Genomic DNA, 91,809 nt, shown 5'->3' with positions numbered 1-91,809 from the left:
TTTCCACCAGCCGCTATTAACTGTTCATTATTAATTATTCATTGCCTTACATGCAGCTGGTTACTCCCAGCGATGTCCCGATAGCGGTCAGAATCGTAATCAAAGTCTGAATGATAATCCCCCAAATGTTTTTCTTCTTGTTTTCCATAGTTCAGTAAAGTTTAGTAGTTAAACCTGTAGGGGCGGGGTCTGCCCCTACAAGTAATTTGATAAAATGCGGACATTCAAAATACATTTTAACTCCTGATTCGCATTATTAACTAAAAACGTACACTCACCCCTGCCATGACGTTAAACCCTTGTACTGGATAGCCCGTCTCGGTAAGATAATCGCAATTCAAAAGATTATTTACACCCGCAAAAACATTCAAACGGTTGAAAAACTCGTATCCTGCCGAAAGCGACAGATTATTCACGGACTCAGCATCTTCCATGACCTTCATCCCCACACGTTTCTCGAAACGATATTGTGCCTTCACCCATAAATCATCGTACACTTTAGCCCGGACAGAGGCATTTAAAGCGAATTGTGGTTTCAGATAAAGCAAAGCCTCCTTCTCTTCCTTCACATCCCAATGGGAATAAACACCTCCCAACGAAACATCTATCCAATCTTTATACTGATAAGCAATTTCCGCGCCTCCATACCCCACTTTGGCTTTTTCTTGCATAAACGGCACATAAGCATAAGGGAAATCTTCATCCATTACAAACGGACATCCTTTAAATATTTCATCTTTCACTATCCGGTATCCTCCATAAAGATGAAAACTTAAACCCGGCATCGGAGCACCTTTCAAACCAGCCTTCAAATCAACAGGAGTATACGAAGTCTGCATCTGCCCCACTTGTGCCCAATACGGAGAAAGTTCATTCAGCCGGCGGAAGTCGTTCAACTCGGTTCCTCCCGTGGCGTGCACATATACCCGATAGGTATCGGCAAAGAAGAAATCGAGCTTCACGTCGGGCGAAACCATCAACTTTCCGTCGTGTCCGAATTGTGCATCGGCGTGTATTCCCGCACGCAACCGCATACGCCCGTTATCGAACGTATAATACGGATTGAGCCGGAGCAGGGTGTAATCAGCCTGGTCTACATCATGAATCAGATTATCCATTGCAAAGCCAATTCCGACCTTTTGCTCTTCATTAATCGCACCGGATACAAAACCCAATGTATGGAAGATATTTTCCGAACCATGATTCATCCGGGCAATATCATATTTTCGGCTAAAGCTACGCAGACCCGTCTGGAAAGCAAATTCAATCGGGAGCGCACCTTTCAGGGAAGCAATGCGAAAATAGCCTTCGCCTAACGTATACCGCTGGCGTCCGATAACCGACTCTATATCAGGAAGCGTATCTGACTTCACCGGCATGTAATTGAATACCTGAGAAACAAAAGTTCCTCCTATCCCCAACGAAACCTTACGGAAATCGTGTTGATAATCGAGTGAAATATCCGTACGGTAAAAACGTGATTTCCAATCGTCCGCATCGGGCAAGGAAGAAGAGATTTTTCCGTTCATCCCATAAAACGAAGCGTTAAAGTTCAAACAATCGCGCCGGGAAATGTCCCAAAGATAAGACAAACGTGCATCCACATTATTCCGGGTACCGTATGCCACACGGGCATAACCGCCCGGAGCTTTCTGTTGTTTTTCATCGCTGGTCATCGCTTGCATGGGCGTAAACTCCCATGCTGAAAAAGGATGAAGCGAAGTGGCATAATCAATATGTTGTTTAGGTACAGTCGGTTCTTCCACTTCGGGCAACACATTGATTTTAAATGCGTCCATCACCTCCGGATTATACTGGTTTTCCACCACCACCGTACGGTTCAATGTCGTATCGGCTTGTTCCTGGGCGTATGCATGATGCATACACAAACCGCCCAGCCCTATTGCTATAATTATTGATTTCATAAGCATAAAATATATAGCGTTTTTGAAACGCAGATTAACGCGGATTTTATAAACCACTCTATTCATTTTCCAATTGTTTCAAACGGGTTTCTATCATCTCTTGGATATCATCATCTGCCTGATAGTTCTGCTTCAAGGACAAGAGGTATTGCTTGGCATCCAAACCGCGTCCCATTTTCACATAAATATCCGACAAAAGCACAAAACTCCGCGCCAACCAATAAGCGTGAGGCGTGCTGACCTCGATGTAATCCAGCACTTCTTTCTCCGCCTTTTCGGTTTCACCCGCATCAAAATAAAGTTGGGCAAGCAAGTATTTCGCCTCAGCGCCATAGACGTTACGGGTGTCTTTTGCCAATACCGTCAAGTCGCCCATAGCTTCTTGTGCCTTTCCTTCACCCAAACAAGCCTTGGCACGGGCATAGCGTGCTTCATTCTCTACTTCGGGCACTAACTTGCTTTGAGCCAACAAAGAAGAAGCGATAGTGATAACCTTTTCGGAATGATCCGCAAGACGGGCACATTCCAACGCACGGCGCCAAGCCTCCACCCGCTCTTCTTGCGAAACGGAGCGGTCTGCCATACGCTCGTACAAGCCCAAGGCTTTTTCATATTCTTTTCCTTGATAAGCAATATCGGCACTGAGCTTCATCGCCTCGCCCGAAAACTTATTGTCGGGATATGCCAATACCTTATCCAAATAAGCCGAAGCCTCGGCATAGTCCTGCTCGTTATAAGCCATCAAGCCCAAGTAATACGAAGCGTTCACGCTAAACGCACCTTGCGGGAACGACTGGAGATAACGGGTAAAGCTGGCTTTCGCCTCTGCCGTTTCGCCCCGCATATACACCCGCTCGGCGGCTACGTAGGTCAACGAATCGCGTTCATTCACATCAAAGTTCGCTCCCCCCGGAAGCGATGATACAAAACTCAGATAATCATCCACCCGATTCAGGTCGATGTATATCGACTTCAAGTCGCGTTGAGCCAGACGGGCTTCTTCGCTTCCCGGATAATCGGATATCACTTTCTTATAAGCGGCTATGGCTTCGGGATATTTATCCTCTTGATAATAAAGCAAACCAATCTCATTGGACGCCTTACGCGAAAGCGGGCTTTCGGGGAAACGCTGGAGCAAGACCGTGTACCGCTCAATGGCTCCGGCATTGTTCTCTTGCTGGACAAAAGCACGCCCTTGCTCGTACAAGGCATCATCAATGTATTGCGAAGCCGGATATTCGGTCAGCAAGCGGTTCAGGGTCTGGATTTTCCCCGCATAATCGCGTTGCAATCCTCTCACAAAAGCTTGCTGGAAAAGCGAATAATCGCCCAAACTGGGGTCAACCGTAAAGGCTTGTACATAATAGGCACTCGCCTCCTCAAACCGGCGGGCATGGAAATGACAATCGCCCATGCGGTTGTACACATCTGCCGCGATACGCCGGTCTTTCGCTTGCGTTTGCGAGCAACGGGTAAACCACGTCAAGGCTTGTTCGTATTGCTTTTGCTTAAAGGCTACGTAACCCAAATTATACAAAGCCAAGGCATATTCTTCCCCTGTGCGGTCGGGCGTATATTCCAAATAAAGCCGATAGTCGGAAGCCGCCTCCGCATAGTGTTCCATACGGTATTTCGATTCTCCTCGCCAATAATAAGCGTCTGCCTTGGTCTGCTGGTCATACCGTCCTAAATCAATGGATTGGGTAAAATATTCGATCGCATTCTCAAAAGCGGCTTGTGCAAAAGCCTGTGTTCCGATGCGGAACAATAACTTTTGCTTGGCTTCCAAAATACGGTCGCCCGGATGGGTGATTTTAGCTATAGAGTTTAATGCCGCCTGATAGCTCCGAGTATTCATATACACTTCGACCAGATAATCGTTCACTTTCTCGGTATAGGCAGAGTTCGGAAATTCGTTCAAGAACCGCTCGAATACCGTGACCGATTCGGCAAAAGGCGAATACGAAGTCTCGTGGATGCAAAGGGCATAGTTATACAAAGCCTGCTCTTGTACACCTCGGTCGAACGTCATCGCCGAAGCCTGTTCGAATGCCATACGGGCACGCGTGCGGTCTTTCAATTGGATATAAGCCATTCCACTATGCAAATACGCATTTTGCGCCAATGCATCTTGCTTATCTACCGTCTTACCCAAAGCTTCCACGGCTTTCGAGCAGACACCGGTCTGATAATAGCTCATGCCCAAAGCATACAAAGCCTTTCGGTCTTTACTTCCTTCGAGCGATCCGCAATAAGTTTCCAAAGGCTTTACCGCCTCGGCATAACGCCCCATCCCGTAGCTTGCCTCACCCGCGATGCGTTGCATCGACAAGGCATATTCATGCCGGGGATAAGCCTCTAAATACGTATCCGCCAATTGTTTCGCCTTCTGATACTCATGTTTCTCCAAGCAAATGTCTGCTATATAATAAGGTGTATAAGGCGCATACTTCTCATCGGCTCCCGCAAGCCGGAAGCCTTCCAATGCCTCGTCATACCGCCCGCGGGCATAATCAATATAAGCCAATTGATAAACCGCGTCAAGCTGATACTCCTTGCTCACGTCTTTCAAGACAGAAAACCACAAAGCAGCATCCTTCAGATTCCCTTCTTTCAGATACGAAGTGCCCAAACGCAACAAAGAAACATCCCGTTCATCATCGGCTAGCCGATGAATATCACATATCTTGAAATGCGTAATGGCTTCGGGATAATTCTTATCGAAAAAATAAGCGGACCCTATCAAGGCATATACCCGATTGATGTAACGCGAATCAGGATACTTCCCTACGTACGCTTCCAATTGGCGGATGCGGTCGGGCTTATTCAGTTCATACGAAGTGCAAACCAACATATAAGCTGCTTCTTCGGCAAATTCCGCCGAAGGTTCTTGTTGCAAATACTGTGTCAAGGTCTGTTGTGCCGCGGCATAATCGTGCCTTTGGAACAACGTCTTTCCGTCCTCAAACAAACGGACAGGGTCGGTCAACGGCTCTACTTGTTGGGCAAATGCCATCCAGGGCATCATGCACAACAATCCCGCCATTTCGAGTTTTCTCTTTCTCTTCATAAGTAACAGTTTATATTGTTCACCACAGATTACACAGATTTCGATAATTATAGTCAAACAAAATTGGTTTGCGAAAAATATTTTGTATTGTCATCCTGAGCAAAGCGAAGAATCTCGTGTACATCCACGTAAACGCATCCGAGATGCTTCACTACGTTCAGCATGACAAATGTTTTTTGCAATTCATTTCAGATTGACTATAAATTAAAAGACTCTGTGCGCCTCTGTGTCCTCCGTGATGAGTTTCTATTTATGTAAAGTCAAAAAACGAGCCACTCCTTCCCGTACCGAGTCAAGCCCGAACTCATCCGGATTGATTTGGTCGAGCGGCATCCAGAACGAATCCGCCACGTCATCCATCGCCTTCAAACGGCTATCGTCCTCCACCCGGCACAAGAAAAACAAGTCGAGCGTATGCACCAAGAAGCCCGAATACAAATAGGTATTAGGCAACGAGAACTGGTAAACGGCTTCGGTCACCTTCAATCCGGTTTCTTCCATCACTTCACGTGCCACGCCTTCTTCGCCCGTCTCATACATATCAATAAAGCCTCCCGAAAGGTCGAGAGTTCCTTTAGCCGGTTCTTTTCCACGCCGGCATACCAGCAATTCATTCTTATGATTCAGGATAAAAGCGACCGTAGCCGCGCTCGAATTGAAATAATACACAAAGCCGCAATCGGCACATTTCTTCGCCTTCGCATTGCGGACTTCAAAATGAGAAGACCCGCACTTCGGACAATATTTGAATAACTCTAACGGATGCATGGTATTTTTGATTTTAATCTAGGGCAAAGATAAGCATAAATCTAAGAAAAACTTTATATTTGCACTCCGAATTGTAAGAATTAAACAAGATGCTAGAAAAAGACTATATCATGAGGCTGATACGCCAATTCTTTGAAGCCTTGGAAAAACTGATAGAGAAAAGAGGGAAAGAAGAAGGTACGACTTTACAAATAGAAGTGAACGGAATGTACCGCAGTTATTTCCACCAACCGCAAGATTTCTTTTATGAAGCAGGCATGGATATTATATTGGCTTACATGCAGGCTCGATTTTCAGAAGAAGAATGCTTACAACGCATGGAATTGCTGGCAGAACTGCTCCGGTTCGACGCGAGCCTTAAACCCTCAACAGAAGAAGGGCAAATGCTGAATGAAAAAGCATTGGAACTGCTCACTTTCGCCGATACCCATAGCGACACTTTCTCCTTGGAAAGAAGACGGAAAATGGAAGAAATCAAGGCTCAACTCAAGGCATGACATTATAAAAACGTTGTTTTTCGACAAAAAAAGATGTTTTTTCGTCTTACATGCTGATGTAATAAAAAAGTTTTCCTATATTTGCTTACAAAATGATATAATAAGATTGATAAACTCTTATGGAAAAGATTGATAATCTCGACAAGCAAATTCTGGAAATCATTTCACAGAATGCCCGCATCCCTTTTAAAGATGTGGCTGCAGAGTGCGGCGTTTCACGCGCTGCCATTCACCAACGTGTGCAACGTTTGATTGATTTAGGTGTAATCATCGGTTCAGGCTATCACGTAAATCCCAAAAGCCTCGGATATAGCACCTGTACGTATGTAGGTATCAAACTGGAAAAAGGCTCAATGTATAAAAGCGTCGTAGCAGAGCTGAAAAAGATACCAGAAATCGTAGAATGCCACTTCACCACTGGTCCCTACACAATGCTGACCAAATTGTATTGTACGGATAATGAGCACTTAATGGAATTATTGAATACTAAGATTCAAGAAATTCCAGGCGTTACGGCTACAGAAACATTAATCTCACTTGAGCAAAGCATCAAGAAAGAAATACCTATCCGTAAAGAAGTAAAATAATGGAGTGGCTTTCAACTTATCATATAGACGGAATCATCATCGGCATCTGCACTTTTCTGATTATCGGGATGTTTCATCCCATTGTCATTAAAGCCGAATATTATTTCGGCACACGGTGCTGGTGGTGGTTTCTCGTTTTAGGCATCGCGGGAATCATTGCCTCCATATTCGTCAGCAACATTCTGATTTCAAGCCTGCTCGGAGTTTTCGCATTTTCATCCTTTTGGACAATCAAAGAAATATTCGACCAACGCAAACGTGTGCTGAAAGGATGGTTCCCGATGAACCCGAAACGGAAACAGGAATACGTAGAAAATTGAGAATTAAAAATTGAAAATTGAGAATTGAAAACTATCAAGTGTTAACAGATGCTTTGTCGGCTCATTTTCAATTCTCAATTTTTAATTTTCAATTTCACAAGTATTCCTGCAAAGGCAATTCACCATTCAATACTCCTAACGCATTCATAGCCAAAGCTCCCATCTCGTCTTCACCCGGTATGACCACAATTCGTGCCAATCCTTCAATCCATTCGCGCAATAAGGAAATAACGTATGCATTGTTTGCTATCCCGCCCGTTAAGATAATGGCATCGGTCTGACTATGAAGCGCCACATGCATCGCACCGATTTGTTTTGCCACGGTATAAACCATTGCTTCCAGCACCAATTTATGTTTGGCATTGCCTGCATGTGCCCAACGTACAATCGTTTGCACATCGGTTGTACCCAAATATGCCACCAAACCTCCTCTTCCATTTAATAATTTCCGGATTTCAGCTTGGGTATATTTCCCGCTAAAGCATAAATCAACCAACTGACGAGCCGGAACAGTTCCTGCACGCTCCGGACTAAAAGGCCCTTCCCCGTTCAAGGCATTATTTACATCAACCACTTTCCCATGCTGGTGGGCACTAACCGAAATTCCGCCCCCTAAATGAGCAACGATTAAATTCAGGTCTTCATACCGCTTATTTACCGAAGCTGCATACCGGCGGGAAACCGCACGGCTATTTAACGCATGAAAGATAGAAAGCCGGGGCAGTTCGGGGATACCGGACAAACGGGCTACATCACGCAATTCGTCTGTTACAACCGGATCGGCAATAAATGCCGGACATCCCATATCCTTGGCAAATTCATCTGCCAACAAAGCCGCCAAATTCGACGCATGTTCCATAGGCGCATGCCATAAATCATGCTTCATACGCTCGTCAATCCGGTAAACTCCTCCTTGCGTAGGCTTTAAAATCCCTCCTCTGGCAATAATCGCATCAAAAGCCATCGGTATGCCCGCCTTTTGCAGGGCTTCGAACACATACGTCCGGCGGTATTCATATTGCTCATTAATATGATGAAACCGAGCCAATTCCTTTGCCGGATGAAAAACACTTTGCTTCCATACAGGCTCTAAATCTTCGTAAACCGCTAATTTGGTAGAAGTTGAACCGGGATTAATAACCAATATTCTCTTCATAAGATTCTTGCATTAAATTACTGGCCATACATGCCAATGCCAAACTATAAAACTTTGAATTCCCCGAATCGCTCCGCGAAGGAACCACTACCGGCGCAATCGTACCGGTCAACATTCCAGCCATATTCGCATCGCCAAACAAAGAAAGTGTCTTGTAAAACGTATTCCCAGCCTCAATATTCGGGAATATCAACACATCGGCATTACCCACCACCGGAGAAGACAATCCCTTGATTTCGCCGCTATGCCTATCACAAGCCGTTTTAGCATCCATAGGCCCGTCAATAAAGACTTCTCCGAAATGCCCCTGCAAAGCCTCTTCTTTCAATTGGACATAACTCAAGGTATGCGGGAATTTTTCATTGACCTTCTCCGTACAATGAATCAAAGCCACACGGGGTTGCTCGTTGCCTAAAGCACGGCATAAAGCTACATCATAAGTGATCATGGCGCGATATTGCTCCAATGTAGGACGAGGAATCACCGCCGCATCCGAAAAAAACAATAGTTTATGATACAATGGGATTTGTGCCACCGTCACATGGCTCAACACGCCTCCCGGAGGAAGCAAACCCGTCTCTTTTTTTAATACGGCACGCAAAAGATTATCCGTATTGATTAATCCTTTCATCAAAATATCCGCCTCACCTGTACGAACTAATTCTACCGCCAAAGCGGCTGCATCATCAGGCGTATCCGCCTCGTACACCCGGACAAAGTCGGGAGAAGCACTTCGCAAACTATATGCCATTTCCTTATGCTCCGCATCAACCACCAATAAATATTCGGCTATTTCTTCACGCAAGCTCCGTATAATAACATATTCCGTATGCGGGTCATTGGGACAAACCACCGCTACCCGTCTCCGTATACACGAAGAACGCAAGCTATTGACCAAGTGGGAAAGCGTTCGAATTAATTCCATATCATCAGATTTTTAGCAAAGATGAAAAATAAATCTGAATTTATCCCTATCTTTGCTGTGTTTCCTCTAAACATTTAACTTATGAAAACGTTTCAAACATTTGACATCGACAACACATACAACACACTCCACAACCGGTTTCCCAACCATAGGGAAGTGCCGGTTATCGGCATCACCGGAAATTTCAGCGATGGAAATTTGACTCTTGCATCTGGATATTACACTTCCATTCTGAAAGCAGGAAGCGTTCCTTTTATCATACCTCCCTTTGATGACGCTAACATCTTGATAAATCTTCTTGATAGTATTGACGGCTTGTTATTAACCGGAGGCGGAGATATTAACCCGTTATTCTTAGGAGAAGAGCCAGTAAAAGAATTACACAGCATCAATCCATACCGCGACCGTCAGGAACTTCTGATAACCCGCTTGGCTGCTAACCGTCAGATTCCCATATTGGGCATTTGCCGGGGCATTCAAATCATGAATGCAGCCTTAGGCGGTTCCCTCTACCAAGACATCTATTCTCAAGCCGAAGGTAAACTCATTAAACATAGCCAGGATTTAGACCGTTCGTTCGCTTCTCACACCGTAAACATCGAAGCTGATAGCATGTTAGCCAAAATCATGAGACAAACCACCCTGCCGGTCAATTCGTTCCATCATCAAGCAGTAAAAGAAGCCGCTCCCGGCTTCCGCGTCTCCGCACGTGCCTCAGACGGCATCATCGAAGCCATAGAAAGCACCGAATGCAAATCGATGCTCGGTGTCCAATGGCATCCCGAATGCTTCATCCTGAACAACGACCCTTGCATGATGCCTCTTTTCGGCTGGCTCTTGCAAGAAGCCGACTCTTTCCGTACAGCCAAAGCCTTACATCGGCGCATCCTGACTTTAGACTCGCATTGCGACACTCCGATGTTCTTCGACCAAAACATCCGGTTCGATACCCGCGACCCGAAAATAAAAGTCGACTTGCACAAAATGACGGAAGGCAGGCAAGACGCAACCATCATGGTCGCCTATATCCCGCAAAAAGAACGCACCGACGAAGCCTTGCTTGCCGCAACCGCTAAAGCCGACCAGCTACTGAACGAAATAGAACGCATGGTGGCAATGAATTGCACCGCCGTAGACATCGCTTATCGCCCCGCCGACCTCTACCGCCTGAAACAAGCCGGAAAGAAAGCCATCATGTTAGGGATAGAAAACGGATACGCTATCGGCAAAGACCTGAGCAACGTGGAGCGGTTCCGCCAACGGGGCGTGGTTTATATGACCTTATGCCACAACGGAAATAATGACATCTGCGGTTCGGCACGCTATAATGAAGAACATTTAGGCGTATCCGATTTCGGCGCACAAGTCATCCGCGAAATGAACCGTGTGGGGATGATGGTAGATCTTTCCCATGCAGGTGAACAAAGCTTCTATGATGCCTTGGACATCAGCCTTCAGCCTGTGGTATGCTCGCACTCTTCCAGCCGAGCCTTGTGCGACCACCCGCGCAACCTGACCGATGAGCAACTAAAAGCCATAGCACGCAAAGGCGGGGTCGTGCAACTCTGTCTCTATAGCGGATTTCTCCGCACAGACCGTCCAGCCGATATCCGAGACGCCATCGAACACCTGCACCACATCGTTAACCTGATTGGCACAGACCATGTAGGCATAGGCACCGACTTCGACGGTGATGGAGGAATCGCCGGATGCAACGATTCATCCGAAGTGATTAACTTTACCCGCCGATTGCTCTACGAACGTTATAGCGAGGAAGATATCCGCCTGATATGGGGGGGCAATTTCCTTCGGGTCATGGAAGAAATACAGCAAAATCGCTGACCGGCTTCTATCAGAATCTCTTCCCAATAGTCTCCCTTCTACGGTTTCCGTCCCAAAAACGTACGTTCTCCGAACCAAAAACATACGGTTTTCGAACCAAAACCGTATGTTTTTGGTACGGAAAACCGTAGAAGGATGCCAGCTAAAACCGAAATACAAAAGAAATATTCGCAAATAATACACTCCATATTTAATATCAGACTATACAAGAGACATAAAAGCCTCTGTGTTCCCGTCACACCCAGCCACCCTATCACGCTGGATTTGCAATCCAGCATAATTGAAAAGATAGCGTCTCAAAATACTTACAATTTTCCCGAAACAGATATGTACAAATCAGCAATCGTGCGTTGTTAATAGAAAACATTTATTCTATTTATTATGAACACAATTAAACATTTCTATTGGCTCATGCTGTTCTCCGCCCTTATTTGCGCTTGCGGAGAATACAAACTTGAAGAAGAATCTGACGAAGGGAAAACACTGCAAGATGTCCCACATACGGTTCAAATCGTTACCCGAAGTGATAACAATGCCCAAATCAACTATCCGCTTTCCGTCTTTCTCTTTGACGAAGGAGGCGCATGCATCCAACAAACCACCATTCCAGACGCTTCTACTCCATATAATAATAGTCTCCCAGAAGGGAAATACACCCTCATCCTATTATCCGGCATCTCTGAAAACGAATATCTAACGCCTTTTGATATTACCCTAGAAAGTTATATCAGTTTCAAAGAAAACAACTTTGCACAAACTCCCATACAAATGGCACAGGCACAAATCAACCTGACCAAATCCACTACCGTACAAATGACTTTATCGTATGCGGTTGCCTCCGTCGGTTTTATCATCAACGATGTTCCAAACGAAGCTACAGCCGTAAACATTAACCTTTCCCCCGTAAGTTCGGGCATCTCTTTTACCGGAGAGTATAAAAATGATGAACAATCCTGCCTGATACCTTGCACCAAAGAAAACGGACAATGGGTTAGTGAAACAGTTTACATCTTTCCCAACGAGAGTCCTTCAACTCACTTATCCATTCAAGTAGAATTACCGGACGGAAATAAAACGTATGGCTATACATATCAATCTGCTTTACAACCCGGATATCCTTATCAGTTTACAGGGAATTATGAAAACGGGATTACGCTCAACGGAGAGTTCCAAGCCGAAGGATGGCATACGGCTGTAGATGTGGAATTCGGTATAGGCGAAACCGTACCAGACTCTCCAGACGATGACAAAGAAGAACCCGAAGAACCTGGAACAAATGTGCCCACTGATGTCGATACATACCTAGTAACAGAACTTCCCGAAGAGGAAGATTTCTGGAAAAGCTTTTATGTATGGGAAATGAAAGCCACTTCCGAGACTGAATATGAAGCCATTATTATTTCACCCGAACAATGGGAAATACTGGCTGCTGAAGGAGAAGCTTCTTTAACAGGATATGAAATAGACGGCATCAGCAACTGGCGGGTATTTACTAGAGAAGAAGCCAAAAACTTCGTCGGACAATACAGCTTTAACCTTTACGACTTGAACCAGTTCTTGCAAGAGAATGGTCATACCGTCTTTATGGACAACGAAGATGACCGTTATCTCTGCAACGATTGTCTACATAGTTTTGCTTTCGGAAGTTCAACTATATCAGCTGTAGGAGAAAAACGTACTTATTACCTCCGTCCCGTCAAAACCGTCAGATTCAAGCTCAAATAATATGTTGCTTTTGAAGTTCCTCTGCAACCTTCTCCAGTTCGGCATACCAATCTTCACCGAACTTGCGGATTAAAGGTTCTTTCAAGAACTGATAAACAGCTACATGCTTGCTTTGTCCCAATGCGACTGCGGCTTTACATACATTCCAACGGTGATAATTCACCGCTTTGTAAGGTCCGTAGTCGCCTATGCGGACAGGATACAGATGACAAGAAATCGGCTTATAAAAGTTGCAACGCCCTTCCCGGTATGCCTTCTCTATGGCACAATAGCAATATCCTTTCTCATCGTAACACGTAAAGACACAATCTTTTCCATTTACAATAGAAGTGACTAAATCACCTTCTTGGTCGGTATACGCCACTCCTTGTTTATCTATCACCGCCCGTGCTTCAGGAGACAATTCGCCCCAAATCACCGGCAATACTTCCTCCAACTCTGCCACTTCATCCAACGTTACCGGTGCTCCCGCATCGCCTTCAATACAACACGCACCTTTACAAGCGTCTAAATCGCAAAAAAACTTTTCTCGAAACACATCGAAACTTACGATAGCATCTCCTACTTGAACCATACTTTTTAAATTAAAAAAACACAGAGACACGGAGACACTGAGCTTTATTTTCCTCATCAAGAAGAAACTCTGTGTCTCCGCGTCTCTGTGTTCTATTATAAAATTAATCTTTAATCAAATCTTTTCCCGTCATGTCTGCCGGTTGCGCCATGCCCATGATGTGCAAGATAGACGGAGCGACATCAGCCAATACACCGTTTTCTACTTTCGCGTCTTTATTAGCCGTTACATAGACAAACGGAACCGGATTCAACGAGTGAGCCGTGTTCGGTGTGCCGTCTTCGTTCAATGCATGGTCGGCATTACCGTGGTCGGCAATGATAATCACTTCATAGTCATTTGCTTTAGCGGCTTCTACGGTATCACGAACGCAATTGTCGATAGCAACTACAGCTTTTTCGATTGCTTCATAAATACCTGTATGGCCTACCATGTCACCGTTGGCATAGTTGACAACAATGAAATCGTATTTCTGCGTATTGATAGCCTCAACCAACTTGTCTTTCACTTCGTATGCGCTCATTTCCGGCTTCAAGTCGTATGTAGCCACTTTCGGAGACGGAACCAAGATACGGTCTTCACCATCGAACGGAGTTTCACGTCCGCCATTGAAGAAGAAGGTTACGTGTGCATATTTCTCGGTCTCGGCAATGTGAAGCTGAGTCTTTCCGTTTTTCGAAAGATATTCGCCCAACGTATCTGCTACGTTTTCTTTCGGGAACAGGATATGAACACCCTTGAATGAAGCATCATACGGAGTCATGCAATAATACTGCAAGCCTGGAATGGTCTTCATGCCTTCTTCCGGCATATCTTGCTGAGTCAATACGATAGTCAACTCTTTCGCACGGTCGTTACGGTAGTTGAAGAAAATCACTACATCGCCTTCCTTAATCGTACCGTCAACGTTTGCATTATTAATCGGCTTGATGAACTCGTCGGTCACTCCTTCATCGTAAGATTCCTGCATAGCCTGTACCATATCGGTAGCTTGTTTGCCCTTGCCTTCTACCAGCAAATCGTATGCTTCTTTCACGCGGTTCCAACGTTTGTCGCGGTCCATTGCATAAAAACGTCCTACGATAGAAGCAATCTTACCTGCCGACTGAGCACAGTGTGCTTCCAGTTGTTCGATAAATCCTTTACCACTCTTCGGGTCGGTATCACGACCGTCCATAAAACAGTGGATGAATGTATTTTCCAAACCATATTCCTTGGCAATGTCACACAATTTGAACAGATGTTCCAATGAAGAGTGTACACCGCCGTTCGAAGTCAAGCCCATGAAATGGATATTCTTACCGTTCTCTTTCGCGTATGAGAATGCCGAAACGATTTCCGGATTCTTCAAGATGCTTCCGTCAGCACACGCACGGTTAATCTTCACCAAGTCCTGATAAACGATACGTCCGGCACCGATATTCAAGTGACCTACTTCCGAATTACCCATCTGACCATCGGGCAAACCTACGTTTTCACCGCTTGCCTGAAGTTGAGAATGCGGATACGTAGCCAACAGGCTGTCCCAATACGGAGTCGGAGTGTTGAAAATCACATCGTCTTTCTGATGGTCTCCACAACCCCAACCGTCCAAAATCATTAAAAGAGCTTTCTTAGCCATAATCTTATTTTGTTTAAAGTTGATGTTCATGCTTTACAGCATGCAAAAATACAAAATATCTGCCTTATAACACACATTTTGAGGAAATTTAAGAGGATGGAAAATGCATCTATTGCATGGGGAAATCGACTTGAGCAGAAATTATAAGAAGAATGATGGATATCAGAATCGGAACAATTATTATTTTTGTGCCCCAAAAACGAAAAGAATATGTTTACTGTAATCGGACTCATGTTAGGAGGTATGTGCATCGGATTTTTATTACGCAAAAAGCAATATCCGGGAATACATCTTCTCATCACGGCATTGATTTGGGTGCTGCTGTTCCTATTGGGGATAGAAGTAGGAAGCAACCGGCAAATAGTCGAAGGACTCGCTACACTGGGAATAGAAGCTTTTACCATTACTTTTGCAACAGTCGTCGGAAGTTGCATCTGCGCATGGATATTATGGAAATGGTTATATCACAATGAAAAGAAAGGAGGAGAAGTATGAAAGGCAGCTTGATTATTGTGGCTTTTTTCGCTTTAGGATGTGTATGCGGAGTATTCCACCTTATCCCATTCGGCATTACGCAAACCAATATCAGCTATTATGCGTTATGCGCATTGATGTTCAGTGTAGGTTTAAGCATTGGCAATGACCCACAGACCTTGAAAAACTTCCGCAGCCTGAATCCGCGCCTGATATTTCTCCCGGTCATGACTATTTTGGGAACCTTATCGGCAGCCGCAGCCATCAGCCTATTGTTTCCACACCGAAGCGCCGCCGACTGCATGGCTGTAGGAGCAGGTTTTGGTTATTATTCATTATCCAGCATTTTCATCACCGAATATAAAGGTCCGGAACTGGGCACAATCGCTTTGCTATCGAACATCATGCGCGAAATTATCACCCTGTTATGTGCTCCGCTTTTAGTCCGCTGGTTCGGAAATTTAGCACCGATTTCCGCCGGAGGAGCTACCACGATGGACACCACATTGCCCATTATTACCCGTTATGCTGGACAAAAGTTTGTAGTCGTATCCATTTTTCACGGATTCGTGGTAGACTTCAGCGTACCTTTCTTAGTGACGTTTTTTTGTTCCTTATAAAAACATCCTCGCCACACGCTCAATGCCGGCGGCTAACACATCAATCTCTTCTTTGGTATTATAAAGCGCAAACGACGCGCGGACTGTACCTTCTATTCCCAACCGGTGCATCAACGGTTCGGCACAATGATGCCCTGTACGGACAGCGATGCCCAATCGGTCAAGCAATGTTCCCATATCGAAATGATGAATATTCCCGACCAAAAATGAAATAACCGAACTTTTCCGTTCCGCTTCGCCAAAGATGCGCATGCCCGGAATCTCTTTCAGGTGCTGCATCGCATATTCAGTCAGCTCATGTTCGTATGCTTCGATGTTCTCCATACCGATAGCAGAAACATAATCCAACGCCTTAGCCAACGCTGTACTGCCTATATAATCAGGAGTACCGGCTTCGAATTTGAAAGGCAATTCATTGAATGTGGTTTTCTCGAAACTTACATTCTTAATCATTTCTCCTCCACCTTGATAAGGAGGAAGACGGTCGAGCCAATCTTCTTTACCATACAATACGCCGATTCCAGTCGGTCCATATACCTTATGACCACTGAATACATAAAAATCGGCATCCAATGCCTGTACGTCTACCGGCAAATGAGGAATGCTTTGCGCCCCATCAATTAATACAGGTACATTGTGAGCATGGGCTATCTCAATCAGCTTATCTACCGGATTAATCGTACCCAACACATTCGACACATGAGTTACCGACACGATACGGGTACGCGGAGAAAAAAGCTTTTCGTATTCATCCAACAACAATTCTCCCCGGTCGTTCATCGGAATCACTTTCAACACAATTCCCTTACGGGCAGCCTGCAATTGCCATGAAACAATATTGCTGTGATGCTCCATGACCGAAACAATCACTTCATCGCCTGCCTGCATCTGGCTATCGGCAAAAGTAGATACCACTAAGTTAATACTTTCGGTAGTGCCCCGGGTAAAGACTATCTCATTGGTGCCACGTGCGTTAATGAACTTACGCACCGTTTCGCGAGAAGCCTCGTGTAAATTGGTTGCCTGCTGCGAGAGAAAATGTACCCCCCGATGTACATTGGCATTTACCGAATAATATTCATCGGTTATCGACTCTACCACGCAACGCGGCTTTTGGGTCGTCGCTCCATTGTCTAAATAAACAAGGGGCTTTCCGTATACCGTCCGTGAAAGAATCGGGAAATCTTCCCTGATTTTTGAAATGTTATACATAACTCCTATCATTTACAAATCGCACATCCTTGGCATTTATTCAATTCGCCCCGGAAGCGTTTTTCCACCAACCGATGCAAACGGTCTTTCAAAGCATCCATCCGGATGTAGTCGATTACCTCGTTGACAAAAGCAAACATCAGCAACAAACGGGCTTCTTTCAACGGAATGCCCCGCTGCTGCATATAGAACAAAGCATTTTCATCCAATTGTCCCACCGTAGCTCCGTGCGAACATTTCACATCGTCCGCATAAATTTCCAGTTGTGGTTGGGTGTACATTCGCGCCTCACGGGTAGCGCAAATATTCCGGTTCGTCTGTTGAGAAGACGTATGCTGGGCACCTTCACGCACCAAAACCTTTCCAGCAAAAGCACCTACTGCCTGGTCATCAAGCACATATTTAAACAACTCATTGCTTGTACAGTCAGGCACACGATGGTCGATTGTCGTATGGTTATCCACCTGTTCATTCTTATCAGCTATCGCCATACCACAGAGATTTATCTCTGCTCCACGCCCCACAAGTTGCACTTCTGTCGTATTCCGTGTCGTGCCGTTATGAAGAGTCATGCCGTTCAGCAATACATTGCTTCCTGCCTGCTGTTCTACAAACAATTGGCTGAAACGAACGGTGCTATTATGTGTCTCTTCCAACTCATATAAATCAAAATAAGCATTCTCGCCTACAAAAATTTCCGTCACCTGAGTAGAAAGGAAATTTACATTATCCATGGCATGGTCACAAACCAATAATTTAGCTTGTGCCCCTTCCTCCAGAATAATCAACAAACGGCGGTTCGACAAGGTGTTCACATCCGCACGCAGAATATTCACCAACTGAATCGGCTTTTCCATTACCACATTCTTAGGAACATACATCAGCACACCGTCTTGTGCAAACATCGTATTGAATGCAGTCAGTCCGTCTTTCGACGTATCGGCAAGCTTCCCATAATATTTCTTTATCAAGTCCGGATATTGCATTGCCAGTTCTCTTAAACTCCCGAAAAGCACACCTTCCGGCAATTGCGCAGAAGGATGATCGTGTTTATCAAACGAATCGTTGATGACAAAATACAGGGAAGTGCTCATATTAGGCACGTCACACTTGAATACTTCATACGGATTTACCGGAAACTCCAACCGATTCAGGTTCAATCCGAAATCCGGTGCAAAGAATGTCCCGATTTCCGTATATTTGTATTTCTCCTGTTTGCGCGTAGGAAAGCCCAGCCGTTCGAAATCGGCGAAAGCTTTTGCCCTCGGCGCATTCAGCCCTTCCGCACTATGCCGGCAAATCAATGCCTCACATTGTGTAAAAAGGTCGATATACTGTTGTTCTGCCTTCATATTCATTCTCCCAATTCTTTCTTTATCCAATCGTAGCCTTTCTCTTCCAGTTCCAATGCCAGTTCCGGACCCGCAGTCTTCACAATCTTACCTTTATATAATACATGTACGATGTCTGGCTTGATGTAGTCCAACAGACGTTGGTAATGCGTAATGACAATGCAACTGGTATTCGGAGTTTTCAGCTTATTCACTCCCTCTGCCACAATACGCAAGGCATCAATATCCAATCCCGAATCGGTTTCGTCCAAAATGCTTAACTTCGGTTCCAGCATTGCCATTTGGAATATCTCGTTCCGTTTCTTTTCCCCGCCCGAAAAGCCTTCGTTTACCGAACGGTTTGCCAATTTACTGTCCAATTCTACCACTTCCCGTTTCTGGCGCATCAGTTTCAAAAATTCACTTGCTGTCAGTGCAGGAAGTCCTTTGTATTTACGTTGTTCGTTTACTGCAGAACGCATGAAATTCACCATGCTCACCCCCGGAATCTCTACCGGATATTGGAATGACAAGAACAACCCTTCATGGCTCCGGTCCTCCGGACTCATTGCCAACAAGTCTTTTCCATCGAAAACAACCGAACCTTTAGTCACTTCGTATGCCGGATGCCCTACCAACACATTGCTTAGGGTACTTTTCCCCGAACCGTTCGGTCCCATAATCGCATGCACTTCACCTGTCTTCACCGTCAGGTTGATTCCTTTCAATATTTCTTTGCCGTTAATAGAGGCATGTAAATCTTTTATTTCTAACATCGTTTATTCAGTTAATAATTAATAGTGAATAATGAACTATCCAACACTTCCTTCCAACGATACCGAAAGCAATTTCTGTGCTTCTACGGCAAACTCCATCGGGAGCTTGTTCAGTACCTCTTTTGCATATCCATTTACAATCAGCCCTACAGCATCTTCGGTTGGAATGCCCCGCTGGTTACAATAAAACAATTGGTCTTCCGATATTTTCGAAGTCGTTGCCTCATGCTCCACCACTGCGGTTTCGTTATGAATATCCATATAAGGGAAAGTATGTGCCCCGCAATGGCTTCCCAACAGCAAAGAATCGCATTGGCTATAGTTGCGGGCATTGTCTGCCTTCTCCGATACGCGTACCAATCCACGGTATGAATTCTGGCTTCGTCCGGCACTAATGCCTTTGCTTACAATCGTCGAACGGGTATTCTTGCCCAAATGAATCATCTTCGTACCCGTATCTGCTTGCTGGAAATTATTCGTTACCGCTACCGAATAAAACTCTGCCGTCGAGTTGTCGCCACTCAAGATGCAACTGGGATATTTCCATGTAATTGCCGAACCGGTTTCTACCTGTGTCCACGACAATTTGCTGTCTCTTCCCTTACAGTTTCCTCGTTTGGTTACAAAGTTATAGACACCTCCTTTGCCTTCCGCATCACCCGGATACCAGTTCTGCACAGTCGAATATTTCACTTCAGCCCGATCCATGACCACAATTTCTACAATCGCTGCATGAAGCTGGTTTTCATCACGCATCGGTGCCGTACAACCTTCCAAGTAAGATACATAACTGTCGTCATCCGCCACAATTAGCGTACGCTCGAATTGTCCTGTATTTGCTGCATTGATACGGAAATACGTAGAAAGTTCCATGGGGCAGCGCACCCCTTTCGGAATATAGACAAATGAGCCGTCGCTGAATACAGCCGAATTGAGCGCGGCAAAGAAATTGTCGCGATAACCGACTACCGAACCTAAATATTTCTTCACCAAATCCGGGTGTTCGCGTACCGCCTCGCTAATGGAACAGAAAATAATGCCCTTTTCCATCAAAGTCTCTTTAAATGTGGTTTTCACTGAAACAGAATCCATAACCGCGTCTACTGCCATGCCACTCAAGGCAAGCTGTTCTTCCAACGGAATCCCCAGCTTATTGAAAGTCTTCAGCAATTCAGGGTCTACTTCGTCCAGACTCTTCGGCCCGTCCTTCTTCTTCGTAGGGTCAGCATAATACGAAATAGCCTGGTAATCAATCTCGGGAATCGTCAAGTGTGCCCATGTCGGCATCTCCAATGTTTGCCAATACCGGTACGCTTTCAGGCGGAAATCCAGCAACCATTCAGGTTCTCCCTTTTTCTCCGAAATCAACCGCACGACATCCTCGTTCAGCCCTTTTTCGATGATTTCAGTATGAACATCCGTCGTAAAGCCGTACTTGTACTTTTCCTGAGTAAGTTCTTTTACATATTTATTGGGTTCTAACTGCATATATCAATTGATTAATTGTTTCGTAACGTCTTTTATGACCGGATAAAAATAGCCTGCACTATCCTTTACCGGAGTATATAACAAAGATTGTTGCTTATTGGTTGAACTGATTAAATTATCTTCAGAGTCGATAAATTCCATGCAATGAATGGCAATACTCAATAATAACACGTATTTGATTGCTCCCAATCCTGCGCCTAACAAACGGTTAAGCCACCCAAGCCGCAACCCGTCTACAATACGGGTCAAGACAGAAGCGAGAAAAAGAAAAACAACCGGCACCAACACACCGATTAAAATAAATGCCAATATACGGGCAAATGTAACAGAAGTGCCCAATTCTTCACCCAATCTGTCTCCCACAGCCACAAACAAGGCTCGTGCCAAGAGCAAACCTGCAAGCAGACCTACAATGGAAGCCAACTGCCGGATAGCTCCTTTCATGCAGCCTATGGCAACTCCCAAAGCAATTATTCCTGCTATAAACCAATCTAACGGAGACACTTTATCCAATTAATAATGAACAGTTAATAGTTAATAATTAAGTGGTACGACACCAACTATTAATTATTAACTATCAACTATCAACTACTTATAAAGTTTGTTTCACTTCCACTTCTTCGAATGTTTCAATCACATCACCGACTTTCAGGTCATTGCAATTGGTCAGGCTGATACCGCATTCGAAGTTAGTTCCAACTTCTTTCACATCATCTTTGAAACGTTTCAAAGCATTGATTGCACCTGTAAAGATGACAATACCGTCACGAATCAGACGTGCCTTATCAGTACGTTTCACTTTACCGGTCTTCACCATAGCTCCGGCTACCATACCTACCTTACTGATATTGAAGACTTCACGCACTTCAATCGTAGCGGTAACCTGTTCTTTCACAGTCGGAGCCAACATACCTTCCATAGCCGACTTCACTTCTTCTATCGCATCGTAAATGATAGAATACTTGCGGATATCCACGCCTTCCTGCTCTGCCAGCTTAGCGGCACCACTCGAAGGACGTACTTGGAAACCGACAATAATAGCATCCGAAGCCGCTGCCAACGATACATCTGATTCCGAAATCTGTCCCACGCCTTTGTGGATAACATTCACCTGAATCTGTTCGGTAGACAATTTTATCAACGAATCGCTCAATGCTTCTACAGAACCGTCTACGTCACCTTTCACAATGATATTCAATTCATGGAAATCGCCCAATGCCAAACGGCGTCCCACTTCATCCAAGGTAAGCATCTTTTGTGTACGAAGCCCTTGTTCACGCTGAAGTTGTTCACGTTTATTGGCTATTTCACGCGCTTCCTGGTCTGTATCGAATACATGGAACGTATCTCCTGCAGCAGGGGCACCGTTCAAGCCCAATATCAATACAGGTTCAGAAGGACCGGCTTCTTTCATCCGCTGGTTACGCTCGTTGAACATGGCTTTTACCTTACCATAATATTTTCCGGCAAGTACGATATCGCCCACATGCAAAGTTCCGTTCGAAACCAACACCGTAGCCACGTAGCCCCGTCCTTTATCCAAAGACGATTCGATGATAGAACCGGTCGCTTTCCGGTTCGGATTGGCTTTCAGATCCAACATCTCGGCTTCCAGCAATACTTTTTCCAGCAATTCTTTCACGCCGGTACCTTTTTTTGCCGATATGTCTTGCGACTGGTATTTACCTCCCCATTCTTCAATCAGGAAGTTCATTTGTGCCAATTCTTCCTTAATCTTGTCCGGATTGGCATTCGGCTTATCTATTTTATTGATAGCAAACACGATAGGTACACCTGCTGCCATCGCATGATTAATCGCTTCTTTCGTTTGAGGCATCACATTGTCATCGGCTGCCACAATGACGATAACCACATCGGTCACTTTCGCACCGCGGGCACGCATTGCAGTAAATGCCTCATGACCCGGAGTATCCAAGAAAGTGATGTGACGTCCGTCTTCCAGTTTCACGTTATAAGCACCGATGTGCTGGGTAATACCTCCAGCCTCACCTGCAATAACATTTGCCTTACGGATGTAGTCCAACAACGAAGTCTTTCCGTGGTCTACGTGTCCCATTACGGTTACAATCGGAGCACGAGGCTGCAAGTCTTCTTCCGCATCTGCCTCTTCCTCTACAGCCTGAGCCACTTCTGCGCTGACATATTCTGTCTTGAATCCGAATTCTTCCGCTACCAGATTAATGGTTTCAGCATCCAGACGCTGGTTGATAGAAACCATAATCCCGACACTCATACAAGTAGAAATAACCTGAGTGACCGGCACGTTCATCATGTTTGCCAATTCATTGGCAGTAACAAATTCGGTCAGCTTCAATACCTTGCTTTCTTCTTGTTCCAGTTCCTCCTGCTCCAGTTGACGGTTCTGGATTGTTTCGCGTTTTTCCTTGCGGTACTTGGCAGCCTTATTCTTTCCCTTATTGGTCAAGCGTGCCAAAGTCTCTTTTACTTGCTTAGCAACGTCTTCATCACTCACTTCCGGCTTCACCACAGTCTTCTTGAAACGGTCTTTATTATGCTTGCCACCGCCTTGCTGAGTGTTTTTGCTCTGTTTTTCGTTTTTCGAAGGAGCACCGCTTCCGGCTGTATTGATATCCACCCGCTCCTTATTATTAATACGGTTCCGTTTTTTCTTCGGATTGGCATCCATGTCATTACCCTTTTCCGCCTTTTCATCGGTTTTCCGGATTTCCTTGATAATGGCATCCTTCATCTGCCTCCGTTGTTCCTGACGCTGCCGGTCTTTTTCTTCCCGCTCTTTGCGTCTTTCTTCTTTCGATTTCTTTTTGGGACGGGTAGACTGGTTCAGGGTAGCCAGGTCAATCTGACCCACTACATTGATTTTCGATTTGAATTCGGTCGGACGAATCTTGAATATACCATCGTCCGTCGTGTCTTTAGCTGTCTGCGTTTCGGGGATTTCTTTCTTTTCTTCCATTAAATTCGGTTTCGAGTCTTCTGCCTTTTCTTCTGGTTCAGGCTGTTCAAGGTTTTCATTCACTATTTTTTCAGCTTGCGGCTGTTCAGCCGTTGCCGTTTCATATACAGGTTCTTCTTTCTCCTGTTGCTCAACTACCACAGGAGTTTCCGGTTGTGCAGCTTCCTCTTTTGCCTCTACAGGCTCTGCAACAGCCGGTTTTGCCTTTTTCGGCTTGTTCAAGTTATCCAAGTCAATCTTGCCTACAGGCTTAAAGCGCGGGCGTACCTCTTCCGGCACAACCGTATCTATCATTTCCGGCTTTGCGGGTTCCGGCTGCAGGTCTTCTATCGAGACGGAAGCCTTATTGCGTTCTTTATTTTGCCGTTCCTGAAAAATCTTTTCAGACTCTATCTTCAAATCTTTGTCCTTGCTAAACTCTTTCACAAGTGCAGCATATTGTTCTTCCGTAATCTTCGTATTCGGATTAGCCTCAACGGTATAGCCTTTCTTTTGCAGAAAGTCCACCACCGTAGCAATCCCTACATTCAAATCTCTTGTTACTTTGTTCAGTCTTATCGTCATAAATCATTTGTTTTTTAATAGAGTCCGAAAATAATTAATCGTTAATAGTTAACAGTTGATAGCGGCAACGACGCTATTCATTATTCACTATTAACTATTCACTCTCAGCAGCGTTTTCTTCGAACTCAGCTTTCAAAATTCTCAATACATCATCTACCGTGTTTTCTTCCAGGTCAGCCTTCTCTATCAACATTTCGCGCGGAGCGTTCAGCACGCCTTTTGCCGTTTCGATACCGATGCTCTTAATGGCATCAATCACCCAACCGTCGATTTCGTCCTTGAATTCATCCAGATAAATGTCTTCATCCATGGCATTTTCATCCACCTCACGGTAAACATCAATGGTATATTCGGTCAGCATACTTGCCAACTTGATGTTCATTCCTCCCTTTCCGATTGCCAAAGACACTTCTTCCGGCTTCAAGTACACTTCCGCCCGTTTTTCTTCATCATGCATTACAATCGACGATACTGTAGCCGGACTCAATGCACGCTGGATAAACAACTGGATATTTGATGTATAATTGATAACATCTATATTTTCATTCCGCAATTCACGCACGATGCCATGGATACGCGAGCCTTTCACGCCCACACAAGCACCTACCGGGTCAATGCGTTCGTCATACGATTCTACCGCAATCTTGGCACGTTCGCCCGGGATGCGGGCTATCTTCTTAATCGTAATCAACCCGTCATTGATTTCAGGCACTTCCTGTTCGAACAGGCGTTGCAAGAACATCGGAGACGTACGGCTCAGGATAATCTTCGGATTGTTATTCTTGTTATCCACACGAGCCACTACAGCCCGAACCGTCTCGCCTTTGCGGTAAAAATCGCTCGGAATCTGCTCGGTCTTCGGAAGCAGCAGTTCGTTGCCTTCATCGTCCAATAACAGGATTTCCTTCTTCCATATCTGGTAAACCTCAGCAGAGATGATAGTCCCCACTTTGTCTATATACTTATTATATAAGGAGTCTTTTTCCAACTCCAGTATCTTCGAAGCCAAGGTTTGGCGAAGGTTCAAAATCGCCCGTCTGCCGAACTTTTCGAAAATCACTTCATCCGTCACTTCCTCGCCCACTTCATACGAAGCGTCAATCTTGCGGGCTTCAGTCAACGAAATCTGCCGGTTCGGATTAGTCAGCTCCTCATCGGCAACAACCTCCCGATTGCGCCATATCTCGAAGTCCCCCTTATCCGGGTTCACGATTACATCATAATTCTCGTCTGTACCGAACATCTTTGCAATCACGCTGCGGAAAGACTCTTCCAGCACACTCACCATCGTCGTGCGATCGATGTTCTTCAATTCTTTAAATTCCGAAAATGTGTCAACCAAACTGACAGCAGGTTCTTTCTTCGCCATAATTTATTTAAAGCTAATTAAGTATTTGGTGTATTTTATTTCATCGTAGGTAAAAGTCACATTCTGTTCCACCAGTTTCGGGCGTTTCGCCCCTTCCGGCTTCACTTTCACCGTCATCGTAATGGTAAAGTTTTCTTCGTTGGCTTCTGCCAGCACGCCTTTCCATTTTTTCCCGGCTTTATCCAACACCTCCACCTCTTTCCCGACGTAGATTTGATATTGTTTCAGCACTTTAAACGGCTGTCCGATTCCAGCCGAACCGACTTCCAGTTCATAATCTTCTTCTTCCCGGTTCAACTTCGACTCAATATACCGGCTCAAATCCACACAATCGTCTATCCACACGCCGTCCGCATGGTCTATTTCAACTACGATTCTGTCATCCGGGCTAACAGAGACATCCACCAGAAAATAATCTTTCCCGTCCAGCCATTCCTCGACAATCCGGGTTACCACGTTTGTTTCTATCATGTAATATTATTAAGAATAAAAAAAGGAGCTTGACCGCCCCTCCACCTTCTCATTCATCTCGCGTGCAAAGATACAAATAATATCAAGTCTTGCAAAATATTAGAACAATTATTTTTGAAATACCACAGCACTTTCATTTATTTAAAATGTAAATGGATGTCCGCACTAGCCAAATACCTATAGGGCAAGGTTTGCCTGCCAATCTCCTTTCCAATCGAAGCAGGGTGCATCGGCTTACGAACCCGGCTTCATCGGCTGATGCATACGGCTTCGTAAGCCAACACACCCGTATGCCTTTTTGGCAGGAAACAAATGTAAAAAACCGGACTTTATTTAGCTAAAATAATGTGAAAAAAGAAGCGGTATTTTTCACGTTTGCAACCAATTTTCACCAACATTTATTACCTTTGTCCGGATAATGCTTTTGGCTTTTCTTCCCTCTTTCTCCCTCTATTTTCCATGTTACAAAGCACAAACACACGTTTTTCGAGCAAAAATGTAACATACATGATAAAACATGTTACATTTTGGGCTTGACTTTTCCGCTTTCTACAGTATATTTGTAAACACCAAATTTATAAAAACATTATTAACTGCCATCTTTTTTAATCAGGCTATAAAAACACATAACCAAAAAGAAGCGCAAAGACCATTTTTAATAAATAAAAAGTATGAACACACAATTTTACGATGACGGTTAAGACACTCATGTCAAAAGAGAACAAAAAAATAGAGTTAAAAAAGAAGTTGTATAACTTTAAAAGCTAAGAAGAATTAATGGAAAACCCAAAAAGAAACATTCGAAAGATTCCTTTCCTGCTTATGCTAATGCTACTTAGCAGCTTGCCGATATGGGCACAGCAAGGAATACCCGTACAAGGTGTCATTCTTGACGGGAATGGTGAAACGGTCATTGGAGCGTCTGTTGTTGTGAAAGGCAGTACTTCAATGGGGACAATATCGGATTTGGATGGTAGGTTCCAATTAAATGTGCCTAATGCCAATTCTGTACTAGTGATTTCATACATTGGTATGAAGACTAAAGAAGTGAAAGTGAAAACCAACGGCTTGATGAGTATTACATTAGAAGATGACTCAGAAGTCTTAGAGGAAGTTGTAGTAGTTGGTTACGGACAACAGAAAAAAGCAAGTGTGGTAGGTGCTATCACGCAAACAACAGGAAAAGTATTGGAACGCGCAGCAGGTATTAGCGATATCGGTGCGGCGTTGACAGGTAACTTGCCGGGTGTGATTACGGTGCAAGGTTCCGGTATGCCCGGTGAAGAAGAACCTCAAATTACAATTCGTGGTGCAAGTTCTTGGAACAATAGTGATCCGTTGGTATTGGTCGACGGTATTGAACGTCCGATGAGTTCGGTTGATATCAGTTCGGTTGAATCAATTTCTGTATTAAAGGATGCTTCTGCAACAGCTGTCTACGGTGTGAAAGGTGCGAATGGCGTTATCTTAATCACGACAAAACGAGGTCAAGAAGGCGGTGCTAAGATTGACGTCGGTTTTAACACAACATTGAAAGCTCCGTCAAAATTACCGAATAAGCTCGATTCGTATGATGCTTTGATGGCACGTAACGTAGCATTGGAACATGAATTGGTTTTGACTCCAGATGAATCATGGGCATACATCCGTCCGCAGGCATTTATCGAGAACTACCGCAATCAAACCACAGTTGAACAACGCGAGCGTTATCCGAACGTAGACTGGCAGAAGGCGTTGTTTAAAGATTCGGCTATTTCTTACAATGCAAATTTGAATATCAGCGGTGGTTCGGAATTCGTAAAATACTTTGCTTCTGCTGACTATGTACACGAAGGTGACCTTTTCCGTGTATACGATAATGGCCGTGGATATGATTCCGGTTATGGTTATGACCGCATCAACGTACGTAGTAACCTTGACTTCAACATTACAAAGACTACCGTATTCAAGGTTAATTTAGCAGGTTCAACCGGTATACGTAAATCTCCGTGGAACAATACCGGAGCTTCTGAATGGTCTATTGGCCAGCAATGGGCAGGTGCTTACAACATCGCGCCTGACGTGTTCTTGCCCGTTTATTCAGACGGAAGCTGGGGATATTATCCGAATATATCTAATGTAACCAACTCAGCAGCTAATCTTTCGTTGGGTGGTACAAACGAAAGCACTACGACCCGTATCAATACCGACTTTACGTTAGAACAAGATTTGAGCTTTATTACCAAAGGATTGTCTGCAAGGGCTTTGATTTCGTGGGATAACGTATTCGTTGAAACTTCACGTGGTATCAATGACTTGAATAACGATGCCCAATATAAGTGGATTAATCCGGATACAGGCGAAGTATCTTATAAGAATACGTATGACGCAAACAATAAATTCGATTGGATGCAAGGCATAAAATGGTCTACAGCAGACGGTGCAGTGAGCGACGGTGAAACTGTACGTAATTTGTATTATCAGATTCAGTTGAATTGGGCACGCACGTTTGGCAAGCACGATTTGACTGCCATGGGAGTATTCAGCCGTCAGGAAGAGGCAAAAGGTAGTGTGATGCCTATCTATCGTGAAGACTGGGCATTCCGTGTTACCTATAATTATGCCGACAAATATTTCATTGAATACAACGGCGCTTACAACGGTTCAGATAAGTTTAGCAAAGAAAACCGTTTCGCTTATTTTAATTCAGGCGCAATCGGTTGGATGATTTCGGAAGAAAAGTTCATGAACTTCTCTAAGAAATGGTTGGATATGCTGAAGGTGCGTGCTTCATACGGTGAAATCGGTGATGATAACGTATTTGGCGACCGCTTCAATTCAGCTAACCGTTGGTTGTATATGAATCAATGGGCATACGGAGGCAATGCTTACATGGATTTGAATCAGGGTACCAGTGTGTACACATGGTTCCGCGAATCAGCCATTGGCAATCCGGACGTAAAATGGGAAACTGTAAAGAAGTTCAACTTCGGTGTTGACTATTCGTTCTTAAACGGCTTGCTTGCCGGTACGATAGAAGTGTTCCGCGATGAACGTACTGACATTTTGGTAACAGGTAGCGACCGTTCGGTTCCTGCATTTTTTGGCGGTACACCTCCTACAGCTAATATTGGTCGGGTGAAAACAAGAGGATATGAATTGGAATTACGCCTCAATAAAGTATTCCCGAACCAAATGCGTTTGTGGGGTAACTTCAACATGACTCATGCAGAAAACAAGGTGCTTGAAAAAGACGACCAACCGTTGCGTCCAAGTTACCAGAAAGCGGCAGGTTATGCTATCGGTCAATACACCTCTTATATTGATAATGGTTTCATCCAAAACTTAGACCAATTGTACGGTAGTCCTGCACACGACACCAATGACTCGCAGCGTTTGGTAGGCGACTATTACATTGTTGACTTTAACGGTGACGGTATTATCGATAACAAAGACTCTGCACCTTATGGTTATTCAAATACACCGCAAAATACGTACAATGCAACGATTGGATTCGAATGGAAAGGGTTCAGCGCATTCGTACAATTCTATGGAGTAACCAATGTCACCCGTGACGTATCGCTTACCAGCTTTGGCAGCAAACTGAATACTGTATACGATACGGGTACCTGGTGGTCGAAAGATGAAGCCAATCCAGAAGTCATTATTCCGAGATTCGCATCCTCAACAAACAATTATACGTATGGAACCCAGTACTTGTATGACGGTTCTTATATTCGTTTGAAAAATGCGGAAATTGCCTATACATTCAATGGTGGTTGGATTCATAAATTAGGCATCCGTAATTTGAAGATTTATCTGAACGGAAACAACTTGTGGCTTTGGACCCGTATGCCGGACGACCGCGAAGCGAATCTGTCCGGTGCAGGTTACTTAGGTGCATATCCTACAGTGAGACGTTATAATTTAGGTATTAAGTTTACATTATAAAAGCGATATATGGAAAAGAAAATATATAGAACGTGGCTGTTTGTCAGTACATTCTTTTTGTTGGGAACGGTCAACCTGACTTCTTGTCAAGATTACTTGGATAAGGAACCGGATTCTACCGTATCCAGCGAAGAAGCGTTCAAGGATTTTATGAATTTCCAAGGTTTCATTGAAGAAATCTATAACTGCATTCCCGATAAGGAAAGATGTAATTATTGTGCTTCTTGGAACTGGGGAGATGATGAGATATTCAATACCGAAGGTGATGCCCACATGACACACCAGGTAGACTTGGGTAACTTCCGTGCATGGCAAACGAATGACCAATGCTGGCTGTATAGAAGTTCCAGTAATCCTACTTCTACCGACAAGTTTAACCACTCGTTATGGCCGCATTCGTGGTATTGCATTCGTAAGGCTAATGTGGGACTTGCCAATTTGGACAAGATGACAGCAGCTACCGAAGAAGAACGTGACTTGATTGCAGGGCAGTTGTATTTCTTCCGGGCATGGTGGCATTTTGAATTGATGCAATATTGGGGAGGACTGCCGTATATCGACCGTGTATTGGACTCTTCCAATCCGGAAGACATGACATTGCCGCGTTTAAGTTATCAGGAATGTGCCGATAAAGCAGCCGAAGACTTCCGTCGGGCAGCCGACCTGTTGCCTATTGATTGGGATGATACTACAGTCGGAAAGCAGACACAAGGTAAGAACCAATTGCGTATCAATAAGATTATGGCATTGGGCTATTTGGGAAAGAACTATCTATGGGCAGGCAGCCCGTTAATGAAAAACGGCGCACAGATAGGTGGTACACAGACCTATAATTACGATGAGGAATATTGCCGGAAGGCAGCAGAAGCTTTCGGCGAATTGTTGTCATTGGTAGAAAGCGGCCAGACTCAATATGCTTTGGCTGAATTCAACTATAGTGATATTTATAATCATACACGTGCTTCGAATGCTTCATCTTGTTATTCGGACATTTTCTATACCACACGTCAGAATTGGTTGATGCCTGGCTCGGTAGAGGCAATTTTCCGTGGCCTTTCCAGCGATGGAAATGGTAGTAACTGGAATATGTCGAAAACATTTGGCCCTAAAGTAGGTAATTTGGTTTCTCACGACAACATCATTCATCAGCCGACTGCCAATATGGTAAATATGTATGGTATGGCTAATGGACTTCCATTGGATGATCCGGAATCCGGATTTGACCCGACTCATCCGTTCAAAGACCGTGACCCTCGTTTCTATCACGATATTGTATTTGACGGGTTCAAGTATGTCAATTCAACGATGCCTGCTGATCAGGAATATTTGCGTTATTGTGACCTTCAAACAGACGGTGTGATGCGTTCTGTTTCAAATGCAAGCCGTACCGGGTATTTCATTCAAAAGATAGTTCCCCATACTTGTAACGAGTATGACCAGGACTATGCTTGGGGTGGTGCTTACCATTGCTATATGCCTTATATGCGTTTGGCAGATATTTACTTGATGTATGCGGAAGCGTGTGCTGCTATAAACGGAGCTACAGGCAAAGCATCCAATTTCTCTAAGACAGCAGAAGACGCAATCAACACAATCCGTGACCGTTGTGGTGCTGGGCATGTAGGAGCTGCTTACGTAGCCAGCAGAGAAAAACTCCTAGATGAAATTCGTCGTGAACGCGCTGTAGAACTTTCGTTCGAAGGGTTCCGTTTCAACGATTTGCAACGTTGGTTATTGTTGACAGAATATCCTTATACGGTAAAGACTTCTCAAGAATTTACTCGGGTAGAAAGTGACGAATGGTTCAAAGAGAACGATCCGAGAGATGCGGAAGTTGCCAACTGGCGGGAGGAAGTGATTTTAACCCGTGTGTTCGGTACCAAACATTATTGGTTCCCGTTGCCCGATGATGAAACATATCTTTATGTTGATTTCGGACAAAATCCGGGTTGGTAATATAACGAATGTTTAACACTAAAGACAGAAACAATGAAATATATACAAACGAAACTCATTCTATGCGCCATGTTTGCAGCTTCGCCTTTATGCGTAAACGCACAGGATGTTGCAGTGAATGAATCCGATTCATTGAATAACGGACAAGATCCGTTAGTGCAGATCGCTTACCGTAAGGTAGCACAGAGTGAATTGCTGGGAGGCGTTTCTGTTGTCGACATGGAAAAGTTGACAGAAAAGAACTATAATACGTATAGTTTAGACAATATGCAAGGCTACGTTGGCGGTTGGAACGGTAACTCCTTATGGGGGATGGATGGTGACAATGCCGGCTATTTGGTATTGGTAGATGGTGTACCTCGTGATGCCAACAACGTATTGCCGACGGAAATCTCGCAGATTACATTTTTAAAGAGTGCGCAAGCGGTCGTATTGTATGGAAGCCGGGCAGCGAAAGGTGCTATATTGATTACCACCAAGCGCGGTAAAGAAGAAAAACTAAAAGTGGAGGTACGTGCTAATACAGGATTTAATGTAGCAAAGAGTTTTCCCGAATACTTAGGTTCGGCAGAATATATGACCTTGTATAACGAAGCGCGTGTGAACGATAAACTTTCCCCACTGTATAGCGAAACGGATATCTATAATCATGCGTCTGGAGAAAATCCTTACCGTTATCCGAATATGAATTTCTATTCGTCTGATTACATTAAGAAAGCATATAACCGTTCAGACGTAACAGCTGAGATTTCGGGAGGAAATAAAAGAGCACGTTTTTACAGTAATATCGGTTATTACCGTCAGGGGGATTTTTTCAAGTTCGGCGAAGCAGAAAACAACAGTGTCAGCCGCTTGAACATCCGTGGTAACGTAGATGTGAACATCAATGACTTCATTGACGCTTACATCAATGCCAACGCTACGTTCTACGATTCGAAAAGTGCTATCGGAGATTATTGGTCGGCAGCCTCAACTTTCCGTCCGAACCGACCGGAATTTGCTGCGCCTTTGATTCCGTTGAGTTATATTGACCCGAACGCAACAGCAGCTTGGGACTTGATAAACGCTTCTGGTAACATTATTGACGGCAAGTATTTCTTGGCAGGAACTCAGATTGACCCGACCAATATTTTTGCCGATTATTACGCTGCCGGACGCAACAAGTACACCAGCCGTCAATTCCAATTTGATACGGGTGTGAATATGGATTTGAGTAAGGTATTGAAGGGGCTTTCATTCCATGCGTTGTTTGCGGTGGATTATGCAACTTCCTATAACACATCATTTAACAACTCGTATGCTATCTATACACCAGTATGGTCGAATGCGGATGGCAAAGACATAATTGTCGGACTGACACAAGAAGGTACTGACGAAAAGTCGGGTGTACAAAACATCAGCGGAAGTACGGATAACCGGACTATTGCTTTCTCGGGCTGGTTCGATTACAAGAACACGTTTGCTAATGACCATAATGTATCTGCGATGTTGATTGCTTCGGGATATCAGCAGACGCTTTCTGCACAATATCACCGTGTCTGCAATGCGAATTTGGCTTTGCAGGTAGGATATAACTACAAGCAGAAATATTACATGGATTTTGGCGGTGCATTGATACATTCAGCCAAATTAGCTCCGGGACACCGCAATGCTTTCTCGCCGTCACTGACATTGGGATGGAAGTTAAGTAACGAATCATTCTTGGCTGATTCGGATGTGGTGGACGATTTGACAGTCAGCGTATCCGGAAGCATCCTGAACGAAGACATCGACTTAACAGATTTCTATATGTACGAAGCGGTTTGGCAACAAGCTTACGGATGGAGCTGGTACGACGGTAGTTTGGAGCAATATACAATGTCTGTCAGAGGTGCCAACGAAGACCTGACTTTTGTAAAACGGAAAGAAATTTCTGCTAATGTACATACCTCGTTGTGGAACAAGATGATTACAGCAGACGCTTCGTTCTTCATCAATTCCATGGAAGGATATGTGGTAAGACCGGAAGTAAATTTCCCGAATTACTTCTTCACTTACTATCCGGAAGCTTCTATTATACCTTATATTAATAATGATAACAACCGCCGCATCGGTTTCGATTTTGCCGTGAACTTCAATAAACGAATCGGCGAAGTGGACTTCTCGTTAGGCGTAGCTGGAACTTACTACGACACCAAGGCTACTAAACGCAGTGAAGTGAACGAGTGGGATTACCAAAACCGTGAAGGAAAGCCGTTGGATGGTATATGGGGCTTGGAAAGTTTGGGATTCTTCCAAAGTGAAGAAGAAATCGAAAACTCTCCAGAACAACAATTCGGAGGCACCGTACGTCCGGGCGATATCAAATACAAAGACCAGAACGGTGACGGCGTTATTAACAGCAACGACCAAGTGTACTTAGGTAAAGGTGGTTGGTATGGTTCGCCCTTCACTTTCGGTTTGAACTTGACTGCCAAATGGAAAGACTTTACTTTCTTTGCTTTGGGTACCGCTGGCATAGGCTCATACGGCGTGAAGAACAGTTCTTACTATTGGGTATATGGCGACGGCAAGTATTCGGCTGTAGTACGTGACCGCTGGACTCCGGAAACTGCCGCTACTGCTACTTATCCGCGTTTGACTACTGAAACTGGCGCAAACAATTTCCAGACATCAGACTTCTGGATGTATAAAGCCAACCGTTTCGACTTGGCTAAGATACAGATTACCTATGACCTTCCGAAACGTTTCTTGCAGAACACGTTTGTAAAAGGCTTTTCGGCATATATCAGCGGTTCAAACTTGCTGACTATCTCGAAAGAACGCGAACACATGGAAATGAATGTGGGAAGCGCACCGCAGACACGATTCTATAATCTGGGTGTGAAAGTGACATTCTGATAAAAAGTATATGAACACTAAAAATTGAAATGGCATGAAATTAATAAAAAACATACTGACTTTTGGAGTTCTGATTCCGCTGTTGGCTTCGTGTACCGACATGTTTGAGCCGGCATTGGAGAACAACCGTTCCGAAGATAATATGTACGACGACCCTTCGTATGCACAAGGCGTATTGGGGTATGCCTATTCCTTATTGCCCTATGATACGAAATCTGTTTCGGATGTCGCTACAGACGATGCTGTGACAAACGACCGGGCAAATACGTATCTGGCTATGGCAACAGGTTCGTGGACATCAAATAATGACCCGATGTCGAAGTGGCAAGGATGCCGGGCCGCTATCCAATACATCAACACTTTCTTGTCGAAAGTAGATGATATTGCATGGGCAGAGGATGAAAAAGTACACCAAATGTATTCAGACAGATTGAAAGGCGAAGCTTATGCTTTGCGTGCATTGAATATGTATTTCTTGATGCTGGCACATGGAGGTTGGACTGAAGACGGCGAATTGCTGGGACTTCCTATTATTAAAGAACCTGAAGATGTAAACTCGAATTATAATTTGCCGAGAAATACTTATCAGGAATGCGTAGACTGGATGTTGGAAGACTTGAATGCGGCTATCGAACTGCTTCCGGCAGACTACGCTGACATCTCGAATGCAGAGATTCCGCAAAAGTATCAGGAAATCGGCGTGACCAATGCCGGTGATTATAACCGTGTAAACGGGTCGCACATGCGTGGACGTATTACTGCCCGCATCGCTGAAGCCATCCGTGCTCAGATAACGTTAGTAGCTGCAAGTCCTGCTTTTAGTGACGGTACAACAGTGACATGGGAAGATGCGGCAAACTATGCAGCTGTAGTTCTTGACCGGATCGGTGGTGTAAGCGGTATGGATGAGGATGGTTACAAGTGGTTTATGAATACTGCTGAAATAGATGGATTGGGGTCAGGAGCTTGTCCACCTGAAATCCTTTGGAGAGGCGACCGTGATAACAGTGCAGAAGATTATGCTTTGGGCTTGAACCAGGAAAAAGACAATTTCCCTCCTTCCTTGTATGGAAACGGACGTATCAACCCTACCCAAAATCTTGTGGATGCATTCCCAATGGCAAACGGTTATCCCATTGATGACAAAGACTCTGAATACGATCCCAATGACCCGTATACAAACCGTGACCCGCGCTTGAGCGAATACATTTTGTATAACGGTGCGACTTACGGCACAAGCAACACACAAATCATTACCGGCGTATACGGCACAAATAATGATGCCTTGGGCAGGCAGAGTACTTCTACCCGCACGGGGTATTATATGCGGAAACTGTTGCGTAGTGACTGTAATCCGAATCCGCAATACAATACAACCCAATTCCATTATCCGGTACGTATCCGCATGACGGAAATATTCTTGGATTATGCGGAAGCTGCTAATGAGGCATGGGGACCAACCGGTACAGGAAGCCATGGTTATTCGGCATACGATGTTATCAAAGCCATTCGTTCACGTGCTGGTGTAGGTGTCGACAACGGTGATCCATATTTGGAAGCATGTGCGGCAAGCAAGGAACAGATGCGCGAATTGATTCGTAACGAACGCCGTATAGAACTCTGTTTTGAGAACAAACGCTTCTGGGATATGCGTCGTTGGCAATTGGATTTGACGGAAACTGCTAAAGGTATCGAAATTGACCAAGTCGGAGGAACATTGACTTATGAAGTCATTGATGTTGAAAGACGAAACTACAGCGATTATATGACTTACGGTCCTATACCTTATGCAGAGGTGTTGAAATGGAGTAATCTGCAACAAAATGCAGGATGGTAATCAAGTTTGATATGTAAAACGAAAAAAAAGTAATTATGAAATTATCTAAACTACAATTGATAACGGTTGCAAGCGCCTTAGTATTCGGAGTTACGTCGTGTGAAAATCAAGACTTTACATTTGACGACTATGAAGGAGGCACTTCCGTATATTTCGCTTACCAATATCCGGTACGTACCATTGTATTGGGTGAGTCTGAAGATTTTGATACGACAATCGACAACGAACACCGCTGTCAGATATATGCTACCATGGGTGGTGTATATAAAAACGAAAAACGGATTTCGGTAGATATTGACGTGGATAATACACTTTGCGACAATCTGTATTTTGAAGACGGTTCGCCGGTAGTGGCTATGCCTTCCGATTATTATTCATTGGGAGGAGACCAAATTGTATTAGACAATGACAAATGGGGCTACGTAGATGTACAGTTCACTGATGCTTTTTTTGCCGATCCTAATTCGTTGAAGAATACGTATGTCATTCCGTTGGTAATGTCGAATGTGGTAAATGCTGACCGCATTTTAACGGGAACTCCATCGATAGAAGGTGATACACCAGTGCGTACCAATTCTGCATATTGGAATGTGCAACCCAAGGATTTCGTGCTGTATTGCTTGAAATTCATCAATCCTTGGCATGCGTCTTATTTGCGCCGAGGCATAGACCGGGTTACTCGCGACGGGGAAACGGAAACAATTGACCGTGGTGTCGTATATGTAGAAGACAGTGAAGTATGTAAGGTGACTACTGCCGGTTTGAAACAATGCATATTCCCTGTTACATTGGATTTGGGTGAAGGCGAAGAGTTGACATGTGACTTGTTGTTGACATTCGACGACAACAATCATTGTACGATTACCTCTAATACGAAAGGTTATACGGCTAAAGGTGAAGGTGACTTTGTAAAAGATGCCGATAGTTGGGCGAATAAAAAACGCGATGCGCTTCATTTGAACTATAGCATTAATTTCGGAAACATTAATATGCAGACGAATGATACGCTTGTGGTTCAGACACGTGGTGTCGGAGGTGAACAATTTACCCCGACATATAATGCTAATTAAGTAAGGGAGGATATGTAAATGAAGTACACAAAACATTTTTTATATGCGGCCATGATGGGTATGCTAGCATCGTGCGCCGATGATAAGCTTGTCGATTTCCAAGTGGAAAAACCGGCAGAAATTGCGCAATATGAATATCTGAACGCTTACGATGCACTGAAAACGTACATAGACCGCAGCAAAACTAATCCTGATTTTAAGTTGGGTATTGCATTGAGCGCAAACGACTTTATTGCCGGCACACAGGTGCATACGGTTGCCCGGAATAATTTCGATGAAATGACTGCTGGCAATGAAATGAAATATGCCAGTTGTGTGGCAAATGATGGTTCTATGGATTTCTCTACAGTAACTCGGTTTGTAGATGCTGCACGTCAGGCAGGAATGACTATTTACGGTCATACCTTGGCTTGGCATTCGCAACAGAACAATACGTATCTGAATGGAATTATTGCGGACAGGGTGCTTGATACAGGACCGGTAGAACCGATTGAAGTAGAAATAAAACGGGAAGATTATTCAACTTATACGAGTTATCCGTTTTATGTGATGGGATATACGCCTGAGTTTAAAGACGGCTGCATGGTTAGTAATTATCCCGGAGAATGGTATCAGTATTTTGTTGCTGATAACATTTCAACAACAATTGGCGGAGATTATAAAGTAACCGCTTATATTAAAGGTACGACTCCCGGCTCAATGAATGTACAGTTTGGTAATTGGGGCAACTTGTTGGAACAAACAATGAATTTCACAGACGAATGGACTGAAGTTTCTTTGAACTTCACCAATTGTCCGGTAGAAAGCAGTTTTGTTGTGTTTCAGCCTGGAACTTATGAAGGCGAAGTACGCATCCAATGGTTGAGTGTCTCACACATGGAAATTCCACAATCAGTAAAGAATGAGTATCTTTACCAAAACGATTTCTCCGGTACAGAGCATCCAGGCGGTTGGGGTAATAACTCTACCTTTGAGATTGTACAAGGTGCAGGTCCTGACGGAAGTGCAGCTATGAAGATAACCAATCCTTCGGTTGTAGAAGCATGGGCAGCCCAAATGGCAGTAGATTTCGAGACACCGTTTACTCCTGGCGAAACTTACTTTGTATCTTACAAAATCAAAGGTTCCGGTTCTGGAAATTTCAGTGCAGGACTTCAAATCAGCTCGAACTATGCTTCTACCGGTGATTTTGGTTCGGTTAACTTCAACACCGAATGGCAAGACGTAACTCAATCTTGTACTTGCAACGGAGAAGGAGCTACACGCTTAATCTTTAGCTTTGGCAGCTTTGCTGGAGATATTTATATCGATGATTTGGAATTTTATATCCAAGTACCAGCCAATACAGAACCCTTGACCCCCGAAGAAAAGAAAGACACTCTTACCTGGGCAATGGATAACTGGATTAACGGCATGATGGAAGCCTGTGGTGGTTATGTTGTTGCATGGGATGCAGTTAATGAAGCTATTGCTGGTGACGATTACGATGGCGACGGTTATTACGACCTCCAATCGGCAACCAACGGCGACCCGTCTACCAACTTCTACTGGCAAGACTATTTAGGAAACGAAGACTATGTGCCTATTGTAACCCAATTGGCAGAGAAATATTTCGTTGAACACGGAGGCAATGCAGCAGACTTGAAACTGTTCATTAACGATTACAACCTGGAATCGTGGTGGGACGGCAACCAGAAACTGAAGAGCCTCATCCACTGGATTGAAGTGTGGGAAGAAAACGGAGCCAAGATTGACGGTATCGGCACGCAGATGCACGTCAGCTACATCCTGAACGAGGCAGACCAGAAAGCCCAGGAAGATGCTATCGTGAATATGTTCCAACTGATGGCTGCTACCGGTAAACTCATCAAGATTTCCGAATTGGATATGGGAATCATAGAAAACGCGTTCGGTACGGGTATCAAGACCGAGAATGTGACTTACGAACAACAACTGAAGATGGCTGAGTTCTATCAGTTCATCATCCAGAAGTACTTCGAAATCATTCCTGTAGCACAGCAGTATGGTATCACGCAGTGGTGTATGACCGACAGCCCGGCTGATTCGGGCTGGAGAGGCGGCGAGCCTGTAGGACTTTGGGATTTGAACTATAACCGCAAACCTACCTACGGTGGTTTCGCCAACGGTTTGGCAGGCAGTGTAATAGTCACTCCTACACCTAATATGAGTGAAGAATAAAATTCTACACAATAGAATGTAAAAATTCCCCCTTTCTGTCATGTCCATTTTGGGGTGATAGAAAGGGGGATTTTTTATCTTGACAATTATTTTACTTATTGAAAAATGAAAAAATATTTTATTACCTATTTATGGGTATTGTTATGCAGTATATGTTTTACAGCTTGTTCTGACGATACAGTAACACAAAGCGAAAATCCAATACCCCCTGAACCCGAAGAACCGATAGAGCAGGTGATGCCGAGACTGTACATAAGCGGCAAGTATCTGCACAACGAAGCGGGCGAAACTGTAAACCTCCACGGATATGGAATGACATTCAGTCCGTACTTCAATCAAAATGCATGGGATAACTACGATATAGCTGGATGCCTTTCATACAATAAAAGGCAAATAGACGGAATGGAAAAAGCCGGCTGGCGAATGGATTTCATCCGAATGCACATGGACCCCTATTGGAGTGATGACCCCGACCAAGAGTCAGTGCGCTATGAAGGGCACGAGCGTTTTTCTTCCGAACGCTTCAAGAAATACCTGGACGAAGTATTTATCCCCATGGTAGAATATGCCAACAGCAAGGGATTGTACGTGGTAATGCGTCCGCCCGGAGTCTGCCCAGAGGTAATACGGGTAGGCGATGACTACAATACGTTCCTAATAGAGGTATGGGACATCGTGTCGAGCCATCCTAAGCTGAAAGGCAACTGGGGTGTCATGTTCGAACTTGCCAACGAGCCCATTAACATCGTAGGAACTGACGGCTCAACCGGTAGTTCGACCCTGCCACAATTCGAAAGCATGAATACATTTTTCCAAAGCGTGGTGGACGTAATTCGCAACAACGGGGCGGACAACATCATTTGGGTACCGGGACTCGCTTATCAATCGTCGTATAGCGGATATGCCACTTATCCAATAAAAGGTGATAATATTGGATATGCTGTACACGTATATCCTGGCTGGTATGGGAGTGACGCTGAAGAACCTAGTGCAGAACTTGGCGGTGTAATGGGAGGCGGATATGAAGGCTTCCAGCGCGGCTGGGACGCTCAGGTAATACCGGTCGCAAATTTCGCGCCCATCATGGTGACAGAAATGGACTGGGCACCTGCCAAGTATGACTCCTCATGGGGAAAAAGCATTACGGGCGTAACAGGCGGAATTGGTTTCGGAGCTAATTTCAAATACATTGCCGATAATACAGGGAACGTAAGTTGGATGATTTTTACAAGTACACATTTACTTATAAATTTTGCAGACACTCCTGGCACTGAAGGTGCTTATACCTTCCTTAACGACCCAGAGGCTTGTCCGTGGCCTGTTTACCATTGGCTATTAGAATATGCAGGTGAAGCACCTATACAAGGAGAACTGATAGGCTTAACACTAACAGGAATCACAGGTAATGAATTAGACATACGTATGGGAGACAGTCAGTATGCTATTGTAAATGCTTTATATGCAGATGGCAGCAGCCGACCAGTAACCATTCAATCGAACATACAAAGTAGCAATCCCGATATACTCGAAATAAAAAAATCAGGAGAAATGCATGCAAAGAAAATCGGGACAGCCACAGTAACCATAAGTTATACTTCAGAACAAAATGAAGAAAAAACCTTAAAACTGAATGTTAATGTCATTACTCCTTTCCCTTTGACTGAATCCATGTTTAATCCCAGTATTTGGGAACAAGGCACTTTTGATGAAGAAAGCCACACATTAACTACCGGTCAATATGGTTTTGGAGGCTGGGAATATGCCAACGGATTAGACTTGTCAAAATATAAAACATTAACTGTAGAATTAGGAAGTGACAATGATAGTGACATTTCCTTTAGATTATTTGACAAAAACAATTATTGGAGCAATCCCGCAACGTATGATTTCGGCAACTCACGTCGCATTGTAATTGACTTACATAATATGAAAGACCAAACAGGTGCTTCCATTAATCCATCACACCTATATATTATTGGTTTTTGGTCAATGGGAAATAAACCGTTTATTATCAAACAAGTAATATTAGAATAACATCCCATCTTAGGGAAGCTCTATCTTCCATTACAAAAAAACACGTAAAAAAGGTATGGCTGATTTTTCATGCAACAAAATGAAACGATTCTGATACATACGTTAACGGGAAAAACGCTTTCTCTTTGTATCTTTGCCGTAAACTTAAAAACAATAACCATGAAAAAACTAAGCATCTCATTTTTGTTTTTACTCGTTTTTTGCTGCACATACGCGGCAGAACCGTTTATTGTATTTAGCCGAACAGATGCAGGTTTTCCTATTGTAGACAACGGGAAGCCTTGCCCGATTCTGGTAGACAGCAACGAAGAAAAAGGTATTCTGATTGCTGTAGAGACCTTACGAGAAGACTTCCTCCGCGTATCCGGCACCAAAGCCGAAGCGGTAAACTCCCCGACGGACAAGACGTACATCTTAGTCGGAAGTACCCAATCGCCCTACATTCAAAAACTGTTTAAAACAGGCAAACTGAATAAGAAAGAATTGGAAGGGAAAAACGAAAAATACATCATTCAAGTTATCGACCAACCTTTGGAAGGTATCGAACGAGCTTTGGTAATTGCCGGAAGTGACATGCGAGGCACCATATACGGTATCTATGAGTTATCGGAACAAATGGGAGTATCACCCTGGTACTGGTGGATGGATGTACCGACCGCCAAACAAACCCAAGTCTATGCACAAACCGGAACTTATACCGACGGAGAACCTGCCGTGAAATACCGTGGTATTTTCCTGAACGATGAAGCTCCTTGCCTGACCGGCTGGGTAAAAAACACTTACGGAACCAATTATGGCGACCACCGTTTCTATAAACAAGTATTTGAACTGATACTTCGTCTGAAAGGTAATTTCTTATGGCCCGCTATGTGGGGATGGGCATTTTATGCAGATGACCTTGAGAACGGAAAAACCGCAGACGAAATGGGCATCAGCATCGGTACTTCACACCACGAACCCATGGCACGGAATCATCAGGAATATGCCCGGAACCGTGATAAATACGGCGCATGGAACTATGCAACCAATCCGGAAGGACTGAACCGTTTCTTCCGCGAAGGTATTGAACGCATGAAAGGGACTAGAGATGTGGTAACTATCGGTATGCGTGGCGACGGTGATGCAGCCATGGGAGGCGAAGAAGGAAAAGACCATGAATATGTTCCCCAATTCGAGAAAAACAAAAAGCTTATGGAGGATATTTTCAAAAACCAACGCCGGATTATCAAAGAAGTGACCGGACGTCCGGCTAAGGAAACGCCTCAGGTATGGGCTTTATATAAAGAGGTATTGGAATATTATGACCGCGGACTGCGCGTGCCCGATGATGTGATTTTGCTGTTATGTGATGACAACTGGGGCGATATACGCCGTCTGCCGAATGCCGAAGAACGTAAACATCCGGGCGGATGGGGCATGTATTACCATGTAGACTATGTAGGTGCTCCCCGTAACTCGAAATGGCTCAACGCAACTCCGATACAGAATATGTGGGAACAACTGCAACTGACTTACGACTACGGAGTAGACAAACTTTGGATATTGAACGTGGGCGACCTGAAGCCGATGGAATATCCGATTACCCTTTTCCTGGATATGGCTTGGAATCCGAAAACCTATAATGCAGAAAACCTGTTGGGACATACCCGCCAATTCTGTGCAGCTGCCTTTGGCGAAGACCAGGCAGACGAAGCTACCCGCATCTTGAACCTCTGCTGCAAATACAACGGAAGAAGCACAGCCGAAATGCTGGACCGCACCGTATATAATCTAGAAACGGGTGAATGGCGTCAGGTGGTTGGCGACTATGCCCAACTGGAAGCAGAAGCCCTCAGACAATACATCAGCCTGAAACCGGAATACCGCGATGCGTATAAGCAACTGATTCTCTTCCCCGTTCAAGCTATGGCAAACCTGCACGAAATGTATTACGCACAGGCAATGAATCTGAAACTATATGCTGAAGGAAATCCGGCAGCCAACGAATGGGCAGACAAAGTGGAAAAAGCTTTTGCAAGGGACAAACAATTGTGTGACGACTATAACCACACCATGGCAAACGGCAAATGGAACGGCATGATGACACAGAAACACATCGGATATACCTCGTGGAACGACAATTTCCCAGCCGATAAGTTGCCCGAAATCCACCGGATAGACCAACCGGAACAAGCCATAGGCAACTATGTCTTTACCGGAAAGGACGGTTATGTAGCAATGGAAGCCGAACATTACTTTGCCCGTACCGATGCAGCAGAAGCCCAATGGACGGTATTGCCGTACATGGGACGTACATTAAGCGCCATGATATTGATGCCTTATACTGTTCCGACAGACGGAGCATCGTTGTCATATAAACTGCAAATCCCTGAAAAAACGGATTCGGTAACCGTACATGTTATCGTGAAATCAACCCTTGCCTTCCACAACCAAACCGGACATACATACAACATCGGATTTGAAGGAGGACAGGAAGAAGCTATCAACTTCAACCATAACTTGAACGAAGACCCGGAAAACATCTACAGCATTTACTATCCGACCGTAGCCCGCCGCGTAGTAGAAAAGACTGTACGGATGAAACTTCCAGAATCGGCAGACGGCACTTATACACTGAATTTCGAACCGAAAGACCCAGGCATTGTCCTCGAAAAAATCGTAGTTGACTACGGAGGCTATGAACCGTCATACTTGTTTGGAGAAGAATCGCCTTGTACACGGAAATAATTAGTAAGCATAAATTTAAACCTTTTATAAATATGAAGAAATTTTATCCCATGAAAGCAGTATTGGCTTTCGCTTTCGGACTAACCCTCACTACCTCGTGTGGAAGTTCATCACAAGAGACACTCGACCCACAACTGATGGGAACAGGAAATCCGTATCTTCCGCTTTGGGAACATCTTCCCGATGGAGAGCCCCGCGTGTTTGAAGACCCTGACAATCCGGGCAAATTCCGTGCCTACATCATCGGTTCGCACGATTTGCGCTATGACAGCTATTGTGGTGCAGACATCCGTATGTGGTCGGCACCGGTAGAAGACTTGACCGACTGGCGTGACGAAGGTGCGATATTCACTTACCAAATAGAGGACCAATGGGACGTGATGTATGCACCAGACTTGGTAGAAATCAAGAAAAAAGACGGGACAAAGGAATATTACCTATACCCACACAGCCGCGGAGCTAACCGCGAAGCCATGGTGTGTAAAGGAAGCCGCCCGGACGGTCCTTTCACTCCGGTCAATCTGAACGAGGACGGAACACGTACCGTAGAAGGAAGCATCTTGGGCTTTGACCCCTCTATCTTTGTAGAAAACATTACCGATCCGAAAGACCCGGATTATGAAATCGGATTCCGTGCCTACGGATTCTGGGGCTTCCAACATTCATCGGCTGCCCAACTGGACCAAAATACAATGTATTCAGTACGTCCGGGTACGAAAATCATTCCTTATTTCATCCCAGCCAGTGCCAGATACGGCGAAATACGTGACCCGAAAGGAACTAAATATCCGGCACTGTATAAAGAACAGAAACCCGAAGATTTCAATTTCTTCGAAGCATCGTCTATCCGCCAGGTAGGCAATAAATATGTGATGATATTCTCAGGCTATTCGGGACCGGATTATGGATTGGGAAGCACCAATTCAACTTTACGTTATGCTTTCGGCGATAGCCCGTTAGGTCCGTGGCGCAGCGGAGGCGTATTGGTAGACTCACGCGGTATCGTACTGAACGAAGACGGAAGCAAATTACAGGCTACCAATGCCGCACACAACACCCACGGCAGCCTGCAGGAAATCAACGGCCAATGGTATGTATTCTATCATCGCCCGCCACGTGGTTTCGGTTTTGCCCGTCAGGCAATGGTAGCCCCTGTCATCATCCAATGGGATGAAACACCCGTAGCAGAAGGCGGAAAAGTAACTATTTCCGGTTACGACCCATACGCTCCCGACAGCATTTGGCAAGCCAAAGCCAGCAACGGCGATACCTACACAGGTGCAGAAGTAACTTCAGAAGGTTTCCAAATCTTCGGTATGGACCCGTATAAATACTATTCTGCCGGTTATGCTTGCTATTTGTCAAACGTAGGCAGCCAACAGGATTCATGGGACATTTGGAGCAATGATATGCCTATCAACGTCAATCCGGGTGACATCATCGGCTACAAATACTTCGGATTCGGAGGATTGGAGCAAGCTCAGAAGGGACTGAAACCGTTTGCCGGAGCCAAGAATTATGACAAAACGTATTTCAACCTCTTCTTAACAGCACAAACCGATGCCGCATTCAAAATAAATGTATGGATAGACGGTCCGTGGGACAACGAAGTATGGAAAGGCAAGAAAATCGGTGAAATTACAGTTCCTGCCGGTTCAAATAAGGGCGAAGTTTCGAAATACACCATTGATGTAACCGATGCGGTGAAGGCTTTAGACAAGAAACATGCCATTTATCTTGTTGCCGAAAGCGATGCTGAAGGTCAAGTATGCACTTTGCAGGGATTGGGATTCAGTGCCGATAAGAATAGCTTGGTTTATCCGGCTGCACCGACAGTCAGCATTCAAGCAGATGGTCAGGAAATCGAACTTCCGACAATTCCTGTCCGCTCAACCAATGCCAACGGTTATACAGGTTACGACCAATATGAAGCAACTTATACCCTTCCTGCCGGAACAACTGCTATTCCACAGTTCACCGCTTCATCGAACAACCCGAATGTAAAAATCGAAATCACCCAGCCAGAAGCCCAAGACGGCAAAGCTATCGTGAAATTCGATTACAACGGTATGGTGAAGACGTACACGGTAGTAATGAAGAATTAAGAATGAAGAATTAAGAGTTAGAGGAGTTAAAAGCCAATAGTTCTATTATAAAAAGCATTGGCTTTTAACTCCTACAACCTCAATAAAATACGACTTCTCTTCCTTACTTCTGATATCCACAATCAACAAACACATAGCTCTAAATCTTTATCCATGAAACGATTCATTTTTATTCTCTCTACCCGTTGGCGGAATTAACCTTTTAATAGTATCAAATAATGAAACAACTTCTCTTTATCCTCAGTATTTTTTTAGCAGTAGGATGTACCGATAAGAGCGAGCCTGTAAAGACCGATTTGCTCAGTCCGGTACCTCAATACGTTCAATATGAAAAATCGGCTGATGCTTTTTGCATAGCAGCCAAAGGCAAAGCGACTGCCGTTTGCGTCTCTTCCGAAGACTGGGAAGGAGTCGTTCGTGCAGCAGGAGACTTGGTGAACGATATTCGAATGGTATCGGGCGCAGAACCGCAATTAATAAAAAAACACCTCCTCTTCTACCCCAACTATCTTAATAGGAACAATCGGGAAAAGCCCGCTGATTGACCAATTGGTTTCGGAAGGAAAACTGGATGTATCTGCTGTTAAAGGACAATGGGAATCGTTTCTGATACAGACTGTAGACGGGAATTTAGTCGTTGCCGGAAGCGACAAACGAGGTACAATCTACGGTATCTACGACATTTCTGAAAAAATAGGCGTATCCCCGTGGTATTGGTGGGCAGATGTACCTGTACGCAAAAGCGAATCGCTTTATGTCAAAGCCGGAAAATATATACAACCGTCTCCAAAAGTAAAATACCGCGGTATCTTTATCAACGATGAATGGCCCTCATTCGGCGGCTGGGCTTCTGCTCAATTCGGAGGACTGAACTCGAAGATGTACAGTCATTTATTCGAACTTCTGTTGCGCCTGAAAGCGAATTATTTTTGACCAGCTATGTGGGCTACTGCATTTAACGAAGACGACCCGCAGAATCCGGTGATAGCAGACCAATATGGAATTATCATGGGTACCTCACACCACGAACCCATGATGCGTGCCCACAAGGAATATACCAACCGCCGGAAAGAGGTCGGTGCGTGGGATTATGCAACCAACAAGAAGAACCTTGACAAATTCTTCCGTGACGGTTTGGAACGGAATAAGAATTTCGATAATATCATTACTATTGGCATGCGTGGAGACGGTGATGTGGCAATGGGTAAAGGCAACGATGAAGAAAATATGAAAGTATTGCACCATGTAGTGGAAGGACAACGCCAAATCATTAAGGACGAATAACAAGATACATCTCAATCCTTCTCCAGTTTTACTAGGGTAGTACTGCAGTACTACCTAGGTAGGACTGGATATTCACTTATATTTCCTTATTCAAATTCCAGCACGAACGTCGTATTCCAACCGTTTGTTCCTGCACGGAGCAAACTGATACTACCATTTGAAAGCTTCATAATCTGACGGGAAAGCGAAAGTCCGATACCACTTCCACCTGCACGGGTCGTAAAGAAAGGCACGAAAATCTGCTCGGCTTCCGCTTCTGGAATCGTAGGTCCATCGTTACTAATATAAATAAAGATATGTTCATCCGAGGCACTATAAGCACGCACATGAATACGTCCTTTTACCTCGCCAATGGATTGCACCGCATTCTTCAAAATATTTATCAACACCTGCCGGATAAGGTTCGGATCGGCATACAACATCAATTCGGAAGGCTCTATCTGCAAAGTGAGCGAGATGTTATCAGGTATCAAACTTAGCTCTTGTATCTGGCAAAGCAAATCCAGCAAATAAAAAGGTTCGGGCGAAGGCTTTTGCAAAGCAGAGAATTTCCGGTAACTGTCGACAAAAGAAATCAATCCGGTAGATGTCTCGTGTATCGCACGGATACCCTCATAAATCGGACTGTCTATCACGTCTTTCCGCTTTAAGAACGTCTCGCTCAACGACGATATGGGAGCTATGGAATTCATGATTTCGTGCGTCAAGACCCGCGTTAGTTTAATCCACGAATCCAATTCCTTTGCATCCAATTCGTTACGGATATCGTTCAGAGTAAGGATACGGACCGTCTCCTCACCCACTTGCATTTCAGTCGCATGTACCGACAATTGCACTTCACCTTTCGCTGTAGTGTATTGAAGATTACAACGTTCCCCCGCTTTTAACATACGCAACAATTGCGGAATATCAGACCCATAACGTTCCAACTGCCGCAAGGTACTGAGAATTGGGAGTCCTAATAAACGTGCTGCTGCCGGGTTGGTTTGTACGATGCTTTGGTTTTCATCAAACACAACAATACCTGAACTGACTACCGAAAGTATTTGTTCATAAAAACGCTCCCGCTGTTCCATCAATTGTTTTTGCTCCCCCATCAGGTTACCAAACTGATTCAGCGTTTCTTGCAAGACTCGCTCACCTCCCGAAAATCCAGAAAGCGGAAGACGGAATGAATAATCCCGATTGCGAATGGCTTCCAACATCAGCCAACTTTTCTCTCGCAACTGCTGCTGCATCCAATAAGAAACAAACAACATCACCACACACAAAATTCCACCCACTATACCTACCCACCAATTCTCTTTCAGAATACCAACGGTAAGTAAGGAAACCCCTGCTGCCAGCACCGTTAACCGCGCAAATGTAGAATAAATCCATTTATAACCCATAACGCTTCATCTTATTATACAAAGTCTGACGGGTTATCCCTAACTTAGCCGCAGCTTGCGACAAATTACTGCCACATTGGTCGAGAGCTTGCTGAATCATAGTCCGCTCCATCTCGTCCAACGTATGAAAGGCTATTTCCTCTTTTTCTTCCACCACCGCGGTTTCCACTTTTTCGGCAACCGGCAATTGCAATGACTCTGCACGCAATTCGCCGTCATCCGCTAAAATTACTGCCTTCTCTATCGTGTGTTGCAATTCGCGGATATTGCCATACCACGGATGTGCCAACAAACGTGCTGCCGCATCGGGGGCAAACGTTCCGTTTGTCCGTCCGTATTGTTTGGCATAACGTTCCAAAAACAGCCGTGCCAATGGAAGAATATCTTCTTTCCGTTCCCGAAGCGAAGGGATATGCAAGTGAATGGTATTGATACGGTAAAGCAAGTCTTCGCGGAACTCGCCTTTGCGCACCATTTCGTCCAAATCACGGTTCGTAGCACAAATCAGGCGAATATTGGTAGGCTGGGGCGTATTGCTTCCCACTTTAATGAAACTCCGCTTCTGGATAGCTGTCAACAACTTTGCTTGCAGATAATAAGGCAGATTGGCTATTTCGTCCAAGAACAACGTCCCGCCATCAGCCGCTTCGAAACGCCCGATACGGTCGGCGTGCGCATCGGTAAACGAGCCTTTCACATGACCGAACAATTCGCTTTCGAACAACGATTCGGTAATGGCACCCATATCCACCACTACCATCGGACCGTCCTTGCGGTTCGAAAGGCGATGGATTTCGCGTGCCAGCATATCTTTTCCCGTTCCATTCTCGCCGGTAATCAAAATATTAGCATCCGTAATGCTTACTTTTTCCACCAACTTCCGCAAAGGACGGATAGCAGGCGAATTCCCCCAATACATCGCCGCATCGGTTCCGTTCGACTTTACCGTCGTGCGCTTCTTTTCTTTCTTAGACGCGCATACCTTATTATATACATCTGTCAAGGTCTGAATCAGCTTGTCGTTGTTCCATGGCTTGACCACAAAATCCGCCGCTCCTTCCTTGATGCCTGTCACAGCCAAATCGATATCGGCATACGCCGTAAACAATACCACTCCTGCCTGCGGACGGATGCGGCGGATTTCCTTCAGCCAATAAAGCCCTTCGTTTCCATTGTTGATGCCTGAAGCGAAGTTCATATCCAACAATACGACATCCACTTCATTTTGCGACAATACCGTAGGAATCGTCACCGGTGAATCGAGCGTCAGGATGCGTGCGAAATAGTCTATCAATAGGTATCGCAACGAAGTCAATATATTGCGGTTATCGTCTACAACCAATAAAGTCCCTTGTTTCGTCATTGTCGTTTATATTTAAATAATAAATTCAACGCAGAGACGCAAAAGCGCAGAAGATTATTTTAGAGAAGGCAAAGAACACGGAGACCTTATATTTTCTCTCTGTGTCCTTTGCTTTCTCTCAATTGAAAACTTTGCGTCTTCGCGCCTCTGCGTTAAAAACTTCTCTGCAAAGATACACAAAGAAACAATACGTCCAATCTTGACAAGTGTCTAATTTTTTGACACTCACTGTCTAATTTTTTGACACTTCTTGAAATGTTAAAATATATAACCTACTACATATCAACACCTTAATATTTTGGCACGATATTTGCATGTAATTTAGCAAAAACAAGAACGAAATAATGAACAGACCTATGAATATACAGAAATCAATCGCCGTGATGCTCTGTTTTTGCAGCCTTTCGGCAGCCGCCCAAGAAGCGTGGGACATCGACCGCTGCATGGCTTACGCCGTAGAGCATAACCGCACGGTAAAGCAACGCAAACTGGAAGCCGACAACTATCGGCTGGATAAAATGAAAGCCATCGGGCAATTCCTGCCCGGAGTAAGCGGAAGTGTGAGCGCACAGTATAGCTACGGACGTTCGGTTGACCCGGCGACCAATACTTACGTCTCACAATCGAACTTCAACAACGGATATGGAATGGAAGGTTCGATGACCGTCTTTCGTGGGGGAAGCCTCATCAACCAAGTGCGCCAATCGCGTGCCAATGAACTGTTAGGCAAAGCCGCCTTGCAGGAAGCGCGCGACAATACCGCCCTCGAAACCTTCCAAGCATACATCGATGCCCTCTACTACTTCGGCACCACCCGACTGGCGGAGAAAAAACTCTTGGAAAGCGACTCCTTAGTATATAAGACCAAACGCCAAGAGATGTTGGGGCTGAAAGGCATGGCAGACGTGGCACAAATGGAAGCCCAACAGGCTACTGATGCCTACAACCTCACCCACCAGCGCAACCTCTACGAAACGGCAATGCTCACCCTGAAACAGACGATGAACTATCCCGTAGAAGACACCCTCGTGCTCGACACCCGCCTGATAGACACGCCCGCTATCGAACAAGTGCAGCTGAGCAGCGAGCAAGCCAACGATGTGTTCCGCCTCGCCCTCCGATTCAATCCCACCCTGCGGCAAAGCGAAATGCAAAAGAAAGCCGCGCTGATGGCACGCAAAATCTCATGGGGCTCGCTCTTCCCCAGCATCAGCATCTTCGGAGGCATCTCTTCCTCTTATTATAAGGAACTGCACAAGACGGGCTACAACAACTTCGCCGACCAGATGAGCAACAACTTCGGTTCTTACTTCGGCATCAGCCTAAGCATCCCTATCTTCAACCGGATGTCGGGCTCTATCAACGTGAAGCAGGCGAAAAACAACTACCTCATCGCCTCCCAGCAATACGAAGCACAAAAAGAAGCCCTGCAAAAACTGGTGCTCCAAGCCGTGCAAGACCGCGAAGGATTCCTGAAAGAAAGCCTGCAAATGGAAAAGAAAGTCACCTCCGACTCCATTGCCTACCGCGTCACCCGCCGCAAGTACGAAGAAGGCTTGATGACTTCGCTCGACGTGCAAAACAACGCCGCAACCCTCCTCGAAAGCCAAACCGGACTGCTGCAAAGCAAACTCACCTACGTGATGAAATGCCGACTGGTAGATTATTATAAAGGAGAGGAAATCATCAGACCAGTGAATAATGAATAATGAAAAGTGAATAACGAAAAGAGAAACACCCGCCGTTATCAACTATTAACTGTTAACTATTAATTAGAAAAGATATGGACATACAACTCGAAAAGAAAAAAGGCATCCAGAAGAAACACATCCCTTACATCGCCGGGGGAGCTGTCGTACTGTTTCTGCTGATTTGGATTATCTTCGGCAACCACGCCTCAACCTTGCGCATCGACGGCGACGCGCTCAACATCGCCGACGTGACCTACGGCGAATTTAACGACTACATCCGCCTCAACGGACAAGTGCAACCCATCTCTATCGTCCAGCTCAGCCCCGAAGAAGGAGGCATCGTGCAGGAAAAAGTCGTCGAAGAAGGAGCGCACGTGAAGAAAGGCGACATCATCCTGCGCCTGAGCAACTCCAACCTCGACCTGCAAATACTGAACGCCGAATCGGAACTCGCCGAAAAGCAAAACCTCCTGCGCAACACGCAAGTAACCATGCAGCAAGACAAGCTGAACAACGAGACCGAAAAAGTGCAGCTCGACGTAGACACCCGCCGCAAGCTCCGCACCTTCCAGCAATACGAACGCCTCTACCGCGAACGCCTCATCAGCCGAGAAGAGTTCCTGCAAGCGCAAGAAGACTACCAAGTGGCACAGAAAAAACACGGACTCATCAGCGAACGCCTCATCCAAGACTCTATCTACCGCACCATCCAAATGGACCAAATGGAAGACAACCTCCACAACATGCGGCAGAACGTCCTCCTCATCCGCGAACGCAAAGACAAGCTGGAAGTGCGCGCCCCGATAGACGGCGAACTGGGACTGCTCGACGTCGAGTTAGGACAGAACATCACCGCCGGACAAATGGTAGGGCAAATCAACGACCTCTCCGACTTCAAGATTGAAGCGATGATAGACGAACACTACATCGACCGCGTCACCAACGGACTGCCCGCCACCTTCGAACGCCAAGGCGCAACGTTCCGCCTCAAGGTACGCAAAGTCTACCCCGAAGTGCGCGAAGGCCGATTCCGCACCGACCTCGTCTTCGAAGGCACCCGCCCCGAAAACATCCGCAGCGGACAAACCTACTACATCGACCTGCAACTGGGCGAACCCACCCAAAGCGTCCTCATCCCGAAAGGCACCTTCTTCCAAGTGACGGGAGGCAACTGGATTTTCGTCCTCGACAAAGACGGCAAGAAAGCCTACCGCCGCCAAATCCGCATCGGACGCCAAAACCCGCAATACTACGAGGTATTGGAAGGCCTGGAGAAAGGCGAACGGGTCATCGTCTCCGGCTACGAAAGCTACAAAGACAACGAAGTGCTCATCCTGAAATAATTTTTTCACCACAGATTACACGGATTAAAATAATTGATTAAAATCTGTGGTGAAAACCCCGATTCGAGGGGACGAATTTGGCTTCACAGAAGAAAAAAACGGAATTTACGCCCGTAAATTGGGCTTTCCGGACAAAAAAAATACAATTCAGGGGGCTGAATTTGGCTTCACGGACAAAAAAATGGAATTCGAGGGGTCGAATCGGGCTTCCGAAACGAAAAAAATAGAATTTACGGGCGTAAATTGCATTTTCCGGACGGCGGAAGCCCAATTTACGGTCCTAAACGGCATAACAACAACTTAAAAACTACGAATCATGAAACAGATTATCCTTTCACTTATCGCATTCATCGGCGCAAGCCTCAACGCCTGCATGGCAAAAGACATCGAAACCAGCGAGACACGCAACCTCAGCGGATATACCTCCATTCACATCGACGGCGTGGCAACCGTCCGCTTCACACAAAGCGACACTTACTCGTGCCGCATCGAAGGCAAGGCAAAAGAACTGGCAAGGCTCACGACCACGGTAGAGAACGGCATCCTGACCATCGAACAACGAATAGACCACAAACGGGAACAGAACATCCAAGGCGCAACCCTCTACCTCTCCGCCCCCGCGCTGGAAGAAGTGAAATTGGACGGCGTAGGCAAATTCGAATGCGAAGGCACGCTGAAAGCCGGAAACATCCGTTTCGAAATAGACGGTGTAGGCACGGTGGAAATCGCCGACCTGCATTGCCAGACAGCACAAATAGATATTGACGGAGTGGGCAAAGGCAGCATCAACGTATATTGCGACCACCTGAAAGCCACTGCCGACGGTGTCAGCTCGCTCAAGCTGAGCGGCAAAGCCCGCACGGCAAACCTCCGCGACAGTTTCCTGGGCAAAATCAACGACCGCCGGCTGAAAGTCGGGGAATAATAACCCATCCTGTAGGGGCGTATCGCATACGCCCGAATGCATTCACGTGGATGTATTTAGGGCGTATGCGATACGCCCCTACAGGAAACCCAAAAACCGTAAATAGTAAATTGTTAAATAGTAAATGAGCATATGAACACCTTAGCACGCAATTTCTCGCATACCTTCCGGCGCTTCTTCACGGCAAGCGTCCTCAACATCATCGGGCTGGCGATTGCCTTCGCCTCCTTCTTCGTCATCATGACGCAGGTAGACTATGATTTGAATTTCAACAAAGGGTATAAGGACTACCAGAACATCTATCGGGTAGAGGTTTATCCCAACGATGACAATGGCTGGCAGACGTGGATGGCACGCCCGCTATGTGAACTAATAAGCAGCAGTTCGCCCCACATCCAAGCACTTACCATTGTTTCATCTTTCTCCGGAGAAGTGGAATACGAAATCAACGGACACTCATTCAGGGAAACGACCCTTACCGGATTCGGCAACTTTATGGAGACATTCCAGCCTGAAATGATTGCCGGCACCGCCGATGCGCTCAATATAGAAAGAAACATCCTGATTCCTCAATCAATGGCAATACGGTTCTTCGGAAGTACAGACGCTGTAGGAAAAACCATTTTCGAAGGCAAACAGGCGGACAACCGACCGCTGACCATAGGCGGAGTGTACAAGGATTTTCCCGAAAATTCACAGATAGGCAACTACATCTTCCTGCCTCTCTCGCCCAACGACAACAAAGACAACTGGCGGAACTGGAACTACAACTGTTATTTCCGGACTGACGGCACACTGAATCCGGACGAACTGAGCAAGTTAGTCTATAAAAGAATGGCGGAACTGGTTCCGGAACGGGTAAACGCAACGGACGATGAAGATTCTTCCGAATTCCTGCACTTTACCCCAATAGCGGACGTACACTTCTCGAAAGTAGACAACAAGAGTGCCAGCAGCCGCACCACGATCTACCTGTTGTTGTGCGTCTCGTTCCTCATCGTCATCATCGCCACCATTAACTTCATGAACTTCACCCTTGCCGAGACCCCAATGCGGGTGAAAAGCATCAATACACAAAAGGTATTGGGAGCTACTGTAGGTTCGCTCCGCATCAGTCTGATTTCGGAAGCGGTTTTGATTAGCATTATCGCTTTCGGTCTGTCTATCCTCATCCTGCTGACGCTGCGTGGCTCAGGTATGCAAGACTTGGTTACAGCCGACTTGGACCTGATGAAACATCCGATTCTATTGGCATCCACCTTCGGCATAAGCATCGTGATGGGTGCGTTAGCAGGACTTTATCCCGCTTACTATGTAACGTCTTTCCCGCCGGCATTGGCTCTGAAAGGCTCGTTCGGCTTATCGCCTAAGGGACGAAAGCTGCGCACAGTCTTGGTATGCATCCAATTCTTCGTGGCATTCATGCTCATCATCGCCATCGGAATTATGTACACCCAAAGCCGCTACATCCGTACCACCGATTACGGTTATGCCAAAGATGCCATCGTGGTAGGCAATATGTCATGGGACGCAATTCTCCAGCGGGAAGCGGTAGTCGGCGAACTGTCCCGCATTTCGGGAGTAGAAGGCGTAGCGTTCTCCCAGTTTATCCTAAGCTCAAGTGATTCTTACATGGGCTGGGGACGCGGAAGCGATGACAAGCATATCCAGTTCGATGTGCTTCCAGTAGATTACCGCTACCTAAAAGTAATGGGTATCCGGATCACTGAAGGACGCGACTTCAAGCCTGGCGATGGCGATGTGTATATATTCAATGAAGCCGCCCGCCAGAAATATCCGTGGATGAAAGTTGACCAACTTGCTACTCCCGGCGACTTCCCTGTAGTAGGTTTTTGTGAGAACATAAAATACAGTACGTTCCGCAATGACAACGATGCCCAACCGATGGGTTTCTTCATTTACGGTAAAGCTTATGCCGACTGGGGACGCTGGGAAAACTTCGTCAACGTCCGCATTTCCGCCGGAACAGACAAGGTGGAAATCATCCGTTCGCTGCAAAAGGCAATGGAAAAATTCACACCGGGACACGACTTCCATTTCCGCTTCATGGACCAGGTGCTCGACAATGCCTACCGCAACGAGCTGCGATTCACCAAGCAAATCCTGCTCTTTTCCCTGCTTGCCATTGTCATCAGCATCATCGGCGTATTCGGCTTGACCATGTTCGAGAGCGAATACCGCCGCAAGGAAATCGGCATCCGCAAGATATTCGGAAGCACCACAGGCGAAATACTCCGGATGTTCAACCGCCGATACCTTTATATACTGATAGGATGCTTCATCGTAGCAGCCCCCTTCGGCTGGTGGATAGGACAACATTGGCTGGAAGGCTTCGCCGAACGCACACCCATACGTGCATGGATATTCCTCACCTCTTTCCTCCTCGTAACCGCCATCACCATGATAACGGTCACGGTGCAAAGCTGGAAGAACGCCAACGAGAATCCGGCGAACAGCATCAAGACAGAATGAAATAAAGTTCAACACAGATTACACAGATTAATAAATTTAAAACACAGGACCACAGGATACACAGAAATATCAATTAAAAAATCTGTGTAATCTGTGGTGAAAAGAAATCGTAAATAGTAAATCGCTAAATAGTAAATAACCACATGAACACCTTAGCACGCAACTTCTCGCATACCTTCCGGCGCTTCTTCACGGCAAGCGTCCTGAACATCATCGGGCTGGCAATCGCCTTCGCCTCCTTCTTCGTCATCATGACGCAGGTAGACTATGATTTGAATTTCAATAAAGGGTATAAGGATTATGAAAAGATATTCCGCGCCGAATTTAAAGGAGGGGAAGACAGAGACTGGCAAACATGGTTATCCCGTCCGTTTGGAGAAATAATCGAGAACAGTTCTCCCTACGTTGAAGCTGTTTCTAACGCAATGATTTGGAACAGTGGTTACGATTATGAAGTGAACGGACATCTGTTCAACGAAACCACACAAACCGGCTTCGGCAACTTTATAAAGACTTTCCAACCCGAAATGATTGCCGGTTCTGCCGATGCGCTCAACCAAGAAGGGAATATCCTGATTCCCCAATCGATGGCGATACGCTTTTTCGGAAGCACAGACGCCGTAGGTAAAACCATCTTCGAAGGCAAACAAGCGGACAACAAACCGCTGACCATAGGTGGAGTATATAAGGATTTCCCCGAAAACACACAGTTAGGAAACATGCTCCTCAAACCGCTCGACAAGAACGAGAACAAAGACAACTGGAACAATTTCAACTATATCTGCTATGTACGCCTAAGCGATGCCACGCAAGCGGAAAGCATCGAGAAAATAGTCAGCCAAAAACTGTTAGAAATGAAACCTTTCACGGGAGGAATCGAACTGAAGGAAGGCACTCCTTTCTTCCGCCTTACTCCCTTATCGGAAGTCCATTTCTCGAAAATAGGGAATAAGAGTGCCAGCAGCCGTACTACGGTCTATCTGCTTATCTGCGTGTCGTTTCTCATCGTCATCATCGCCGCTATCAACTTTATGAATTTCTCGCTTGCCGAAACGCCGATGCGTATCAAAAGCATCAATACGCAAAAAGTGTTAGGGGCAACTACCGGCTCGCTCCGCACCAGCCTGATTATGGAATCGGTGCTCGTCAGCATCCTTGCCTTTGCCCTCAGCCTTGTTTTGATACTGGCTTTGCGCGATTCGGGCGTAGAAGATTTGGTCAGTGCCGACTTGAGTTTAGGCAAACATGTGATTCTCTTAATCGCCACCTTCGGCATCAGTGTATTAATAGGCATACTGGCAGGGCTATATCCATCGTTCTACGTTACCTCTTTCCCTCCTGCCCTCGTACTGAAAGGCTCGTTCGGCTTATCACCCAAGGGACGGAAGTTGCGCACAACACTGGTTTGTTTCCAGTTCTTCATCTCCTTTATGCTGATTATCGCTATCGGTATCATGTATGCTCAAAGCCGATACATCCGCACTTCGGAATACGGTTATGACAAAGATGCCATCATTGTGGGCGAAACAACCAAAGAAGTCAAGCAACAAATGAATGCCGTCGTAGACGAACTGTCACGCATTTCGGGTGTGGAAGGCGTGGCGTTCTCGCAATTCGTTCTCAGTTCATCCGACACTTATATGAGCTGGGGCATCTCCGAAGGAGAACGGACAATGAACTATGAGGTGATGCCAGTAGACTACCGTTACTTGGATGTAATGGGCATCCGCTTGACCGAAGGACGTAATTTTAAATCTACAGACGGCAGCGGATTCATTTTCAACGAAGCCGCAAGAAAGAAATACCCATGGCTCACACTGAACCAGCCTCCATTCCAAAAGAGCATGGCTTTCCCTGTCATAGGTTTCTGCGAGAATATCAAGTTTACCTCGTTCCGCAACGATAACGATGAACGCCCCATGGCATTCTTCTCTACCAAAGATTTAGGTTGGGAAGGTTGGGAAAACACCGTCAATGTCCGCGTCTCCGCCGGAACAGACAAAGTGGAAATCATCCGTTCGCTGCAAAAGGCAATGGAAAAGTTCACGCCGGGGCATGACTTCAACTTCCGGTTCATGGACCAGGTGCTCGACAATGCCTACCGCAACGAGCTGCGCTTCACCCGCCAAATCCTGCTCTTCTCCCTGCTCGCCATTGTCATCAGCATGATAGGCGTGTTCGGGCTCACCATGTTCGAGAGCGAATACCGCCGCAAGGAAATCGGCATCCGCAAGATATTCGGAAGCACCACGGGCGAAATCCTCCGCATGTTCAACAAGCGATACCTGTATATACTGATAGGATGCTTCATCGTTGCCGCCCCCTTCGGCTGGTGGATAGGACAGCACTGGCTGGAAGGATTCGCCGAACGCACTCCCATCCGTGCCTGGATATTCCTCACCTCCTTCCTCCTCGTCACCGCCATCACCATGATAACGGTCACCGTACAAAGCTGGAAGAACGCCAACGAGAATCCGGCGAACTCGATTAAAACAGAATAAAACTTGTAGGGGCGTATCGCATACGCCCGAATGCATTCACGTGGATGTATTTAGGGCGTATGCGATACGCCCCTACAGGAAACCCAAAAAACGTAAATAGTAAATTGCTAAATAGTAAATAACCACATGAAAACCTATTTCACCTTCTTAGAGCGCAACAAGCTCTTTACATTCGTCAACGTGGCAGGGCTGAGCATCTCGCTGATGTTCGTGCTCCTTATCGCCAACATGGTGACACGGCAGCTCACCGTGGATAAAGATCTGCCCGATGCCGACCGCATCTATGTGTTTGCCAACGAACACTGGGCAGGAGGACATTACAACTTGGGCAACCGCCTGCAAAGCCGCTATCCGGAGATAGAAGACTGGTGCGCCATCAAAGTATCAAACCCGTATGTGCAACCGGACGACAAGCCGGTGCAGGTATTAGGTGCCAGCGTGAAGAAGAACTTCTTCGAGTTCTTCCGCTTCCCTTTGCTGGAAGGGAACCGCGAACAACTGCTTACCGATGACAACAGTGTCGTGCTTACCCGCTCCGCCGCCCTTCGTCTGTTCGGCACCGAGCACGCCGTAGGCAAGACCCTAAAAATCATCCCTTGTAATAACGGGATATTTACCGTGACGGGTATCGTTGAGGACATCAACAACTCTATTATCCCTTCGGACATCGACATCTTCATCCCGTTCGAGAACATGAAATACATCCAATGGAGTTGTTCGATGGAATGCACCGAAATGAACAATGCAGCGGGGAGCACCCTCTTCTTCCGCACCGCTCCGGGAGCTGACTTGAACCGGAAAGCCGATGATGTAGTGGCATTCCTGAGAGAGTTTTACTGGTTGTTCAGAGACAGTGACAGCTTCAAGAAAGTCCAATTCATCCCATGGCATGATTTCTACTTTTCCGAAACTCCTGCCACTGTCTACCTCAACCAGTACGACTTCAAGCTGGTAGTGATTTTCATCACCATCGGCGCGCTTATCCTCTTGATGGCGATACTGAACTACATCAGCATGAGCGTGGCGCAGACCAGCTACCGTGCCAAGGAAATGGCTACACGCCGCCTGCTCGGTTCGTCACGCCCCGACATTTTCTGGCGCATGATAGCCGAATCAGCACTGCTCACATTGGTTTCGTTTATCATAGGCTTCCTCCTTGCCAAAGCCGCCGAACCTGTGGCTATCGACTTGCTTCACGCCAAGCTTGACATTACGGGCGATCTCAATGCCACAACCGTTATTGTCTATATCCTGTTCATCGCAGCACTGACCTTGCTTTCGGGCTTTATCCCGGCTACGATACTTTCCAACTACAACCCTATGGATGTAGTAAAAGGGACTTTCCGACGCAAGACGAAAGCCGTCTACCTGCGAGTGCTCAACATCGTGCAGTGTGGACTGACTATTGCCCTGCTCACTTGTTCCGCCTATCTCTCCGTGCAGATATACCGCATCGTACACGCACCGTTGGGTTACGAATACGGCAACGTGCTGACTTATCCGTCCTACGGCTCTCAAAAGAACCTGCAACTCTTCCGCACCGAAGCAAAGAAGCTGCCCTTCGTGAAGCATGTTTCTTTCTCATGCGGCATACCCTTGGACGGAGGGAACAACAATACCACCTATATTCCTTCGGCGGACAGCACCTTGGAGATGAGTTTCCAGACCTTTATCGTTGATTCGGCGTTCCTCGACATCTACCACATACAGATAACCGAAGACCGTCATACGCCGATAGGAGGCAACAATTTCTTTCTAAGCGAACGGGCGATGAAGATGTTGGAACCTGTCGGGACCAAAGATTATTTCACGAGCAACAATTACGGACGCACCCAGATAGCCGGCGTGTTCAAGGATTTTGTCATCAGCCGAAGCCTGATAGACCACGATATCCATCCGCTCCAGATACAGATAGAGCATCCCGACAGCATCTATCCATGGAACATTTCGGTGGAAGTACAGGACGGCGACCTGAACGCTTACAAGAAAGAGATAGACCAACTCTACAAGATAGCCGCCAAGGATTTCGCTTTTGAATCGGCATGGTACGGCGACCAACTAAAAGAGCTCTATTCCGACTTCAGCCGCATGAACCGCCTGATGCTTATCTTCACCGGTGCCGCCCTGCTTATCTCGCTCTTGGGGCTGACCGCCATGAGCCTGTACTTCATCGCCCAGCGCAAACGGGATATGGCAATCCACAAGGTGTTCGGTTCCAGTTCGTTGGGCGAGCAGGAAAGGCTGATGAAGTTCTCGCTTGTCTCGCTCGGCATCAGCCTCGTGATAGCCATTCCGCTGATGTTGTTCGGCGTGCATCAGATAGATAAGATTGTGACCTTCGACAGTGCTTTCCCGTGGTGGGTACCGATAGCGTCTATCGCCTTCATCGCCTTCGTCTCCTTAGCTTCGGTCTATCTCATCAGCCGGAAAGCCACCCGGGAGAATCCGGTGGAAAACCTGAAGACGGAATGAGATAAGGGTTCATCACAGATTACACAGATTTAATCAATTATTTTAATCCGTGTAATCTGTGGTGAAAACCAAGTCGTTATTCACTATTAACTTTTAACTATTTACTAACAACATCGCTCCATAAATTCTCTTAGATTACCTTGTGCCGCCGGCAAACTTGTGTGATACAAGTCAACCGGCGGCTTTCTTTTTTCATACGGCTGACAAGGGCAACACATACGGATGAAATGGGCAACACATACGGATGAAATGGGCAACACATACGGATGAAATGGGCAACGCATACGGATGAAAATCGGTTTGCATACAAATAATTTGCAAAGTACATGAAAATCGCTATCTTTGTGCAAAAGAAAATTAAACCAAATACCAAACAAAAAATGAAAGATTTCTTAAAGTACATGCTGGCTGCCATTGTCGGGGTCTGCATCGTAGGAGTTGTATTTACCATTATCGGCATCATGAGCATTGCCGGAATGGTCGCTTCTTCATCGGGAAGCGAAACGAAAGTAAGCGATAATTCTGTATTTATCCTTAACTTGAGCGGAAGTGTGGAAGAACGCGCGCAACCCAATCCGCTGAGTCAACTGATGGGCGATAATTTCGAGACATACGGGTTGAACGACATCCTCAGCTCGATAAAAAAAGCAAAAGAGAACGAAAAGATAAAGGGCATCTGCCTGAACGCGGGTGTTTTCGCTTGCTCTCCGGCTTCGCTGGAAGAAATCCGGAACGCGTTGAAAGACTTCAAGGAAAGCGGGAAGTTCCTCGTTGCCTACGGCGGGAATTACCTGCAAAGCACGTATTACTTGGCAAGTGTAGCCGATAAGGTCGCCATTAATCCGCAAGGAAGCCTCGGCTGGCACGGGATTGCCACACAGATTTATTTCCTGAAAGACTTGTATGATAAAATAGGTGTAGAGATGCAGGTATTCCGTGTCGGCACGTATAAGTCGGCGGTAGAACCTTACATCGCCACTCAAATGAGCGACGCCAACCGTGAACAGACGCAAGCCTTCGCCAACTCGATATGGAATCAGATGGTGGCTGATGTTTCCGCTTCGCGCAATATCCCGGCAGACAGCCTCAACGCATTGGCAGACCGGAATATGGACCTTCAGTCTACCGAGACCTACATCGCCACAGGGCTTGCCGACACCTTGATATATCAGGACGGGATGCTCGCTTACCTGAAGCAACTGACCGAAACCGATGAGGACGATGCGCTGAACAAGCTTTACCTGGAAGACATGGTGAACGTGCAGCGCAATGTGCCGAAGGACAAGAGCGGAAACGTGCTTGCGGTGTATTATGCGGCGGGCACCATCGGTACGGGCGGTTTCTCTACAGACGAAGGGATTAATCCGGAAAAGGTGACGAAAGATTTACGCCGCTTGCGTGAAGACGAGAGCATAAAGGCTGTAGTGTTCCGCGTGAACTCACCGGGAGGAAGTGCGTTCGGTTCGGAAGAAATCTGGCGTGAGATTACCTTATTGAAGGAAAAGAAGCCCGTTATTGTTTCGATGGGCGACTATGCGGCATCGGGCGGTTACTACATCTCGTGTGCAGCCGACTGGATTGTAGCACAGCCTACTACGCTGACCGGTTCTATCGGCATCTACGGTGCCATACCTAATGCCGATAAATTGCTGAACGATAAGTTGGGAATCCATTTCGATGGCGTAAAGACCAATAAGTTGGCTGATTTCGGTGTCATTAACCGCCCCTTCAATGAAGAAGAGAAGGCCTTGATGCAGGGAATGATAAACCGTGGCTATGAGCTCTTTACCCAACGTTGTGCTGATGGACGTAAGATGTCGGTAGACGAAATAAAGCAAATCGCCGAAGGTCGGGTATGGACCGGCGAAATGGCAAAAGACTTGAAATTAGTAGACGAATTGGGAGGCATTGACCGGGCAATAGAAGTTGCAGCCGAACGAGCAGAAATAGAAGACTATACCGTAATGAGTTATCCCAAACAAGAGGATTTCTTTACCAGCTTGATGAGTTCCGGGAAAGAACGTTATTTATCGGCACGCCTGAAAACCGAACTGGGGGCATTGTATGAACCGTTCCGCTATTTGCAAAGCATCAAAGAAAGTGACCGGATTCAGGCACGCCTGCCGTTTATGCTAACGATTAAATAGTAGTATTTTATGTCTAAAACGCAGATTCTCGCGGATTTTTATAGTCAATAAGGTATGAATTACGAAAATCATTTGTCATGCTGAATGTTAGTGAAGCATCTCGAATGCGTCCACGTGGATGTATACGAGATCCTTTGTTCAGGATGACATTACATTGATATTTTTCGCAAACCAATTTTGTCTCACTATAAATCTATTAATCTGCGGAAATCTGAGTTAATCTGCGTTGAAAATCAAAACAAATAGCATGAGCAATAACTGGAAGAAAATAAAGATATATCGCAGCCTGCTCCCTATAGCCTGGCTATACGGGGCAGGCGTGCGCTTACGCAACTTCCTTTTCGATAAAGGGATATTGCGTCAGCATACATTTCCTGTTCCGGTTATCTGCATCGGGAACCTGACGGTAGGAGGTACAGGCAAGACTCCGCATACCGAATACCTGATTCGTTTGTTGCGTCCGGAATATCAAGTGGCAGTACTTAGCCGAGGATATAAACGGAAATCAAAAGGGTTTGTATTGGGGAATCCCGAAACACCGATTGAAGAGATTGGCGACGAACCTTACCAAATGTTACATAAGTTTCCCGACATTTATGTAGCGGTAGACGAAAAACGATGTGAAGGCATTCGCTTCTTAACAGACGGGCATACGGCTCCCGGCACACGAGTCATCCTTTTAGACGATGCTTTTCAACATCGGTATGTGAAGGCAGGTGTGAATATCTTGCTTACCGATTACAACCGGTTGATAACAAGAGACCGGTTGCTTCCGGCAGGACGTTTGCGCGAACCCGTTGATGGGAAAAACCGGGCGGACATGATCTTGATTAGCAAATGTCCTTCTACTCTGACGAAAGAAGAACAAGCGGAGGTGCGAAGAGAAATCGCTCCCAAACAAAGTCAGCTTCTTTTCTTTACAACGTTAGCATACGGGCGATTGCAAGCCTTGTTCGTCTCTTCTCCAGAACGCAAACTGGAAAGTATCGGACCGGATGAACACATCTTGCTATTAACAGGCATTGCCTCGCCAGCCCCGCTTATCGAAAAATTATCGGGATATACTTCTCATGTCATACCGCTGACTTTCCCCGATCACCATGCTTTCGATGCCAATGATATGCAACGCATTCAAACCGCATTCGAAAAGCTTCGAGAAGGGAAACGGCTGATTATTACCACCGAAAAAGATGCCGCAAGGCTTATTGGGCATCCGGACATAGCACCGGAACTGACACCTTATATATATGTGTTGCCCGTTGAGGTAAGTTTCCTCAACGAAGAAGAAAGAATTATGTTTAACCAAAACATCACGGATTATGTTAGAGAAAATTCAAGAAACAGCAGCCTTTCTGAAGGCTAAAATGCAGACTCATCCCGAAACCGCCATTATATTGGGAACCGGTTTGGGAAGCTTAGTGCATGAAATTACAGATAAATACGAAATAAGCTACAAAGATATCCCCAACTTTCCTCTTTCAACGGTAGAAGGGCATAGCGGGAAACTGATATTCGGCAAGTTGGGTGGTAAAGACATCTTGGCTATGCAAGGACGTTTCCACTTTTATGAAGGTTATTCCATGCAACAAGTGACCTTCCCGGTACGTGTGATGCGTGAATTGGGCATCAAGACACTTTTCGTGTCAAATGCAGCCGGAGGCATGAACCCGAACTTCGAGATAGGTGACCTGATGATTATCACCGACCATATCAACCTCTTCCCCGAACATCCGTTGCGCGGAAAGAACATCGATTACGGACCGCGCTTCCCGGACATGAGCGAAGCTTATTCAAGAGAATTAATCGCTAAAGCACTGGAAATCGCAAAGGAAAAAGGCATCAAGGTGCAGCAAGGCGTCTATGTAGGCACGCAAGGACCTACGTTCGAAACTCCGGCTGAATACAAGATGTTCCATATCTTGGGCGGTGATGCCGTAGGTATGTCGACCGTACCTGAAGTGATTGTTGCCAACCATTGTGGCATTAAGGTATTCGGTATATCGGTCATTACTGATTTGGGCATAGAAGGGCAAATCGTAGAAGTATCACACGAAGAAGTGCAAAAGGCAGCCGATGCCGCTCAACCGCGTATGACTACCATTATGAAAGAATTGATTAACAGAGCGTAAAACCATGCACGAAGGAAACAGAACCGAAATAGCCACGTTAGGCGAATTTGGCTTAATCAAACACCTGACGGAAGATATTAAATTGGAAAATAAAGAGTCGGTGTATGGCATAGGTGATGATGCAGCTGTTCTTTCTTACCCGGATAAGCAAGTATTGGTCACCACCGACCTATTGATGGAAGGCGTACATTTCGACTTAGTGTATACTCCACTCAAGCACTTGGGGTACAAATCGGCAATGGTAAACTTCTCGGATATCTATGCCATGAACGGAATGCCCAAGCAGATTACCGTATCCTTAGCGGTATCGAAACGTTTCTGCATCGAAGATTTAGAAGACTTCTATGACGGTGTGAAACTGGCTTGCCAGCAGCATCATGTGGACATTGTAGGAGGAGACACCACTTCTTCAGTAACCGGTCTTGCCATTTCCATTACTTGCATCGGCGAAGCGGATAAAGACCAAGTGGTTTATCGGAACGGAGCGAAAGAAACCGACTTGATTTGCGTATCGGGCGACTTGGGTGCCGCCTATATGGGACTTCAATTATTGGAACGCGAGAAAGCGGTATTCCAAGGAGAAAAAGACGTTCAGCCCGACTTTGCCGGCAAAGAATACCTATTGGAACGTATCTTAAAGCCGGAAGCACGCCGGGATATCATTGAAAGTCTGGCTAAGGCGGGAATCAAGCCTACGGCAATGATGGATATTTCGGACGGGCTTTCTTCAGAACTGATGCACATTTGTTCGCAAAGCAAGACGGGATGCCGGGTATATGAAGAACGTATTCCGATTGATTACCAAACCGCCGTTATGGCAGAAGAGTTCAACATGAACCTTTCCACTTGCGCCCTGAACGGAGGCGAAGATTACGAACTGCTCTTCACCGTCCCCCTTCCGATGCACGAGCAGGTGTTGCAAATAGAAGGCGTAAAAGTAATCGGTTATATCACGAAACCCGAATTGGGTTGTGCCCTGATTACCCGTGACGGAACCGAACTGGAACTGAAAGCTCAAGGCTGGAATCCGCTGAAGTAAAATGAAATAGGACACAAAAGCACATAGAGAGTGCTTTTGTGTCCTATTTCATTTAAATGCAAACTAAAAAAGAATTGCTTCCTCACCTTTCTCATATTTGAAATAAGGAGAGTCTAAAATGTGTTTTTTAAACCGCAATATATTCTCATTCGAAACATCTCCTAATTTGATAATTATCCGATTATGCCTTTCGTCTAACGCATGGCCATACCACTTAATTTCAGTATGATTATCAGCTACGATTAATGAATCTAAAGTTTTCATCAGCCCCACTAACATAGCCATACTGTTCGCGTATGGCTTGATGATGATTCCATTTTTGGTTTTACACCGTTGCCAAATATCTTCTTGTACGGCGTATGAATTGGAAGTCACCCAAATATACAGCATTTCATTCTCCACATAAGCACCACCATAATAAGAAGGAATGCCTGATTGTTGTATAGAGGATAACCAATTACGGACAATCTCTTTATTACTAAGCACAACCTGCGGAATTTTTTCATCAGCATGAGGGTTCTTCTCACGACCTGCGCAAGACAGCATCAGCATCACTACTATAACCGCAATATATTTAATATAACTCCAAATCATATCTCTCTACTATACGAGAAGCAGGACAAAAATATGCAATAGAAAAATGCTATCGAAGCATAAAAGAGCATTCATCATAATCTTTCTCCCGGCAACGGTGGAAGAAATAATCTGTCAGAAAGTGCGCGTTTTGTTGTAAGAATTTCCGTCCGTACTCTTCTCCTTTCAAGCTGTTCAGCATCGCATCCGGTAGCATGCCCCTGTCTTGCAACATGCAACTCAAGTCGTATGGAATCACGTCCGGGCTAAGTAAGAAAGAAAGCGCTTTTTGAGCAGCGGCTTTTGCATCGTAAAACGGATTGTCGGGCGACTTGACACATTCGCATAACTGGGTTTGTATGTACAGCCCCGTACGAGGACTTGCCATCAAGATCAATCCATGCTTTGCTCTTATTGAAGGCAACTTCAATCCTTCAGCCGTACGGTATTTCATCTCATGAGTCAGGAAACCAATCATTTCTTTTCGGGATTTGCAGAAATAAAAAGGCTTTCCGCCGGTTGCTCGTATGAAGTCTTCATACACAGCCTTTTCGTTCCGATGTTCTTTTTTGTCACGCAGGCTTTCTACAGCTTGCTTTATGTCATTATTCAATGACGGCAACAGACTCATTATACCTATTTGATTCCACACTTTTCCATAATGCAGCAAGGTGCAGAGAGCAACTGATTCACCCACTTGCCTGTCTTTGATAGAACTCAAGTCGAAAGATTCCTTAGCAACTCGATACACTTCATCATTACCGCATAGGTCCTGTAAATACAAGAAACCGTCATCTTCCCCTGTAAGCAAGAAGAAACTTTCTATATACTCCTTTGTCGAACGCCATTCTTGCGGACCGTTGTTCTGTTCAGCCCACAATGCCAGCCATTCGCAAGAAGTGAATGATAAAGGTCCTCTGCGCCCTTGCAACATCAAGGCTGTATAGGTGTTATATACGAGCAAGTTCTTCTTCCCTTGCCAATCCTCGCTTAAATCGCTTGTTATTTCTTCTAATTCATCCTCATATTGCTCTTGGTTTTCGATATTGAAATAAGAGCCATAATGAAACCATTGCAATACTAAACGATACTTCTCGAAACTGTCCCATCCTCCTTTTCCCTCGGGATGCATAAATTGCCAAAGCCGTTCATTTTCGGGTGCTGTTTCATAAATCTCATCCAATATGCAGTAAAGTTCATTCGCGATGAGTTCTATTCCCGGATTTTCGGGATTAATAATACGTCCTTCATCTCGGGAAGAGAACTGTATATGATGCCATAACAGAAAGCGTATGTCTTCGACATTAATTTCATCGGGGTAATAATTTTCATCCAGCGGATAAAAGGGAAGCCAGTTCCCGTAACGTTTCTTACACGCTGCTGTAAAAGTAGTCCAAATTCCTACTTGGCTGATGACATCCTCAAACCAGGCTGTCAGGCAAAGGCTAAAATAGCGGGCATCCTTCTCCTCAAACATTCCGTCTGCTAAAGGCGTGTTCAGTACTTGGTAAATCTGATTGGCTACATCGGTGTAATAGCGGTCTACTTCGTCCACAATTTGATAAGGATGCAATTCCAACCATTCTTTCGGATATATTTTCTTCATTGTCTATTGATTTTAGTTGCACACATCGTTGTTCTTTCTTGTCAATTTTGACCGAAGATACACAAAAAAAACGTTTGTCCTGTTGCTTTTCCGGTTATTGCCGGTTATTTCTGCACTTTTGATAAAAAAGTTTCAAAATAATTTGCAGATTCAAAAACTTTGCCTACCTTTGCACCCGCAATCAAGAACCAACGATTGTAAAGTTGGTGCCATAGCTCAGTTGGTAGAGCAAAGGACTGAAAATCCTTGTGTCCCCGGTTCGATTCCTGGTGGCACCACTTGAAAGTCAGAGAGTTACAGCGATGTAGCTCTCTTTTTTATTGTTTTTACCCCTTATTTTAGCGGCAGTTTAAAGGCACAGATTTTAAACGGCTCAGTTTGAATATTTGGAAGATTACGTTAAACACTACCCAAAAGACCATACAAAAGCTAACGGAGCAACAACAAGCTATATTGGTCTATCTGAATGAACACCCCAATGCCACACGAAAAGAATTATGTGAAAAGATTCCTGATGCGACAATGGGAGGTATCATTCACAATCTTTCCCGCCTTCAAGAGCTTGGCTTACTGAAACGTATAGGAGGCAGGAAGCAAGGATATTGGCAAATTATAGAATAAAGGATTATGGACGATTTGGAAGAATTTGAAAGTTGGCACGAGGATTTAATGGCATGGGAACGTTTTCAAGACGAGCTTGAAAGAATCAAAGGAGAAAATGCCTACGAAGACTTGCACGACTTTGAGGATAAAAGCGTATCCTTGCAACAGGAAACCTCCACGCAATCTGTCGCAGAACGCTGCAACAATCCACTGAATCAATAGTGGGGAATTATACTACTTACTGATTCATAAATCAAAGATATTCAGCCGCTTGGATAAATATTCAACTCCTAGTGGCACCACTATTAATAATAAAGAGGGTGTTTCAAAATAGAAACAGTCTTTCATTTTGTCTTCTAAGGGAGTAAAGCGAAGGATCTCGTGTACATCAGTTTGTGTATTCGAGATCCTTCAACGTTTAGGATGACAAAAAATGAAAAATCTGAAGTCTTAACCTAACAATTCTTTTACTTTAGCTGAAATTGCACGACCTTCAGCAAGTCCTGCCAATTCTTTGGTGGCTACTCCCATCACTTTCCCCATATCTTTACCGCTAGTGGCACCTACACGGCTAATGATATCTTTCAATTTAACTTCCAGTTCCTCAGGTGAAAGTTGTTTGGGAAGATAAGCTTCAATGACATGCACTTGCGCCATTTCCGCTTCCGCCAATTCGGGACGTCCTGCCTGAATGTAGCTCTCGGCAGAGTCTTTTCCTTGTTTCACCAATTTCTGCATCAATTTCAGGGCAGCATCATCGGTCAGAGTATCGTTTGCTCCCGGAGCAGTTTTCGCTTCGAGGAACACTTTCTTTACGTTGCGCAAGGTTTCTAATCTCACCTTATCTTTTGCCTTCATGGCTTCTTTAATATCGTTGCTGATTTGTTCAAATAAATCCATAATCGTATTGTTTTAAAGGGTTATTAAAATATGATTTTTGTCGAACCACTCTCATTCACCGATGTATTGGCGGTGTGCGACTCGTTGGCAGACGCGCGCAACTGAATGCTTTCGAGCACGGTTTTCGAACGCTTATAGGTCGGTGTGGCATCTACCATACTAATTACATCATCATTATCCAAATCGTCTTGTTTGAAAATGTAAATCTTATAGTTGCCTTTTTTCTTCCCGTTCTGTAATCCGGAACGGTAGATATCATCGCGACGTTTTTCTTTCGCTTGCCGGATGCGCTCTTCTTCTTCCCGGCGTTTGAGTTCCTCAGCCGTATGCTTTTTGGTCAGGGCATCGTCCATTTCGGGGATGTCCTTGATGCCGAAGCCTGTAGCAAGGATAGTGAACTTGACTTTCCCTTCCAAGCTATCGTCGATGTAAAGCCCCCATTTGGTCTCTACATCTTCTCCGAAACGACTCATGAACTCATGTACCTCATTCATCTCTTCCATCATCAGGTCATTATTCGTACTATACGAGATATTGAACAGAATCTTCTTCGAGTTAAAAATGTCGTTATTATTCAATAAAGGAGAGTGCATGGCATCGTTAATGGCTTGGGTGACACGTCCTTCCCCATCTCCGTATCCGGTACTCATCAGGGCGACTCCGCCGTCTTTCAACACGGTTTTCACATCGTTGAAGTCGAGGTTGATAATGCCTTCAATCGTAATAATTTCAGCAATGCTCTTAGCCGCAACAGACAATGTATCATCAGCTTTGGCAAATGCATTCATAACGCTAAGGTCGGAATATACATCCCGCAGGCGCTCATTATTAATAACCAATAAGGCATCTACGTGTTTACTCATTTCTTCTACACCATCGAGTGCCTGATCGATTTTCTTGTTTCCTTCGAAGAGGAACGGAATCGTTACGATACCTACGGTCAGGATGCCCATATCCTTAGCTGTTTTGGCAATTATCGGAGCGGCTCCAGTCCCGGTTCCACCACCCATTCCAGCCGTAATGAAGACCATTTTACATCCGTCATTCAGCATGTTTTCAATGTCTTCCATGCTTTCCTCAGCCGCAGCTTTAGCGCGTGCGGGACGATTTCCAGCTCCTAGTCCTTCCCGTCCTAATTGAAGTTTCACAGGAACAGGCGATTTCCGAAGTGCCTGGTTATCTGTATTGCATACGACGAATGTCACGTCGTGGATTCCTTCTCTGTACATGTGGTTGACTGCGTTTCCGCCTCCCCCTCCTACACCGATTACTTTAATAATACTGGGTGTTCCGCCATTCGAAAAATCGAAAGGCATTGTTGTTTCATCAGACATAGTTCCTTTTATTTAGTTCGGTGAATAATTTTGTTCTCTTTTTATTCATTCATAAAGTCATCCGCTCCTTCTTTCAGCTTATTAAGCCATACAGTAATCGGATTATTCGCTTTTTTCAGTTGTACAACTTTTTCACGCAAAGCTGCAAGTTCTTCCTGCTTTTGAGCGATATTCATAGCTTGTGCTTCTTCTATTTTATTCAACGCTTCTTTAAACTTCTTCCGTTCTACCAAACGTTGGGCTTCAACAATCAATGCATCACAATCGCGCAAACGTTTTTGGGCACGTTCCTGTTCTTGACGGATACGTTCTTCTTCCAATTGCTTCTTACGTTCTTCCTCCGCTTTTTGACGTTTTATTTCGTCCTCTTTCCGCTTGCGCTCATCTTCCGCCTTTTTCTTAGCTTCGTTTTCTTCCTCTTGCTGCTGAATCCAACTCAACTGACTTTTGTGAGGGTCTATTTTACAGCAATTATCTTTCCCTGCAGCAAGCAATCCTATCAATGTATTTTGCGAGCCATTAGGAGTAACATATTGTTCCTCGTCTTTCAATTCTATATTCCCAATTGGGGCAATGCGAATTTTATCTATTTTAGTAATAGTGGTAAATGCCTTACACAAGTTTGGTAAACGGGAAGCCCCACCGGTAATGACAATACCGGCATGTAATTCACTTCCATAACCAGAAAGCTTGATTTGATTCCAAGCATTCTCTAAAATTTCAATAACACGTGCTTCTACAATATCCTCCAGTTTCCTTGCCCGGATAGCACATTTCCCATCAAGAACATATTCTTGATTGATATCTTCTTCCTCCAGCGATTCAGTATAAGCACTTGCATAGTGCAACTTTAATTGCTCCGCATCTTCTTCTTCAATCTGGAAACTGGCTATGTCTTTTGTAATATTGCTACTTCCTAAAGGGATTACCGCAACGTGACGAAGAATATTGTTCTTATAAACAGACACAGTAGTTGTATCAGCCCCGAAATCAACTAAAGCACATCCCGAACGTTTCTCACTTTCAGTCAATACAACATTAGCCGTTACCAAAGGTGAAAGCAAATAGTCTGCCACCTCGTATCCGGCTTGACGGAAACATTGGCGGATATTATTCTTCAATGTATTGCGTGCAATAACATTCACATAGTGCCCTTCAATATGGTCTGTAGGGATACCGACTGGTTCTGTAGTAAGTTGATTTCCTACTTTATATTCTTGTGGCTCGACAGCAAGGATTTCCTGGTCTATCAATGCCATTTCACGATTGTTTTTCATCAACTCATCAATCAAGGCTTGTGAAATTTTCACTTCCTCATTCAATTGCTTTGTCTCACAATTACGAATGCTCCTGAGTGATTGCCCACCAATCCCCACATAAACTTTCTTAATAGATGCTTGCAATTGTTCTTCCAGGCGTTGGATAACCGAAGTCAGGCATTGGGTAGTCTTGTCCAGATTGTAGATAATTCCTTTTTTTATACAGTCTGAAGAATGCTCACTGGCGTATGCAAGTATTTGAATGCTTCCATCGGCATTTTTCTTCCCTGCAATGCCTGTGATTTTACTTGACCCCAGTTCGATCGCTGCTATAAAATCTGTTACTGCCATATCTTACTTCTCTTTTTTTGTACAAATAATCTGGTTATTAAATTCTACGCTGATCCGTTCGTATTTGTTCCATCCTACTTGGCTCAGCACTTTTTCGTAGAACGTCTGCAATTTACGGAATTTTTCGTTATAATCCTCGGCTTTTCCTAAAAAGAGTATATGATTACCTACTCTAGGCACTAATTCCAACTCTTGTTTAGGAGTTACGTTAATTTGTTCTATTTGTGCATTCCAAAAAGCGTCCGTCTGTAAATACTTACCCAACTGATACAACTGGTCTTGCGCAAACTTCCGGTCAATGAAACCGGTAGCTACAGCTACATGCACTGGTTTTCCTAACGATGCGATGATTTTTCCAGTATTGTCTAAATAATATTCATCTCCGTTATTGCCCATAATACGCAAAAGGGGAATGCGCTGGTAAATGTCTACGGCAATTTCTCCTCCTGATGTCTGATAGCATTCCGCCCTAGCAATAAACGGATGTTGCGTAAGTACTTCTTCTATTTGGCGCACGTTGATGTCTTTCAAGCGTTTGTCCTTCGGAGAAAGCCCTTTCCGTTTCAGTATCTGATTGATGCCCTGCAATGTGATGAAATCATAGTCAATACTGTCTTTTATGGTCAGTTCTATACCCTTGCAAACCTGATTGCCGGGCTCGCGGTTGAACAGGGTGGCAGATACGACCAAGTAGGCTGAAACCACCAAAAGAATGCAGAGTATCAGAATCCGTTTCATCATCTTTCTTTCAATATTTCACAAATTTGTGGTACATAATTATCAATATCTCCTGCCCCTAACGTAATCAGGACTTCCAACTTCTTGCTCCGCAATACGTCCAGCAATTCTTCTTTCCGGCACAAGCTCTTTTCGATTCCGGGACGCAAATGGTCGAATATCAACCGGCTGGAAACGCCTTCTATCGGCTTCTCACGTGCCGGATAAATATCCAAAAGAATCACCTCGTCCAAGAGCGACAAGCTATCCGCAAATTCCTGATAGAAATCGCGGGTACGGGTGTATAAATGAGGTTGGAACACGGCGGTTATCTTTTTGTCCGGATACAGCATCCGAATGGAACTGACACTTTGGCGGATTTCAGCCGGATGATGGGCATAATCGCTCAAGAACACAATCCGTTCGTTCTTCAGTTTAAAGTCGAACCGGCGGTCCACTCCCTTGAAACCGGGCATGGCGGTTTTGATTTCCTCCTCCGTAGCCCCGCCTAATTGTGCCAAAGCCATAGCGGCAATGCCGTTCTCGATGTTTACATATACGGGAACACCCAACCGGATGTCTTTGATATTGCCTAACGGAGATACGTAATCGAAATAGATTTCCCCGTTCCCGATGCGGATGTTATCGGCATGAAAATCACCGGATTCGGTCGAATACGTATAAACGGTCACGCCTTCCTGCACATCGGGACGCAGGTCGATGCCTTGCTTCATAATGAGGTAACCTCCCGGCTTGATGAGGGACGTGTATTTGCGGAAACTTTCCAAGTAGGAAGCATGGTCTCCGTAGATGTCCAAATGGTCGGAATCCGTAGCGGTTATCACCGAAGCGTACGGGGTCAGCCAATGGAAAGAACGGTCGAACTCATCGGCTTCAATCACCACAAAATCACTCTTCTCCGAAAGCAAAAGGTTGGTCTCATAGTTCTTCGATATACCGCCTAAAAATGCGTTGCATCCCACGTGCGAATGGTCCAGCAGATAAGCCGCCATGGTCGAAGTCGTGGTCTTCCCGTGTGTCCCTGCCACACACAAGCCCCGTTCGGTCTGTGTCAGCATACCCAATACCTGAGCACGTTTTTGGATTTCAAACCCATGCCCGCGGAAATAAGCTAATTCCGAATGGTCTGACGGGATAGCGGGCGTGTACACGACCAGTGTGGTTTGCGCGTCCAAGAAGAGGGACGGGATGAGCGACACATTGTCTTCGTAATGAACCCATGCGCCTTCTTCCTTCAACTTCTCGGTCAACTCGCTGGGCGTACGGTCATAGCCCCCCACCGCTTTCCCCTTCGAAAGGAAATAGCGTACCAACGCACTCATGCCGATGCCTCCCGCGCCGATGAAATAAACCGCTTTCAGTGTATTAACGTCCATGTTCTTTCCGATATTTGATAGCCAGCTTATACACCTCGCGCGCAATGATATTCGCCGAGTCCTTAAAAGCTAACTTAGCTATGTTTGTACTCAATTCGTTCAATGTGCCCGCTTGTTGCACCGTCCCGATGGCAGTATCGAGCAATTTCTCGCCCGCCTCCGCATCTTTTACATACAAAGCGGCTTTTTTGTTTACCAACGCCAACGCATTTTTCGTCTGATGGTCTTCGGCTACATTGGGCGAAGGCACTAATATCACGGGTTTTGCCAAAAGGCAAAGCTCTGAGATAGAGCCGGCTCCGGCACGGCTGATTATCAAGTCTGCCGCACAATAGGCCGCCGACATGTCCGAAATGAAATCGGTCACGTAAAGCATTGGCATCTCACCGGCACGGGCAACCGCCGCACGGGCTTCGTCGATGTATATCTTTCCGGTCTGCCAGATGAATTGCACGCCCGATTGCTTGATTTTCTCCAGCCCTTGCATGACGCAATTGTTGATGGTGCGTGCCCCTAAGCTTCCGCCGATAATCAGAACCGTTTTCTTCTCCGGGTCGAGCCCGAACGAACGGATAGCTTCCTCCCGGCTTACCGCAGGATTCAGCAATCCTTGGCGCACGGGATTTCCCGTCAAGATAATTTTGTCTTTATCAAAGAAACGCTCCATGCCTTCGTATGCCACGCAAATCTTATGCGCCTGCTTTGCCAAAAGCTTGTTGGTCACACCCGCATACGAGTTTTGTTCCTGAATCAAGGTCGGGATACCCATCGTTCCTGCCACCTTCAGAGTCGGTCCGCTGGCATATCCGCCCACACCCACGGCTACATCGGGCTTGAAGTCCTTGATAATTTTGCGAGCCTTGATTTGGCTCCGCATCAGTTTGAGGATTACCCCAAAGTTCTTCAACAGGTTTTTCCGGTCGAATCCCGCTACGGGCAACCCGATTATATCGTATCCGGCGGCAGGAACGCGCTGCATCTCCATCCTTCCCTCAGCACCTACAAACAGGATTTTGGCATCGGGATGCTGCTCCTTGATAGCATTCGCTATGGATATCGCCGGAAAAATATGTCCGCCGGTTCCTCCTCCGCTGATTATCACTTTTATACTTTCTTCCATGCTTGCTTAATAATTTCTTGCAAAAATAGGAATAAACTCGTAAAGTGTTTATGCGTTTCTAAAAATATTTTTACTTGGCACTAAAATAATTAAGAGAAATAATTACGAAGCATTAGCCACAATAGATATCTATACCAAATTAGCCAACTAACTTATTGCAAATTAGTTGGCTAATTCAGGAATAGAGAAACCGCGACACAATCTTACATAGAGGCTACAACCATCAGATAGAACAATAGCGGAAAATCATCTTCATCCTAATTTGTTAATGTCACAATCAACGAAGCAACCGTTGCTAAAACAGATATAACAGACAACCAAATGCTGGCAGAATTATTCTGATTGATATTACTTTGTCCAGCCTTTGCTTTGTTCGGCTCCACATAAACAATATCATTTTGTTGCAAATAATAGCAAGGTGAATTAAAAAGCTCGGCTGAACGAAGGTCATGGAATAGGACTGTACGTATGCCATCCTTTTCACGAATAACCGCCACACGGTCTCGCCGCCCGTAAATCGTCAAATCGCCTGCCATACTCAGTGCTTCGAGTAACGTAATACGGTCACCTGAAATCGTAAAACTTCCAGGACGGGCAACTTCACCCATTACAGAAATCTTAAAATTCAAAAACTGTATTGTTACAATCGGATCTTTTATCAAATCTTCTTCTATCAGACGCCGTTTAATCAGGTCTGTCAACTGCAAACGGGTTAATCCCTCCACATACAATTGTCCTAAAATAGGGAAATCAATATAACCGTTAGAGTCAACCAAATAGCCCAGCACACGGTTTTGTCCGCTTGTTTCTTTCCCCAATTCATAAGTGACCAACGGCATATTGAACGGAACAGCCAATTCCGGGTCTTTACTATTAACCATAATAGCCAACAAGTCGTCTTTATGGATAATCACTTCGTATTTTTGTTCAATCTCTTGCTGTTTCAAGGGATCAACATCCTGTAAATAAACGACATTCTTAGTCGAACGGCAAGATACCAGCACTAATGATATCATTGCCAAACAGAACCATACTTTTTGTTTTTTCATCACACTAATACACATTAATCTATATTTGTTTGAACAGAATTTTCTCATCGGTGCAAAAGCACTACTTTTATACTATGAAATAGTGAAAAAAAAGTCCAACGTCCGATTAACATCGGGCATAATGGCATTATCTGTCTTTTCCACCAATATCTTTTATGAAACGAATACAATTTCCCTTTATAATAATTCGCTGGTCGTGTCCCGTTTTGAGGTGTATAATGTCCAAAATTACCAACGTAAAAAATTAAGTTTATAACCCGCCTGACTCTCTTTTCCGCAACTGACTGGAAGCCGGGAAACTCTTCCATAGGCAAGCCAATATAATTAACAGCTATACAGCCAAATATCTTCCAAAGCTTTAACATGCCAACAGAGCGCACGTCATCCAATAACTGTTTTTTATCTATCTCCCGTTGATGAACATGCAAAAACAATGCCCAATCACAAATTTGGCGTAATCCTACACCTTCCATAATGAAATGTTTCACCAAGTGAAAAAACAGATAAAACGCATTAAAATTAATCGGTGGAAGCCAAATATCTGTTTCTGCTAAAACTTTATAGGACAATGTATTTTGAAAATACCGATTGACTATACCTTGCAACTTGCAATCCATAAACGGATCATCCGAATAAGTAACCAACCGATGCACTTCCACTATCACCTGATTCCGGCTAAAATGGCAATGCGCTCTATTTTCGCTTTCTTCCCCTGTTGCAATCCCATAATTCCGTACGACATTACAAGCTTGAACATATTCCTCTGAAGAAACATATAAATCAATATCCCCACACTGGCGCTGTTCCGGATAGCGGTAATATTGCGCAACTCCCTGCCCTTTTAATAAAACTGCATGAATCCCAGCCGTCCGCAAATCCTTGCTTATTTCTTTTAAAGTATGATTCAACAGCACATAATGCCGCTTCATAGCCACTACCTGCATCTGCAACCAACGTATTTCTGAAAGAGGTGGACGATAGGCAACCGGCAATTTCTCTATACCGTCTGCCAAAACACCTAGCACCGTCTGTTTTTGCCCCATTTCAAGAAGGTTACGCCATGCGACCTCTCCCTCAAAAAGTGTTACATCAATTGCTTTGTTCCACAATCCAGAACGAAGCAAAGCAAAAAATTGCTGCTCCAAGCGTTCTATTCCACCAGTCCCACTTTTACCCATTGCTCACACAAGGAAGCAGCATCCCGCACAGCTAATTCCCGTGCAATGCCATATCTTTTTATCAATAAATCCGCCAATTGCTCTACACTAAATTCTTTTTCTTCTACTTGTTCCCAAAGATAAGCAGCAGAAGTATTCAATATCACCAGTTTATTGAAATCAATTTGTTCCAATCCTTCTCCTTCTATGACCCATTCGCCACATATCTTCCGAAGAACAAAACCTTTCCTTATCCGCATATTATAACTGTATCATTTTCTGATTATACTAAAATGACAGCAATCAAACCTCAACTGTTTCTACTGTATGAAGTGCCAACAAAGCTGCCTGCTTATCCGGAAGGCATTCCAAAAAATAACAGCCACACTGCCCGATAACCTTTTCTACCGTATCACATACACCGTCTGACATGCTTCTTACCCATTTCATACATGAACAAGAAGAAATCAGCGAAGCATACGCTTCCAAACGGTTCAATTTCACTATCCGATTCATTGGCGCTTGCGACAAACGGACAATTGCCTTCAACTTTATTCGTTCATTTTTATAGCATGGAGTTTTCCCGCTCCATGGCGAACCATAAACAAAAACATTATCATCTTCCAACCGAATAACCGGATTATCATCATTCAGTAGTGATGTATCTTCTACATTTTCTAACCAAAGCCGTGCATGTGTACTTTTCCCTGTACCGCTTTTACCTAAAAAAACGAGCCCATTTCCTCGATATCTAATGACAGAGGCATGAATTAACAAGGTATTCAACCTGGCAGTATTGAGTGCAAACAGCAACATCAAACTATTATTTATTCCGAATGCCAACAAAGATAAGGCTTGTGCTTCCCCGACAAAGAGTTTCCCATTACGGAAATTCGGATCTACAATCAATACCGACATGGGAACATCTATATGATTGGAAAAACCAAAAGCATATCTATCACCACGCTTATACAACCAAATGAAAGCGGCATCATCATCAAAACGGCGTACCAATCCGCCCGCCTGTTCCAAGGGAAGCTTTCTACACACCTCTATTTGCAAAGAAAACAGAGGCACTTTCGCCTCTGTTTCTGCAAAAGGTTGATAAGACTGCATCAATGCATTTACTGGCAAATCGCCCGGCACTTCCACATTGAATGTATGCCGGGCGACTGTGTAACACATTTTTACTTTCACACATCTATAGCCCTATATAGTTCTACTTACTGCGGTTTCGTTGCTTTCACTGGAAATACAATTGCATTTTCTCCCTCATTGGTTTGGTATTGGTAACCAGATCCGTAAGCATACTCAGTGTTATTATTAACTTCTGTAAGCGCATTGTTCATGGTTGCCGTTACATTTTCTATCCTAGACACAACGCTACAATCCACTATCGTTGCATATTCTTCCACATCAGCGCTTCCGAATACCACATCTCCTTCATCACCGACCCAATAACAAGCCTTAAATGTAGGGAATACGACATCTGAAGCATCATTCAAGTTTCTCTTTACTTTATAAATCAAAGCTTGTGCCGTAGCCTGCTGTGCATAACATCCATACATATCGCCATAGCTTTCTCCGGCAAGTGCTCCACTATAATCTCCAGTAACAATTCCGCTAAAGGCACAACCCACCATAGTTCCGTTATTGGCTCCAGTAACACCTCCTGCATAACGTGCGTCATAACCGCCATTGTTTGCATCTCCAACAACTTTCGCCTGAGCCGTACAAGCCACCAATTCACCGGAATTATTCGTTCCTACAATACCACCTACACGTGCTTCCGATTGTGTATTTTCATAAGAGATTTCAGTATTATTCTTTACATGGCAATCTTCTACAATACCTTCCGAATTTCCAACAATACCACCAACAAACATCTTTCCTTTGATTGTTCCTCCAGATACCGTACATCCCTTAATGGCATCATTGCGTCCATAACTTCTACCGACAATACCGCCGACATTTTCACCTCCGCTGACCGTTGGGTTTATTACATGACAATTCGTAATGGCTGCACTGGTGTAATTATTCATTGAAGATCTGTTCAACATACCTACTAAAGAGCCGGCATAACCATCATCTGAAACATTAGCTACCGTTCCAACGTAAGATGTTTTAACAACAGGAGACTCAAACGTTAAATTTGTTATAGCTCCGTTTACACCTAATACCCCAATAAATCCGGCATATTGGCGACTATCATCTATTTTAAAATTTTTAATCGTAAATCCACCTCCACTTATTGTTCCTGTATAAGGCTTCGCCAATGTTCCAATTACAGGCCAGCTAGTTTCTAAATCATCACTATTAAAATCAATATCTGCTTCTATATAACAATTCAAATCTGTATCTCCATTCTCAACTAAATAAGCCCATTCTTGTAAACAAGCTAAACTTTTTACGTGATAACCGTCTTCTCTTACTTCACACTTATCTTCTTTCTCAAATGTAGCATTTTCTATTGTTATATGTTCTATAACATTTCGTTCAAATACAATTGGTTCTTCTTGCTTTATTGAACAAACTCCTCCTTTTCCATTATATAATTTGAGTGTATATCCCTGCGAAAAAGTTTGAGGGGCAAATACAAAATAGTATGATTTTCCAGGCATCATAATGCTGTTTGCATTAATCTGCTTCAAAGAAATAATAGGTTGCCCCTTCCCTTCTATTATTCGAGCCACTTCATCATTACCTGTTATAGTAATAGTTACTTCACCAGCCAACATTTCATCAGCATTTCCACTCAATTCCATATATTTGATGTCATCACCTACATACTCTGACGAAATATGCACTGCTAAATATGATACTGCGTGTTTAAATCCCAAATCTTGTGCATCTGAATTACCCGATATAGATACAGAAATATTCATTCCAGAAGCATAACTATCAGGCTCCGCATATTGTTCATGATAAAGCGTTGTCGTAATAGTATTGCCAGAAATTGAAGCTTCTGCATTATAAGGATATAAAGCATAATATATATCAGACGTTTGTGACACTTCCCCTTTAAAGTTAGTTACAAGACCACCATCTTTTGTTATAAACGGATTATTACTTCCATTGGAAAACAAACTGATACGGTCATTTGCAACCCAATATACATTACCTCCTTCACGAACCAAAGTACGAGAATTCGGATTATTATCCATTTCTGCATTTGAAGCAGTAAATGTCAACACTTTAGCTCCGCCAGTTTCAATTCCTTCTTGTATGATTACTTTTTCAGTACACGAGACAAAAACCATTAAGAAAGCAAAGCTTAATATAATCAAATTACTCTTTTTCATATTCATCTATTACGTCTACTATTTACACCACTATAATATTCTCCTTCATTATCTTCATCTCCCCAATTTTCATGTCCACCATCAGGGTCCCAACCACTAATACAAAGCATACCTTCTGCCTGAAGTTCCATTACCTCACACTTCGGAGCCTCATAAGCTTCCACTACCTCAACTGAGGCGTTTTTAATTTCCTTTTTCATATTGCTAAAAATTTAATCGTTTATAACTCTATTGTTTTTTCTCCTTCTTGTTCTCATTCCCGTAACCATAGCCGTAACCGTAACTATAGCCATAACTGCCACGGTGAAGATTCACATAGTTTAAAATGACAGCCATATTGGTAAACATGCCGTTCGTGTACATGCGTTCCAATTCCGGCAACTGACGGCGGTCCATTGCCCCCGCACGCACGATGCAAATGGTCAAATCCGCAATACGATTGACAATCGATGCATCAGCAACAATTCCTGCAGGAACATTATCCACAATGATATAATCATACCGTTTCCGCAATTCTGCTATCAATTGGTCCAGCCTGTTGCTCAATAACAGTTCTGCAGGATTGGGAGGTATCGGTCCCGAATAAACCAAATCCAACCCTTCAGTTAAACTGTCTTTTGTTATTACTTCATCTACAGATAAATCTTTATCTGCCAAGTAGTTGGTTACGCCCTTTTGCCCATGTTGAGTATGTCTGCCGAAACCACTTTTACGGATATCCAAATCAACCAATACGACTTTCTTTTGTGTCAATACCAAACTTACAGCCAAATTAGAAGATATGTATGTTTTTCCTGCTCCGGCATTCAACGAAGTAAAGATAACCACCTTCATATCCTGCTGATCCTTGACACGCATAAAATCCATATTGGTACGGATAATACGGAAAGCTTCCGATACCGCATCGTGACTACCGCTACGCACCACCAGTTTTTCTTTTTCCTTCTTGCTCTGTATCGGCACTTCACCTAAAAAAGGAATAGTTGTAGCATCTAACACATCCTTACGGGTATGTACTTTTGTATCCATAGTAAACAACAGCCATAAAATTCCCCCAGGAATACAAGCTCCTAATACAAAAGCCACCAATATCACCGAACGTGAACGAGGAGCAACCGGTGCATTGCTTCCATGTGCGGCATCAAGTATCCGTGTATTGCTTTCAGTCATGGCTTGAGACAATGCATTTTCTTCCCGCTTATTCAATAAGTACAGATAAAGCTCTTCCTTGATTTTCTGCTGCCGTTCTACCGTAAGTACATATTTCTGTTGGGAAGGCACTGCCGCAATCCGTTTCTGTAACTGTTCTTCTTGAGCCTGCACATTTCTGATACTGATGTTCAGACCTGCAATCAGATTATCGACAGACCGGATAATCGTCTGCTTCATGGCACTCAACGAATTATTCAAATCCATCACTACCGGATTCTTATTGCTGCTGTTCCTTATCAGGTTATCCCGTTTCAGCAACATTTCATTATAAGCGGCAATCTGTTGCTCTACTGTCACATCCGTTATCGTATTGGCAGGTATCAGGTCGAGTGCCTTTTGCGGGTCGGAAAGATAATCACGGATATACTGTGCTACCGAAAGTTGGTTTTCCAGACTCAATCCCTCTTTGCGGTATTGGCTGGTATTCTGGAGGTACATGCCTGTTTCTGAAGTAATATCCGTCAATTGATGTTCCCGCTTAAAGGTCTCGATATCCGTATCCACACTTCCCAATTCCTGCTCGATAATAACCAGACGTTCGGCAATAAATTCCGAAGTACTGACCGTAATCCGGTTTTTATCCTCAATGGCATCTTCATTGTATACAGCAATCAGTGTATTCAACACATCTTCTGCGCGTGAAGCGGATACATCCGACAGACTCAGTTTAATAATCGTTGCATATTCGGCTACCAACTCAGAGACCAAGGCATTTTGATATCCCGTAGCGATTCCTTTCAGGTTCGATTTCCGTACATGCACTTCCTTATTATAATATGTGTCTGTATAATACAGGCTGGGTTGTACAACAATTCGTCCCACAGGAGTAGTAACCGTATCATTCAATACAACCTCTTGAGGATTCTTAATCTCTACCGGTTCGCCTGCCTCGTTTACTGTAACGAAGTCGAAAAGCCGTACTTTCTCTTTCGAAAGCGGTATGGCTGTCAATGAAAAAGATTGCGTTTCACTTGCATCCGGGAATGAAAGAATCACAGGCGACTGCCGGTAAAGCTCTACTGTCCGCAGCCCCCGTTTCTCCGTATAACTGACATCCAAATGCAACCTACGCGCTACTTTCTCCATCAGCCGGTAAGTCTTGAAAACAATAACCTCATTATCTACATTCCGCTGGATACCCAACATATTGTTCAAATCCGAAAAACCGTATGCCGACATCGAACGGCTGCTACGCCTGTCCTCTTTTATCAGCACCGAAGCCGAGCGAGTATAGACCTTAGGTGCTTGAAGCAAATAGATATATGCTATTCCCAAGCATATTCCGATAGAAAGAGCAAACCAATACCATTTCGCCTTTACTATCTGAAAAATATCCCCCAAAGTCACTCCACTATTCGCCTCATTCCAACGAGGACCATTAGAAGGATTCTCCACTTTCATACGCATCATTCTATAACTGTAAAGTTAACCGACTGTTCATATCCCGTCACACCGTATTTGGCATTTACATCATACGTACGGATTTCCATACGCTGCGGGAATATGCCATATTTATTCACCAATAAATCGCGGACCTTCTCTGCTCTACGACGTGCCAGACGGCTATCCGTACCTCCCGTATTCCCGACAATGGCAATCTTCGCATCTTTATAACGCATCATATACCGGGCAATGCGGAAAATATTTACCATCTGCAATTCTTCGTTAAATTCGTTTTTCCCCGGATAAAATACCACCGAAGGTATCAACAGACTGCCGGTAGCCATCCGTTCTTTCATCACAATCGTATCTCCTGACACCGTTTGCTCCGTACGAATTAAGGAAATGGCATTATTCAGTGCAGCCAACTGCCGTTGCGGAACAAGGCGGACTACCCTATATCCCTGACGACCAATACGGCAACTCAACCCGATTGTTCCGTTCAAGATTCCAGAGAACTTGTTTCCTTTTCCTAATTCTCCCGTAAAATTGGCATCTGTTATTTCACTGCCTACTGATAAATGCAACCCCAAGCGGTCTGTAATATGATAATTTCCGATTAAACCGACACGAAGCCCGACTTTTACATTATCTTCCATGCCGTGATATTTAGCGGCACGCAACATGCCCACACCCACATATCCTTGGGCAGTCCATTTCCGGTTCAACCGATTGTGTGAAGTAAAGACATTATACAAATCAAACAAGAAATCCGCATTCAGTTCATAATATTTAATGTCCTGCCGATATCCGTTTTGCGTATCTACACCTTGTCCTTTCCAATATTCCTGTACCGGGTCGAAACCTTCTACCCAACCATCGTCATACGCATAAATACCCGTAGGTCCGCTGTTCCAGCCTTTCAACCGTGCACCTCCAAAGTTCAACCGCACACCGAAATCGGGATGAAACCATTTCCCCACAGTGATACCGAATCCCGGTTTCAACCGGCTGCCGAAAGATAAATGCGTATCTTCCGCCCCCATCAGCATCCTGCCTGCAAAATCAGCTTCCACATAAAAATTATCCCAAAAAGAAGAAGTATATCTGGTCTTGTAATCCACCCAAATGGTATCCTCCTTAACGGTTCTGTCTACTTCTTGGGTCTGGGCTTGTACGACTGAAAATCCTCCCCCAATTGCTATTATAATTGCTGCTATTATCTTTTTCATATCGCTTACTCCTTATTATTCTCGTTTTCCACCAATCTCATCACTACTACACGATTCCAACGGTAATCTTCATTATACACCCGTTGCGTATCACCCCGTGCGTCAATTATCAGGCGTGAAGGGTCAATTCCGCACTCGTTTACCAAATAATCGCGAACCGTATTCACACGCCGCTGGCTAAGTTTTAAATTATATGACGGATAGGCAGTTTCCCTGTCAGCATAGCCCACCAATTCCAAACGTGCTTCGGGATGTTTTTTCAGGTAACGTGCCATTCGGTCTATATTTAATTTCTGGTCCTCTTCAATGTTATATTGGTCGATAAAGAAACGGACCGCAAACGATGTAACGACCTCTTCGGGAGCCTCTTTCGGAGTTTCTACTACCGTAACCGGTTGCATGTAACGCACCGATTCGTATGTCACCGGCTGAACTTTTGCATAACGGGTGAATTTACGTCCTCCGAATTTATAAGAAAGTCCCAATGTCAATCCTCCATATCCTTCCAATGGACGATTCCGCCTGCTGGGCTGACCGCCAATTTGACTATCGAAACTTTCGTCTGTGATTGTTCCTTGGAACTCCGTAAAGACATCCCAACGTTCGTTCAGATTTACATTCAATTGGATTCCGCCATTAAATGTAAACGAATTACTTGCCGAAAGTCCTTGTGAAGCAAAAGCATGGGCAAATCCCGGACCGGCAGACAAAATCAATCTGACCGCTTTCTTTTCTTTAGTAAACCAGCGCACAGCATCCGTCATCACATTAACCGACCAGTCCATATATGTAAATTTGCGATGAAACCAAGTTCTGCCGTCTTTTTCACTTAAATAAGGCAACATTTCAACCGGCATTGTGGTATGGTCGGCAAGGTGATCATAAATATTATAATAATTCAACAATTGGGAATGTCCCGACAACTTACCTACACCCATTTGTGCCCGGAATCCCCAAACAGGCGTAAACCATTTTCCTACTGCCAACCGGAACGAAAGCCGAGCACGGTCTACGAAATTATCATAATCACGGTTCGCTTCCGCAGCCAACGAATTGACACCTCCCGAAAGACTGATAAACCAATTGGAAGTACCGTCACCAGCTACCACCAAGTCGGTCGAATCCCCGACCGTCTCTAAAAATTCAGACTGCAATTCCGTCCGAATCGTATCAGCTTTCAATGCTTCCTGTGCCATTAACCCCATAGGCAACGCCACAAAAAACAAGCCGATAAAAATTGCTTTTCTCATCATAACGATAAACATATAATAGATTGCTTTTTAAAATTTACTTTTACTCCACATTACTTCTCCTATTTTATACAGATAACGTAATGACAACAAAAATACATTCGAATACACTTTATTGGACCGCAAGGCACGCAAATGGTCAGCCATAATCCTCCGGTGACTATGCAACCCTGAAGTGGAAGCCCCTCCTGTCCGCATAGTAACAAAGTCCATGGGAACATATCGGATCCGAATCCGGTTTACATAAATCAACCGAAGCAGATTCTCGAAATCCGCTGCTACTTTATACGATGTATCAAACATTCCAAACCGTTCATATATTTCTTTCCGACAATAAAATGACGGATGTGCCGGCATAAATCCCAGCCTCATCCAACCTCGCCGGAACGGACGTGACGAATAATAACGCACACAACGGTCTAAATTATCCCCATCAACATAATGTACATCGCCATATACTGCATCCATTTCTCCATTTTTCATCACATCCGCCACTTGCTGCAACACATCATCCGAAGTATAAAAATCATCCGAATTAAGTAGCCCGATTACCTCACCAGTCGCCATCCGTATCCCCTTATTCATCGCATCATAAATCCCCTTATCCGGCTCGCTGATACAATGCAGTTTACCCTCAAATTTCGGTTGATATGCTTTGACAATATCCAACGTATCGTCATCCGACTTTCCGTCAATCACAAGATATTCAAAATCTGTGTACGACTGTCTGAGCACACTTTCCAGTGCACTACGAAGTGTCCCGCCACTATTATAAGTAGCAGTAATGATTGAAATTTTCATGTTCTTATAACTCGATGCCGTAATTATCTTTCAAATGGCGGCGTATCTTCTCCTTATCATTTCCGCAAGCCTTTTTTATCTCAAAGACTTTTGCATCCACCAATGTACGATACCACCAGCCTTGTAGGAAATGCCACAAGAAACCTTCTTTTCCTTCAGTAAATCCTAATTTGAAAAAATAACGGTAACAAAAATAAGCGAATGCCCGCCAGAATAACGGTTGTTTGGCATACCGATGTTTCATCATCCGTTTAGCTTTTGCTTGCCCACTGATTTGTTTCTTTTCATCAGTTTCTGCGGCACCCGTCAAATCCAATTCAATATCCAGCAAATCCACTGCTTCACGAATTGCATAATTCACATGCTTATGACAAAACCACGATAAATCATTCAAATTATGATCACAAAAATCATGATTAAATTCTACTGCCCGTCCTTCTGTCAATTGAATATGCTCATCCATCAACCGCTGTTCGCACATCCCTTTCCCATAACGGAATACCCGTAACAGCTTCACCGGATAAATACCACGTTTCATCCACTTATCCATAAAGATATGCCGACGTTTGAATATTATACCTGATACGTCATCCGGCAAAGAAGGAAGTTTCTCTTGTAGTTCCTCTATCAATTCCGGCAATAAATATTCATCCGCATCCAAACGAAGTACCCATTGCGTATGGATTGGCGCATGTTCTAATCCCCAATTAAATTGCTTGGCATAATTATTTTCCCACTTATTTTGTAGAACATGCACATGAGAATAATGTTGTGCAATTTCCAATGTATGGTCTGTAGAAAAGCTATCAATAATGAAAATATCTTTAGCAAACGGAAGCACATTATCCAAACAACGACGTATATGTATCTCCTCATTATAAGTAAGGATGATGACTGAAATATCCAGCATATCATTTAGTCCTTAATAATTCTTTTTTTAATAAACTTTGCAGGATTTCCACCAACAACAACCCAAGGCTCTACATTCTTAGTTACCACGGAACCAGCTCCAATAACTGCATACTCACCGATTGTAAGACCTGGTAAGATTAACGCTTTTGCTCCAATAAATACACAACTTTTAATTTCTATCACCCCTATCATTAAAGGCAAAGACGATTTTGACAAGTCATGAGTTCCATTACATATATAGCAATCTTGAGAGATTGTAACCATTTCGTGTATAATTACAGGTCCCAAATTATAAACTTCAGATCGAGGTCCTAAACAAGCTTTATGCTTTATCTCAAGATTCCAAGGCGCAAAAATTTTACTAGATGAATAGACAAAGGGACACCCAGATATTTGTGCTCCAAACATTTTAAGTAAAAATAATCGCCATCGATTAAAAAAATGCTTAGGCGTAATGCGATAAAATAACAACCAAACGATTTTCCACAAATAAATTTTTACAATCTCCTTTGCTGACCAAGAAGATGTATATGCGTCTTTTTGATGAGTTGCTTTATACCACAATTTTGTCATAACGAGCCATTATTACATTAATCAACATTTAATATCTGATTAAAATTATTCAAATATTGAGAGGCTATAGCTTCTACAGAAAACTGTTTTGCTTTTTCACTAGCATTTTTTCCTACCAGCTGTCTCAATTGAGAATTATTTATTAAATCCTCAATTATTAAACTCAGTTCTTGTACACTATTTTTAGAATGATGATCAAATATAAAGCCGCTTTTCCCATCTTCGATAAAATCTTTAAAGCACTCTAAGTTAGATACAATAACCGTCCTTCCTATAGCCATTGCTTCTAATGGAGCAACCCCAAAAGTCTCCCCTTGATCCGCAATGGAAGGATAACAATATAAATTACATGAAGCAAGTTCTAAAGCAATCTTTTTAGGATCATTAATAGCATTAATCCATTCAATAGGAACTAAAGGTGCTATATTTTTCAATTTTTCAACATATTTCTCTCCACCACCACCATCCTCAATATTTGTTGCACCTACTATTTTTAATTGCAGATTAGAATATTTATTGTATAATTCATTAACAGCGGCAAATAATAAATGTAATCCTTTTTCTGGATGTACTCTCCCATGATACATTATTATAAATTTACAACCTTCTTTTTCAGGAGTAAATTTAAAATCCTTTAATTCAACTGGATTATTTACCATTACAATTCTGTCATTCTTACCTAACTCATACGCTAAAGCTCTAGAAACCGCTAAAGATACACATGAAAATTGATTCACAAAACAATAAAATTTAAATTGTCCTTTAGGAAATCTAGCTACATTATATATACACTTTTTATATTTCCACTTAAAAAGGATACATAATATTGGTGTCCAAAAAGTATTTAAAATCAGGATATCACAGTTTTTTAGCTTAACCAAAGCCCTCAGTGAATAGAAGAAATCTTTAATTATATCTTTTTTTAAGCTACCAGTACGTTGATAACCTTTCAATTTACAAATGACTAAATTCTTATCATCATAATAAGAATCGTTATCTTTTGAATAAAAAGTAACAATATTACCTTTCTGACAAAACTCTTTTCCTAAATAATACCACAATTTCTCAACAGCACCTATGCCTTTGGGAGGTAAAGAACCAAATGGGCTTGTAATAATAGCAATTCTCATAAACTAAATTTAAGAATTATGCTTTCAGTTGAAAGCAAACATATTATTCCATTATTTAAGAAGCTGTTTTGATTTCATTCGATAAATCTGTTAAGCATGATTTGGATGAATGCAATCTGTACCATAGCTTCTGCGGTTTCAGCAAGGAATTCATAATCGATGGT

The 91,809-nt window shown here is 44.4% G+C and carries 70 protein-coding genes, 1 tRNA gene and 1 pseudogene; 33 read left to right on the top strand and 39 right to left on the bottom strand.

Translation table 11 applies throughout. The annotated features are described in order from the left end of the window. Nucleotides 1-46: 46 nt before the first annotated feature. The 4 genes from B5F91_RS15185 to B5F91_RS08310 form a co-directional block, all read right to left on the bottom strand. Complete coding sequence (locus tag B5F91_RS15185) at nt 47-148, bottom strand: smalltalk protein (RefSeq protein ID WP_158099903.1); 102 nt, start codon at nt 146-148, stop codon at nt 47-49. Nucleotides 149-260: 112 nt separating this feature from the next. Then, nucleotides 261-1,925, bottom strand: coding sequence for a TonB-dependent receptor (locus B5F91_RS08320; protein WP_087428632.1), 1,665 nt, complete (start codon nt 1,923-1,925; stop codon nt 261-263). 58 nt (nt 1,926-1,983) lie between these two features. Next, nucleotides 1,984-4,995, bottom strand: a complete 3,012-nt coding sequence (locus B5F91_RS08315; protein ID WP_087428623.1) for a tetratricopeptide repeat protein — start codon at nt 4,993-4,995, stop codon at nt 1,984-1,986. A 246-nt stretch (nt 4,996-5,241) separates the two neighbouring features. Beyond that, a complete protein-coding gene (locus B5F91_RS08310; protein ID WP_087428622.1) occupies nt 5,242-5,763 on the bottom strand; it encodes an NUDIX domain-containing protein in 522 nt (173 codons plus the stop codon). 89 nt (nt 5,764-5,852) lie between these two features. Between B5F91_RS08310 and B5F91_RS08305 the strand changes: the two genes are divergently transcribed. The 3 genes from B5F91_RS08305 (at nt 5,853) to B5F91_RS08295 (ending at nt 7,167) form a co-directional block, all read left to right on the top strand. Further along, complete coding sequence (locus tag B5F91_RS08305; protein WP_087428621.1) at nt 5,853-6,260, top strand: hypothetical protein; 408 nt, start codon at nt 5,853-5,855, stop codon at nt 6,258-6,260. A 119-nt stretch (nt 6,261-6,379) separates the two neighbouring features. Further along, complete coding sequence (locus tag B5F91_RS08300) at nt 6,380-6,847, top strand: Lrp/AsnC ligand binding domain-containing protein (RefSeq protein ID WP_087428620.1); 468 nt, start codon at nt 6,380-6,382, stop codon at nt 6,845-6,847. Further along, a complete protein-coding gene (locus B5F91_RS08295) occupies nt 6,847-7,167 on the top strand; it encodes a DUF4491 family protein (protein WP_087428619.1) in 321 nt (106 codons plus the stop codon). Before B5F91_RS08300 ends, B5F91_RS08295 begins: the two co-directional genes overlap by 1 nt. Nucleotides 7,168-7,261: 94 nt before the next feature. Here the strand turns inward: B5F91_RS08295 and buk are convergent, their stop codons facing one another. Continuing rightward, nucleotides 7,262-8,323 carry a butyrate kinase gene (buk, locus tag B5F91_RS08290; protein ID WP_087428618.1) on the bottom strand — a complete coding sequence of 354 codons (1,062 nt, stop codon included), beginning with the start codon at nt 8,321-8,323 and terminating at the stop codon, nt 7,262-7,264. After that, nucleotides 8,301-9,248 (bottom strand): phosphate acyltransferase, encoded by a 948-nt coding sequence (locus tag B5F91_RS08285; RefSeq protein WP_087428617.1) that lies wholly within the window; start codon nt 9,246-9,248, stop codon nt 8,301-8,303. Before B5F91_RS08285 ends, buk begins: the two co-directional genes overlap by 23 nt. Before the next feature lie 81 nt (nt 9,249-9,329). On the opposite strand from B5F91_RS08285, the gene B5F91_RS08280 reads away from it, so the two are divergent. Further along, nucleotides 9,330-11,090 (top strand): gamma-glutamyl-gamma-aminobutyrate hydrolase family protein, encoded by a 1,761-nt coding sequence (locus B5F91_RS08280; protein ID WP_087428616.1) that lies wholly within the window; start codon nt 9,330-9,332, stop codon nt 11,088-11,090. Between the two features lie 381 nt (nt 11,091-11,471). Beyond that, nucleotides 11,472-12,815, top strand: a complete 1,344-nt coding sequence (locus B5F91_RS08275; protein ID WP_087428615.1) for a FimB/Mfa2 family fimbrial subunit — start codon at nt 11,472-11,474, stop codon at nt 12,813-12,815. Here the strand turns inward: B5F91_RS08275 and B5F91_RS08270 are convergent. Continuing rightward, a complete protein-coding gene (locus B5F91_RS08270) occupies nt 12,808-13,389 on the bottom strand; it encodes a DUF3109 family protein (RefSeq protein ID WP_087428614.1) in 582 nt (193 codons plus the stop codon). The genes B5F91_RS08275 and B5F91_RS08270 overlap by 8 nt on opposite strands. 103 nt (nt 13,390-13,492) lie before the next feature. Further along, nucleotides 13,493-15,010, bottom strand: coding sequence for a 2,3-bisphosphoglycerate-independent phosphoglycerate mutase (gene gpmI, locus B5F91_RS08265; protein ID WP_087428631.1), 1,518 nt, complete (start codon nt 15,008-15,010; stop codon nt 13,493-13,495). 210 nt (nt 15,011-15,220) lie between these two features. On the opposite strand from gpmI, the gene B5F91_RS08260 reads away from it, so the two are divergent. After that, nucleotides 15,221-15,505 carry a LysO family transporter gene (locus B5F91_RS08260; RefSeq protein WP_087428613.1) on the top strand — a complete coding sequence of 95 codons (285 nt, stop codon included), beginning with the start codon at nt 15,221-15,223 and terminating at the stop codon, nt 15,503-15,505. Next, nucleotides 15,502-16,104: a lysine exporter LysO family protein gene (locus B5F91_RS08255; RefSeq protein ID WP_087428612.1), complete on the top strand. Its 603-nt coding sequence runs from the start codon at nt 15,502-15,504 to the stop codon at nt 16,102-16,104. The genes B5F91_RS08260 and B5F91_RS08255 overlap by 4 nt, the downstream gene beginning before the upstream one ends. On the opposite strand, the gene B5F91_RS08250 is transcribed toward B5F91_RS08255, so the two are convergent. The 8 genes from B5F91_RS08250 to rimP all read right to left on the bottom strand — a co-directional run bounded on the left by B5F91_RS08250 (nt 16,099) and on the right by rimP (nt 26,271). Next, nucleotides 16,099-17,316: a cysteine desulfurase gene (locus B5F91_RS08250; RefSeq protein WP_087428630.1), complete on the bottom strand. Its 1,218-nt coding sequence runs from the start codon at nt 17,314-17,316 to the stop codon at nt 16,099-16,101. The genes B5F91_RS08255 and B5F91_RS08250 overlap by 6 nt on opposite strands. Nucleotides 17,317-17,324: 8 nt before the next feature. After that, nucleotides 17,325-18,668, bottom strand: a complete 1,344-nt coding sequence (gene sufD / locus B5F91_RS08245) for a Fe-S cluster assembly protein SufD (RefSeq protein ID WP_087428629.1) — start codon at nt 18,666-18,668, stop codon at nt 17,325-17,327. 2 nt (nt 18,669-18,670) lie between these two features. Then, on the bottom strand, nt 18,671-19,423 hold the full coding sequence (sufC, locus tag B5F91_RS08240) for a Fe-S cluster assembly ATPase SufC (protein ID WP_087428611.1): 753 nt from the start codon (nt 19,421-19,423) through the stop codon (nt 18,671-18,673). A gap of 36 nt (nt 19,424-19,459) precedes the next feature. Further along, nucleotides 19,460-20,911, bottom strand: a complete 1,452-nt coding sequence (gene sufB, locus B5F91_RS08235) for a Fe-S cluster assembly protein SufB (protein ID WP_087428610.1) — start codon at nt 20,909-20,911, stop codon at nt 19,460-19,462. 3 nt (nt 20,912-20,914) lie between these two features. After that, on the bottom strand, nt 20,915-21,415 hold the full coding sequence (locus B5F91_RS08230) for a CvpA family protein (RefSeq protein ID WP_087428628.1): 501 nt from the start codon (nt 21,413-21,415) through the stop codon (nt 20,915-20,917). Between the two features lie 88 nt (nt 21,416-21,503). Continuing rightward, complete coding sequence (infB, locus tag B5F91_RS08225) at nt 21,504-24,431, bottom strand: translation initiation factor IF-2 (RefSeq protein WP_087428609.1); 2,928 nt, start codon at nt 24,429-24,431, stop codon at nt 21,504-21,506. A gap of 94 nt (nt 24,432-24,525) precedes the next feature. Then, a complete protein-coding gene (gene nusA / locus B5F91_RS08220; RefSeq protein ID WP_087428608.1) occupies nt 24,526-25,800 on the bottom strand; it encodes a transcription termination factor NusA in 1,275 nt (424 codons plus the stop codon). Nucleotides 25,801-25,803: 3 nt separating this feature from the next. Then, a complete protein-coding gene (gene rimP, locus B5F91_RS08215) occupies nt 25,804-26,271 on the bottom strand; it encodes a ribosome assembly cofactor RimP (RefSeq protein ID WP_087428607.1) in 468 nt (155 codons plus the stop codon). A gap of 152 nt (nt 26,272-26,423) precedes the next feature. Here rimP and B5F91_RS14920 point away from each other — a divergent pair, with 152 nt between their 5' ends. From B5F91_RS14920 to B5F91_RS08165, 12 genes and pseudogenes are all read left to right on the top strand, one after another. Then, nucleotides 26,424-26,612 carry a hypothetical protein gene (locus B5F91_RS14920; protein WP_144025089.1) on the top strand — a complete coding sequence of 63 codons (189 nt, stop codon included), beginning with the start codon at nt 26,424-26,426 and terminating at the stop codon, nt 26,610-26,612. Nucleotides 26,613-27,099: 487 nt separating this feature from the next. Further along, nucleotides 27,100-30,201 (top strand): TonB-dependent receptor, encoded by a 3,102-nt coding sequence (locus tag B5F91_RS08210; RefSeq protein ID WP_239416382.1) that lies wholly within the window; start codon nt 27,100-27,102, stop codon nt 30,199-30,201. A 9-nt stretch (nt 30,202-30,210) separates the two neighbouring features. Beyond that, the gene (locus B5F91_RS08205; RefSeq protein WP_087428605.1) at nt 30,211-32,157 is read left to right on the top strand and encodes a RagB/SusD family nutrient uptake outer membrane protein; all 1,947 of its coding nucleotides are present in this window, start codon (nt 30,211-30,213) and stop codon (nt 32,155-32,157) included. Between the two features lie 33 nt (nt 32,158-32,190). Further along, on the top strand, nt 32,191-35,037 hold the full coding sequence (locus tag B5F91_RS08200; RefSeq protein WP_087428604.1) for a SusC/RagA family TonB-linked outer membrane protein: 2,847 nt from the start codon (nt 32,191-32,193) through the stop codon (nt 35,035-35,037). Between the two features lie 34 nt (nt 35,038-35,071). After that, a complete protein-coding gene (locus B5F91_RS08195) occupies nt 35,072-36,874 on the top strand; it encodes a RagB/SusD family nutrient uptake outer membrane protein (RefSeq protein WP_087428603.1) in 1,803 nt (600 codons plus the stop codon). A 35-nt stretch (nt 36,875-36,909) separates the two neighbouring features. Further along, a complete protein-coding gene (locus B5F91_RS08190) occupies nt 36,910-37,944 on the top strand; it encodes a DUF5627 domain-containing protein (protein ID WP_087428602.1) in 1,035 nt (344 codons plus the stop codon). Nucleotides 37,945-37,995: 51 nt separating this feature from the next. Beyond that, complete coding sequence (locus tag B5F91_RS08185) at nt 37,996-40,143, top strand: endo-1,4-beta-xylanase (protein WP_239416379.1); 2,148 nt, start codon at nt 37,996-37,998, stop codon at nt 40,141-40,143. Between the two features lie 237 nt (nt 40,144-40,380). Next, nucleotides 40,381-42,177, top strand: coding sequence for a cellulase family glycosylhydrolase (locus B5F91_RS08180; protein WP_239416381.1), 1,797 nt, complete (start codon nt 40,381-40,383; stop codon nt 42,175-42,177). A gap of 159 nt (nt 42,178-42,336) precedes the next feature. Continuing rightward, a complete protein-coding gene (locus tag B5F91_RS08175; RefSeq protein WP_087428599.1) occupies nt 42,337-44,904 on the top strand; it encodes a glycosyl hydrolase 115 family protein in 2,568 nt (855 codons plus the stop codon). A 137-nt stretch (nt 44,905-45,041) separates the two neighbouring features. Further along, complete coding sequence (locus B5F91_RS08170) at nt 45,042-47,009, top strand: hypothetical protein (protein ID WP_239416380.1); 1,968 nt, start codon at nt 45,042-45,044, stop codon at nt 47,007-47,009. A gap of 218 nt (nt 47,010-47,227) precedes the next feature. Beyond that, entirely contained in the window at nt 47,228-47,554 is a 327-nt protein-coding gene (locus B5F91_RS15560) for a hypothetical protein (protein WP_343210814.1), read from the top strand. A gap of 4 nt (nt 47,555-47,558) precedes the next feature. After that, nucleotides 47,559-48,293 (top strand): annotated as a pseudogene (locus tag B5F91_RS08165) (glycosyl hydrolase 115 family protein). Nucleotides 48,294-48,379: 86 nt separating this feature from the next. Here the strand turns inward: B5F91_RS08165 and B5F91_RS08160 are convergent. Continuing rightward, entirely contained in the window at nt 48,380-49,684 is a 1,305-nt protein-coding gene (locus tag B5F91_RS08160) for an ATP-binding protein (protein ID WP_087428597.1), read from the bottom strand. Continuing rightward, nucleotides 49,674-51,047 carry a sigma-54 dependent transcriptional regulator gene (locus B5F91_RS08155; protein WP_087428596.1) on the bottom strand — a complete coding sequence of 458 codons (1,374 nt, stop codon included), beginning with the start codon at nt 51,045-51,047 and terminating at the stop codon, nt 49,674-49,676. The genes B5F91_RS08160 and B5F91_RS08155 overlap by 11 nt, the downstream gene beginning before the upstream one ends. A gap of 356 nt (nt 51,048-51,403) precedes the next feature. Between B5F91_RS08155 and B5F91_RS08150 the strand changes: the two genes are divergently transcribed. The 11 genes from B5F91_RS08150 to thiL all read left to right on the top strand — a co-directional run bounded on the left by B5F91_RS08150 (nt 51,404) and on the right by thiL (nt 67,787). Continuing rightward, nucleotides 51,404-52,756, top strand: coding sequence for a TolC family protein (locus B5F91_RS08150; protein WP_087428627.1), 1,353 nt, complete (start codon nt 51,404-51,406; stop codon nt 52,754-52,756). Nucleotides 52,757-52,830: 74 nt separating this feature from the next. Continuing rightward, nucleotides 52,831-54,081: an efflux RND transporter periplasmic adaptor subunit gene (locus B5F91_RS08145; protein ID WP_087428595.1), complete on the top strand. Its 1,251-nt coding sequence runs from the start codon at nt 52,831-52,833 to the stop codon at nt 54,079-54,081. A 49-nt stretch (nt 54,082-54,130) separates the two neighbouring features. Continuing rightward, on the top strand, nt 54,131-54,385 hold the full coding sequence (locus B5F91_RS08140; RefSeq protein ID WP_087428594.1) for a hypothetical protein: 255 nt from the start codon (nt 54,131-54,133) through the stop codon (nt 54,383-54,385). Between the two features lie 12 nt (nt 54,386-54,397). Next, complete coding sequence (locus B5F91_RS08135) at nt 54,398-55,006, top strand: DUF2807 domain-containing protein (protein ID WP_087428593.1); 609 nt, start codon at nt 54,398-54,400, stop codon at nt 55,004-55,006. Between the two features lie 132 nt (nt 55,007-55,138). Then, nucleotides 55,139-57,499, top strand: a complete 2,361-nt coding sequence (locus B5F91_RS08130) for an FtsX-like permease family protein (RefSeq protein ID WP_087428592.1) — start codon at nt 55,139-55,141, stop codon at nt 57,497-57,499. 143 nt (nt 57,500-57,642) lie between these two features. Beyond that, the gene (locus B5F91_RS08125; protein WP_087428591.1) at nt 57,643-60,000 is read left to right on the top strand and encodes an FtsX-like permease family protein; all 2,358 of its coding nucleotides are present in this window, start codon (nt 57,643-57,645) and stop codon (nt 59,998-60,000) included. A 126-nt stretch (nt 60,001-60,126) separates the two neighbouring features. Next, nucleotides 60,127-62,472, top strand: coding sequence for an ABC transporter permease (locus B5F91_RS08120; RefSeq protein WP_087428590.1), 2,346 nt, complete (start codon nt 60,127-60,129; stop codon nt 62,470-62,472). A gap of 380 nt (nt 62,473-62,852) precedes the next feature. After that, on the top strand, nt 62,853-64,619 hold the full coding sequence (sppA, locus tag B5F91_RS08110; protein WP_087428626.1) for a signal peptide peptidase SppA: 1,767 nt from the start codon (nt 62,853-62,855) through the stop codon (nt 64,617-64,619). A 247-nt stretch (nt 64,620-64,866) separates the two neighbouring features. Continuing rightward, nucleotides 64,867-65,982, top strand: coding sequence for a tetraacyldisaccharide 4'-kinase (lpxK, locus tag B5F91_RS08105; RefSeq protein ID WP_087428588.1), 1,116 nt, complete (start codon nt 64,867-64,869; stop codon nt 65,980-65,982). After that, nucleotides 65,939-66,748: a purine-nucleoside phosphorylase gene (locus B5F91_RS08100; protein WP_087428587.1), complete on the top strand. Its 810-nt coding sequence runs from the start codon at nt 65,939-65,941 to the stop codon at nt 66,746-66,748. The genes lpxK and B5F91_RS08100 overlap by 44 nt, the downstream gene beginning before the upstream one ends. 4 nt (nt 66,749-66,752) lie before the next feature. After that, nucleotides 66,753-67,787 carry a thiamine-phosphate kinase gene (gene thiL / locus B5F91_RS08095; RefSeq protein ID WP_087428586.1) on the top strand — a complete coding sequence of 345 codons (1,035 nt, stop codon included), beginning with the start codon at nt 66,753-66,755 and terminating at the stop codon, nt 67,785-67,787. A gap of 63 nt (nt 67,788-67,850) precedes the next feature. Here the strand turns inward: thiL and B5F91_RS08090 are convergent, their stop codons facing one another. Both B5F91_RS08090 and B5F91_RS08085 read right to left on the bottom strand, forming a co-directional pair. After that, complete coding sequence (locus B5F91_RS08090) at nt 67,851-68,381, bottom strand: hypothetical protein (protein WP_087428585.1); 531 nt, start codon at nt 68,379-68,381, stop codon at nt 67,851-67,853. Between the two features lie 49 nt (nt 68,382-68,430). Next, nucleotides 68,431-69,966, bottom strand: coding sequence for a DUF3843 family protein (locus B5F91_RS08085; protein ID WP_087428584.1), 1,536 nt, complete (start codon nt 69,964-69,966; stop codon nt 68,431-68,433). 205 nt (nt 69,967-70,171) lie between these two features. On the opposite strand from B5F91_RS08085, the gene B5F91_RS08080 reads away from it, so the two are divergent. From B5F91_RS08080 to B5F91_RS08070, 3 genes are all read left to right on the top strand, one after another. Continuing rightward, nucleotides 70,172-70,244, top strand: a tRNA-Phe gene (locus B5F91_RS08080). A 100-nt stretch (nt 70,245-70,344) separates the two neighbouring features. Beyond that, the gene (locus tag B5F91_RS08075; RefSeq protein WP_239416378.1) at nt 70,345-70,587 is read left to right on the top strand and encodes a hypothetical protein; all 243 of its coding nucleotides are present in this window, start codon (nt 70,345-70,347) and stop codon (nt 70,585-70,587) included. A gap of 6 nt (nt 70,588-70,593) precedes the next feature. After that, nucleotides 70,594-70,791, top strand: a complete 198-nt coding sequence (locus tag B5F91_RS08070) for a hypothetical protein (RefSeq protein ID WP_087428583.1) — start codon at nt 70,594-70,596, stop codon at nt 70,789-70,791. A 228-nt stretch (nt 70,792-71,019) separates the two neighbouring features. On the opposite strand, the gene B5F91_RS08065 is transcribed toward B5F91_RS08070, so the two are convergent. From B5F91_RS08065 to B5F91_RS07975, 19 genes are all read right to left on the bottom strand, one after another. Beyond that, the gene (locus tag B5F91_RS08065; RefSeq protein ID WP_087428582.1) at nt 71,020-71,469 is read right to left on the bottom strand and encodes a GatB/YqeY domain-containing protein; all 450 of its coding nucleotides are present in this window, start codon (nt 71,467-71,469) and stop codon (nt 71,020-71,022) included. A 23-nt stretch (nt 71,470-71,492) separates the two neighbouring features. Then, the gene (gene ftsZ, locus B5F91_RS08060; protein WP_087428581.1) at nt 71,493-72,803 is read right to left on the bottom strand and encodes a cell division protein FtsZ; all 1,311 of its coding nucleotides are present in this window, start codon (nt 72,801-72,803) and stop codon (nt 71,493-71,495) included. 41 nt (nt 72,804-72,844) lie between these two features. Further along, nucleotides 72,845-74,413: a cell division protein FtsA gene (gene ftsA / locus B5F91_RS08055; protein ID WP_087428580.1), complete on the bottom strand. Its 1,569-nt coding sequence runs from the start codon at nt 74,411-74,413 to the stop codon at nt 72,845-72,847. Between the two features lie 3 nt (nt 74,414-74,416). Beyond that, a complete protein-coding gene (locus B5F91_RS08050) occupies nt 74,417-75,154 on the bottom strand; it encodes a cell division protein FtsQ (RefSeq protein ID WP_162611704.1) in 738 nt (245 codons plus the stop codon). Then, the gene (locus tag B5F91_RS08045) at nt 75,151-76,527 is read right to left on the bottom strand and encodes a Mur ligase family protein (RefSeq protein ID WP_087428579.1); all 1,377 of its coding nucleotides are present in this window, start codon (nt 76,525-76,527) and stop codon (nt 75,151-75,153) included. The genes B5F91_RS08050 and B5F91_RS08045 overlap by 4 nt, the downstream gene beginning before the upstream one ends. Continuing rightward, complete coding sequence (gene murG / locus B5F91_RS08040; RefSeq protein ID WP_087428578.1) at nt 76,517-77,647, bottom strand: undecaprenyldiphospho-muramoylpentapeptide beta-N-acetylglucosaminyltransferase; 1,131 nt, start codon at nt 77,645-77,647, stop codon at nt 76,517-76,519. The genes B5F91_RS08045 and murG overlap by 11 nt, the downstream gene beginning before the upstream one ends. A gap of 257 nt (nt 77,648-77,904) precedes the next feature. Further along, nucleotides 77,905-78,696: a polysaccharide biosynthesis/export family protein gene (locus B5F91_RS08035; RefSeq protein WP_087428577.1), complete on the bottom strand. Its 792-nt coding sequence runs from the start codon at nt 78,694-78,696 to the stop codon at nt 77,905-77,907. 44 nt (nt 78,697-78,740) lie between these two features. Further along, on the bottom strand, nt 78,741-79,874 hold the full coding sequence (locus B5F91_RS08030; RefSeq protein WP_087428576.1) for a nucleotidyltransferase family protein: 1,134 nt from the start codon (nt 79,872-79,874) through the stop codon (nt 78,741-78,743). Then, nucleotides 79,847-80,113, bottom strand: coding sequence for a PqqD family protein (locus B5F91_RS08025; protein WP_087428575.1), 267 nt, complete (start codon nt 80,111-80,113; stop codon nt 79,847-79,849). The genes B5F91_RS08030 and B5F91_RS08025 overlap by 28 nt, the downstream gene beginning before the upstream one ends. Before the next feature lie 43 nt (nt 80,114-80,156). Next, entirely contained in the window at nt 80,157-81,038 is an 882-nt protein-coding gene (locus B5F91_RS08020) for a hypothetical protein (protein ID WP_087428574.1), read from the bottom strand. A 38-nt stretch (nt 81,039-81,076) separates the two neighbouring features. Next, nucleotides 81,077-83,155 (bottom strand): fimbrillin family protein, encoded by a 2,079-nt coding sequence (locus tag B5F91_RS08015; protein ID WP_144025087.1) that lies wholly within the window; start codon nt 83,153-83,155, stop codon nt 81,077-81,079. 2 nt (nt 83,156-83,157) lie between these two features. Then, complete coding sequence (locus B5F91_RS08010; RefSeq protein ID WP_087428572.1) at nt 83,158-83,355, bottom strand: hypothetical protein; 198 nt, start codon at nt 83,353-83,355, stop codon at nt 83,158-83,160. A 28-nt stretch (nt 83,356-83,383) separates the two neighbouring features. After that, nucleotides 83,384-85,768, bottom strand: coding sequence for a tyrosine-protein kinase (locus B5F91_RS08005; RefSeq protein WP_087428624.1), 2,385 nt, complete (start codon nt 85,766-85,768; stop codon nt 83,384-83,386). Between the two features lie 5 nt (nt 85,769-85,773). Beyond that, the gene (locus B5F91_RS08000; RefSeq protein WP_087428571.1) at nt 85,774-86,979 is read right to left on the bottom strand and encodes a hypothetical protein; all 1,206 of its coding nucleotides are present in this window, start codon (nt 86,977-86,979) and stop codon (nt 85,774-85,776) included. A gap of 5 nt (nt 86,980-86,984) precedes the next feature. Further along, the gene (locus B5F91_RS07995) at nt 86,985-88,232 is read right to left on the bottom strand and encodes an OmpA family protein (RefSeq protein ID WP_158099902.1); all 1,248 of its coding nucleotides are present in this window, start codon (nt 88,230-88,232) and stop codon (nt 86,985-86,987) included. 27 nt (nt 88,233-88,259) lie between these two features. Beyond that, nucleotides 88,260-89,030, bottom strand: coding sequence for a glycosyltransferase family 2 protein (locus B5F91_RS07990; protein ID WP_087428569.1), 771 nt, complete (start codon nt 89,028-89,030; stop codon nt 88,260-88,262). A gap of 4 nt (nt 89,031-89,034) precedes the next feature. Next, nucleotides 89,035-89,940 carry a glycosyltransferase family 2 protein gene (locus tag B5F91_RS07985; RefSeq protein ID WP_087428568.1) on the bottom strand — a complete coding sequence of 302 codons (906 nt, stop codon included), beginning with the start codon at nt 89,938-89,940 and terminating at the stop codon, nt 89,035-89,037. A 5-nt stretch (nt 89,941-89,945) separates the two neighbouring features. Then, nucleotides 89,946-90,515 (bottom strand): acetyltransferase, encoded by a 570-nt coding sequence (locus B5F91_RS07980; RefSeq protein ID WP_087428567.1) that lies wholly within the window; start codon nt 90,513-90,515, stop codon nt 89,946-89,948. Nucleotides 90,516-90,532: 17 nt separating this feature from the next. Next, nucleotides 90,533-91,645: a glycosyltransferase family 4 protein gene (locus B5F91_RS07975; protein WP_087428566.1), complete on the bottom strand. Its 1,113-nt coding sequence runs from the start codon at nt 91,643-91,645 to the stop codon at nt 90,533-90,535. Between the last annotated feature and the right edge of the window lie 164 nt (nt 91,646-91,809).

This window comes from Bacteroides sp. An322 (genome assembly GCF_002161765.1).
GTDB classification, from domain to species: Bacteria; Bacteroidota; Bacteroidia; order Bacteroidales; family Bacteroidaceae; genus Phocaeicola; species Phocaeicola merdavium.
The sequence above is the reverse complement of the archived record's forward strand: the minus strand, read 5'-3'. Positions and strand labels throughout refer to the sequence as shown.

What these genes read in the sequence shown, in the direction of transcription:
- B5F91_RS15185 (WP_158099903.1), bottom strand. Translation starts at nt 148, where the DNA reads ATGGAAAACAAGAAGAAAAACATTTGGGGGATTATCATTCAGACTTTG.
- B5F91_RS08320 (WP_087428632.1), bottom strand. Translation starts at nt 1,925, where the DNA reads ATGAAATCAATAATTATAGCAATAGGGCTGGGCGGTTTGTGTATGCAT.
- B5F91_RS08315 (WP_087428623.1), bottom strand. Translation starts at nt 4,995, where the DNA reads ATGAAGAGAAAGAGAAAACTCGAAATGGCGGGATTGTTGTGCATGATG.
- B5F91_RS08310 (WP_087428622.1), bottom strand. Translation starts at nt 5,763, where the DNA reads ATGCATCCGTTAGAGTTATTCAAATATTGTCCGAAGTGCGGGTCTTCT.
- B5F91_RS08305 (WP_087428621.1), top strand. Translation starts at nt 5,853, where the DNA reads ATGCTAGAAAAAGACTATATCATGAGGCTGATACGCCAATTCTTTGAA.
- B5F91_RS08300 (WP_087428620.1), top strand. Translation starts at nt 6,380, where the DNA reads ATGGAAAAGATTGATAATCTCGACAAGCAAATTCTGGAAATCATTTCA.
- B5F91_RS08295 (WP_087428619.1), top strand. Translation starts at nt 6,847, where the DNA reads ATGGAGTGGCTTTCAACTTATCATATAGACGGAATCATCATCGGCATC.
- buk (WP_087428618.1), bottom strand. Translation starts at nt 8,323, where the DNA reads ATGAAGAGAATATTGGTTATTAATCCCGGTTCAACTTCTACCAAATTA.
- B5F91_RS08285 (WP_087428617.1), bottom strand. Translation starts at nt 9,248, where the DNA reads ATGGAATTAATTCGAACGCTTTCCCACTTGGTCAATAGCTTGCGTTCT.
- B5F91_RS08280 (WP_087428616.1), top strand. Translation starts at nt 9,330, where the DNA reads ATGAAAACGTTTCAAACATTTGACATCGACAACACATACAACACACTC.
- B5F91_RS08275 (WP_087428615.1), top strand. Translation starts at nt 11,472, where the DNA reads ATGAACACAATTAAACATTTCTATTGGCTCATGCTGTTCTCCGCCCTT.
- B5F91_RS08270 (WP_087428614.1), bottom strand. Translation starts at nt 13,389, where the DNA reads ATGGTTCAAGTAGGAGATGCTATCGTAAGTTTCGATGTGTTTCGAGAA.
- gpmI (WP_087428631.1), bottom strand. Translation starts at nt 15,010, where the DNA reads ATGGCTAAGAAAGCTCTTTTAATGATTTTGGACGGTTGGGGTTGTGGA.
- B5F91_RS08260 (WP_087428613.1), top strand. Translation starts at nt 15,221, where the DNA reads ATGTTTACTGTAATCGGACTCATGTTAGGAGGTATGTGCATCGGATTT.
- B5F91_RS08255 (WP_087428612.1), top strand. Translation starts at nt 15,502, where the DNA reads ATGAAAGGCAGCTTGATTATTGTGGCTTTTTTCGCTTTAGGATGTGTA.
- B5F91_RS08250 (WP_087428630.1), bottom strand. Translation starts at nt 17,316, where the DNA reads ATGTATAACATTTCAAAAATCAGGGAAGATTTCCCGATTCTTTCACGG.
- sufD (WP_087428629.1), bottom strand. Translation starts at nt 18,668, where the DNA reads ATGAAGGCAGAACAACAGTATATCGACCTTTTTACACAATGTGAGGCA.
- sufC (WP_087428611.1), bottom strand. Translation starts at nt 19,423, where the DNA reads ATGTTAGAAATAAAAGATTTACATGCCTCTATTAACGGCAAAGAAATA.
- sufB (WP_087428610.1), bottom strand. Translation starts at nt 20,911, where the DNA reads ATGCAGTTAGAACCCAATAAATATGTAAAAGAACTTACTCAGGAAAAG.
- infB (WP_087428609.1), bottom strand. Translation starts at nt 24,431, where the DNA reads ATGACGATAAGACTGAACAAAGTAACAAGAGATTTGAATGTAGGGATT.
- nusA (WP_087428608.1), bottom strand. Translation starts at nt 25,800, where the DNA reads ATGGCGAAGAAAGAACCTGCTGTCAGTTTGGTTGACACATTTTCGGAA.
- rimP (WP_087428607.1), bottom strand. Translation starts at nt 26,271, where the DNA reads ATGATAGAAACAAACGTGGTAACCCGGATTGTCGAGGAATGGCTGGAC.
- B5F91_RS14920 (WP_144025089.1), top strand. Translation starts at nt 26,424, where the DNA reads ATGGATGTCCGCACTAGCCAAATACCTATAGGGCAAGGTTTGCCTGCC.
- B5F91_RS08210 (WP_239416382.1), top strand. Translation starts at nt 27,100, where the DNA reads ATGCTACTTAGCAGCTTGCCGATATGGGCACAGCAAGGAATACCCGTA.
- B5F91_RS08205 (WP_087428605.1), top strand. Translation starts at nt 30,211, where the DNA reads ATGGAAAAGAAAATATATAGAACGTGGCTGTTTGTCAGTACATTCTTT.
- B5F91_RS08200 (WP_087428604.1), top strand. Translation starts at nt 32,191, where the DNA reads ATGAAATATATACAAACGAAACTCATTCTATGCGCCATGTTTGCAGCT.
- B5F91_RS08195 (WP_087428603.1), top strand. Translation starts at nt 35,072, where the DNA reads ATGAAATTAATAAAAAACATACTGACTTTTGGAGTTCTGATTCCGCTG.
- B5F91_RS08190 (WP_087428602.1), top strand. Translation starts at nt 36,910, where the DNA reads ATGAAATTATCTAAACTACAATTGATAACGGTTGCAAGCGCCTTAGTA.
- B5F91_RS08185 (WP_239416379.1), top strand. Translation starts at nt 37,996, where the DNA reads ATGATGGGTATGCTAGCATCGTGCGCCGATGATAAGCTTGTCGATTTC.
- B5F91_RS08180 (WP_239416381.1), top strand. Translation starts at nt 40,381, where the DNA reads ATGCCGAGACTGTACATAAGCGGCAAGTATCTGCACAACGAAGCGGGC.
- B5F91_RS08175 (WP_087428599.1), top strand. Translation starts at nt 42,337, where the DNA reads ATGAAAAAACTAAGCATCTCATTTTTGTTTTTACTCGTTTTTTGCTGC.
- B5F91_RS08170 (WP_239416380.1), top strand. Translation starts at nt 45,042, where the DNA reads ATGGGAACAGGAAATCCGTATCTTCCGCTTTGGGAACATCTTCCCGAT.
- B5F91_RS15560 (WP_343210814.1), top strand. Translation starts at nt 47,228, where the DNA reads ATGAAACAACTTCTCTTTATCCTCAGTATTTTTTTAGCAGTAGGATGT.
- B5F91_RS08160 (WP_087428597.1), bottom strand. Translation starts at nt 49,684, where the DNA reads ATGGGTTATAAATGGATTTATTCTACATTTGCGCGGTTAACGGTGCTG.
- B5F91_RS08155 (WP_087428596.1), bottom strand. Translation starts at nt 51,047, where the DNA reads ATGACGAAACAAGGGACTTTATTGGTTGTAGACGATAACCGCAATATA.
- B5F91_RS08150 (WP_087428627.1), top strand. Translation starts at nt 51,404, where the DNA reads ATGAATATACAGAAATCAATCGCCGTGATGCTCTGTTTTTGCAGCCTT.
- B5F91_RS08145 (WP_087428595.1), top strand. Translation starts at nt 52,831, where the DNA reads ATGGACATACAACTCGAAAAGAAAAAAGGCATCCAGAAGAAACACATC.
- B5F91_RS08135 (WP_087428593.1), top strand. Translation starts at nt 54,398, where the DNA reads ATGAAACAGATTATCCTTTCACTTATCGCATTCATCGGCGCAAGCCTC.
- B5F91_RS08130 (WP_087428592.1), top strand. Translation starts at nt 55,139, where the DNA reads ATGAACACCTTAGCACGCAATTTCTCGCATACCTTCCGGCGCTTCTTC.
- B5F91_RS08125 (WP_087428591.1), top strand. Translation starts at nt 57,643, where the DNA reads ATGAACACCTTAGCACGCAACTTCTCGCATACCTTCCGGCGCTTCTTC.
- B5F91_RS08120 (WP_087428590.1), top strand. Translation starts at nt 60,127, where the DNA reads ATGAAAACCTATTTCACCTTCTTAGAGCGCAACAAGCTCTTTACATTC.
- sppA (WP_087428626.1), top strand. Translation starts at nt 62,853, where the DNA reads ATGAAAGATTTCTTAAAGTACATGCTGGCTGCCATTGTCGGGGTCTGC.
- lpxK (WP_087428588.1), top strand. Translation starts at nt 64,867, where the DNA reads ATGAGCAATAACTGGAAGAAAATAAAGATATATCGCAGCCTGCTCCCT.
- B5F91_RS08100 (WP_087428587.1), top strand. Translation starts at nt 65,939, where the DNA reads ATGTTAGAGAAAATTCAAGAAACAGCAGCCTTTCTGAAGGCTAAAATG.
- thiL (WP_087428586.1), top strand. Translation starts at nt 66,753, where the DNA reads ATGCACGAAGGAAACAGAACCGAAATAGCCACGTTAGGCGAATTTGGC.
- B5F91_RS08090 (WP_087428585.1), bottom strand. Translation starts at nt 68,381, where the DNA reads ATGATTTGGAGTTATATTAAATATATTGCGGTTATAGTAGTGATGCTG.
- B5F91_RS08085 (WP_087428584.1), bottom strand. Translation starts at nt 69,966, where the DNA reads ATGAAGAAAATATATCCGAAAGAATGGTTGGAATTGCATCCTTATCAA.
- B5F91_RS08070 (WP_087428583.1), top strand. Translation starts at nt 70,594, where the DNA reads ATGGACGATTTGGAAGAATTTGAAAGTTGGCACGAGGATTTAATGGCA.
- B5F91_RS08065 (WP_087428582.1), bottom strand. Translation starts at nt 71,469, where the DNA reads ATGGATTTATTTGAACAAATCAGCAACGATATTAAAGAAGCCATGAAG.
- ftsZ (WP_087428581.1), bottom strand. Translation starts at nt 72,803, where the DNA reads ATGTCTGATGAAACAACAATGCCTTTCGATTTTTCGAATGGCGGAACA.
- ftsA (WP_087428580.1), bottom strand. Translation starts at nt 74,413, where the DNA reads ATGGCAGTAACAGATTTTATAGCAGCGATCGAACTGGGGTCAAGTAAA.
- B5F91_RS08050 (WP_162611704.1), bottom strand. Translation starts at nt 75,154, where the DNA reads ATGATGAAACGGATTCTGATACTCTGCATTCTTTTGGTGGTTTCAGCC.
- B5F91_RS08045 (WP_087428579.1), bottom strand. Translation starts at nt 76,527, where the DNA reads ATGGACGTTAATACACTGAAAGCGGTTTATTTCATCGGCGCGGGAGGC.
- murG (WP_087428578.1), bottom strand. Translation starts at nt 77,647, where the DNA reads ATGGAAGAAAGTATAAAAGTGATAATCAGCGGAGGAGGAACCGGCGGA.
- B5F91_RS08035 (WP_087428577.1), bottom strand. Translation starts at nt 78,696, where the DNA reads ATGAAAAAACAAAAAGTATGGTTCTGTTTGGCAATGATATCATTAGTG.
- B5F91_RS08030 (WP_087428576.1), bottom strand. Translation starts at nt 79,874, where the DNA reads ATGGGTAAAAGTGGGACTGGTGGAATAGAACGCTTGGAGCAGCAATTT.
- B5F91_RS08025 (WP_087428575.1), bottom strand. Translation starts at nt 80,113, where the DNA reads ATGCGGATAAGGAAAGGTTTTGTTCTTCGGAAGATATGTGGCGAATGG.
- B5F91_RS08020 (WP_087428574.1), bottom strand. Translation starts at nt 81,038, where the DNA reads ATGTGTTACACAGTCGCCCGGCATACATTCAATGTGGAAGTGCCGGGC.
- B5F91_RS08015 (WP_144025087.1), bottom strand. Translation starts at nt 83,155, where the DNA reads ATGAAAAAGAGTAATTTGATTATATTAAGCTTTGCTTTCTTAATGGTT.
- B5F91_RS08010 (WP_087428572.1), bottom strand. Translation starts at nt 83,355, where the DNA reads ATGAAAAAGGAAATTAAAAACGCCTCAGTTGAGGTAGTGGAAGCTTAT.
- B5F91_RS08005 (WP_087428624.1), bottom strand. Translation starts at nt 85,768, where the DNA reads ATGAAAGTGGAGAATCCTTCTAATGGTCCTCGTTGGAATGAGGCGAAT.
- B5F91_RS08000 (WP_087428571.1), bottom strand. Translation starts at nt 86,979, where the DNA reads ATGAAAAAGATAATAGCAGCAATTATAATAGCAATTGGGGGAGGATTT.
- B5F91_RS07995 (WP_158099902.1), bottom strand. Translation starts at nt 88,232, where the DNA reads ATGATGAGAAAAGCAATTTTTATCGGCTTGTTTTTTGTGGCGTTGCCT.
- B5F91_RS07990 (WP_087428569.1), bottom strand. Translation starts at nt 89,030, where the DNA reads ATGAAAATTTCAATCATTACTGCTACTTATAATAGTGGCGGGACACTT.
- B5F91_RS07985 (WP_087428568.1), bottom strand. Translation starts at nt 89,940, where the DNA reads ATGCTGGATATTTCAGTCATCATCCTTACTTATAATGAGGAGATACAT.
- B5F91_RS07980 (WP_087428567.1), bottom strand. Translation starts at nt 90,515, where the DNA reads ATGACAAAATTGTGGTATAAAGCAACTCATCAAAAAGACGCATATACA.
- B5F91_RS07975 (WP_087428566.1), bottom strand. Translation starts at nt 91,645, where the DNA reads ATGAGAATTGCTATTATTACAAGCCCATTTGGTTCTTTACCTCCCAAA.